The sequence below is a fragment of the Xanthomonas melonis genome, from assembly GCF_020783655.1.
In the GTDB taxonomy this organism is placed as follows: domain Bacteria; phylum Pseudomonadota; class Gammaproteobacteria; order Xanthomonadales; family Xanthomonadaceae; genus Xanthomonas; species Xanthomonas melonis.
Genome location: NZ_JAJGQH010000010.1, coordinates 1 through 115,343, shown reverse-complemented (window position 1 = coordinate 115,343; position 115,343 = coordinate 1). Strand labels below are relative to the sequence as shown.

Sequence of the window (115,343 nt, the reverse complement as noted above, 5' to 3'; positions counted from 1 at the left end):
TTGCGCAGCGGCTGGCAGAGACAACGCCGCCAGCAACGACACGGACAACAAGCTTGGCATTTTCATCGCAACTCCGCAGGTGACCTGGAACAGGCAAGCCCACGATGCTAAGCGCCAACCAGGCGTTACCCGTATGCCATTGGTCATGGCATGGACCGCTTGCCGGCAAAAAAAAGCCGCCAACGAGTGGCGGCTTGTTCGCTCGAACGCCAATGCCTGTCAATGCATCATGTTGACATTCATGTTGTGCAGCACCCACAGCGAGCCGACGATCACGATGCCAATGATCAGCAAGGAGAACAGCCCCACCTGCACATTGGAGCGCTGCTCCGGCGAACGGTCCATATGCAGGAAATACACCATGTGCACCAGCATCTGCACCCCGGCCATGACCGAGATCACAACAACGGTGACGCCCTTGGAGAATGCCCCGCTCATCACCATCGCAAACGGGATCACGGTGAGGATGACGGCCATGACGAAGCCGATCAGGTAAGACTTCAGGCCGCCGGCATGCGCATCGGCGACGTTTTCGGTGTGGTGGTGATTGGCCATTACAGCGCTCCCAACAGATAGACGACGGTGAACACACCGATCCAGATGATGTCCAGGAAGTGCCAGAACAGGCTCAGGCAGGCCAGGCGGGTGCTGTTGCGCGCGGTCAACCCATGCTTGGAGATCTGGATCACCAGCACCGCCATCCACAACAGGCCCGAGGCCACGTGCAGGCCGTGGGTACCCACCAGGGTGAAGAATGCCGACAGGAACGCGCTGCGCCCAGGACCTGCGCCTTCATGGATCAGGTGGTTGAACTCCCAGATTTCCATGCACAGAAAGCCGATGCCCAGCAGCGCGGTCACCGCCAGCCAACCGTACAGGCCACCCATCTTGCGCCTGTGCGCGGCGATCATCGCAAAGCCGAAGCTCAAGCTGCTGAACAGCAGCAAGAAGGTTTCCACCAGCACGAACTTCAGATCGAACAGTTCCTTGGCGGTCGGTCCGTCCACCGTGGCGCCGGACAGCACCGCATAGGTGGCGAACAGGCCGGCGAACAGCAGGCAGTCGCTCATCAGGTAGACCCAGAACCCGAAGACGGTGTTGCCACCGGCATCGTGATGTTCGTGGTCGTGATCGTGGCCGCCCGCGTGGGCGACGTGGTCAAGCGTGGTCGAGGAAGCCATGGTCATACCACCTTCGCGGCCTGCGCCGCCTGTTGCTGTTCGAGCAGGGCGAAGCGTGCGTTCTCGATGCGCTCCACTTCTTCGGCCGGCACCCAGTAATCGATATCGTTATCGAATGTCCGTGCGATGAAGCTGCCGATCATGCCCACCAGGCCGACGATGGCCAGCCACCAGATGTGCCAGGTCAGGCCGAAACCCAGCAGTACGCTGAAGGCCCCCATATACACGCCGGCGCCGGTGTTTCGCGGCATGTGGATCGGCTCGTACTTGGACGGACGCACCCAGCCCTTGCCGTTCTGCTTGTCGGCCCAGAACTGATCGCGGTCGTCGATGTGCGGCAGCACGGCGAAGTTGTAGAACGGCGGCGGCGAAGAAGTTGCCCATTCCAGCGTACGGCCGTCCCACGGATCGCCGGTATGGTCCATGTGTTCCTTACGCTTCCACACGCTGTAACCGATCTGCACCAGGTTCAGGAAGATGCCCAGGCCGATGATCGCCGCACCCACTGCGGCCACATACAGCCACGGCGCCCACTCGGGATGGTTGTAGGTGTTCATGCGGCGGGTCATGCCCATGAAGCCGAGCACGTACAGCGGCATGAAGGCGATGAAGAAGCCGATGATCCAGCACCAGAACGAGGCCTTGCCCAGCTTCTCGTTGAGCTTGAAACCGAACGCCTTCGGGAACCAGTAGGTCAGGCCTGCCAGGTAACCGAACACCACGCCGCCGATGATCACGTTATGGAAGTGGGCGATCAGGAACAGGCTGTTGTGCAGCACGAAGTCCACGGCCGGAATTGCCAGCATCACGCCGGTCATGCCACCGATGGTGAAGGTGATGATGAAGCCGATCGTCCACAGCACCGGCGAGGTCATGTGCACGCGACCGCGGAACATGGTGAACAGCCAGTTGAAGATTTTCACGCCGGTCGGGATCGAGATGATCATCGTCGTGATGCCGAAGAAGGCATTGACGTTGGCACCCGAGCCCATGGTGAAGAAGTGATGCAGCCACACCACGAACGACAGCACGCCGATGCACGAGGTGGCGTAGACCATCGAGGTGTAGCCGAACAGACGCTTGCGGCTGTAGGTGGCGATCAGCTCGGAGAAGATGCCGAACGCCGGCAGGATCAGGATGTAGACCTCCGGGTGACCCCAGATCCAGATCAGGTTGACGTACATCATGGCGTTGCCGCCACCGTCATTGGTGAAGAAGTGCGTGCCCAGGTAACGGTCGGCACCCAGCAGCGCCAGCGCCACGGTCAGGATCGGGAACGCGGCGATGATCAGGATGTTGGTGATCAGCGCCGTCCAGGTGAAGATCGGCATCCGCATCAGGGTCATGCCCGGCGCGCGCATCCGCATGATCGTCACGAAGAAGTTCACGCCGGTCAGCAATGTGCCCAGCCCGGAGATCTGCAACGCCCAGATGTAGTAATCCACACCGACGCCCGGACTGTATTCCAGCCCCGACAACGGCGGGTACGCCAGCCAACCGGTCTGCGCGAATTCGCCGACGCCCAGCGAGATGTTGATCAGCGCCGCGCCGGCCACGAACAGCCAGAAGCTCAGCGAGTTCAGGAACGGGAACGCCACGTCGCGTGCGCCGATCTGCAACGGCACGATCAGGTTCAACAGGCCGGTCATGAACGGCATGGCCATGAAGAAGATCATGATCACGCCGTGCGCGGTGAAGATCTGGTCGTAGTGATGTGGCGGCAGCACGCCTTCGCCACCGCCGCCGGCCAGCGCCTGCTGGGTGCGCATCATCGCTGCGTCGGCAAAGCCGCGCAGCAGCATCACCAGCGCCACGATGATGTACATCACGCCGATGCGCTTGTGATCCACCGAAGTGAACCACTCATTCCACAGGTAGCCCCACAGCTTGTACTTGGTGATGGCGCCCGCGATGAGCAGGCCGAGCAGGCCGGCACCACCCAGCGCGACCATGATGATCGGCTCGTGGTACGGAACCGCCTCGATCGTAAGTTTGCCTAGCATCACTTGTCTCCGGAAGTGCACATGGCGACCGGCTCTGCAGCCGATGCCTGATGGTCGCCGTGATGGCCTTTGCTATGGCCTGGACCATTCATGTATTTGTCGACCAGCGAGCGGAACATGCCTTCCTGCACCGACGAGTAGTAGGTGACCGGATACTGTTCCTTGTCGTTGCGATTGGCCGCCAGCACCTGATATTCGGCGGCATTGAGCGCGGTCGGCGAAGCCTTGACCTTGGCCACCCATGCATCGAAGCCAGCCTGGTCGAGCGCGTGCGCCTTGAAGCTCATCTTGGAGAAGCCGTGACCGCTGTAATTGGTGGACAGGCCGAAATACTCGCCAGGCTCATCGGCCACCAGGTGCAGCTTGGTTTCCATGCCCGCCATGGCGTAGATCATGGTGCCCAGGTGCGGAATGAAGAACGAATTCATCACCGTGTCGGAGGTGATCTTGAAGTTCAGCGGCGTGCGCACCGGGAACGCGATCTCGTTGACGGTGGCGATGTTCTGGTCCGGGTAGATGAACATCCACTTCCAGTCCAGCGACACCGCTTCGATGGTGATCGGCTTGACCTCCGAATCCAGTGGCCGGTACGGGTCCAGCGCATGCGACGAGCGCCAGGTCAGCACCGCCAGCACCAGAATGATCACGCACGGGATCGACCACACCACGACTTCGATGGCGGTGGAGTGCGACCAGTCCGGCTCGTAGCGCGCCTTGGTGTTGGATGCGCGATACTTCCACGCGAACGCAATCGTCATCACGATCACCGGGATGACCACGATCAGCATGAGCACCACCGAGGTGATCAGCAGTTGCTTCTCGTCGTGGCCGATCTGGCCTTTCGGATTGAGGATGGCCGAGTTGCAGCCTGCCAACAGCAGGAACGGCAACATCAGGCCTGGACGAAGTAAACGCCCGAGATGTTTCAGCGGAATCATCGGTCGATCCAAGTGCGAAGGAACGCCAGCCCCGTTCGTCGTATCTGCAGCGCAGATGTCCAACGGTGCCCATCGGTGTTGATGGCGGGCGCGCGCAGACCGAGGACCCGGGTTAGCGCGCCAATTTTAATCTTTGCTGCACCTGCACGAAAGCCGTTGGCAATGATCCGCCGCAATTAATCCGCGCAAAATTGTGCGACATGTTGTCGCAGCGCAGCGAAACGCCGCCACGCGTACTGGCGCCGGTTCGCAATGGCCGGAAGATGCGGCCGTGCGAATGCCTCCAGAAGGCAAGAACTGCATGGGCACGCCCAAACGCAGCTGGGCCGGCCAAAGGCCGACCCAGTGCAAGGTGATGGTGCCGGAAATAGGAATCGAACCTACGACCTACGCATTACGAATGCGCCGCTCTACCAACTGAGCTATTCCGGCGAGCCGCCAATTGTAGAAGTGTGCCGAGCCTGCGGTCAATCGCCCGGCCGCTAGCGACTGGCCGGTGGCCGCTGCCAGCGGCCTCAGCCCACCAGCCGCAACCGCAGTTCCTTGGGCAGCGCGAACACCATCGATTCCGGCTCGCCTTCCAGTTCGGAGACGCCAGCCGCACCCAGTTCGCGCAAGCGCGCCAGCACGCCATCGACCAGCACCTGCGGCGCAGAGGCGCCGGCGGTCAGGCCGATATGCTGCTTGCCAACGATCCAGGCCGGGTCGATCTCGCTGGCGTTGTCGATCAGGTAGGACTCCACCCCGTCGCGCCGGGCCAGTTCGCTCAGCCGGTTGGAATTGGAGCTGTTGGGCGAACCGACCACCAGCACCAGGTCGCACTGCCGCGCCAGATCGCGTACCGCGTCCTGGCGGTTCTGGGTGGCGTAGCAGATGTCGTCATGGCGCGGCCCCTGCATGGCCGGATACCGGGCCCGCAGGGCTTCGATGATGCCCATGGTGTCGTCCACCGACAGCGTGGTCTGGGTGGTATAGGCGAGATTGTCCGGCTGATCGATCTGCAGCGTGGCGACCTGCCCGATGTCTTCCACCAGGTAGATCTTGCCCGCGCCTCGCTCGCGACTCCATTGGCCCATGGTGCCTTCCACCTCCGGATGGCCGGCATGGCCGATCAGCACCACGTCGCGGCCGGCCCGGCAATGCCGTGCCACCTCGAAATGCACCTTGGTCACCAGCGGACAAGTAGCGTCGAACACCTTCAGCCCGCGACGCTCGGCTTCCTGGCGCACCGCCTGCGAGACGCCATGTGCGCTGAAGATGACGGTGGCGCCGTCGGGCACCTCGTCCAGCTCCTCGACGAAGATGGCGCCGCGCTCCTTGAGATCGTCCACCACGAAGCGGTTGTGCACGACTTCGTGCCGCACGTAGATCGGTGCGCCCAGCGTCTCGATCGCACGCTTGACGATCTCGATCGCGCGGTCGACACCGGCGCAGAAGCCGCGGGGGTTGGCGAGCAAAACATCCATGGCAGGCATTCTACGGCAATGGGAAGTGGGATCGGCGGGAATGACAGTCGCCGGCAAGCGGCTTCAGCCTCGATTCCCGATTCCCGATTCCCGATGTCCGTGTTTGTCGAACAGGCCGAACACTGCGATCCCGATGGCGCCTCCCACGATCGCCGAGTCGGCGATGTTGAAGGCCGGCCAGGTATGGCTGCCGATGTACCACTGGATGAAGTCGACCACATGGCCGTGCATCAAGCGGTCGATCACGTTGCCGATCGCCCCGCCGATCACCAGGGCATACGGCAGCGCGCTACGCCAGTGCCCGCGCGCGGTGCGCGACAGCCAGAACGCCAGCAAGCCGCTGATGCCCACCGCCAGCGCGATGAAGAACCACAGCTGCCAGCCGCCGGCATCACTCAGGAAACTGAAGGCCGCGCCGGTGTTGTAGGTGCGATACCAGTTCCAGAACCCGTCGATGACCGGCACGGGCGTGTATTCAGGCAGGCTGGACAGCACCCAGGCCTTGCTCCACTGATCGAGTCCGACCACTGCAACGGACAGCAGCAGCCAGATCAGGGCGGAGGGTTTGGGTCTTGCGGTCATGGAATCACCTTGGCTGTTGCGACTCCCGGGTTCGGAAGAAGCTGCCCAACGGGCAAATCGGCAGGCGGCGGTGGATGCGCCGGTATGGCCCTCATCCGGCGCTACGCGCCCCCTTCTCCCGCTTGCGGGAGAAGGGTATTGAAGCGCCCCCGCTTGCGGGAGAAGGGTATTGAAGCGCCCCCGCTTGCGGGAGAAGGATATTGAAGCGGACTCCCGCTTGCGGGAGAAGGAATTCAGACATCAGAACCAGCGACACTAGAACCAGCGACGCTGCTCGCCTGGGCCCTCGATATTGCTGACACAGCGACCGCACAGCTCCGGATGCCGCGGGTCGCTGCCCACGCTGGCCTGGTGGTGCCAGCAGCGTACGCACTTGGGCTTGGTGGTCGGCTGCGCGCTGACGAAGATGTCGTCGGTGCTGGCCGCGGTCACGGTGACGTCGCCGCTGATGAACAGGAAGCGTAGCTCCTGGCTCAACGGCTGCCAGCGCGCAGCGGTCTGCGCATCGGCCGCCACAGTGATTTCCGCTTCCAGGGCCGCACCGATGGCGCCATTGGCACGCATCGGTTCCAGCACCTTGGCCACCTGCTCGCGCAGCGTCAGCAGCTTGTCGACATCGGCACTGGTCAATGCGGCATCGGCCGGCAACGGCGCCAGGCCGTCGTACCAGGTGGCGAACAGGACGTTGCCGACATGCTCTCCCGGCAGATAGGTCCACAACTCGTCGGCGGTGAAGCTCAGCACCGGCGCGATCCAGCGTACGAACGCCTCGGCCACGTGGTACATCGCGCTCTGCGCCGAACGGCGGCCGCGCGAATCCTCGGCCATCGTGTACAGACGGTCCTTGGTGACGTCCAGGTACAACGAGCCCAGGTCCACGCTGCAGAAGTTCAGCAGCGCCTGCACGATTTCGGCGAAATCGTAGCGCGCATAGGCGGCCACGATCTTTTCCTGCAGCTCGTGCGCGCGATGCACAATCCAGCGATCTAGCAGCACCATCTCGTCCAGCGCCACCAGATGCTGCCGTGGATCGAAACCATGCAGGTTGCCGAGCAGGAAGCGCGCCGTGTTGCGCAGGCGGCGGTAGGCGTCGGCATTACGTTTGAGGATCTCCTGCGACAGCGACATCTCGTTGCTGTAGTCGGCCGAAGCGATCCACAGGCGCAGGATGTCCGCGCCCAGGGTCTTCATGATGTCCTGCGGCTCGATCCCGTTGCCCAGGGACTTGGACATCTTGCGACCGTGCTCGTCCACGGTGAACCCATGGGTGAGGCATTGCCTGTACGGCGCCGCCTTGTCCATCGCCACACCGGTCAACAGCGACGACTGGAACCAGCCGCGATGCTGATCCGAGCCTTCCAGGTACAGGTCGGCCGGCTTGGGCAGGCCGCGGTCCACCAGCACCGCTTCGTGCGTCACGCCCGAATCGAACCACACGTCCAGGATGTCGGTGATCTTGTCGTAGTCGGCGGCCTCGTCGCCGAGTAGCTCGGCCGCATCCAGCGTGTACCAGACATCGACGCCGCCCTGCTCCACGCGGTCGGCCACCTGGCGCAGCAACTCGGTACTGCGCGGATGCGGCTCGCCGGTTTCGCGGTGCACGAACAGCGCAATCGGCACACCCCAAGTGCGCTGACGCGAAATGGTCCAGTCCGGACGGCCCTCCACCATGCCGGCGATGCGCGCCTGGCCCCAGGACGGGTACCACGTCACGCCTTCGATGGCCTTGAGCGCATCGGCACGCAATCCGGCTTTTTCCATCGAGAAGAACCACTGCGGTGTGGCACGGAACGCGATCGGCGTCTTGTGCCGCCAGCAGTGCGGGTAGCTGTGCTCCATCTTGCTGGCCGCCAGCAGCACGCCGGTATCGCGCAGCGCCTCGATGATGATGTCGTTGGCCTTCCAGATATGCAGCCCGGCCAGCACGGTGTCGCCCAGCGGCGGCGTCGACGGCAGGTACACGCCGCGCCCGTCCACCGGGTTGATCTGCGCGGCGCCATAGCGCTCCAGCAGCCCGTAGTGCTTGGAGACCTGGTAGTCCTCCTGGCCATGGCCAGGGGCGGTGTGCACGGCGCCGGTACCGTCCTCGGCCGACACATGATCGCCCAGCAGCAGCGGGATCTCGCGCTCGGCATAGAACGGGTGCTCCAGCAGCATCTGCTCCAGCGCCGTACCCTTGGCATGGCCATGCACCACGACCTCGTCCACGCCGTAGCGGGCCAGCGCCTTGGCCGCCAGGGCCTCGGCCACCACCAGCCAGCGCGGCTGGCCGCGGTCGGCCGGGCCCTCGACCAGCACATAATCCAGGTCCGCGCCCAGGCTCACCGCCAGCGAGGCCGGCAGCGTCCATGGCGTGGTGGTCCAGATCGGCACCGCCACACCCACGCCCGCCGGCAGGCTCGCGCCGAATGCGGCAGCCACAGCCGCCGGGTCACGCACCGGATAGGCGATATCCACCGTCGGCGACACCTTGTCGGCGTATTCGATCTCGGCCTCGGCCAGCGCCGAACCGCAGTCGAAGCACCAGTGCACCGGCTTCACGCCACGGGTGAGGTGGCCGTTGTCGACGATCTTCGCCAGCGCGCGGATCTCGTTGGCTTCGAAGCGGAAATCCAGCGTCTTGTACGGGTTGTCCCAATCGCCGATCACGCCCAGCCGCTTGAAATCGCGCCGCTGCAGATCGATCTGCTCGGTCGCGTATTCGCGGCACTTCTGCCGAAATTCGGCCGCATCCAGCTTGACGCCGACCTTGCCGTACTTCTTCTCGATGGCGATCTCGATCGGCAGGCCATGGCAGTCCCAACCGGGGATATACGGCGCATCGAAGCCAGCCAGATACTTCGACTTGACGATGATGTCCTTGAGGATCTTGTTGACCGCATGGCCGAGATGGATCTGGCCATTGGCATACGGCGGGCCGTCGTGCAGCACGAACAGCGGGCGCCCTGCCGCATTGGCGCGCAGTTGCGCGTACAGCCCCTCGCGCTCCCAGCGCTCCAGCATCGCCGGCTCGCGCTTGGGCAGGTCGCCGCGCATCGGGAATTCCGTGGCAGGCAGATGAAGAGTGGCTTTGTAGTCTTGGGTCACAGGAATCTACCGTTGCGCTGGATTTCTTAAAAAGTCCGCACATGGATGTGCGGGCTCTTGCGAGGGACTCGCATGTCTATCGTCCGCACATGGACGTGCGGGCTCTTGCGAAGGACTCGCATCATAGGCCGGCTGTTGCGAAGGACTCGCCGTTGCTGCCAGCACCGCACGCGCCTGTTCGGCGTCGCGGTGCATCTGCACGGTCAGCGACTCCAGGCCATCGAACTTTTCCTCGTCGCGCAGCTTGGCGACGAATTCGACCTGCAGGTGCCGGCCATACAGATCGCCCTGGAAATCGAACAGGTGCGCCTCCAGCAGCGGCTCGACGCCGGCCACGGTCGGCCGCGTGCCGAAACTGGAGACCGATGGCCACGGCTGCGCGGCCACGCCATGCACCCAGGTCGCGTAGATGCCCGACAGCGCCGGGGTGCGCGAAAACCGCAGATTGGCGGTGGGATACCCCAGCGTGCGCCCCAGCTGCTTGCCGCGCACCACCCGCCCCCCGATGGCGTACGGGCGGCCGAGCAGGTCGGCGGCATGCGCAAACTCGCCCGCCACCAGCAATTGACGGATGCGCGTGGCGGAGATGCGCTCGCCGTGCAGATGCACCGACGCGATCTCGCCGGCCGCAAATCCATGCTGATCCCCCAGGGCGCGCAGCAAGGCGATGTCGCCACCACGGCGATGACCGAAGCGGAACTCCGGGCCGATCCACACCTCGCGGGCGCAGAGCCGGCGCACCAGCGCCAGGCGCACGAAGTCCTCGGCGCTCATCGCCGACAGGCGGCCGTCGAAGCGGATCAGGCCCACGCTGTCGGCACCGAAGCCGAGCAATCCTTCGATCTTGGCGCGCGCCAGGGTCAGCCGCGGCGGCGGTGCAGCCGGAGCGAAGAACTCGCGTGGCAACGGCTCGAAGCTCACCGCCACCGCAGGCACGCCGAGCGCGCGCGCGCGCGCAACCGCGTGCTGCACCAATGCCCGATGCCCCAGGTGCAGGCCATCGAAGGCGCCGATGCAGACCACGCTTCCGTGCGGGAACAGCGTCCCGCCCTCGACGTCTCTAAACAGCCTGCTCATTCCTCGATCCAAACAGATGCCGGCCTGCGGCCGGTCCTCGTTGATGCGTAACCCGTGAGTATAGCCGTGCCTGTCAACCCGCACGGCCCGCACCGATCACGCAAGCGCTCAGCGACACTACGCCTGCCGCCGGCGCGATGCGGCCCCCATCCGCGCTTCGGGCACCTTCCCCCGCACGCGGGGGAAGAGAGTCGACTCCAGGCTCAGCTCTCGCGCAAGTGGCGCGGCCGCAAGCCCAGCGCCAGCTGCGCTGCCAGGTAGGTCAGGCCGCCACTGCCGACCAGCACCGCCAGCCAGCCGATCCGTTGCCACTTGTCCATCGTGGTGAAGGACGGCAGCCACCACAGCAGACCCAACAGCACCGCCACCATCGCCGCACACGCCAGCAGCAGACGCGTCGCATAGCCCCCCCAACCCGGCCGGCGCTGATAGACGCCGGACCTGCCCAGCCAATACCACAGCAGCCCCAGGTTGAGATAACTCGACAGCGCACTGGCGATACCCAGCGCCAGATGCAGCCCCGGCTGCTTGCCCAGCGCCTGCATCACGCCCTGCGCCTTGAGCTCGGGCGGCACCATGAGCTGGTACAGCACTGCCAGGAAGGCGAAGTTGAACACCATATTGGCCACCAACGCGACCACACCGGCACGCACCGGGGTGCGGGTGTCCTGGCGCGCATAAAACGCCGGCAGCACCACCTTGAGCATGGCGTACGCCGGCAGGCCGAAGCTCAGCCCGTACACCGACAACGCCGTCATGCGGGTGTCGAAGGCGGTGAACTTGTGATACTGGAACAAGGTTGCCACCAGCGGCTCGGCCAGCAACAACAAACCCAGCATCGCCGGCACTGCAATCAGCAAGGTGGTCCGGAAGCCCCAGTCCAGCGCGCTGGAAAACGCGGCGCGGTCGGTCTTGACGTGATGGCGCGCCAGCGCCGGCAGGATCACCGTGCCCAGCGCCACGCCGAAGACGCCCAACGGCAATTCAAGGAATCGGTCGGCCAGCGACAACCACGACTGCGAGCCGTCGGTCAGCTTGGCGGCGATGACGGTGTCCAGCAGCAGGTTGATCTGCGCCACCGAGGAGCCGAACAGGGTCGGCACCATCAGGGTCAGCACCTTGCGCACCCCCGGATGTCGCCAGCCCCAGCGCGGCAGGGTCAACAGATCGATGCCTTTCAGCGAAGGCAGCTGGAACAGCAACTGCAGCATGCCCGCCGCCAGCACCGCCCAGCCCAGCGCGAGGATCTGCTTCTCCGGCGTACCACCCAGCCGCGGCGCCAGCCACACGGCCCCGGCGATCATGCACAGGTTGAGGATCACCGGAGTCAGCGCCGGCATGGCGAATTTCTGGAAACTGTTCAGCGCCCCGCCCGCCAACGCGGTCAGCGAAACGAACAGCAGGAATGGGAACGTCAGGCGAAACAGATCCACCAGCAGGCCATGCTTGGCCGGATCGGTATCCACTCCGCTGGAGAACAGCGTGGCCAGCTGCGGGGCGAAGATCAGCGCTAGCGCAGTGACCACCAGCAGCACGCCGCCGAGAGTGCCGGCCACGCGCGCCATCAGCTCGCGCAGCTCGGCATGCGGCCGGGTCTCCTTGACCTCGGTGAACACTGGCACGAAGGCGGTGGCAAAGGAGCCTTCGGCGAACAGCCGGCGCAGGAAATTGGGGACCCGGAAAGCCACCCAGAACGCATCGGTCACCGCATTGCTGCCGAAGGTGGTGGTCACCACCTGGTCGCGCACCAATCCCAACACCCGCGAGACCATGGTCATACTGCTGAACGAGAGCAGGCCCCTCAACATGCGGGGTGTGCTCATGGGCGATCCCTCTTGACAACTGACTTGACGTACATAATTGGGTCCATCATACTTTCGCGCTTGCTTTTTCCACCATACCGATTTTTCAGGAACCCACCACCGTGGCCAATATCAAGTCCGCCAAGAAGCGCGCCAAGCAGACCGTTGTGCGCAATGAGCGCAACACCGGCCAGCGCTCGATGCTGCGCACCGCCGTCAAGAAGGTGATCAAGGCCCTTGACGCCAACGATGCTGCAGGCGCCGAAGCCGCCTTTGCCGTCGCCCAGCCCATTCTCGACCGTTTCAGCGCCCGCGGCCTGATCCACAAGAACAAGGCTGCACGTCACAAGAGCCGCCTGACCGCACGCATCAAGGCCATCAAGGCCGCGTAAGCGATCAACCGCGTCAACGCCGGCAGCCTGGCTTCCGGCAATACAGAAAAACCCGGCCTTGGCCGGGTTTTTTGTGCGCCCGCTGCGGCACTCAGCCCGCATCGCGCGCTTCGAGCTCGTCCTCGCGCTGGCGGTCGAAGAACGCCATGACGTCCTTCATGATCGGGAAGGTGCCATCGCGACCCAGCGCCGAGACCAGATACCATGGCGCCGTCCAGCCCAGCTCGGCCACGATGGCCTCGGCAGCGGCACGCGCCTCGTCCTCGAACATCAGGTCGGCCTTGTTGAGCACCAGCCAGCGCGGCTTCTTCAGCAACTCCGGGTCGTGACGCTCCAGCTCGCGTTCGATCGTGCGCACCTGTTCGGCCGGCGATACACCCTCCACGCCACCATCCATCGGGGCCATGTCCACCAGGTGCAGCAGCAGGCGGGTGCGCTGCAGATGACGCAGGAACTGCGTGCCCAGGCCGGCACCGTCGGCCGCACCCTCGATCAGACCCGGCACGTCGGCAATGACGAAGCTGCGATGGGCCTCGACGCTGACCACGCCCAGATTCGGGTAGAGCGTGGTGAACGGATAGTCGGCCACTTTCGGTGTCGCCGCCGACACCGCGCGGATCAGCGTGCTCTTGCCGGCATTGGGAAAGCCGAGCAGGCCGACGTCGGCCAGCAGCTTGAGTTCGAGCTTGAGCAGCCGCTCCTCGCCCTCCTCGCCGGTGGTGGCCTGGCGTGGCGCACGGTTGACCGAGCTCTTGAAATGCATGTTGCCCAGACCGCCCTTGCCGCCCTTGGCCACCAGCAGGCGGTCGCCATGCTGGATCAGGTCGCCAATCACTTCATCGGTCTGCACATTGATCACCACAGTGCCGACCGGCACCACGATGATGCGGTCTTCGCCGCCCTTGCCATAGGCCTGGCGCCCCATGCCGTTCTCGCCGCGCTGCGCCTTGAAGGTGCGCTCATGACGGAAGTCGACCAGGGTATTGACGTTCTCGTCGGCCACGATCCAGACACTGCCGCCGGCCCCGCCATCGCCACCATCCGGCCCACCCAGCGGAATGAACTTCTCGCGGCGGAAGCCGACACAGCCATTGCCGCCATTACCGGCGGTGACCAGGATTTCTGCTTCGTCGACTAGCTTCATGGGATTCGGAATTCGTGATTTGGGATTGGTAACAGCACCGCAGGACGCCGCTTGGCGGTCGCGGAAACAGCAGGAAGCAACGGTATCGAGACTCTCGAAATCCGCCATTGCGAATCCCGAATCCCCACTCCCGGCCCTCAAACGAAAAACCCCGCAAAAGCGGGGCTTTCCGTCTGGCCCGCAAGGCGTTACCGCCTCGTGGACTGGCCTGCATGGAGCGGGCGATTACGCCTCGGCAACCACGCTGACGGTACGACGCTTCTTCGGGCCCTTGGTGGAGAACTCCACCTTGCCGTCGACCAGCGCGAACAGCGTGTGGTCACGACCCAGGCCGACGCCGGCGCCCGGATGGAACTGGGTACCGCGCTGACGCACGATGATGTTGCCAGCCTCGATGACCTGGCCGCCAAACATCTTCACGCCGAGGTACTTCGGGTTGGAATCGCGACCGTTGCGCGAGGAACCTACGCCCTTTTTATGTGCCATGACTGGTTCTCCTTACTTCTTGTCGCCACCGGCGATGCCGGTGATCTCGATTTCGGTGTAGTGCTGACGATGTCCCTGACGCTTCATGTGGTGCTTGCGGCGACGGAACTTGATGATGCGCACCTTGTCGGCGCGGCCGTGGGCCACGACCTTGGCGGTGACCGAGGCGCCCTTCAGCGCATCGCCCAGCTTGATGCCGTCGCTGTCGCCCAGCATCAGGATGGTGTCGAACTTGATCTCGTTGCCGGCTTCGACTTCGAGCTTTTCCACGCGGAGCGTTTCGCCCTGCGCGACGCGGTATTGCTTACCGCCGGTTACCAGAACTGCATACATGACCAGGTGTTCCTCTGTAGTTATTATGGTCGCCTGACTTGCCCTTGGGGCAGACAGGAGCGGAATTGTACTTGCCAGGCTGGTTTCGGGTCAAGTCGCAGGCAGATCGGCCACAACCACCCCCGCAATGGGCCGGTGGAACGCATCATCCGGCCGCCACAACGGCCCCGGCAGACTGGCATCTGGGGCAATTGCCCTCACCTAGGTCGGCGGGTAGGCTGATCGACTGCCACTCATTCCTGCTGAGCACGCTCGCACCACCGCCGGTTCGCCGGCCCGACATCGGATCCCCCATGGCGATGGATTTCATCCGCATCCGCGGCGCGCGGACGCACAACCTCAAGAACATCGACCTCGACCTGCCCCGCGACAAACTCATCGTGATCACCGGCCTGTCCGGATCGGGCAAGTCGTCGCTGGCGTTCGACACCATCTACGCAGAAGGCCAGCGCCGCTACGTCGAGTCGCTGTCGGCGTACGCGCGCCAGTTCCTGAGCGTGATGGAAAAGCCGGACCTGGACCACATCGAAGGCCTGTCCCCGGCCATCTCGATCGAACAGAAATCCACATCGCACAACCCGCGCTCCACTGTCGGCACGATCACCGAGATCTACGACTACCTGCGCCTGCTCTATGCACGCGTGGGCCAACCGCGCTGCCCGGACCATGGCTTCCCGCTGGAAGCGCAGACCGTCAGCCAGATGGTCGACCACATGCTGACCCAGGACCAGGAGCAGCGCTACATGCTGCTGGCGCCGGTGATCCGCGACCGCAAGGGCGAGCATGCGCAGGTGTTCGAACAACTGCGCGCGCAGGGTTTCGTGCGCGTGCGCGTGGACGGCGAACTGTACGAGATCGATGCGGTGCCGCCGCTGGCGCTGCGCCAGAAGCACACCATCGAAGCGGTGATCGACCGCTTCCGTCCGCGCGAGGACATCAAACAACGCCTGGCCGAAAGTTTCGAAACCGCACTCAAGCTGGGCGAAGGCATGGTGGCGGTGCAGTCGCTGGACGACCCGACCGCCGCGCCGCATCTGTTCTCGTCCAAGTACAGCTGCCCGGTGTGCGATTACTCGCTGCCGGAGCTGGAACCGCGGCTGTTCTCGTTCAACGCCCCGGTGGGCGCCTGCCCGAGCTGCGATGGCCTGGGCGTGGCCGAGTTCTTCGACCCCGATCGCGTGGTTGTGCATCCCGAATTGTCGCTGTCGGCCGGCGCGGTGCGCGGCTGGGACCGCCGCAACGCCTACTACTTCCAGCTGATCGCTTCGCTGGCCAAGCACTACAAGTTCGACGTGGACGCGGTCTGGAACACGCTGCCGGCCAAGGTGCGCCAGGCGGTGCTGTTCGGCAGTGGCGACGAGGTGATCAGCTTCACCTACTTCACCGATGCCGGCGGGCGCACTACGCGCAAGCATCGGTTCGAAGGCATCCTTCCGAACCTGGAACGCCGTTACCGCGAAACCGAATCGCCGGCGGTGCGCGAAGAGCTGACCAAGTACGTCAGCCAGCAGCCCTGCCCTGCCTGTAACGGCACGCGTCTGAATCGCGCCGCGCGCAATGTGTTCGTGGCCGATCGTCCGCTGCCCGAGCTGGTGGTGCTGCCGGTCAACGAGGCGTTGAGCTTTTTCCGTGGCCTGTCGTTGCCGGGCTGGCGCGGCGAGATCGCCGCCAAGATCGTCAAGGAGATCGCCGAGCGCCTGGGGTTCCTGGTCGATGTGGGCCTGGACTACCTCACGCTGGAACGCAAGGCCGACACCCTGTCCGGCGGCGAGGCGCAACGCATCCGCCTGGCCAGCCAGATCGGCGCAGGTCTGGTCGGGGTGATGTATGTGCTGGACGAGCCGTCGATCGGCCTGCACCAGCGCGACAACGAACGCCTGCTCGGCACGCTGACGCGGCTGCGCGATCTTGGCAACACCGTGATCGTGGTCGAACACGACGAAGACGCGATCCGCCTGGCCGACCACGTGCTGGACATCGGCCCTGGCGCGGGCGTGCATGGCGGCGAGATCTGCGCGCAAGGCACGCTGGACGACATTCTGGAATCGCCGCGCTCGTTGACCGGCCAATACCTGTCCGGCAAGCGCCGCATCGAGATTCCCAAACAACGCCACAAGCCCAATCCGAAGATGATGCTGCATCTGCGCGGGGCCACCGGCAACAATCTCAAGAATGTCGATCTGGACATTCCGGCCGGCCTGCTGACCTGCATCACCGGCGTGTCCGGGTCGGGCAAGTCCACGCTGATCAACGACACGCTGTTCTCGCTGGCGGCCAACGAGATCAACGGCGCCTCGCATCCGGTGGCGGCTTATCGGGAAATCGAGAACCTCGACCTGTTCGACAAGGTAGTGGATATCGACCAGTCCCCGATCGGTCGTACGCCGCGGTCCAACCCTGCCACCTACACCGGCCTGTTCACGCCATTGCGCGAGCTCTATGCGCAGGTACCGGAAGCGCGCGCGCGCGGTTACTCGCCCGGTCGCTTCAGCTTCAACGTGCGCGGCGGCCGCTGCGAAGCCTGCCAGGGCGATGGCCTGATCAAGGTGGAGATGCACTTCCTGCCGGACGTGTACGTGCCCTGCGATGTCTGCCACGGCAAGCGTTACAACCGCGAGACCCTGGAAATTCTGTACAAGGGCTACAACATCAACGACGTGTTGCAGATGACGGTGGAAGACGCGCTGCGCCTGTTCGAACCGGTGCCGGCGATCGCGCGCAAGCTGGAAACGCTGGTGGATGTGGGCCTGAGCTACATCAAGCTGGGGCAGAGCGCGACCACCTTGTCCGGCGGCGAGGCCCAGCGCGTCAAGTTGTCCAAGGAGCTGTCGCGGCGCGACACCGGCCGCACCCTGTACATCCTCGACGAGCCGACCACCGGCCTGCATTTCCATGATATCGAAGCCCTGCTCGGCGTGCTGCACAAGCTGCGCGACGAGGGCAACACGGTGGTGGTGATCGAACACAACCTCGACGTGATCAAGACCGCCGACTGGATCGTGGACCTGGGCCCGGAGGGCGGCCACCGTGGCGGCACCGTGCTGGTGTCCGGCACGCCGGAGGAAGTGGCTGCCGAACCGAGATCCTATACCGGGCAGTTCCTGGCCAAGATGCTGCCGTCGGTCAAGGCACGCGAGACGCGCCCTGCGGCGATGGCCAACAAGCCCGATGCGCGCCCGCCGCGCAAGGTCAAACCGGAGAAGGCGAGCAAAACCGCCGCCTCCGCCACCAAGAAGACTGCGAAGAAGAAGGCAAGCCGATGAGCGAACACAAGGTCCTGGCACGCATCCCGATCAGCGTGCGCTGGCGCGACATGGACAGCATGGGGCATGTCAACAATGCCAAGTACATCTCCTACCTGGAGGAAGCGCGCGTGCGCTGGATGCTCGGCGTGCAGGGCGTGGCGATGACCGATCGCATCGCGCCGGTGGTCGCCGCCACCAACGTCAACTACAAGCAGCCGTTGATCTGGCCCAACGACATCACCGTAGAGCTGTTCGTCGAACGCCTGGGCACCAGCAGCGTGACCATCGGCCACCGCATCTTCGACCAGAAGGACGACAGCAAGCTGTATTCGGACGGCAACGTGGTGGTGGTATGGATCGATACGCAGACCGGCAAGAGCGCCGCGCTTCCCGACGCCGTGCGGGCCGCCAGTAGCTGAGCGGCGAGCGGCGGCAGCGCGACGGACGCGACTGTTTCCCAGGACGGCGGCTCCCCCAGGAGCCGCCGTTTTTCATGCGACCGCAACGGTGCCGTGCCCGGGCACGCATCGGGGGCGACGCGTGCCGGCAAGCGGCTGCATGCAGCAACCGTTTGGCGGCAGTGCGACGGCACCTCTCGCAACCATCTGGGCGCGCCAGCGGCTCATGCGGGGCGCACGCCCCACCACCGCATTTCAGGACCCGGGTGCGCGCTTGCGTGCCTGAAGCGTCGCCTGGATCTGACGGCCATCCTGCAGGGTGAACGTCACCGGCACCTGCGCACCTTCCTGCAACGGCGCCCGCGCTTCCATCAGCATCAGATGCAGGCCGCCCGGCACCAGCGCGACCGTCCTGCCGGCCGGCAGCGTCAGCTCCGGCACTGCGCGCATGCGGCTGACGCCGTCGCTGTGCGTGGTTTCGTGCAAGGACACATCCGCGAACGTTCCGCTCTTCACCGCGGTGACCTTCAGCGCTTGCGGGCAGCCGTTGTGGAACTGTCCGAAGCCGGCCGCCATCCCCATGCCACCGGGTGGCGGGATGCGGATCCAGCCGGCCTTGAATTCCGGTACGCACTGCGCCGCAACGCCAGCACTGGCCGACATCGCAATTGCCGCTGCCATCGCACCGAGCAGCACACGTGCATGCCGGTGCCGCCTGCTTCGACTGCCGTCTATCATGTCCCGACCTCCAGGAGCCCCGAATGAGCATCCAGATCTTAGACCATGGCCGTGTTCGCGAAATCCGCCTGGCGCGCCCGCCGGTCAATGCGCTGGACAGCGCGCTATGCCAGGCACTGAGCGCAGCCGTGCAGCAGGCCGGCGACGAGGCCGACGGCATCGTGCTGTCGGGCGGCGAACGGATCTTTTCCGGCGGCATGGATGTGCCGCAGTTGCTGGCGCACGGCAGCGACCGCGCCGCGCTGCTGGCCAGCTGGACGGCGTTCTTCGAAGCGGCGCAGGCGCTGGCCAACAGCCGCATTCCGGTAGTGGCCGCGATCGGCGGGCATGCACCGGCCGGCGGCTGCGTGCTCGCGTTGTGCTGCGACTACCGGGTGATGGCACGCAGCGCCGACACCGCCAGGCCGTACGCGATCGGCTTGAACGAAGTGCAGGTGGGCCTGGCCGCCCCGGAAGGCATCCAGCGCCTGCTGCGCCGGGTGGTGGGTGCACACCGCGCCGAACGCCTGCTGATCTCCGGGCAGATGCTGCCGGCCGAACAGGCCGTGCAGATCGGCCTGGTGGACGAACTGGTCGATGGCGAGTTGGTCACCGCGCGTGCAGTGGCCTGGCTTCAGGAGCTGCGGCAGTTGCCGCGCCAACCGATGCTGGCCACGCGCGCGGTGGCGCGTGCGGATCTACGCGCCGCGCTGGCGCCGGAGCTGATCCAGCTGGAACGCTTCGTCGACGGCTGGTATGCGCCCGACGCCCAGGCCGCCCTGCATGGCCTGGTGGCACGTCTGCAGAAGGTCTGAGCGCGCCCGGCCGGCAGCGAGCGCCGGGCCGGCCGCTATAATCGCGGTCCGTCGCACGCCCAGGCCAGCCTCTTGTCCGCCACCGCCGAACCCGTGGTCTCCGAACTGATCAGCCTGCTGTCGCTGGAGCGCCTGGAAGACAATCTGTTTCGCGGCCAGAGCCGCGACATCGGCACCAAGTACGTGTTCGGCGGCCAGGTGCTGGGCCAGGCCTTGTCGGCGGCGCAGGCCACGGTGGACAACGGCCGCCAGGCGCATTCGCTGCACGCCTACTTCCTGCGGGCCGGCAATATCGATCACCCCATCGTCTACGACGTCGACCGCACCCGCGACGGCGGCAGTTTTTCGGTGCGACGGGTCACCGCGATCCAGCACGGCAAGGTGATCTTCTTCTGCGCGGCCTCGTTCCAGGAGCGCGAAGGCGGCGCCGAGCATCAGTCGGCGATGCCGGTGGTGCCGCCGCCGGAAGACATCGAGCCGGCAGCCCCGCTGGCACCGGAGGTGTTGGCCAAACTGCCGGCCAAGGTGCAGCGCTGGCTGTCGCGCGGCGGCCCGTTCGAGTTTCGCCACGTGTTCCCGCGCGACGAACTCAAGCCACCCAAACGCCCTCCGTTCCAGCAGATGTGGCTACGGCTGACCGACCCCATCGGCGACGATGTGGGTCTGCACCAGGCACTGCTGGCCTATGCCTCGGACTTCCAGCTACTGGGTACCTCCACGTTTCCGCATGGCATCAGTTACTACACGCCGAACGTGCAGATGGCCTCGCTCGATCATGCGCTATGGTTCCACCGCCCGTTCCGTACCGACGACTGGCTGCTGTACTCGCTGGACAGCCCTACCGCGCAAGGCGCACGCGGCCTGGCGCGCGGACAGTTCTTCACCCGCGACGGCGTGCTGGTGGCCAGCACCACGCAGGAAGGGCTGATTCGCGTGGTGCCCGACGGCAGCGCGAGTGCCGTGCCGGCCAAGGAGTAGGCAGTGCCACGCGCGCGGGGCCGGGGTCGATCCGCCCGGCGCATCCCGGCGCGACCGACTGCAGCACTGCCCACGCCGCGCGAACGGCCGCAGCACGAGCTGGCATGCTTGTCCGCGCGCGCGCCGCCTCCCCCACCCGCGCGCCCCGTCCCCAATGCTTCCTCTTGAACCGGCGCCGCAGCGGCGCCATCTGTTCCGGACCCAACGGTGTTTTCCACCATGCGCAAGATCTTCAGCAGTCAACGTATCGAAACCGCCGAAGGCGTGGCCAACCTATTGCGCGAGGCCGGCATCGAGATCCGCATCAGCAATGGCCGCTCCTACCAGAGCAAGCGCGGCGGCCAGTTCAGCTATCTGGAACAGGGCAATGCGCAGGCCCATCCCACCGTGTGGATCGTGCATGCCAACGACCAGCCACGTGCCCGCGATCTGCTGCGCGAGGCACGTCTGCTGGACACTACCCGCCGCGACCTGCCGAACGTGGAATACACCTTTCGCGAAGGCGAGAACGGCTCAAGCGCCAGCGCACGCAGCTGGGCCTGGCGCATCCGCCTGGTGCTGCTGCTGGTGATCGGCGCAGTGGCCACGGTGGTGGTGATGCGCCATCGCGCTGCACCAGCGCCGGCAGCGCCCGCTGCATCGCAGCCCGCGCCGACTGCAGCTCCGCCAACAGAAGACGATGAGGTGCGCGTACGGATCCAGCCGGCGCGCTGAACAAGCCAGGGGCGCGGACCCGCGGCCGTCGGGTGGCGGTTCCGTGCCCAGGATCGACGAACCGCAGACGCGCGGACCGAAAAGTGCCGCCCCTGCTCCCCCAGGAGCAGAGCTTCGTCACCGTTGTCGGCGTCCGCCTGGCGCGTGTAATGCCTGCGTCGCCGGCCCGATTCCAGCCCGGCACGGTGCGTCTGGCGCGGCACGCGTGAAGGCCGTCAGCGTCACACGCTGCCGGCGACGGCCTGACTGCCGGTTGCTCCCCATGGCAAGCGGCACCCGCCTGCGACGACCGCACTGGTCACATCCGTCGCGGCGATGCGTCCTGCTGGCAACAGGACATAGACTGCGCCGATGAACACCGACACGCTGGACCTGATGTTGCAACGCGAGCTTCCCCACGCTGCAGCCGGCTGCCAGCAGGCGTATGGCCGGATCGTGACGGCATGCCAGAACACGGTCACCGCCATTGCACTGGCGATCACCCGCGATATCGCCGCCAGTGAGGACATCGCCCAGGAAGCCTTCCTGCGTGCCTGGCAGCGCCTGGCGCAGTTGCATCAACCCGCCAGCTTCCTGCCGTGGCTGCGCCAGATCACCCGCAACCTGGCGCGTGATTGGCTGCGTGCCAATCGCCACCGCGCGCTCAGCGGCGAAGCGGCCGACCTGGCGATCGCGATGGCAGCCGATCCGGCACCCTCGCCCACCGATCGCTTGCTGCAGGTGGAAGAGGAGATCGCCGCGCTCGACATCATTTCCGCGCTACCGGAAGAAACCCGCGAAACGCTGCTGCTGTATTACCGCGAAGGCCAGAGTTCGCAGCAGGTCGCATCGCTGCTGGGCCTCAGCGACGCTGCGGTGCGCAAGCGGCTGTCGCGCGCGCGCGCCAGCGTGCGCAGCGATCTGATGCGTCGATTTGGCGATTTCGCACGTGGCAGCGCGCCCAGTGCGGCCTTCGCGACCACGATGGCCTCGGCAGTCATGCTGGCAGCACCGGGCACCGCAAGCGCGGCGATCGTGTTGGGCGGCGCGGGCAAGCTCGGTGCTGGCGGGTTGACCGGCTCGGCACTCAGCGGCGGTGGCGCTGCCGGCGCGTTGAGCGTCTGGTTCGGCGCGCCCGCATTGATTGCGGCAGGTAGCGTGGTGATCGCCGCGCTGGGAACCTATTGGTCGGGCTGGTATCTGCTGCGTTTTGCACGCACGCCGGCCGAAGTCGGGGCCATCAGCCGCTTCATCCGTACCAGCACGGTGACGGCCGCGCTGCTGTGTTGCGCGACGCTGGTGCTGCACCGCTTCAGCCACAGCGGATGGCCTGCGTTGCTGGTGCTGTGTGCGGGACTGGCGGTCGTCAATTACCAGACGATGGCCGTGCTGCCACGCCTCATGCGCCCCATGCTGGAGCGCGAGGCACGCAACCGCGGCACCACGCGAGCCCCCTGGCTCTATCGCTGCATGTTCAGCCCTGGCGCAATGCTCGTCAGTACCGCGGCGGTGCTGCTGCCGGTCCTGCGCCATTACCTCGTCCGGGGAATGCTGTAACGCGTCCGGGAGCCTGCTCCAGCACCGCAACGGCCGATGCCACAAGGAGTAACCGGATTCCGTACACCGACGCTCCGCAAGGCAGGGTGCCATCCGGGCGCGCCAGCAGAAGCCTTGGACACAGCGCTGGCCGTCACCCGGCAAGTGATCGCAGTCGTGCCCAGGGTGCAATCGCCACCTGTCCGACGGTATCGCTCGCATGGATTGCCCCGACATAGTGCAGGCGCACGCGGTGCATACGCCCCTGCCAGACGGCTCAGAGCGGGCAACGGTGGCCATGCGTCATTCCGCCCCATACAGGCGGCTGTGTCCATAAAACAACGGCCCCCTGCTTGCACAGGAGGCCGTCGGTCGATCGGCGCCTTGTTACGTATTGCTGATGCTCTACCGTCTACTGAGAACGCGGTATGCCGGCTGTGCCTGGACTGCCGGGATGCGATCGCACGCTGCCAGCATCAGCTGCTCGCCGCAGGCTTGACCGGCATCGCATGCTTGCCGTGGTCGCCGGGGCCGCGCGGTCCGTGCTCGCCGCGCAGCTTCGATGCGGCATCGAATTCGGCCTTGCTCAGTTTGCCGTCCTTGTCGGTATCGGCTTTGGCGAACCACGCGTCGCGATGCTGCTGCATCCGCAGCTCACGGTCGGCACGATCGATAAAGCCATCCTTGTTGAGGTCCATCTGGTCGAAGCGCGCGGCGAATTTCGGATCGGCCTTGGCCTCCTCGCGGCTGATGCGCCCATCCTTGTCGGTGTCGAACTTGGCTAGCCAAGCGCCACGCCCCTCAGGTCTGGGGCCATGATGGCGCGGACGTTCATCGCGCGACAGCTTGCCGTCCTTGTTGGTGTCCAGCGTGTCGAACTGCGCGGCCAGCTTCGGGTTGGCAGCCGCTTCGCTGCGGTCGATCACACCATCGCCATTGCTGTCGAGCTTGGCAGGACGCGGCGCATCGCCGGGTGCCGGCGGGGTGGCGGCGACAACTGCGCCGGTAGACAGCGCAGCCAGCATGGCCAGGGCAAGAACGGGTTTGCGGGACGTCATGAGAAACTCCTGATCTGTGGGAACCACACGCGGCACTTGCATGGGCCGCATCGCGTAGGTGGCGCACCCGGATCTGCCGTGCGCTGCCACCAACACCCACATCAACGAGTCACCGGCACAGGCGTTGACGCGCGCATCGGCCGCATTCATGGAGCGGACAGTCGCCGCTGTTGCGACGCGCAGGCGCTATCCTGAGCGCATGGCCATCCACGCCGACACCCACGAGGACCTGCGCCTGTTTCAGACCGGCGAGCATGCCTGTGGCTACTGGCCGGACCGTCAGGCACGCGATCTGGTACTGGATCCACACGATCCGCGCCTGGGGACGATCTACCCGCAAGCCCTGGCGTGGGGATTCCGGCGTTCCGGCGATCTGGTCTATCGCCCGCATTGCGAGCGCTGCCGCGCGTGCGTACCGGTGCGCATCGCGGTGGACGCCTTCCACCCGGATCGCAGCCAACGCCGCTGCCTGGCACGCAATCACGACCTGGTGGTACGCATCGTCGCCGCCGAACGCACCGACGAGCAGCTTGCGCTGTACCGGCGCTATCTCAAGCACCGGCATCCCGGCGGTGGCATGGACGGGCATGGCGCGAGCGAGTTCGACCAGTTCCTGATCGGCGGCTGGTCGCATGGGCGCTTCCTGGAAATCCGCCAGGCATCGGTCGCGCATGCGCCCGGGCAACTGCTCGCGGTGGCGGTCACCGATGTCACCGAGCATGCGTTGTCGGCGGTGTACACGTTCTACGCACCGGAGGCGGCCGCGCGCAGTCTTGGCACCTTCGCAATCCTGCAGCAGATCCAGTGGGCACAGCGCGAGCGACGCGCACATGTCTACCTGGGCTACTGGATCGACGGTCACGCCAAGATGAACTACAAGCGCCGCTTCACTGCGCTGGAGGCCTACGACGGCCGCCATTGGCGTGGACTGCCCGCCAGCGCGCCGGCGCCGTAGGCTGCCAAACGACGACATCGGCCTGCCGTATCGGCCATGCGAGAATGCCGCCATGATCAGACCTCTCCTGCTGCTGGCGCTGACCGCGCTGTGCACCGCCTGTACCCATCGCACGCCTTCCGCCACCACAGCGCCCGATCCCTCGCCCGAGCCGGCGACCGCGCCCTTGCGCATCGCCACGTACAACACCTCGTTGTATTCGGACCAGGCGGGCGGCCTGATCCGCGAACTGCAGGGCGACAGCGCGCATGCGCGCAAGATCGCTGCGGTACTGCAGCGTGTGCGCCCGGATCTGGTACTGCTCAACGAGTTCGACTTCGATCCGGACCACCGTGCCGCCGATCTGTTCCAGCAGCGCTATCTACAGGTGGCACAGCCGGGTGGCGGCGAGCCGCTGCGTTATCCGTATCGGTATCTGGCGCCGGTCAACACGGGCGTCCCGAGCGGGCTGGATCTGGACAACAGCGGCAGCGTCGGCGGCGATGGCCGCAACCGCGGCAACGACGCCTGGGGCTTTGGCCTGCATCCTGGTCAGTACGGCATGCTGGTGCTGTCGCGATATCCGATCGACACGCAGGCCGTGCGCAGTTTCCAGTTGCTGAAGTGGAGCACGTTGCCGGGCGCGCTGCGGCCGATCGACCCGGCCACGCGGACATCGTTCTACAGCGACGCGATCTGGGCGCAGCTGCGGCTGTCGTCCAAGTCGCATTGGGACGTGCCGGTACGCACGCCGCTGGGCGTGGTGCATGCGCTGGTGTCGCACCCCACTCCACCGGTGTTCGACGGCGCGGAAAAACGCAACGCCGCGCGCAACCACGACGAGCTCGCGCTATGGCGCGCCTACCTGGATGACACGGCCGACAGCAAGCGCTGGTTGTGCGACGACAAGGGAGGCTGCGGCGGCCTGGCGGCCGATGCACACTTTGTGATCCTTGGCGATCTGAACAACGACCCGATCGACGGCGCCGGCCGCCACGAAGCGATCCGGGCGCTGATCCAGCATCCGCGCGTGCTGCAGTACCCGGCCCCGCGCAGCGCCGGCGGCCCGGAAAAAACCGCCGACTACGCCGCGCAAGGCATCGCGCACATCGGCGACCCGCATCAGGTGACCGGCGACTTCGGCCCGCAGGCAGGCACCATGCGCCTGGACTATGTGCTGCCGTCGCGGCAGTTCACGCTGGTCGACAGCGGCATCTTCTGGCCGGCCAGCGCCAGCCCGGATGCAGCGATCGCCGATGGCAGCGACCATCATGCGGTGTGGGTGGATGTTGCTTGGTAGCCGGGATTGGTGATTAGGGATTGGGGATTCGGAAGGGCGAGTTGCTGGGCCGTCTGCGCTCTTCGCGCCTGTCTGGTAGGCCGACGCAGGTGCGTGCGGTTAATCGCGCTTAGACCCGCGGCGTTTGGCGCGTTGAAGAAGTGCAGCGGTGCGCTGCACTTCTCGGAATCTGCGGCGATCAGCCCTGCAACTGGATCGTCAGTGCCGCGGCGGCCGCGCGCGCCTTCTCGCGTGCGCCATCGATGCCATCGGCGCGCGCCAGGGTGACGCCAACGCGACGGTGGCCGTCCACACGTGGTTTGCCGAACAGGCGCAGCGCGGTCTCGGGATCGCGCAGCGCATCGGCCACGTTGTCGAACACCGGCACGCCATTGCCATGCGCCAGCAGCGCGCAGGATGCGGATGGGCCACTCTGACGGATGACGCCGCCGTCCTGCGCACCCACCGGCAGCCCGAGAATGGCGCGGGCGTGCAGCGCGAATTCGCTCAGGTCCTGCGACACCAGGGTGACCAGGCCGGTGTCGTGCGGGCGCGGCGAGACCTCGCTGAACCACACCTCATCGCCCTTCACGAACAATTCCACGCCGAACAGGCCCCAGCCCCCCAGGTCATCGGTGATGGCTTTGGCGATCTGCTGCGAGCGGTGCAGCGCGGCCGCCGACATCGGCTGCGGCTGCCAGCTTTCGCGGTAGTCGCCATCCTGCTGCCAATGCCCGATGGGATCGCAGTACGAGGTGCCGCCAGCATGCCGCACGGTGAGCAAGGTGATTTCGTAATCGAAATCGATGAAGCCTTCGACGATGCAGCGGCCAGCACCGGCGCGCCCACCGGTCTGCGCGTACTCCCACGCGGTATCGATATCGGCCTCGCTGCGCAGCGTGCTCTGCCCCTTGCCGGAGGAAGACATCACCGGCTTGACCACGCACGGCAGGCCAACGGCGGCGATCGCTTCGCGGTACTCGGCTGCGGTGTCGACGAAGCGGTACGGCGAGGTCGGCAGGCCCAGCGTTTCGGCAGCCAGCCGGCGGATGCCTTCGCGGTCCATGGTCAGGCGCGCGGCGCGCGCGGTCGGAATCACTTTCTGACCCTGCTCGCGCTCCAGCGCCACCAGGGTTTCGGTATGGATGGCCTCGATCTCCGGCACGATCAGGTGCGGCTGCTCGCTGGCGATCAGCGCGCGCAAGGCGGCGGGATCGAGCATGTCCAGCACGTGCGAACGGTGCGCCACCTGCATGGCCGGCGCGTCGGCATAGCGATCTGCAGCGATCACCTCCACCCCCAGGCGCTGCAGCTCGATCGCGACCTCCTTACCCAGTTCGCCCGAGCCCAACAACAGTACGCGGGTGGCTGAAGGCGACAGCGGGGTGCCAAGAGTGGTCATGCGCTCATCCAGTTCGAGGGGGCGGCCATTTTAACGGGCCGATGACATGACCGCTGGTCGGAAAGCCGTCAAAAATTGATATCAATTTGATATCTTAATCCAAACCACAAGGACGCCCCAGCCATGAAAGAGCAATCCCTCGGTTCTGCCCCCGGCATTCCGGTGATCGTTATCAGTGTCGTCGTCTTGCTGCTGTCCGCCACGACGCTGATCGCCGCGGGCATGGGCTATCTGCCGATCCTGGCCATGCCGCCAGCCATTCTGGTGGCCGCCTGCAATGTGTTCGTCCTGGTCGGCCTGTACACGCTGGAGCCGAATCAGGCGGCCGTCCTGAGCCTGTTCGGCAAGTACGTCGGTACGGTCAAGGACCAGGGAATGCGCTGGAACAGCCCCTTCTACGCCAAGCGCCGGGTCAGCCAGCGCGTGCGCAACTTCGAAAGCGGGCGGCTTAAGGTCAATGAACTGGATGGCAGCCCGATCGAGATCGCGGCGGTGATCGTGTGGCAGGTGCTGGATGCCTCCGAGGCCGTGTACAACGTGGACGACTACGAAAGCTTCGTGCATATCCAGTCCGAAGCCGCATTGCGCGCGATGGCCACCAGCTACCCCTACGATCAGCACGAAGAAGGCCAGATTTCGCTGCGCAGCCACCCGGCCGAAATCAGCGAACAGCTCAAGCGGCATCTGGACGAACGCCTTACCCAGGCCGGTGTGGACGTGATCGAAGCGCGCATCAGCCATCTGGCCTATGCACCGGAAATCGCCCAGGCGATGCTGCAGCGCCAGCAGGCCAACGCGGTGATTGCTGCACGCACCCGCATCGTGGCGGGCGCAGTGGGCATGGTCGAAATGGCGCTGGCCGAGCTGCAGAAGAACGGCGTGGTGCAACTGGACGAGGAGCGCAAGGCGCATATGGTCAGCAACCTGCTCACCGTGTTGTGTTCTGATCGCGGTACCCAACCGGTGGTCAATGCCGGCTCGCTGTATTGAGGTGATGCAATGAATGTGATGGTGCCGCTGGCGGTTGCGCTTTCCGGGTTGCCCGCGCTGGCGATCGCCGCCTCGATCGGAGCGAACGACGACGACCGCGCGCGCGGCCTGGGCTTGCGCTGGGCGCTGATCAGCCTGGTCATCCTGGTCGGGGCAGCCTGCCTGTATTGGGCAGGCGACAACCGCGTCGGCATCTACGCGGTGGCGATCGGCATGATCGTCGGCGTCAATGCGCTGATCGTATCGATGGTCATGCACCTGCGTCGCCACGGCAGCCGCAGGAATGGCGAATGAGCGAAAAGAAGGCCTACCCGCTGCGTATCAATGCCGAAGTGCTGGCCGCTGCGCAGCGCTGGGCCGATGACGAGCTGCGCAGCCTCAACGCGCAGATCGAATATGTACTGCGCGATGCGTTGCGCAAGGCCGGGCGATTATCCAAGCCGCGCGACGAGCCGGAAGCGGACGCTTAAGCGCTCACCGCTCCAGGGGCATGCGCATGCGGAAGCGGCCACCCTGCCCATCGCCTGGCGATCGGCGTGGCGCCTGCGCCTCGCCTGCGCCTCGGACAGGGGCGAGGGCGCCGGGCGTGGGACGTCTGGCCGCGCACGGCCGTTCGCCCTACCCTGTCGCGATGCGCCCGACCCTGACCCTGCTGCTCAACACCACCGCTATCGAGCTGTTGCCTGCCGCGCTCCTGCGCGCGCGCAGCAACGCCGACGCCCGCGTCCTGGCGCAGTCCGACTGGCTGCTGCGGCGCAAGTCCGATGGGCGTTACCTGGCCGCGCACCTGCCGCAGGGCCTCATGCCGTTGATTCCGCGCCTGTCGCGCGAGCCCGGTCTGGACGAAGCGCTGGACCGGCTGCAGGCCGCCACCTCGGGGCCCGTGCGATCCGGCGGCGCGGCGCTGGCGATCGATGGACTGCAACGACGCCTGACACGACTGGGGCTGGCCGCGGACGATTACATGCGACAGACCGGCCTATCCCTGATCGCCGAACCGGCGACGCTGCAGTTCGCCGGACGCGATCGTTTCGGGCGGCCGTTGTGGTTGAGCGATGGTGCCGCGCGCGCGTGGCATCGCCTGCGCGCCACTGCGCTGCGCGCAGGCGTCGTGCTCGATGCGATCTCCGGCTACCGCAGCCATGCCTATCAATTGGGCATCTTCGAGCGGAAATTCGCGCGCGGACTGTCGTTGCAGCAGATCCTGGCGGTCAACGCTGCGCCGGGGTTCAGCGAACACCACAGCGGCGATGCCCTGGATATCGGCACCCCGGGCGAGGCGCCCGCCGAGGAATCGTTCGAAGACACTCCCGCGTTCGGCTGGCTATGCGCCAATGCGCAGCAGTTCGGCTACCGCATGAGCTATCCGCGCGGCAATCCGCATGGCATCGTGTACGAGCCGTGGCACTGGCGCTGGCATGCGCAGGCTTCGACATGACACGCATTCCGACGCTGCGGGCGCCACGGCCGGTCAATGATCCGTGCAATGCCGTCGCCGCTTGCCGAGGCTCCAGCATACGGGCGCGGCTCTACTCCTGCGAGCGTGGTGTCGGCACCTTGGCGGCCACGCTGAAGTCGGCGATCTTCCACAGGTAGAACGCGGCATAGCTGCGGTAGGGCCCCCAGCGCTCGCCGCGCCCGGCCAGTGCCTTGGCGGCGGGCATCAGCGCTTGTTTGTCCACGACCTGGGCGCCCTTGCGCACGCCCAGGTCGTCGACGGGCAGCAGATCCGGCCGACCCAACCGGAACATCAGCATCATCTCCACCGTCCAGCGGCCGATGCCGCGTACCGGCACCAGGGCCTCGACGATCGCCTCGTCGGACATGAAGGCAAGCCGGCGCAAGGAGGGAATCTCCCCAGCGAGCTCGCGCTGCACCAGATCGCGCAGCGCCAGCGCCTTGTTGCCGGACACACCGCAGGCGCGCAGCGCGGCATCGTCCACGCGCGCAAGCGTGTCCGCATGCAGCCGGTCGGATCCGATCGCAACCTCCACCCGCGCCACGATGGTGGACGCGGCCTTGCCGCTGAGTTGCTGGAACAGGATGGCGCGCGCCAATGCATCCACGGGGTCGAACGGTTTGCACCACCCCGGCTGCGGCGCGATGGGACCGATGCGCCGCATCCACGCACCCAGCGCACGATCGCGCCGCGACAGGTACGCGAAGGCGGCCTCTACATCGAACCCGCGGGCATGGCGCGGCATCTCAGCGCCTCAACGCACCGAAGGCCAGTACCACCCAGCCCAGCATCAAGCCGACGCCGCCCACCGGCGCCAAGCTGGTCGGCCAGTGCAGCAAGGCACCGCCGACCAGGCTGCCGGCGAACAGCAAGGTGCCGAGCAACAGCAGGTACAAGCCCACTCGCCCGAGAACGCGCGTTTCGGTGGCGCCCAGCACCGTCAGCACCGCGCCATGGCCGAACGCATATAGCGACGCCAACTGCAGCCGCGACTGCACCAGCGCATCGGCCACGCCGTGCGAGGCATAGGCCGACAGACCGACCGCTATGGCGGCCAGCAGGCCGCCGCAGAACGCCAATAGCGAGGGATGCTTCTTACGACGATCGAGCAAGGACATGCAGGCAACTTCCATGGCAGCGCGGTGACGCAAAAAAAAACGCGCCGCAGGACTGCGGCGCGTTCTTGTTCTAGATCAGGTCATCGCGGTGAGACGATTACTTGATGGCCCAGTAGACATCGTAGGTACCATCCTGGGTGAACGACTTGTCCACGCCGCCCTTCCAGGCTTCGTACGGACGCTCGGTCACGTCCATGCCGCTGGTGGCAGCCCAGGCGCGCAAGGAGTTGCGCACCGCGTCCAGGCCGGCCATGTGGCCTGCGTAGGTCGCAAACACCGAGCGGTGCGCCGGGGTACGCTGATACTTCACCGGCGCTTCGGACGGGATGTTGACCTTGAGCTCTTCACCGGTGGCGGCGACCGGCGTCGCGTCGACCGGGGCAGCCGCAGCAGCGTCGTCCTTCTTGGCGTCGGTCTTGGCGGTATCGGTCTTGGCATCGGCCTTCGGCGCGCCACCGGCACGCTTGCGGACCGGCTGGGCGACGTCGAAGGCGTACTTGTCGGTCGCAAAGTCGGTGGTGACGATACGGACCGGACCTGCCGCTTCCAGACCGTTGGCGTCCATCACGCGCTTGATCCACTCCTGGTTGTCCTTGATCGACTTCTTGATCGTCTCGTTGTCGCGATCGATGTTGCCCGCGGTGACCACCAGCAGGTCTTCGGCCGGCACATCGACGACCTTCAGATCGCTCAACACCGGCTTGCCGTCCAGCTGCGCGCGGTAGTCGAAGTTCGGCACGGTCGCCAAGGCGGTCGCCAGGCGCGCCAGACCCAGCTTCAGATCGTCGCCGACGTGGCGGCTGACATACAGGCCGGCATAGCGGCCAAACAGGTTCCAGCCGTACTTGACGCTGTAGTCCTGCGTGATCTTGACGTTGCGGTTGTTCTTGCCGGTCGGTGCCAAGGTGAAGTTGGTGACCTTGTCGTAGCCCTTGGTGGGATCTTCGATCGCGATCTCGACACGCTCGTTCTTGACGGTATTGGTGATCTCCCAGCTGCCGTCGCCGATGTAGCCTTCGGTGGAGCTGTATTCGATGCGTGCGCCCTTGCCCTCTTCCGGGCCGGCCAGCTTCAGCTGGATCTTCGGGTCGCGCAGCACGAGCGGGTTCCAATCCTTGAACCGACGGAAGCTGTTCACGGTGTCGTAAACAATCGTCATTCGGCGGTTGGTCTCAACACTCTCGGACATCTGCCGCTCCGAGGGAAGCACCAAGCCCACCACGACAAACAAGCCAGCCACGATCCCCAAGGCGATCAGGAACTCGATAATACGGGTCATTCAGGAGGTCTCCGGGGCCGATCCCACGGCCGGGTTGAGTGAAGCGAAGCCACCATCCTAGCAGGCTTCGGCAAAGATGTTCAGTTGTGCGACGGGTAGCGCGGTCCTGCGGTGTCATTGCGCGCGCGCGATGGCGCGGCCGAACGCTGCAAGGCCAGCCCGCACAAGGGTTTGAGCCGGCGGCGCGCAGCCATCATGCACAGTGCGCGCCGGCTTCGCGTGATGCAGCCACCCCTGGCCGCCGCATCGGTCGACTGCCCCGCCCGGCGATCGGCACTACCTGCTGCGGCGGCGGCGCGGCAGCGGACGCGGCCATACCACGCGTCGCGCCGAACACGCCCTCCAAACAGCGAAGCCGCGCAGCGCGCCGGGCAGGACATCCTGCCGTCAGACCAGTTGCAGTTCGAAGGCCTTCAATACCGCCCGGGTGCGGTCGCGTACGCCGAGTTTCGACAGGGTGAGCCGGCGCTGTCTGCAAGCCGCAGGCTTGCGCGCAGGCGAACGCCCGGCGCGCTGCGCCGGGCGGGGCATCCTGCCGTCAGACCAGTTGCAGTTCGAAGGCCTTCAGTACCGCCCGGGTGCGGTCACGTACGCCGAGCTTGGACAGGATGTTGGACACGTGATTCTTGATGGTGCCTTCGGCCACGCCCAGCGAATTGGCGATCTCCTTGTTGGAGAAGCCGCTCGCCATCAGCCGAAGGATCTCGGTCTCACGGTCGGTGAGCGGATCGGGCCGGTCCAGGCTGACGAATTCGTTGCGCATATGCTCCAGGCCCGACAACAGCCGCTGGGTCACCGCCGGCTGCACCAGCGAACCGCCGTCGGCCACGGTGCGGATGGCGCCGACCAATTGCTCCAGCGACACGTCCTTGAGCAGGTAACCCTTGGCGCCGGCCTTGAGTCCGGCCAGGACCAGTTGGTCGTCGTCGAAGGTGGTCAGGATGATGGTCGGCGGCAAGGTGCCGTTGCGCGAGAGCATCTGCAGCGCCTCCAGCCCGGACATCACCGGCATACGCATGTCCATCAGCACCACATCGGGCCGGATCTGAGGGATCTGCTCGACCGCCTGCTTGCCATCCGACGCCTCGGCCACCACCTCGATGCCGTCGTCCAGCGCCAGCAGCGAGCGGATCCCCTGACGCACCAGGGTTTGGTCGTCGACCAGGCAGACACGGATCATCAGAACACTCCTTGAAGGACGGCCGCCGGCATCAGTGCCGGCGCGCCTGGAACGGAGATGCGCAGGCCGAAGCCGTCTCCCCGCCGGGTTTGGATCTCCACCTTGCCACCATACTGGCTGAGCCGCTCGCGCATGCCGCGCAAGCCGTTGCCGGGCGACACCGTCTCGGCGCCGCGACCGTCGTCGCGCGCGTCGATCAGCACGCAGTCGCCGTCGCGGCACACCTGGATCCACAGGTTGCGGGCGCCGGCATGGCGCACCGTATTGGTGATGATTTCCTGGGTACAACGCAGCAGCACGTGCGCACGCTCGGGATCGTCCAGGGTGAGCGGCTGGGAGATGTCCAGGTGGATATCCAGCGAGGGCACCTGGGTGACCAGTGGGCGCAGCGCCGCTTCCAGATCGATCGCGCCGCTGTCGCGCAGCTGGCTGACCGCCTCGCGCACGTCGGTCAACAGCAACCGGGCCAGGGTATGGGCCTGGCGGACATGCTCCTGGGCCTGGCCCTCGGTGATGTGGCCGGCCACTTCCAGGTTGAGGCTGAGCGCGGTCAGGTGGTGGCCGAGCAGGTCGTGCAGCTCGCGCGAGATGCGCGTGCGCTCGTTGATGCGGGCGCTCTCGGCCAGCAGCGCGCGGGTGGCGCGCAGTTCGGCATTGAGGCGGCGCTGTTCCTCGCGGGCCTCGGTCTGCTGGCGTGCGACCAGGCTGGTCACGAAGATGAACATCGAGAACCCGCCATACAGCAGGGACTGCATGACCGCGGCAAACAAGGTGAAGCCGGGCAGCAAGTAATAGACCGGCAGCACCGCCAGTTGGCTCAGCAGCAGCCACAGCACGCCCACGCGCAGCGGCAACAGCCACGGGATCACCCCGGCCGCCACCATCATCAGGATGCTGCCCAGCCCGGTCCCGGTCAGATAGCTCACCGCCAGCGCGCAGATGGTGAGCAACAGCAGGATCAGACGGTCGTACCAATGCGCGTGGCCACCGCTGTCCAGACCGCGGGTGAGCCAGAAGTAGCTGACGCCGAAGCCGATGAAGAAGGCCGACATCGCCAATGCTTCGCGCAGCACGCGGTAACCGCCATCCTCGGACGGAGCCCAGTAGGTGTACACCAGGGGCATGGCGATCATCGCCCAGGTGAACAGGCCGGCGAAGCGCAGGACGCGCGTATGGCTGAGGTATCCCAACATGCCGGCATCTTAGGGCCAAGCGGTGTGACCGCCCTGCTGCCGGAAGTCATGCCTGTGCCAGACGCCCCCGTGGAAGGTCCAGGGCGCAGCGCAGGTCGCCGCTTCAGGCCACGCATGTAATAATCCGACGCAGATCCGATTTCGGGTCGACGCGTTACCCCACGGAGACCTAATGTCGATCGTCATCCGCGACGTGCGCGAGCACGAGCTCGATTCCGTTCTGGCCCTGAACAACAATGCCGGACTGGCGATCCTGCCGCTGGATTCCACCAGGCTGCAACGTTTCTATGCGCAGGCCGAGTATTTCCGCGTTGCCGAACGCGATGGCAACCTGGCCGGGTTCCTGGTCGGCTTCGGCAGCGGCAGTGCCCATGACAGCAGCAACTTCGCCTGGTTCCGGGACCGCCATCCGGAGTTCTTCTATATCGACCGCATCGTGGTGGCCAGCCGCCGCCGCGGCGGCGGCGTCGGGCGCGCGTTCTACGCCGACGTGCAGAGCTACACCGAATTGCGCTATCCGCAGCTGGCCTGCGAGGTCTTCCTGGACCATGGCGCCGATGCGGCGCTGCTGTTCCATGGCAGCTTCGGTTTTCGCGAAGTGGGCCAGAACACCATGCCGGACGTGGAGGTGCGCGCCAGCATGCTGATGAAGGACATGTGCAGCTATCCGTGGGTCAAGGAAACCTATGGCGGCAACCTGCCCGAAGAGTTGCCGTGGGTCGGCCGGCCGCGTCTGGCCGCCGCCACCGCCAACCAATCGACGGGGACCTGAGCGTGGCGAGCGTGAACGTGGACTTCGAACAGGCCGGCGAACTCAAGATCGGCCAGGTCGGCATCGCCAACCTGCGCGTGCGCACCCTGGACGTGGCGCGACTGGTGCAGGAGATGCGCGAACGGGTGAGCCGCGCACCCAAGCTGTTCGGGCGCGCAGCGGTGATCCTGGATTTCGGCGGGCTGTCGCAGGTACCGGATCTCGCCACCGCCAAGGCGTTGCTGGACGGCCTGCGCGATGCCGGCGTACTGCCGGTGGCGCTGGCCTACGGCACCAGCGAGATCGACCTGCTGTCGCAACAGCTCGGCGTGCCGTTGCTGGCCAAGTTCCGTGCCCAGTACGAGCCGACTGCGGCCAGCCCGCCACCGCCGCCTCCGCCAGCGCGCGCCGAACCCCCAGCGCCCGCTGCGCGTCCGGCGCCCGGACGCATGCAGCGCACCGCCGTGCGTTCGGGTCAGCAGCTGTACGCGGAGAACTGCGACCTGACCGTGCTCAGTACGGTCGGCGCCGGGGCGGAGGTCATCGCCGACGGCAGCATCCATATCTACGGTACCCTGCGTGGCCGCGCCCTGGCCGGCGCGCAGGGCAACCCGGACGCGCGCATCTTCTGCCGCGATTTCCACGCCGAACTGGTCGCCATCGCTGGCCACTACAAGGTGCTGGACGATGTTCCCATGGACCTGCGTGGCAAGGCCGTCCAGGTCTGGCTGGAGCAGGATCAGATCAAGATCGCTGCGCTTGATTGACGCGGCCCAACCACAGAAACATTCGGAGAAATCCTTTGGCTGAAATCATCGTAGTCACCTCCGGCAAGGGCGGCGTCGGCAAGACCACCACCAGCGCGAGCCTGGCCTGCGGGCTGGCGCGGCGCGGCAAGAAGGTCGCGGTCATCGACTTCGACGTCGGCCTGCGCAACCTGGACCTGATCATGGGCTGCGAACGGCGCGTGGTGTACGACTTCGTCAACGTCGTGCACGGCGAAGCCACGCTCAAGCAGTCGCTGATCAAGGACAAGCGGTTCGAGAACCTGTACGTGCTGGCGGCCTCGCAGACCCGCGACAAGGACGCGCTGACCCAGGACGGCGTGGAGAAGGTGCTCAAGGACCTGGCCGCCGACGGCTTCGACTACATCGTCTGCGATTCGCCGGCAGGCATCGAGAAGGGCGCGTTCCTGGCGATGTACTTCGCCGACCGCGCGGTGGTGGTGGTCAATCCGGAAGTCTCCTCGGTCCGCGACTCCGATCGCATCATCGGCCTGCTCGATTCCAAGACCCGCAAGGCCGAGGAAGGCAAGCCGGTGCCGGCCTTCCTGCTGCTGACCCGTTACAGCCCGGGCCGTGTGGAAGGCGGCGAAATGCTCAGCATCACCGACGTGGAAGAAGTGCTGGGCCTGAAGGCGATCGGCGTGATCCCCGAGTCCGGCGATGTGCTCAATGCCTCCAACAAGGGCGAGCCGGTGATCCTGGACACCGAATCCCCGGCCGGCCAGGCCTACGAAGACGCGGTCGCCCGCATTCTGGGCGAGGAGCGCCCGATGCGATTCACATCCGTGGAGAAGAAAGGCTTCTTCAGCAAGCTGTTCGGAGGGTAAGCATGGGCCTGCTCGATTTTCTCAAGAGCAAGAAGAACACCGCCGAGACGGCCAAGAACCGCCTGCAGATCATCATCGCGCAGGAGCGCAATCACCGCGGCGGGCCGGATTACCTGCCGCTGATGCAGCGCGAACTGCTGGAAGTGATCAAGAAGTACGTCAACATCGATGCCGATGCGGTACGCGTGGATCTGGTCAAGGACGGCGAACACGACGTGCTGGACATCACCGTCGCCCTGCCGGAAGACGGCGACAAGTAAACCTGCCGCGGCGTGCCTGCAGCCTGCAACGGCGGCACACGCACCGGCACACGCACCGGCACGACGCGGCATGCAGCCCCGGCTGCATGCCATCCGGCTGCGGCGGGGTCACATCGCTGCGGCCAGATGGCGCGCTCCGGCGCCCCGCAACCCGCGCGCACGCCAGCGCGCGCAAGCGCCAATCCCTGCCGCGCGACGCGGCGCTGCCCCATCGCGAGATCGCGTGTGAATCCATTGCCCGCCCCCGACCCCGCTGCCGACACCGTGCTGTGCGTGGGCCGCATCGGTCTGGACGCAGCGGCCGCGCTGCTTGCCGGTTATGGCCTGCGGCTGCATCGGGTGGAAGCCGGCCAGCCCATTCCCGGCAGCTATTGGGGCGAGCCGGAGGCCGGCATCATCGGTTGCGACGTGTACGTGCGCGACGACACGCCGGTGCATTCGTTGCTGCACGAAGCCTGCCATCTGATCGTGCTGCCGGCAGACAGGCGAGCGCTGGTGCATACCGATGCCACCGATTCGGTGGATGAGGAAGACGCTACCTGCTATCTGCAGATCCTGCTGGCCGAGCACCTGCCCGGCGTGGGCAGCGCGCGACTGATGGCCGACATGGATGCCTGGGGATACACCTACCGGCTGGGCTCCACGCGCGCCTGGTTCGAACAGGACGCCGAGAACGCCCGCCTCTGGTTGAGCGAGCGTGATTTGCTGCCTGCCCGGCCGGCGCTTGCCGGCGTCTGACCAACCCGTCGCGCGTCCATCCGGGGCAGCCATGCGTCAGGCAGGCCTGACCGCTGCGCCGCCCCCCTGTCCCCCGCTCCCGGCGACAGTTCGGCCACTGACCATTGCACCGGCAGCGCTGCGGTCGGCGCGACCACAGCGCCTGCCGCAGACGACACGTGCCTAGGCCTGCGCGGATTCGGGCGTCTTGCCGCCGACCAGATCCAGCGTGGCCACGGTGCCATGCCCGGCGTCGGATTCCAGGCTCAGGCGCCACCCCAGATGGTCGCAGAGCCGCCCGATCAGCTCCAGTCCGATGCCATTGCCCTGGCGCGCAGTGCCGCGCGCCAGCCGGGTGTAGATCGCACTGATTTCTTCCGGGCTCATGCCGTGGCCGGGATCGATGATGCGGACCACGCCGCACGCCGTCAGCGAGACGCGGATGACGCCGCGGTCGCTGTTCTCGATCGCGTTGCGCAACAGGTTGCCGATGGCCGTCTGTACGATCGCCACCGGAGCGGTCAGGCTGCATGGCGGCAACGGATCGACCGCCACCTGCAGATCCTTGTCCGCGCACAAGTGGGCATGGTCGGCCACGATGTCCGGAAGCAACTGATCCAGACGCAGCGCGTCACTGCTGCGCACCAGCCGGCCAGGATCCTTGGCCAGTACCAGTAGCAAAGCAATCAGTTGTTCTACCGACGCGCTGGTCTGGGCGATCCGCTGCAACTGGTGGCGCACGGCCGGCGGGGTGTCGGGTTGTTCCAGTGCCAGCTCGACCGCATTGCCGATCACCGCGATCGGCGTACGCAACTCGTGGCTGGCGCTATCGATGAAGGCGCGTTCGCGCTCGACGAATTGACCGTTGCGCTCCAGGTAATCGTTGAGTGCATCGGCGATGACGTACAGCTCTGCGCTGCCCTGTGCGTCCACCGCGATCTTCTGCTCGCGCCGTTCCGGGCGCAGCGCGCCGATATCGCGCGCCAGTGCCACCAGCGGGCGCACCAACCGGGCCATCGCGTAGGCGCCCATCAACAAGGTGATGCCGATCAGCGCGATGCCGGCGGCCAGCATCCAGCGGATGAGGAAGTGTTCCAGCGCTTCGAAGTCGGTGATGTCCAGCACCAGCGCCAGGCGCCCGGCATGCGGCGTGTCACGCACCATGACCGCGCTCCGGCGCCCGACGACATCCAGATCGTCGTGCAGGCCGGGATGCAGCGTGCGCAGCGCCGGCGGCACGCCAGGCGATCCGTCGATGCGGTACAGCCGCAAGGTATCCGAGTCCTGCCAGTGGTAGTCCGGGCTGCGCGCGCTGCGATCCAGGATGCTGTCCAGCTCGGAATTCAGCAGCGAACGCCACACGCCATGCTCTGCGCGTTCGTGCAGGTACTGCGCAGTGCTGAACACTGCCAGGGTCATCAACAGGGTGTAGCCGCACAGCCAGGTCAGGACGCGGCGTCCCAATGGGCGCCGCCTAGCCATCGACACTGTCACCGGGTGCTGCCTCGCTGCCGCAGTCGCGCTCGGCCAGGCGATAACCGAGGCGTGGCAGGGTGTGGATCAGCTTCTGCGCGAACGGGCCGTCCACGCTGCGGCGCAATTCGTAGATATGCGAGCGCAGCATGTCGCCATCGGGCGGATCGTCGCCCCACAGCGCCTGTTCCAGACGCTGCCGCGTGACCGCAGCCGGGCTGGCCTGCATGAGCACTTCCAGCAACTTGCGGCAGGCCGGATACAGGTGCAGCGACTGCCCGGCGCGGGTCACCTCCAGCGTGGCCAGATCCAGACGCAGATCGGCCACCTGCAACAGCTTGCCGCGGCGGCGCCCATGTGCGCGCGCGAGCAACGCATCGATACGCACTTCCAGTTCGGGCAGCGCGAACGGCTTGGTCAGATAGTCGTCGGCGCCGGCGCGGAAGCCGGCGATCTTGTCGGGCAACTCGTCGCGCGCGGTCAACATGATCACCGGCAGTTCGCTGTGGTGTTGCTCGCGCAGGCGGCGCAGCACCTCCGGGCCGTCCATGCGCGGCATCATCCAGTCCAGCACCAGCACATCGTATTGCTGGGTGGTGGCCAGATGCAGGCCGGTGACGCCATCGGGCGCGGCGTCCAGGGTGTGCCCGCGCGCTTCGAAATAGTCGAACAGGTTGGCAACCATGTTGCGGTTGTCTTCGATGACCAGCAGCCGCATGCGCGCAGTTCCATAACAGCCCGACCGGGACGGTGCTGGCATCCTAACCGAGCCTGACCGCCCCCGGCCGCCCTGGCCCGCATGCGCTGCCATGACGCGCGGACCGAAGTTCCGACGGAATTCCGACCCTGCTGCCCGCTATCGTTTCGCCCCCTTTCCAACCGGGCGTGCGCGTGTCGCCTGCCATTTCCACCTCCGTGCGCCGCCGGCGCGCCCTGTTCGCCGCACTGGTCCTGATCGTGATGAGCCTGCTGGCCGGGCTCGGCATGCGCCAGCCCAATCCGCCGGACGAACCGCGCTTCGTGCTGGCTGCACGCACCATGGTCGAGACCGGCCAGTGGTTGCTGCCGCACCGTGGCAGCGAACTGTACGCGGAGAAGCCGCCAGTGTTCATGTGGATGCAGGCGGCGGTCTACCAGTTGCTGCCGCACTGGCCGATCGCGTTCCTGCTGCCCTCACTGCTGGCCGCACTGGCCACGCTGTGGCTGACCTGGGATCTGACGCGCCGGCTCTGGAATCGGCGCATTGCCGGCCATGCGGTGCTGGCCCTGTTCGCAGTACTGCAGTTCGGCCTGATGGCCAAGCGCGCGCAGATCGACATGGTGCTGGTGGCGCTCACCACGCTGTCGTTGTGGGGGCTGCTGCGGCATCTGTTGCGTGGTCCGGACTGGGGCGCGTGGCTGTTGGGGCTGTTCGCCGCCGGCGTCGGCACGGTCACCAAGGGCGTGGGTTTCCTGCCGCTGCTGCTGTTGTTGCCGTGGATGGCGCTGCCGCGCCGGCACTGGAGCGTGCTGCCGGCACGCGCCTGTGCCGGGCGCAGCTGGTTGCTGGTACTGCCGGCATTCGTGGCCGGCACGGCGGTGTGGCTGGCGCCATTGTGTCTCGCGTTGCTGCGCAGCGAAGACCCGCAACTGCACGCGTATGCGCACGAACTGCTGTTCAGGCAGACCGGCACCCGCTACGCGCATGCCTGGCATCACGTCAAACCGGCCTGGTACTACCTGCAGGTGATCGCCACGCTGTGGTTGCCGGGCTGCCTGTTGCTGCCCTGGCTGCTGCCGGCCTGGTGGCGCCGGCTGCGTCGCGGCGATCCGCGCTATGTGCTGCTGCTGGCGTGGAGCGTGCTGGTACTGCTGTTCTTCAGCGCCAGCCCGGGCAAGCGCGAGGTCTACATCTTTCCGATGCTGCCGGCGCTCTGCGTGGCGGCCGCGCCGTTGCTGGCCGGGCTGCTGCGCCGCCGCGGTGTGCGCGCCGTGCTGACCGGCTATGTGGTGCTGCTTGCGCTGGCCGCGCTGCTGCTGGGCGGCGGCATCGCACTGCATCTGCATTGGGCGGAACACACCGCCCTGAAACGCGGCATGGAGCTCGCGTCGCTGCAGTCGGTGGGGTTCTGGCTGCTTGGCCTGGGGGGGATCGGCGCAGGCCTGGTCGTGTGGTCGCGCGGCAGACGCGCCGGGACCGCGGTGATCGCGATGACCGCTGCGCTGTGGACGGTCCATGGCCTGGGGCTGATGCCGGCGCTGGATCCGTACAGTTCGTCCGCGGGCCTGATGCAGCGTGTCGGGCAGCGCATCGGGCCGGACGCCGAGCTCGGCATGCTGGCCTGGCGCGAGCAGAACCTGCTGCAGGCCGACCGGCCGGTGACCGATTTCGGCTTCAAGGCGAGCTGGCAGCAGCAGTGGGCGAAGGCCGGTCCATGGCTGGCGCAGGCGCCGGAAAAGCGCTGGTTGTTCGTCCTCAGCGAGGCGGTACCGGCGTGCATCGATCCGGCCCAGCGCATCGATATCGGCGAATCCAACCGCAATCGATGGCAATTGCTGCCGGGCACGGCGTGGCACGCCGGTTGCGTCGCTACTGCATCCGACACCGAACAAACCGGTAGCGACGGCGATGCAGACTGAACGCCCGGTGTCGGGTTAACGGCCGGGCAACTCCGGTCCGACCGCTCTCCGACATACGGGTTTCGAAGATGTCACACATTGACACAAGCCCACCTTTCGATGACCACGCTTTCCGCCTACTCGCCCATCCAGCGTCGCGCCACCGCGCTTGCGCCCACACGCTTTCTTGCCGTGCATCTGTGGCTGCCGCTGGCAGGCACGTTACTGGCCAGCGCCTTGCTGATGGGCGCCGGTGGCGACCAGTGGGTGGCGGATCTGCTGTACCGCCTGGAAGGCGGACACTGGTTGCTCAAGGAGCATTGGTTCACCAGCGGCGTGGTCCACCGTATCGGCAAATGGCTGAGCACGGCGGCTGGTGTGAGCGTAGTGATCCTGGCCGTGGCGGCATGGTGCCGGCCGCGCCTGCGCGTGCTGCGCTGGCCATTGACCTACCTGGCCGCGTCGGTCGCCGTATCGACGTCGCTGGTGTCGCTGCTGAAGGCATGGACGGCGATGGACTGCCCATGGGACCTCGCCCGCTACGGCGGCACGCGTGCCATGGTCGGCGTCTTCGAGTCGCGCCACGGCATCGCCGCCTCCGGATGCTTTCCTGCCGGACATGCCAGTGCCGGCTATGCCTGGGTCGCCCTGTATTTCTGTGCGCTGGCGCTGCGTCCTGCATGGCGGCTGCCGGGTTTGTCTGTGGGACTGGCGGCCGGTCTGATCTTCGGGATCTCGCAACAACTGCGCGGCGCGCATTTTCTGTCGCACGATCTCTGGTCGCTGGCGGTGTGCTGGCTGACCGCGCTGAGCCTGTACTGCGTGATGCTGGCCCGGCCGCCGCGCGCATTCGATGCGATGTTGCCAGCGGGTGATGCAGCATGAGCACCTGGCTGCCGGAACCACGCAAGCGCGCCCGCTCACGGGCGCTGACCTGGAGCGTTCGCCCGACCCTCTCGGCCGAAACCCTGATCCTGCTGACCAGCCTGTTCTTCGCGCTGGTCTGCAACCAGCTGTTCTGGCGCACGGCCATGGCCACACACCCGGGCAGTATCGGGTTTGCGATTTCGTTGATGGCGCTGCTGGTGGCCGTGCATGCACTGCTGCTGGGCCTGCTGGTGTGGCGCTGGAATGCCAGGCCGCTGCTGACCTTGCTGCTGTTCACCACCGCGCTGGCCGCGCATTACATGGACAGCTACAACGTCTATCTGGATGCGGACATGCTGCGCAACGTGTTGCATACCGATCACAAGGAATCGCGCGAGCTGCTCACCCCCGGGCTGATCCTGCCGCTGCTTTGCTACTTCCTGATTCCCACGGTGCTGCTGTGGCGCACGCGCCTGCGCGCGCGCAGTACTGGCAGGGCGCTGCTGGTTCGCGCCGGCTTCCTGCTGGCGGCCGCGCTGCTCGGCCTCGCCGGCGCCATGCTGTCGTTCCAGGATGTCTCGGCGTTGATGCGCAATCACCGCGAAGTGCGCTACCTGGCCACCCCGATCAACTACATCGTCGCGCTCCGGCAGAACCTCAAATCCAGCTCACCGATCCAGCACGCGCCCAAGCAGCCGGTGGAACACGATGCCACGGCCACGCCACGTGCACCTGGCAGCCGCCCGCGTCTATTGTTGATAGTGCTGGGCGAAACCGCACGCGCGCAGAACTGGGGCCTCAACGGCTATGCCCGCCAGACCACGCCCGAGTTGGCGCAGGCCGGTGTGATCAATTTCCCCGACATGCATTCCTGCGGCACCAGCACCGAGGTCTCGGTGCCCTGCATGTTTTCCCCGTTCGGTCGCCGCGACTACAACGAAGACCGAATCCGCAGCCATCAGTCGCTGTTGCACGTACTCGAACACGCGGGTATTTCCACGCTGTGGCGTGACAATCAATCAGGATGCAAGGGCGTGTGCGACGGCCTGGACATCCAGAAGCTCGACGATGCCACCACGCCGGGGCTATGCGCCGACGGCCGCTGCATGGACGAGATCCTGCTCGGCGATCTGGCCGCGCAGGTGCGGGCCAGACCCGGCGACCGGGTGGTGGTGCTGCATCAGCTGGGCAGCCACGGGCCAAGCTACTTCCAGCGCTATCCGGCCGCCTTCGAACGCTACAAACCGGTCTGCAAGACGGCCGACCTGGGCAGCTGCAGCCGCCAGGACATCGTCAATGCCTACGATAATTCGATCGGTTACACCGACCACTTCCTGGCACAGGCCATCCACACCCTGCGCGGGCTGCCCGACTACGACACGGCGATGATCTACCTGTCCGATCACGGCGAATCGCTGGGCGAGAAGGGCCTGTATCTGCACGGCGTGCCATACGCCATTGCGCCGAAGGAGCAGACCCACGTGCCGATGGTGATGTGGTTCTCGCCGGAGTTCGCCCGCAGCCGGGGCCTGGACGAGTCCTGCCTGCGCCACCGCGCCGGCCAGTACACCGACCAGGATGCACTGTTCCCGTCGGTGCTGGGCCTGATGCAGGTCAAGACCAGTGTGTATGCGCGCGAGCGCGATCTGTTCGCTCAGTGCACGGCCAAGCCAGGCTGATGCCCCTGCGCGAACCGATCACGATGCACTGGAAAGACGCGCAGATTCCCGGTCGCGCGGCCTGTCCGACGGCCACGCCGGGCCGCACCTCAGGCCTTTGCCCGACCCGCCACGGATCGCCGGCCTGACCGTCGACGTTCACGATACCGCTCCAGCGACCCGGCAACCGCTGGGCCTGCCGCGTTCCAGGCGCAGGCACAGGACCGCGTGCGCGCTGCCGATCGCCACGCTGCGAACCTGCCTGCACCGGCACCGCTTGCCCTGAAGCCTGGCGCGCTCTAGCCTTCGCCGGACTTCACCGCAAGGACCACCCGTGAATCCTCGTCTGCTGTTGCTGGCACTGGCTGTGGCTGCCGGCACCCTGTCGCTGTCGGCCTGCCGACGGGAGGCGACACCGCCAACCGCACCCACGACCGCCAAACCCGCGCCCGCCGAAAGCGCCGACGCCTTCGTTGCGCGCATCGGCGCCGAGTACAAGGCGGCCTATCCGGAGATCACCGCCGCGCAATGGCTGTCGTCGACCTATATCAACGGCGATTCGCAGCTGCTCGCGGCCAAGGCCAACGAGCGCTCGCTGGCGCAGCTGGATCGCTGGATCGAACAATCCAAGCAATACGCGGGCACGCCGATGTCTGCAGACAGCGCCCGTGCATTGCAATTGCTCAGGCTGATGAGCGCCCTGCCCGCTCCGCGCGACCCGGCCAAGCTGGCCGAATTGACCCGCATCGCTGCCAAGATGGAAGGCGACTACGGCGCCGCCAGCTATTGCACCGGCGAAGGCGAGCAACGCCGCTGCCGGCAGCTCGGCGAGCTGGAACAGGTACTGGCCAGCAGCCGCGACTACGACGAACAACGCGATGCCTGGCAGGGCTGGCACGCCACCGCGCAACCGCTGCGCAAGGACTACCAGCGCTTCGTCGCGCTGGCCAACGAGGGCGCGCGCGGCCTGGGCTTTGCCGATGTCGGGGCGATGTGGCGCAGCGGCTACGACATGCCGCCGGCGCAGCTGGCCAGCGAAACCGACCGGCTGTGGGAGCAGGTCAAACCGCTGTATGCGCAACTGCAGTGCTACGCGCGCGGCAAGCTGGACACGCAGTACGGCAAGGACAAGGGTGAGCTGCCTGGCGGGCTGCTGCCCGCGCACCTGATGGGCAACATGTGGCAGCAGGACTGGAGCAATCTGTGGGACCTGCTGCAGCCCTACCCGGGCGCCGGCGACCTGGACATCACCGCTGCCCTGGAAAAGCAGTACCAGGGCAATCTGAGCGCGGCGCTGGCGCGCGGTACCGGGAGCGAGGGCGGCGCTGCGGCACGCTTCAATGCCGAGCGCGAAGCGCAGCTGCGCACCGCCAGGCAGATGACCGAGCGCGCGCAGGACTTCTACACCTCGCTGGGCATGCCCAAGCTGCCGGAGACCTATTGGCAGCGTTCGCAGTTCATCAAACCGCTGGACCGCGATGTGGTCTGCCATGCCAGTGCCTGGGACATGAACATGGGTGGCGAGCCGGGCCAGGGCATCGGCGCGGATGTACGCACCAAGATGTGCATCAAGCCTACCGAAGAAGACTTCACCACCATCTATCACGAGCTCGGCCACATCTATTACGACCTGGCCTACAACCCGTTGCCACCGCTGTTCCAGAACGGCGCCAACGACGGCTTCCACGAGGCCATCGGCGACACCATCGTGCTGGCGATGACGCCGAAGTACCTGCAGTCGATCGGGCTGGTCGGCGAACAGCAGGGCGGCCGCGAAGCACTGATCAATTCGCAGATGCGCATGGCCTTGAGCAAGGTGGCATTCCTGCCGTTCGGCCTGATGATCGACCGCTGGCGTTGGGGCGTGTTCGACGGTTCGATCGCGCCGGAGCGTTACAACCAGGCATGGTGGGAACTGAAAGCCCGCTACCAGGGTGTGGCACCGGTCGGCACGCGGGGCGAAGAGTTCTTCGATGCCGGCGCCAAGTACCACGTGCCGGGCAATACGCCGTACACGCGCTACTTCCTGGCGCATATCCTGCAGTTCCAGTTCTACAAGGGCCTGTGCCAGGCCGCCGGCCATCAGGGCCCGCTGTACGACTGCAGCTTCTACGGCAACAAGGACGCCGGGCAGAAATTCTGGTCGATGCTGCAGCGCGGCTCCAGCCAACCGTGGCAGACCACGCTGAAGGAACTCACCGGCAGCGACACGCTCGATGCCGGGCCGATGCTGGAGTATTTCGCGCCCATGGACGAGTGGCTGAAGCAGCAGAACCAGGGCCGGATGTGCAGCTGGCAGGCGGAAGCGAACGTCGGCAGTGCGCCGATCGCTCCTGCGCCGAACCGCTGATTCGATTATCGCAATCCCAATCGCGCTGGCGCGCGATGCGGCTTCCCCTTGGGGCCTCATCGCGCGTACGGCAGGCGACGCCTGCCACTCAGTTGAGCTTGGTACCTGCCTGGAGCCGCTCGCTGAGCCGGGTCTTGAACTGTTCGAACTCCATGCCATCGGCCTGGGCTTCGGCATGCGCGGCAGCCTTCAACGCGTCCGAGTAGGTCAGCCGCACCGGCGTGCCCTGGCGTTCGTGCAGTTCGGCCGCGCGCATGATCAAGGCCAGCACCTGCGCGGCGCTGGTGCTTTCGCCGGCGATGCGGCCGTCCATGCCCAGCACCCACTCGCCGTCACGGCGGACGATACCGGCCAGTAGCGTGCGTTGCTGGTCGCGCAGTTCGGCATGCGGTTCGATCGGCGATTCGGCGGTGGCCTTGGCGGCGGCCTGGTTGCGCTGGCGCTCGGCGGCGCGCTTGCGGGCATCGCGGCGCAACTTGGAATCGGTGGACATGCAGGCTCCTGTCGGGTCAAAGGTGGTCGGCCGGTTCCAGAGGCACCGCCTCGGTGGCCTGGCGGTGACGCAGGCGGCGGCCACTGCGGCGCTCCCAGCGCCAGAATAGCCACCCCAGCAAGAAAAAGCCGGTCATGCCGATCGCCAGATGCCGCGGATGCGCGCTCAGCAGCGGCGACAGCACCCCCGCCACCACCGTATTGGTCATCAGCTGGGTGAAGGCCTGCAGCGAGGACGCCAGGCCGCGCTGGTGCGGGTACATGTCCAGCACCGCCAGCGCCAGGATCGGGAAGATCAACGCCATACCGACGCCGGCCAGGAAGATCGGCAACACGGCCCATGGCAAGGCGATCTGCGCCACCGCCAAGGTGTAGCCCAGGTTGACCAGCGCGGCCACGCCGCAGCAGATGAAGCCGATGCGGATCTGCCGCACCGGCTGCATGCGCCCGGCCATGCGCCCGGACAGGAACGAGCCCAGCGTCATGCCGCCGATGGTAGGAATGAACAGCCAGGCGAAATCGCCCTCGCCCAGATGCAGGTGCTGCATGATCAGCACCGGCGCCGAGGCGATGTACAGGAAGATGCCGGCGAAATTGAATGACCCGGCTGCGGCCAGCCGCTGGAAGCGCGGGTTGAAGCCGATCCGCACATAGTCCTGCAGCAGGCGCTTGAACTGCAGCGGCGTGCGCGCCTGGACCGGGTGGGTTTCCGGCAGCCAGACCAGGGTTGCCACCAGCAGCACCAGACCGAACACCACCAGGAACCAGAAGATCAGTGGCCAGCCGGCGCCGCTGAGCAGGATCCAGCCGCCGATGATCGGCGCGATGGCCGGCGCGATGCCGAAGATCATCGATACCTGGCTCATCAGCCGCTGCGCATCCGGGCCATGGAACAGGTCGCGGATGACCGCGCGGCCGACGATCATGCCCACGCCTGCCGACAAACCCTGCAATGCACGGAACGCCAGCAGCGTGGGCAGGTCCTGCGACAGCGCGCAGCCGATCGAGCCGGCGATGAACAGCACCAGCCCGCCCAGGATCACCAGCTTGCGGCCCCAGGCGTCGGACAGCGGCCCGTGCGCGATGCTCATCACCCCGTAGGCCAGCAGATAGACGCTGATGGTCTGCTGGATCGCCACCTCGTCCACGGCCAGGCTGCGGCTGAGCCGCGAGAACGCCGGGAAGATGGTGTCGATGGAAAACGGGCCGAACATCGCCAGCCCGGCCAGCAGCAGCGCCATGCGTCGGGTGGAGGGCGTGGTGGGGGTCATCCAGTGGTCCGGAACGTGGCGCATGGGGGATGCACTGCGGCGCCTGCCGGTCGCAGCGCCGTGTGCGCACAAGGACGCCGATCATAGGCGCTTGCGCAGGCAAGGTTAAGCAAACCCGAGCGTTGCCAATGCGGCACGCGCGGCGGCGCACCGCCACGCTATAATCGGCCGGCAACACGGTGGGAGAAGCGGCACTGCCGCTGCCGAAGGCGCAACAGCCCGTAATCGCTCAGGCCCGATACCATCTTCAACACAACTCTGGAGAGACCGGCCGATGCCGGCGCCGAAGGGGCACGGAACGCAGGCAGGCCCAGCGCCATGCCGCGTTCTTAAACTCTCAGGCAAAAGGACAGAGGGGCGCGAGGAAGACCGTCGCTACGGTGGGTGGTGGCGCGCGTATGCGCGTCATGCCGGTCGTGGTGCTTCCGACCTTTCGCATGCCCTCTGCCCCGGATGCCCGCCATGTCCCAGACCCCGTCTTCCCTGCGCGACCTCGAACACCACAGCGCGTTCGTCGAACGCCATATCGGCCCCAACGATGCGGAAATCGCCCAGATGCTGGACGTGGTCGGCCACGCTTCGCTGGATGCGATGACCGATGCCATCGTGCCGGGCAACATCAAGTCGCCGGCACCGCTCGCGCTGCCCGATGCGATCACCGAAGAAGAGGCGCTGGCCAAGATCCGCGCCATCGCCAGCAAGAATCAGGTCCGGCGCACCTTCATCGGCCAGGGCTATTACGGCACCCACACGCCGAAGGTGATCCTGCGCAACATCCTGGAGAACCCGGCCTGGTACACCGCCTATACGCCGTATCAGGCGGAGATCTCGCAAGGCCGCATGGAAGCGCTGATCAACTTCCAGACCCTGTGCGCGGACCTGACCGGCATGCAGATCGCCAACGCCTCGCTGCTGGACGAGGCCACCGCCGCTGCCGAAGCGATGACCCTGGCCAAGCGCTCGGCCAAGTCCAAATCCGATACCTTCTTCGTGCACGACGCCGTGCATCCGCAGACGCTGGAACTGCTGCGCACCCGCGCCGAGCCGCTGGGCATCGTGCTGCGCGTGGGCACGCCGGAAGAAGCCTTGCAGGCCGAGTGCTTCGGCGTGCTGCTGCAGTATCCGGACAGCTTCGGTCACATCGGCGATCACGCCGCATTGGCCGATGCCGTGCACGCGCAGGGCGGCCTGGTGGCGGTGGCCACCGACCTGCTGGCGCTGACCCTGATCGCCGCGCCGGGCGAATGGGGCGCGGACATCGTGGTCGGCAACTCGCAGCGCTTCGGCGTGCCGTTCGGCTTCGGTGGCCCACATGCCGCGTTCATGGCCTGCCGTGATGCCTACAAGCGCTCGATGCCTGGCCGTTTGATCGGCGTGTCGATCGATGCCGCCGGCAATCCGGCGTATCGCTTGACCCTGCAGACCCGCGAGCAACATATCCGCCGCGAGAAGGCCACCTCCAACATCTGCACCGCGCAGGTGCTGCTGGCAGTGATGGCCTCGATGTACGCGGTCTACCACGGCCCCGAGGGCCTGACCCGCATCGCACGACGCACCCATCGCCTGGCCGCGATCCTGGCCGCAGCCCTGCGCAGCGCCGGGATCAACGTGGGCGAGCACTTCTTCGACACGCTGCACATCAAGGCGATCGATGCCGATGCGATCCACGCCCGTGCGCGTGCGGCTGGCATCAATCTGCGTGCCATCGACAGCGAAGCGGTCGGCATCAGCCTGGATGAAACCAGCACGCGTGCCGATGTGGTTGCGCTGGCCGCTCTGTTCGGTGTGCAGGTGGACGATGCACAAGGATGTGCGAGTGTCGCGGAAGGCAGGATGCCGAAAGCGACCGTGGATGCACTCGATGCCGCCACCGCCGACGCATTGCCGCAAGGCCTGCTGCGCAGCACCCCGTTCCTGACCCACCCGGTGTTCAATACCCACCACAGCGAACACGAACTGCTGCGCTACATGCGTTCGCTGGCCGACAAGGACCTGGCGATGGATCGCACCATGATCCCGCTGGGCAGCTGCACTATGAAGCTCAACGCCACCGCCGAGATGATCCCGGTGACCTGGCCGGAGTTCGGCGCGATCCATCCGCTGGCCCCGGCCGAACAGTCGGCCGGCTACGCGCAGCTGATCGACGAACTGGAAGCGATGCTGGTCGAATGCACCGGCTACGACGCCGTGAGCCTGCAGCCCAACTCCGGTGCGCAGGGTGAGTACGCCGGCCTGCTGGCGATCCGCGCCTATCACCGCGCGCGCGGCGAGGCCCATCGCGACATCTGCCTGATTCCCGAATCCGCGCACGGCACCAACCCGGCCTCGGCGCAGATGTGCGGCATGACCGTGGTGGTCACCAAGTGCGATGCCAACGGCAATGTGGATGTGGACGACATCCGCGCCAAGGCGGAAAAGTATTCCGAGCGTCTGGCCGCGCTGATGATCACCTACCCGTCCACCCACGGCGTGTTCGAAGAGGACGTGGTGGCGATCTGCGAAGCGGTGCATGCGCATGGCGGCCAGGTGTACACCGACGGCGCCAACATGAACGCGCTGGTCGGCGTGGCCAAGCCTGGCAAGTGGGGCTCGGACGTGTCGCACCTCAACCTGCACAAGACCTTCTGCATTCCGCATGGCGGCGGCGGCCCGGGCGTGGGCCCGTGTGCGGTGAAGTCACACCTGGCGCCGTACCTACCTCGTGCCGGCATCCATGCCGGCGAAGGTCAAACTGCCGCCATCCATGGCGGCGGACTCCACTCCGAAAGCGGGAGTGGACACTCCTCGCGCATCGGCGGCATGGTGAGCGCGGCCAGCTATGGCTCTGCCTCGATCCTGCCGATCAGCTGGATGTACGTGACCATGATGGGCAGTGCCGGTCTGCGCAAGGCCACCCAGGTAGCATTGCTCAACGCGAACTACATCGCCAAGCGCCTGGCACCGCACTACAAGACGCTGTACACCGGCCGCAACGGCCTGGTCGCGCACGAGTGCATCCTGGACATCCGCCCGCTGGAAAAGACCAGCGGCATCGGTGCCGAAGACATCGCCAAGCGCCTGATCGACTTCGGCTTCCACGCGCCGACGCTGAGCTTCCCGGTCGCCGGCACCTTGATGGTGGAGCCCACCGAAAGCGAATCGCAGCATGAGCTGGACCGCTTCATCGACGCGATGATCCAGATCCGCGAAGAGATCCGCGCCATCGAAGACGGCCGCCTGGACCGCGAGGACAACCCGCTCAAGCACGCACCGCACACCGCCACGCAGGTGTCGGCCAGCGAGTGGACGCATGCCTACCCGCGCGAACTGGCCGCCTTCCCGCTGCCCAGCCTCAAGCAGCAGAAGTACTGGCCGCCGGTGGCGCGCGTGGACAACGTCTACGGCGACAAGAACGTGATTTGCGCCTGCATCCCGGTGGATGCATACAAGGAAGACGCCGAGGCGTAACTCCGCGCCACTTCATTCCCGTCGTCGAACCCGGCCGTGTCCTTTCCGGCCGGGTTCGACGGCGGGCATGGAAGCAATCTGAGTTGTCGGTAACCATGGTCATCGTCGGGCCGCACGCGGCAAGCACTAGCGACGTCCGCGCCTGCGTCGTACGACCCAGGCAAGCATCGCGGCGGCAGCGACCAGGACGATACTCAGGATAGGCCAGAGCACCAGCTCGGCCAGTAGTCCGCAACCGCCTTCGACACAGTCGAACTGGCCGCTCAAGGCCCACCAATAGGCGAGATTGAAAGCGCATAAGGCGCAGACCCCGCAGATTCCCGACCACACGAGGATTTGCTTCAATCGTGTCATGCCGACCGTCCCTGCACGCGCTGCCATCCGGGCCGGACATATAGCACATGTGCTTTCGCTATCCGCAACATCGCCAGCAGTGCATGCCCGCCTCCACCTGCACTCAAGCAGCCACTAGATCTGTTGCAGGCCATCGCCTGCGTCGCGTTGCTTCCTGCACAAGCGTCGTTAGCTGCGCCAACGACGCGGCACTTAGCAAGCAGCACACAGTTGCGCACGCTTCAGAGTGGGAAGCCGGTACGGATGTGAGCATTCGTTCGCACGCAGACACATCCGATTAACAGCCACGCTTCCAGGCTCAGGCGGATTAGCTCGCCTCTCAAGCCCGCCAACGTGGAGTCCCCATGGCCAAGTCCCCCAAATCCGCACAGCCACCCGCTGGTGGCAAGTCTGCAGACGCGCACGACGTGCGCGGCAGCGGCGATGAATTGCATCAGAAAGCCGGTGGCACGCATCCGCAGCTGACCACCAATCAGGGCATTCCGGTTGGCGACAACCAGAATTCGCTGCGCGCCACGCCGCGCGGGCCGACGTTGCTGGAAGACTTCATCCTGCGCGAGAAGATCACCCACTTCGATCACGAGCGCATTCCCGAGCGCATCGTGCACGCGCGCGGGAGCGCTGCGCATGGCTATTTCGAACTGACTGCCTCGTTGAGCGAGTACACCACGGCCAAGCTGTTGACCGAAGTGGGCGAAAAGACCCCGGTCTTCACCCGCTTCTCCACCGTGGCCGGCGGCGCCGGGTCGGTGGACACCCCACGCGACGTGCGCGGCTTCGCGGTGAAGTTCTACACCAAGGAGGGCAACTGGGATCTGGTCGGCAACAACATCCCGGTGTTCTTCATCCAGGACGCGATGAAGTTCCCCGATCTGATCCACGCGGTGAAGATGGAGCCGGATCGCGGCTTCCCACAGGCAGCCAGCGCCCATGACACCTTCTGGGATTTCGTCTCGCTGACACCCGAGTCGATGCACATGATCATGTGGGCGATGAGCGATCGCACCATCCCGCGTTCGTTACGCATGATCGAAGGCTTCGGCATCCACAGCTTCCGCCTGCTCAACGAACGCGGCGAAAGCACCTTCGTCAAATTTCATTGGCGGCCCAAGCTCGGATTGCAATCGACCATCTGGGACGAGGCGGTGAAGCTGGCCGGTGCGGATCCGGATTTCCAGCGCCGCGACCTGTTCGAAGCGATCCAGAACGGCGACTTCCCGGAATGGGAGCTGGGGGTGCAGCTGTTCACCGAGACAGAAGCCGAGGCGTTCCCGTTCGATCACCTGGATTCGACCAAGGTCATCCCGGAGGAATTGGTGCCGCTACGGATCGTCGGACGCATGGTGCTGGATCGCTGGCCGGATAATTTTTTCGCCGAAACCGAGCAGGTGGCGTACTGCCCGGCCAACATCGTGCCCGGTATCGACTTCAGCAACGATCCGCTGCTGCAAGGCCGGCTGTTCTCCTATCTGGACACGCAGCTCAGCCGCCTGGGCGGGCCGAACTTCCACCAGATCCCGATCAATGCGCCCAAGTGCCCCTTCGCCAACAACCAGCGCGATGGGCACATGCAGATGGGAGTTCCCAAGGGCCGCGTGGCCTACGAGCCGAGCTCACTGCAGGCCGATGCGCCGCGCGAGGCGCTGCGTGGATTCCCCAGCCATGCCACGCCGGCCGAGGATGGCGCGAAAGGCCGCGTGCGCGCGGAGAGCTTTGCCGACCATTACAGCCAGGCGCGGCTGTTCTTCCGCAGCCAGACCGCGCCGGAGCAGGCGCATCTGGCCTCGGCGCTGGTCTTCGAATTGTCCAAGGTGGAGACCGCGCATGTGCGCGAAGCCATCGTCGGCCACCTGCGGCATATCGATGAGAGCCTGGCCAAGCGCGTGGCCGACGGCATGGGCATGACCAGCCTGCCGACCGCACCGCCTGCCGCCGTCGCGCCCACGGATATGCCGTTGTCGCCGGCCTTGCAGCTGATCGGCAGGATGAAGGACACCTTGCAGGGCCGTACCGTCGGCATCCTGATCCACGACGGTTCCGATGCCGCAGCGATCAAAGCCGTGCGCAAGGCGGCCGAAGCCGCAGGTGCCACGGTCAAGATCGTCGCACCCAAGCTGGGCGGCGCCAAACTCAGCGATGGCGCGCAATTGGCCGCCGACGGCCAACTGGCCGGCACGCCTTCGATCGTGTTCGATGCAGTGGCGGTAGTGCTGTCGTCGGCAGCGGCAAAGCAACTGACCAACGAATCGGCGGCCCTGGACTTCGTCAGCAACGCCTGGGCCCATCTGAAGGCGATTGCCTACGACGAGGGCGCGCAGTTGCTGCTCAAGGCAGGCAACGTCGGCAAGGACACCGGCATCGTGCCGGTGGCCGACACCAAGGCCTTCATCGCCGCCGCCAAGACCCGGCAGTGGGCGCGCGAGCCAAAGGTGCGCATGCTGGCCTGAGTTCACCGCAAAACCGCCCACCGCAGTTCGGGCGTAACACGCTCTCCCCAGAGCGTTTTGCGCCCGGTTGTTTTCCAGCAGCCACCCTGCAACCACTGCTTGCCACCAAGCCACCTCCGACAGTTGCCTGGAGGTGCGCGGAGCCAGTCATTCAGTAGCGGGCACCGCGTGAAGCTGCGCATTCGCCAGCGCGCGATACTCGCGTGGCGTCATGCCCACCGCTTGCTTGAATTGCCGCGCGAACGCGCTCTGGTCGCTGAAGCCGCAGGCATGGCCGATCTCGGTCAGGCTCTTGTCTCCGTGCAGCAGATGCATCGCCATCTGCAAACGCAACTTGGCCAGCACCTGTTGCGGGGTGAGCTGGAACACCTTGCGAAACGAACGCTGCAGCTTGGACATCGAGAATCCGGTGATGTCCACCAGCGCCTGCATGCGGATGTTCTGCGCGTAATTGGCGTTGAGATAGGCCAGGGCGAGCCGCAGTTTCTCGTACTGCGATTCGTGCCCGTCCTGCGGGCCCAGGTCGCGCGAAATGCCGATGATGCCGTGCACCTTGCCGTCCACCAGCAGCGGACGCTTGCAGGTCAGGCACCAGCCCGGCTCACGGTTGGCGAACAGGTGCAGCTCCAGCAAGTTATCGATGACCTCTCCGGCCAGCACCTGCTCGTCCTGGTTGGCATAGTTGGCGCCAAGCCCGCTGGGATACACCTCGGCCACGCGCTTGCCGATCAACTCCTTGCGCGACTTCAGGCCCAATCGCCGCAGCATGGTCTGATTGACGTGGGTATAGCGGCCCTCGCGATCCTTGACGAAGAACAGCACGTCCGGCACGGCATCGAACAACGCTTCCAGATCGGCAGGATCGATGCTCTTCATGCAGGACGGGGGCTCGTGATCAGGAAAGGCGCGACTTCAGGACGGCGACGCCGCACTGGCTGCGACAACCGTCAACGCACTACCTCATGATACGCCGCGCAGGCTGCGCAGCCTGCAGGCGCTCAGCGTGGCTCTTCGGCCACGGTCGCCGTGGCTGCAGGGGGGCTGGCCTTGGCGTTGTCGAGAGAGGCACTGGTCGTGCCCAGGCGGTCGGCCGGCATGCGCCGTGCCGCCCAGCCCTGCACCACCGCCGCTCCGTCCTGCGAACCGACCTGCACGCGCAGGCGCGCGGCGGCAGCGGGCGAGACGAATTCGATCTGGCAATCGCCCACCGCCATGCAGCTGTCGGCAGCCAGCGGATCCACCGGCTGCCAGCCGCGCTCGGCGATCGCCTGCGAAAAGGCGCGGTAGCTCATGCCCGACTTGAGCGTGGCCGGCAGCGGCACCAGCAGCTCGCCGCCGCCGGTTTCGGCACTGCTGCCCGCCGCTGGGGCGGTAGCGGCCGTTGCGCGTACCGGCGCACTGGCCGCCTGCCGCGGAACGGCGCTCCAGGCAGGACTGACGATCAGGGCGAGCCCGAAAAGAGCGGGAGGAAAGAAGCTGCGCATGTGGGGAGTTCCTTGCGATCCCGGCAAGAACTGCAGAAGTTAAACAAACGCTATTTTGCCATGCCCGCATGTCGCTGGGGCAATGATATCCGTGCCCGATCAGCCGGCGTTGGCCTTGCCGCACGCCCGCTGGCTTCCGGCAAGCGCACTCATCCGGCGCTGTCGTGGCCACACATCGCGGTCTCGAGCGAGCGCTGCAGCAGGCGACGCCCCCACCTGCGCACGTCGTGCGATACGACCGCTGCTGCGGTTGATTGCGTTGTGCCCGGGCCCAGCCATCAAAACGCGTATCGTCCATGCGCATCCAGCGGCAGGACAGGAAGACCTGCAGGAATCCCGGCACGCCGCAACGAAGCGAAGTGCCGGGACCATTCTGGTCACTGACCGATATGCTGTTTCAACCAGCCATTGACGGTGTCGTGCCACAGGATGCTGTTGTCCGGTTTGAGCACCCAGTGATTCTCGTCCGGGAAGTACAGGAACTTCGATTCGATGCCCTTGCGCTGCAGCGCGGTGAACGCGGCCAGGCCCTGCTCGACCGGGATGCGGAAATCCTGTTGGCCGTGGATCACCAGCATCGGCACCTTCCACTTGTCCACGTGCAGCACCGGGTTGAACTTCTCGTAGCCAGCCGGGTTCTGCCACGGCGTGCCGCCGTTTTCCCACTCGCTGAACCACAACTCCTCGGTGGCATAGCCCATGGTGCGGTTGTCGAACACACCGTCATGGTCGACCAAGCACTTCCACGGTTGATTCCAGTTGCCTGCCATCCAATAGACCATGTAGCCGCCATAGCTGGCGCCCAGTGCGCAGGCCTTGTCGCCGTCGAGGAAGCCGTACTGCTTCTGCGCGGCCGCCCAGCCCTTCTGCAGGTCTTCCAGCGGGCGGTCGCCCCAGTGCTGGCTGATCGCATCGGTGAAGTCCTGGCCATAGCCGGTGGAGCCGTGGAAGTCGATCATCACCACCGCATAGCCCTGGCCGGCGTAGGTCTGCGGATTCCAGCGATTGCTCCAGCCATTGCCGAAGCTGCCCTGCGGGCCGCCGTGGATCAGGAACGCCACCGGATAGGTCTTGCCTTCCTGGAAGTTGTACGGCTTGACCACATAGCCATACACGGTGTCGTTGTTCCAGCCCTTGAACTTGAACTGTTCGTAGTCGCCGAACTGCACGTCGGGCAGCTGCTCGGCGGCGCTCTGGGTGATGGCACGCAGCCCCTGGCCTTGCGCATCGCTGACGAAGATCTGGTCGCCACTCTTGAGCGAGCTGCGGGTAAACGCCAGCGTGCCGCCGGCCAGCGTGGGCGCATGCACGCTGCCCTCGCCCACCAGCCTGGTCGCCTCGCCGCTGGCGATATCGATCTTGAACAGCGGATGCTCGCCGAGTTCGTCGGCACTGGTGTAGAGGCTGGCGCCGTCTTCGCTCAGCACGATCTCGCCCGCCGAGCGATCCCACTTCGGCGCAATCTCGCGGGTCTTGCCGCTGGCCAGGTCCATCGCCATCAGGCCGAAGCGATCGGCCTCGAAGCCGGGCCGCTGCATGGCACGGTAGTACAGCGTCCTGCCGTCGGTGCTGAACACCGGGCCGGCATCCCAGGCCGGGTTGTCCGCGGTCAGGTTGACCGGCGCGGCCTTGCCGGTGGCATCCAGGCGGTACAGGTCGAAGTTGGTCTGCCAGGATTCATCGTTGCCGGTGGGCTTGGCACCGGCCCTGGCGTTCCTGCCCGCCTCGGGGCCATGCGGCTGCGGAATGCGCACGCTGGCCACCACGCTGGCGCCATCGGGCGACCAGGCGTAATCGTCGTTGCCCCCGAACGGCTTGGACGGCGCATCACCGGCCAGCGTGGCACTGATGGCAGAGGCGCCGACCACGGCCTTGCCACCGGCCGCCGGCAACTCGGCCACGAACAAGGTGTTGCGACGGCCGTCGTTCCAGGTGTCCCAGTGACGCACGAACAACTGGTCGTACACCACGCCGCTGGCCTTGCTGTTCTTGCGCTCGCCCAGCTTCTTCTTGGTGCAGCCCAGGTCCGAGCCGCAGTCCTGGAACACGCCGGCACTGAAGGCAATGCGCTTGCCGTCCGGCGAGAGCTTGTAGCTGTCCACGTCCACCGCGAAGGCGGTGAGCTGCTGCGGGGTACCGCCGGCCAGAGGCTGCGCGTACAGCTGCTGGCTGCCGGACTTGCTGCTGAGGAAGTACACCGTCTTGCCATCCGGCGACAGCGCCGGGCTGTTGACGTTCCAGCCCTCGGGGGTGAGCCGCTTGGGCGGCGCCGCATCGCGGGTGCGCAGGTTGCGCACCCACAGGCTGGTGGCCGGTTTGCCGTTGGCGGTCTTGGCCTGGCGCTTGGCGAACAGCACCACGCTGCCATCCGGGCTCAGCGTAGGCGCAGACACTCTGTCCAGCGCCACCATGTCGCGCACATCGAAACCGCGCGCGGCGGACAGCGTTGGCAAGGCGCTCAACAGACACAGGGGCAGCAAGGCGTAACGAAGCTTCATCGAGATTCCCGCAACGGCAAAACGTCGATGGTAGGCGTTGCTGCGGCGCACGCGCAAAGGCAGGAGGTCATGCATCGCCGCCCCGTCCCCACACCTGCCCCACGCCTGCGGCAGGTGTGAGCCATGGCTCAGAAGCGGTGGGACAGCCCCATGTACAGCTGCGCGTCCGGGGTACGCTCGTTGAGGCCGAAATTGGCGCCCACATCCAGCTGCAGCAGCGGATTGAGCAGATAGGTGGCGGCGATGTCGGCCGAGGCCTGTTCGATGGTCTGCGCGGGATCGCGATTGATCGAGGACCACAGCTCCACCGCCATCGACAATCTGGGCGTCAACGGCCGCGCCAGGTTGATCAGGTTGACGATGGCCACGTGCTTGCCGCTGCCGTCGCTGTCGGCCAGCCAATCCAGCTCCGGACCGAAGGTCAGCGAGAAGCTGCGCGGCAGTACGAAGCTGATCGGCACCGCGAGCCCGCCTTCCCAGCTGTCGTTGCCCAGGCCGGTGCGCGCAGTGGGCGCCTTGACGAACGGCAACAGCGCCACGCTGGCGGTATCGCTCTGGTAGACGCGCGCTTTCATGCGCAGGTAGAGATCGCCACCGCCACTGAGGCTGCTGCGCTCGCCGGTTGCACGATCGGTGCTCCTGACCTGCAGCTGCGGGGCCCAGTTGAGCTGCAGATCGATGCGGTCACTGACGCCGTACTTGAGCGTGGGATTGGTGAAGTAGGACGTTTCGGTACGCGTGCCGGGCTGGGTGTCGCGAGCGTAGTTACCGATATCGGTTTCCAGCTGCCAGGCGCCGGCCGGCACGGTGCAGGTGGCATTGGCCTTGGTCGGACGGTCGGTGCACAGCGGCGCCTCGCTGGCGTCCTGTGCGTGCACCTGCCATGAGGCAGCGCATAGCAGTACGGTCGATGCGAGGGTGAGCAGCGGCACGCGCTGGCGCGCGGGAGAATGGGGAACGGCAAACGGCATTGGATGGATTCCATGGCGAAGCGGCGCCATACCGGAAGGCAGGCGCGCGATAACTCAGGGTGGGATGCGGCAGGCCGCGGGCGCCGAGACCTCTCCGGGAGGCATCGATGCCGGCGCACGCTGACCACGAAGGCAAGTGCGGGTGGTTCGAGCTGTCGCGTGCGCGCAGCGGTGGCTGGGAGGACAGGTCGGGGATGATGCGGTCTGCGAATCTCGTGGCGCACCGCGGTGCGGGAGACGCCACGATAGGTAACGGCGGCATAAAGGCGCTATGCCGGCGCCCGGCGTGAAGCGTAAATCCCGCGCAAAGTGGCGTGACCGGTGGTGCTCCGGTGTGCGTGCATGATGCAGCGCCGGCTGGACAACAGTGCCTGGCCTGCAGATCCACATTCGCCACAGAGACCGCAGGCGTGCCCCGGGCAGCGCTGCGCACTGCAGGTGGTACACGCGCGTGCACCACCTGCAGCGCCGGCATCAGGCAGCGCGTTCGCCGCGCTTGCCGACGCGATAGAGCAGCCAGCCGACCAACGCCAGAATGGCCAGGCCGAACCATTGATTGAGCTGATAACCTCCAGGCAACGCCAACACATCCTTGTTATTGGTAATCACGATTGGCAGTGCAATGCCGATACCCATCAAGGCCTCACCCGTGATCAGGCCTGCGGCAAACAACACGCCCGGACGGTGCACGCGATCACGGCCTTCGTCGTCGTCAGCACGAATCTTGTGATAGCGCTCCACCAGATGAGCAATCAGACCACCCAAGAAGATCGGAACCATCAATTCTAGTGGCAGGTAGATACCGATCGCAGCAGCAAGCACTGGCACACGAAAGCGCTTCCCCGTCTTCTTCAGGTACTCGTCTACCGCGATAATGACTGCACCAACGCCAGCGCCAATGGCGATGACTGCCCATGGCAGCTGCCCCCCAAAGAGCCCCTTCGCCACCGATGCCATCAGCATCGCCTGCGGCGCGGGAAGCGTCTTGGATCCAATCCCATAGGCTTGGGCAAGCAAATTCAGCACAGGCGCCATGATCAGCGCGCAAGAAAATGCGCCGATTGCCAGCATCAACTGCTGCTTCCAAGGCGTGGCACCAACTAAATAACCGGTTTTGAGATCCTGCAGGTTGTCGCCGCCCACCGCCGCCGCGCAGCACACCACTGCGCCGATCATGATCGCGGCCACCGCGCCCAGCGGCGCCGCACCGATACCCACCGGCACCAGCCCGCTCTTGCCCAGCAGCAGCACCAGCACCGCCGAAGCGAACAGGATGGTGGAGATGGTGATACCGGAGACCGGGTTGTTGGACGAGCCGATCAAGCCGGCCAGATAGCCGGACACCGATACGAACAGGAAGCCGGCCACGATCATGATGATGGTCATCGGGATCGAGACGTGCCACTGCTGCACGATGGCCTGGTACAGGCCCAGCAGCGGCAGCGTGCACAGCACCAGCGCCACCAGCATCCACTTCATCGGCAGGTCGCGCTCGGTGTGCGCCACCACCCCGCCGCTGCCCTTGCGTGCGGCGGCAAAGCCGCTCTTGACGCCGGACAGCAGTGACTTGCGCAGCGAGAACAGCGTCCACACGCCACCGATCAACATCGCGCCGACACCGAGATAGCGGATCTTCGCGCCCCAGATGCCGAACGCCGCATCGGCCGCCGGCACACCGGCCAGGCTCTGCGCCAGGGCCGGGTCCGAGCCCATGAAGAACTGCTGGTACAGCGGGATGGCGATGTGCCAGGACAGGATGGAGCCGGACAGCACCACGATGCCCACGTTCAGGCCGACGATGTAGCCCACGCCCAGCAATGCCGGCGACAGATTGGTGCCGATATAGCCCACCAGGCGGCTGCCGCCCAGGTAGGTGGCCTGCGCCCAGGTGTCCGGAATCACCCGCAGCCCGCTGGCCGCGCCCAGCTTGACCAGCGCACCGATGGCGCCGGAGGCGGCCAGGATCTTCAGGCCCGGGCCGGGATTTTCGCCAGCCTTGAGCACTTCGGCGGCGGCCTTGCCTTCGGGGAACGGCAGCGGGTCTTCGACGATCATCGAACGCCGCAGCGGCACCGAGAACAGCACACCCAGCAGGCCGCCCATGCCGGCGATGCCCAGTACCCACCAGTATTTGAAGTCCGGCCAGTAGCCCATGATCACCAGCGCCGGAATGGTGAAGATCACCCCGGCGGCGATCGACGAACCGGCCGAGGCGCCGGTCTGGACGATGTTGTTCTCCAGGATGGTGCCGCCGCCGAGCAGGCGCAGCACGCCCATCGACACCACGGCCGCCGGAATCGCGGTGGCGATGGTCAGGCCCGCGAACAGGCCGAGATAGGCGTTGGCGGCCGACAGCACCACCGCCAGCACGATGGCCAGTACGACAGCGCGAAAGGTGAGCTGGCGCGGCTGCGCGTCATGGCTCATTGGGCACTCCCCTGTGGGCAAAAAATCCGTGCCACGCTAGCGTGTGCGCCCGATCGAGTCCAGCTGCGGCGCGGCGTGACAGCGTGCAGGGTCTGGCGTGTGACGCACATGACAAGGCGGCCGCTCCGCGGCATCTGTCGTCGCCACGGTGCAGGGCGCCCTCGCCGAGACAGCGCAGGTGCCGGCAGACGGCAGCGGCAGCTTGCGCAGCCATAGGAAAGTAACGCCGGCCTTGCGGTATCAAACGCCCTGCATGCTGATCGCCACCCTGCAGTCACCATCCCGCTGGCAGCCCGCTCCTGCCGCGGGCCCGGGCAGGAGCGGTTCCCTGTCTGCCATCGCAAGCGTCACCAACCCAAGCGCGCAGGACCGCACGTTGGATCCGCTGCGTCTGCAGCGACGCAGCCGCAGACGGCTCAATGCAGCAATTCGGCGAACGCGCGATCGGCTTCGATGACATCCGGCAGCGCCGTGAACAGGGCGTCCAGATCCACGCCATCCATCAACGGCCCATGCACCGCCTCCAGTGCCGCCGCGGTGGCGCCGCCATGGGCATGCAATGCGTCGGAGACCTGTACCGCCTGGGCGACCAGCAACGGCATGCGCTCGCCCTCGGGCGCGGCCGCAGGGCGCACCTGGTAGGCGATGGCGTTCTGGATCACCGTCGGCAGCTGCCAGCGGCGTGCCAGCTCGGCGCCGACCTCCGGGTAGCCGAAGCCCAGCTGCAGGGTTTCTTCGGCGGCATGCCCGGCCGATGAGGTCTCGTGATTGATGCGGCTGGCGTAGTCCGGTGCGCCGGACTGGATCAGCAGTTCGCCGATGTTGTGCATCATGCCGCAGGTGAAGGCGGTCTCCGGATCGAGCCCATGCTGGCGCGCCAGCAGGCGGCAGATGCCGGCCACTTCGAAACTGTGCCGCCAGAACGCCTTGAGGTCGAAGCCCGGGCCGGCACGGAAGGCGCCGGTCATCGCCGAGGCCAGCACCAGCGTGCGCAGCGTGTTGAAACCCAGCCGCATGGCGGCGTCTTCCACACTGGTGGAATCGCGCAGACCATGGAAGCGCGCCGAATTGGCCAACCGCAGCACCTTGGCGGCGATCACCGGATCGCGCTCGATGGTGTGCGCCAGCGTATCGATATTGGTGTCCGGATCGTCGAACTGACGGATCAGGTCCTGCGCCACCTTGGGCACGGTGGGCAAGGTATGCAACTGCTCGAACAACGCCTCCAACTTCATGATCGCCTCGTGGGTGAAGGAACAGCTCGCGCGGAGCGCGCGGGAGTGCATGGTGTAGCACAGACCGGTTGGTTCCCGGTGACCCGGGCATGGAACAGACCGGTTGGTTGGCGTGAGCCGACGAGCGGCCCCGTTGGCGTGGCCGCAGTGGCGGCGGGCGCATCGGGATCACGGCCGCTGGCGGGCTGGGCCGTGCACGAGAAACACGATCCATCGCCGCCAGCGGCGCGCCCGACGATCTGCGGCAATGCCATAGCGACCGCACGGTACGCATCGCTCGCGAGGGCCCGCGCACAGCTGCGCATGATCACCGCTGACGCCAACGCCGGTCGGGATGGCGCATTGCACCCCTGACTGGTCGACGGTGACGCGTGGATCGCTGCTAGTGGAAATCGCGCGAAGGCAGCTGCATCTGGCCGAGCAGGTCGCTGAGGTCGTGCAGGTCGCCGGCGATCAGGTGCTCCACGCCATCCACGCGTTCCCAGCGCCCGCGCACCGCGAGCAGGCGCGATTCCAGCAGCGCGCGGCGGCGCCGCAGCGCCAGGTGCGCCCAGACGATCACGTTGATCATGCCGTGCTCGTCTTCCAGGGTGACGAAGATGGTGCCCTTGGCGGTAGCCGGGCGCTGGCGCTGGGTCACCAGCCCGGCCACGTGCACGCCGCTGCCGTGGCGGCGGCCCTGCAAGTCGCGCAGGCCCAGGATGCGCCGCTGCACCATCTGCGGGCGCAGCAGCGCCATCGGGTGCTGCCGCAGGCTCAAGCCCACCGCGCGGTAATCGGCCAGGATCTCCTCGCCCGCGCGCGGCGCCTCGAACTGCACCAGGCGCTCTTTCGGGCTGCCCGGCAGCAACGGGCGACGCGCCTCCACCCCGGCCATGGCCCAGCGCGCGGCATTGCGGTTGCCCACCATCGACTGCAGCGCCCCGGCCTCGGCCAGTGCCAGGCGGGCCTTTTCGTCCAGCGCCGCACGCAGGCACAGGTCGCCGATATCGGCGAAGGCGCGCTGCGCACGCGCGGCGACCAGGCGCAGGGCCGCCTGCTTCGACAAGCCGCTGATCTGTCGCATGCCCAGCCGGATCGCCGGTTGTTCGCCAGGGTCCTCGTCGCTGCGCCACGGCCTGCCGCCGACCAGGGTGTTGTCCCAGTCGCTGTGCAGCACGTCCACCGGCAGCACCTGCACCGCCGCGCGCTCGGGGCTGCCGCGGCGCGCGTCCTGCACGATCTGGCTGGCCGAATAGAAGCCCATCGGCTGCGCATTGAGCAGGCCGCAGGCGAAGGCCGCCGGTTCGTGGCGCTTGAGCCAGCAACTGGCATAGACCAGCTTGGCGAACGAGGCGGCATGGCTTTGCGGAAACCCGTAGGAGCCGAAGCCCTTGATCTGCTCGAAGATCTGGTCGATGAAGGTGGAGGCGTAGCCTTTGCCTTCCATCAATGCGCGAATGTGCACGCGATGCGATTCCATATCGCCACCGCGGCGCCAGGCCGCCATCGAACGGCGCAGCTTGTCGGCTTCGTCAGGGTCGTAGCCGGCGTGGATCACCAACTCCATCACCTGCTCCTGGAACAGCGGAATTCCCAATGTTGGCCCGAGAATCTTTTCTACGCCTTCGGAGGGATAGTTGATCAGGCTCTTGTCTTTGCGGCGTTGCAGGTACGGGTGCACCATATCGCCCTGGATCGGGCCAGGCCGCACGATCGCCACTTCGATCACCAGGTCGTAGAACTCTGCCGGTTTGAGCCTTGGCAGCATCGCCATCTGTGCACGCGACTCGATCTGGAACACGCCGACGGTGTCGGCACGCTGGATCATCCTGTAGGTCGGCGTATCGTCGTTCGGAAGCGTGGCAATGGTGAACGTGCGATCACGATGACCACGCACCAGTTCCAGCGTTTTGCGGATGCAGGTCAGCATGCCCAGGGCCAGGCAATCGACCTTGAGCAGCTTCATGGTTTCCAGATCGTCCTTGTCCCACTGGATGATGGTGCGGTCGGCCATGGCGGCGTTCTCCACCGGCACCAGCAGCGACAGCGGTTCATCGGAGATCACGAATCCGCCCACGTGCTGCGACAGGTGCCGCGGGTGATCGCGCAACTGCTCGGTCACGTTGAGGATCTTGTCGATCAACGGATTGGCCAGATCGAAGCCGGCTTCCTCGATGCGCTGCTCCATCGGCGTATCGCCATTGCCCCAGCCATAGCAATTGGCCAGCAGCGCGATCTGGTCGGGCGGCAGCCCGAACGCCTTGGCCACATCGCGCACCGCGCTCTTGCCGCGGTAGCAGATCACCGTGGCGGCAAGGGCGGCGCGTTCGCGGCCGTATTTCTCGTAAACGTATTGCAGCACTTCCTCGCGGCGTTCGTGCTCGAAATCCACGTCGATATCCGGCGGCTCGTCGCGTTGTTCGGACAGGAAGCGCGCCATCAACAGACGTGTTTCGTCCGGGTTGACCGCCGTGATGCCCAATGCATAACACACCGCCGAGTTGGCTGATGAGCCGCGGCCCTGGCAGAGAATTTTCCTGGACCGCGCGAAGCGCACCACGTCGTGCACAGTGAGGAAGAATGCCTCGTAGTTCTTGAACGCGATCAAGGCCAACTCTTTTTCGATGTCCTCGCGCACCTTGGCCGAGATACCGCCGGGCCAGCGCTCGCGGATACCGGCTTCGGTGAGCTGACGCAGATAACTCGCAGGCGTATGCCCTTCGGGCACCAACTCTTTGGGATAGTTGTATTCGAGTCTGGAGATGTCGAAGGTGCAGCGCTGCGCCAATGCCAGCGTGGCCTGCAGCAAGGCCGGTGGATAGATGTTGCCCAGCGCGCGCCGGGTACGCAGATGCCGCTCGCCATTGCGAAACAGGTGCGCGCCGCATTCGGCCAGCGGCAGGCCGTGACGGATGGCGGTCAAGGTGTCCTGCACGATGCGCTCGCGGCGCTGCGCCATATGCACATCGCCACTGGCCAGGGCGGTCATGCCCAGCTGCTGCGCCAGCAGTTGCAGCGCCTGCAGGCGCGCGGCATCGTCCTGTTCGCGGTGCAGCTCTACCGCCACGAATGCGCGCTCGCCGAACACCTGCTGCAACCAGGCGCCCTGCTCGGCCTGCGGCTGCATGCCGGGCAGCCACAACGCGAACACGCCGGGCACCGCGTCGCGGAACTGCGCTTCCACCTCGGCACGCCCCAGCCGATAGGCGCCCTTGCCTGCCGCGCGCCGTGCGGTGGTGATCAGCGCGCACAGCTGCGGATAGCCTTGCGCATGCTCCACCAGCAGCACGAAGCGGGTGCCATCGACCAGGGTAAATTCGCTGCCGACGATCAGCCGCACCCCGGTGGCGCGCGAGGCCTCCAGGCCGCGCACGATGCCGGCCAGCGAGCATTCGTCGGTGATCGCCAGCGCGCTGTAGCCGCAGTGCTGCGCACGCGAGAACAGCTGCTCGGCACTGGACGCGCCACGCAGGAACGAGAAATCCGACAGGCAATGCAGCTCGGCATAGGCGGGCAACCCATCGGCAGCGTCTGCATGGGTGACATCGTCATTGGCCGCGCGCAGGCGTGCGGCCACATTCCAGCCACGCGGCATGCGCCCGCCGGGGGTATCGCGGTCCACGCCATCGACGGCGTCGTCCCAGCTCATGGACGCGGCTCGTGCGCAGTGCGCAGCGCCGCACACAAATTGCGGTGCGCAGCAGACCGTGCGCTTGCAGATCCTGTGGCCGATTGCGCGCAACGCGTGCCACGTGCGCCGCCAGCGCAGCGATGCACCGGCCAGGACATGCTGCAATCCCTCGCGGACATGGATCCGGTCACGCAAACCATCCATGCAGCATCCAGCCATCCACACGGCCCGGCGCGGCGAACACCCAGGCGCGGCGGCCGCGCGCGGTTTCCACCACGTAGTAGTCGCGTCGGGCTTCGGCGTCGTCCCACCAGCCGCTTTCCAGCCGCTCCGGGCCGGACACGATGCGCAGCTGGGTCTCGTGCAGCGGTACCGGTTGCGGCAGCAGCCAGGTGGGCCGCGGCGGGCGTGGCGGCGCAGCGGCCTCGCGCACCGCATCGCCGATGGCGCGCCGCCAGGCCCGCTCCGGGCGTGGATCGTCGGCCGGCATCACCCGATACACCGCCTCATCGCCCAACCGCGCACGCAGGCGCTCGCGCAGTTGCGGCCAGTCCACCGATTGCTGCGCGCGCTGATCGAACAGGTCGCGCATGGCCGGCACGAACGGGGGCAACTGGCGCGCCAGCAGGCGCATCGCCACCACCGGGCGCGGAATCTCCACCCGCTCCAGCCGGTTGCGGGCCAGCTCGAACAGCAGCGTGGGCGCACGCTCGGGCGTGAGCAGGCCGATCTCCACATCGGTGGCGCCCTCTTCGTGCTCCAGCCGCAGCAGGAAACGCTGCACGCCGCCGTCGCGGATGGACAGGTAGGTGCACAGGTCGCCGATCAACCGCCGCAGCGGGAACAGCAGCGCCGGATGCGTTTCCACCTCGTAGCCCAGCTCCACGCGCTGATCGAAATGGTCCGGCGGCGCATAGCAGTCCAATGGATCATCGGCGTCGCCATAGAGGCGATCCAGGTGCTCCAGCAGGTCTGCACCGAAGCGGCGGCGCAGCCCGTCCCGCGGCAGCGCACGCACTGCGGCGAGCGTGCGGATGCCCATGTGCTGCAGGCGCTCGCCGGCATCGCCCGGCAACGCGGCACGACGCACCGGCACGCTGTCCAGCGTTCGGTGCAGGGCCTGCAATTCTGTCACCGCCATACCATCGCGCAGGCCGGCCAGTACGCGTGCGGCACGCGGCGTGGGCGCCAGCGCAAGCCGGTGCTGGAAGCCCAGCGCCTGCAGCTCATCGCGCAGGCGGCGCTCGAAACGTGGCCAGGGGCCGAACAGGCGAAAGCTGGCTGCGGCTTCCAGCACGATGGCGCGCGACCATTGCTGGCTCACCAACGAACTATGCCGGTATGCCCAGGCCGCAAGAAACCGCTGCATCCGCGCTTCGTCCTGCGCGTCGTAATCGATGGTACGTACCTGCGTCATCAGCGCATGCGCCGCCGACAACCGGATGCCGGCCTTCAAGCCCGCCGCCGCGGCTGCGGCATTGACCGAATGCAGGCTGCGCAGCTGCGCCGGGCCTTCCACCAGCGCCAGCGGCACCTGCGGTTCTTCCAGACGCCGAAGGACAGCGTCCAGCGCCAGCTGCGGCAGCAATAGGCAGGCCCACAACATGCGCGCGCCTCAATGCGCCAGCCGCAGCGGCTGCGACGGCACCTGCCCGCCGCGGCACTTGCGTACCTGCCAGGCCTCGCGCTCGGGCAGGAATTCCAGCCGCAGCGCCGCCGGCGAGGCATTGACCGCATGGCGCCGGTCGCGCAGCGCGAATGCGCAGCAATTGCCGCTGTCGGCCGCCACCTGCAGGCGCCGCAGCGCGCGTGCATCGCCAGTCTGCGGCCAGCCCAGCACCGCCGCACAGGCGCCGCTGCGCAGGCATTGTTCGAAGGCCCACAGCGCTTGCCGCGGCTCGGCCTGCACCACCTCCAGCTGTTCCAGCACCACCCCGCCCGCCTGCCAGGCCGGCGCATACGGAATGAACGGCGGCGCCACCAGCACCACCCGGCTGCCGGCGCCGGTCATGCGTGCCAGCGTGGGCAGCAGCAAGCCGATCTCGCCCACGCCATGGGCCGGCAACAACAGCTCGGTGAGCGCACGCCGCGGCCAGCCGCCATCGGGCAGCACCGCATCCAGCGCGGCGTGCCCGGTGGTTTCACCGCCGCTGACGGTGGCCGTGCCGTGGCCGGCCCGCCACACCGTGCGCGCGGCCAGCAATGCGTCCAGCGGCATGGCCACTGCTGCATTGCCGTGCTGTCGCAATTGCACCGGCTCGCTCATCTCAGCCCTGCCGGATCAGGCCGCAGTACAGCCCTTCGATCGCGAAGTCGGCATCGGCGGCCACCACGATCGGCGCATGCGCGCGGTTGCGCGGCAGCAGGCGAATGGAGTCGGCACCGCGCTCCAGCCGCTTGATGGTGATTTCGCCATCCACCCGCGCCACCACGATCTGGCCATCACGCGCCTCGTTGCTGCGATGCACGCCGACCAGATCGCCATCCAGGATGCCGTCGTCGATCATCGAGTCGCCCTGCACCTTGAGCAGGTAATCCGGGCGCAGCGAAAACAGCGCGCGGTCCAGCCACAGTTGCCGGTCCAGGCCGATATCCGCCCCGATCGGCACGCCGGCCGCCACCCGCCCCAGCACCGGCAACGCCAGCAAGGCATCGCGGTGACGACCGCCCGGCATGCGGATGCCGCGCTTCTGATTGGGCAGCAGCTCGATCAAGCCGGCCTCGGCCAGCGCCTGCACATGCTTTTGCGCCGCAGTGCGCGAGGCAAACCCGAAGGCCTGCGCGATTTCGGCCAGGCTGGGAAAGACCCCTGCCATGGCCTGCTCCTGCAGGAAGGCCAGCACGGCGGCACGTTGGGGGGGAAGCGATGGCATCGGAGGTTCGGCAGCTGGACGGGACAAGGTGTACATTTGTACACCCATCGATCGCAGCAGGCGAGACCGGCTTGCTGAGCCGCTTCAGTACGCCACTTGCGACTGGCCGAGGCACAAGTTATAACTCAAGTACTAACGCGAGATGCCGCCATGAAACTCAAGATCACCGCCATCGGCAATTCCTCGGGGGTCATCCTGCCCAAGGAACTGCTTGCCCGCCTGCGACTCGGCAAGGGCGATGAACTCTATGCACTGGAGACGCCAGACGGCATCAAGCTGACTGCCTTCGACCCGACGCTGGCGGCACAGATGGATGTGGCCGAGCAAGTGATGCGCGAGGACCGCCAAGTGCTGAACAAGCTGGCCAAGTGAACACGCGCATGTTGGTGTGGATCACGCGCGCGCTGGCATCGGCGATTCACGAACGTCAATTGAGCGAGCACGGCGGCGCAAGCGGGATACGTGACGAGGCGCTATTGGACTCGGCACTCGCACGCCCGCAACAGCTGTTTTCCTACGGCAATCCTCCGCCCGACCTAGTGGAACTGGCGGCCAGCCTGGCCTACGGACTCGCGCGCAACCACCCGTTTGTGGATGGCAACAAACGGACTGCACATGTGTGCTACCGGGTTTTTCTGCTGCTCAACGGTGCCGAGCTCATCGCTTCGCAGGAAGAGAAGTACGTTGCCATGATGGGCCTGGCCGATGGCGCGTGGACCGAAGCAACATTTGTGCAGTGGCTGCGGCCGCGCGTGCGCTTGCGCGCGGACGCGCATGTCCACGAGCCGCGAGACCCTTACGGCTGACAGCATGCTTGTAGCAGCGACACGCCTGTGCCAGGGCATGCAATGCGCAAGTATTGGATCCACGCAGCCGTAGCCGTAGCCGTAGCCGGTTATGTTGCGGTTGCCGCATGACCTGGCGCTCTTACTGGGCACGCTTGCGCGTCGCAGCCGCCTTCTTCGCGGCCGCCTTGCGCACGGCCGGGCCCTTGGTCTTCGCTGCCTTCTTCGCTGCTGTCGAGCGATCACTGGCCGTGCGCTTTTTTGCGGCACGCGCAGTCTGGGTGGACAACGCCTTTTTACCCACCGTCTTCTTGGCGGTGGTGTGCTTGCTGGCGGTCTTCAAAGCCTTCTTTGCGCCGGCCGAGCGTGTGCGCGACACCGGTTTTTTGGAGGTCGCAGCGGCCTTGTCCTGCGCAGCTTTTTCCCTGGTGGCCTTGGATGCAGAACGGGATGGCGCAACATCCACGCCGTCGCGGCGCGCCTTGGACAAGCCGATCGCGATGGCCTGCTTGGTGTTTTTCACTCCGTGCGCACCCTTGCGCACCTGGTCGATCTCTTCTTTCACATATTCGCCGGCCTGGGTACTGGCCGACTTTCCTTCGCGCTTGTCCTTGGCGGCAGCGCGGCGTGTCTTGGTCTGAGGCATGACACTATCCCAGGCGATGGATGGCAACTCGGTGTATCAAACGCTGCGTCAATACACAGTCGGCGCGATGCTTACTTTGCGTTGAAGCATGCCTGGCGTCTTCACCTGCGCTTGCGCTTGCGCAGCCATCGATCGCATTGGCGTATTCGGCAGATACATACGTAATGGCACCACGATCACACTAGCCCTCCCCGGCCGGCAACGGCTCGCCTTGCGCATCGTAGGCCGGTGGGTGATAGAAGTTGACGGTCTTCAGAGGCCGCGTTCCGGTGTTGCGGATTTCATGCGCCTGGCCGCGTTCGATGGCGAGCAGGCTTCCACCCTGCAACGGGTGCGATTGCCCATCGACGATGGCCGTGCCGTCGCCATCGACGACGTACAACCACTGGTCGGCACCGCGATGGCGATTGTCGGGCCCGCCTTCGCCCTCGCCCGGTGCGATCACCATCTCGGCGGCCTGCACCTGATGCAGCGAGAACAACACCTTGAAGGCCTCGGTCAATGTCAGTTGTGCGGTCTGCATGGGGCACCTCCTCGGGAACTGCCGCGATGCTGTGCCGGCTGGCGTCAAGGCACTGGCAATGCGCTCACCGGTTGCCGCAATACCAGACCCAGATCCGCTCGGGCAGATGCGCCTGCAGCGGCAGATCCACGGCGCGGTAGCCATCGAGCACGTCGCGCAACGCGCGTTGGGCCGGGGTTGGCCCGATCAGGCCCTCCAGCTCGTCCGGACTCAGCTGCGCGGCGGACCAGTCGTACAACCAGTCGATGCGTTGCGCCATTGCCGCGTGCAACCAGTCGCGCAACACGAAGACGCGATAGCCGTGGATGCGCAGATCGGCTACCGCCAGTTCCAGCGCCTCGCTCACGCCACGGAACCACTCGGTCTGCCCACCGGCTGCGACCCGGATCGTCATCGGGGCAGGTGCATTGTGCGCACGCAAGGGCCGACGTAGCTGCAGCTCCAGATCGCGCGCATCGCGCTCGCGCTCGGCTTCCACCAGCAGACCGCGTTGGAGATCGAAGAAATCGAACCAGCGAGGATGCAGGCTGCCGATGCGTGCCAATGGATCGCGCGAAAAGCCGATCTTGCAATGGTCTTCCCATCGGCACGGGAACACGTAGGTGAAACAACGCCCATCGGTCGCCACTCTCGTGCCTTCCCACTCGCGCGCGCTCATCGCCAATCTGCGCGTACGCGCACTGGCGGCGCAGCTGCGGATATGGCCGACGCCGGTTTCCGGCCGGACACGTTGCGCCCACCACAACGCGACGCATCGCGCCGTTGCGGCGCGATGCAATCCTGCACCGAAGGGCTGTGAGCGGTGGCTTCGAGCCGGCGCACTTGCGCATCCGGCCACGCAATCGCCTGCAGGCGCTCTGCATTGCCCAGCCGGGCACGCCGCATTGCTTGCTCGAGCACGCCTGTGGTGTGGTCGAGCACGCGTGCGAGCATCGGACACTGCAGCACGTGTCCACCATGCAACGGAAGATCGATGTTGACGCCGGGTCGGCTCATGGCGGCCATCGTGTTCTGATGGCGCAAGAATAGCGGCCGCGTGTCGCAACAGACGGGACGCAGGCAGCTGAAGCGCCCGTGTCGCTGACGAATTCAGCTGACGCGTGGCCACCTGTTACGCAATCGCGCAATACCTACCTGCACACCCGTGCCACCGCCACGACGCAGCACGATGTCCGTCTCAGCGCGCCGCAGGCGCCGTTCGATGGCTGCGTGGTCACCCTGCGTTGACCGCGGCGCGTTCAAGGTGGTGGCCCTCCTCAGCCATCGCCACGGGGTTCGCATGAATGCCACGCCCGCCACCGCCCACGACACGGCGCAGGCAACTGCCACGTCCGCACCGACCTATCCGGTCAAGCTGCGCATCAATGGCCAGTCCTACCAATTGCAGCTCGAAGCCTGGGTGAGCCTGCTCGATCTGTTGCGCGATCGGCTGGATCTCACCGGCAGCAAGAAAGGCTGTGACCACGGCCAGTGCGGCGCCTGCACGGTGCTGGTGAATGGGCGCCGCATTAATAGCTGCCTGACCCTGGCCGTCATGCAGGACGGCGCCGACATCACCACCGTTGAAGGCCTTGCCGATGGCGAGCAGCTGCATCCCTTGCAGCGTGCCTTCATCGAACGCGATGCCTTCCAATGCGGCTACTGCACGCCGGGCCAGCTGTGCTCGGCAGCAGGCCTCATCAACGAAGGTAAAGCGCGCGATCGCGATCAGGTCCGCGAGCTGATGAGCGGCAACCTGTGCCGCTGCGGCGCGTATCCGCAGATCACCGACGCAGTGATGGACGTGCTCGACGCATCCGCCGAAGCGAAAAGCGGCGCAACCAGGACCTGGGAACCCGGGACGGTGCCGGCATGATTCCGCTCAGCTATGTGCGCGCCGACAGCATCGACGCGGCGCTCGCCGCCATCGCCCCGCGCGGCGAAGACCCGCATCCTGTGCCCTCGGAAGCGCCGGTTCGCCTGATCGCCGGTGGCACCAATCTCACCGACCTGATGAAGCTGCAGCTGATGCGGCCCAGCCGCCTGGTGGACATCAATCACCTGCCGCTGGACAGCATCAGCGTCCAGCCCGATGGAGGCATGCGGCTGGGCGCGTTGGCGCGCAATGCCGACACTGCGTACCACCCAGACGTGCAGGCGCGCTATCCATTACTGAGCGCAGCCATCCTGGCGGGTGCCTCGCCGCAGATCCGCAACATGGCCAGCAATGGCGGCAACCTGCTGCAACGCACGCGCTGCATGTATTTCTACGACAGCGCCACCGCGTGCAACAAGCACACGCCGGGCAGCGGCTGCTCGGCCATCGGCGGCCTGACCAAGTACAACGCCATTCTCGGTGCCAGCGCACAGTGCATCGCGACGCACCCCTCGGACATGTGCGTGGCTTTGGCGGCATTGGACGCGGTCGTACACGTGCAGGGCCCTCGCGGCGAACGCGATATCGCATTCGCCGATTTCCATCGCCTGCCGGGCGAGCATCCCGAACTGGACAGCACGCTGGAACCGGACGAGCTGATCGTGCATATCGATTTACCCGATGCACAGCGCTTCGTCGCGCATAGCGCCTACCTCAAGATCCGTGAGCGCCTGTCGTACGCATTCGCACTGGTGTCGGTGGCCGCTGCGCTGGACCTGGCCGAGGACGGCAGCATCCGTGCGGTGCGCGTGGCCCTGGGCGGGGTGGCGCACAAGCCCTGGCGTCAGCCGGAGGCCGAGAAGCAGGTGATCGGACGACCCGCCGATGCCGACAGTTTCGGACGATTGGCCGATGCGCTGCTGCAAGGCGCGCAGCCACAAGGCGAGAATGCGTTCAAGGTGCGCCTGGCGCACCGGACCATCGTGCGCGCGCTGGAAGTGGCGCGCGAAGGCACCGTCGACAACCGCGGACGCACCAGCGCGTTGGAGGAATCGCCATGAATGCACGCAGCAACGCGCTGCCCGGCAGCGAACTGACGCCACCGGTGGCCGAGCCCGGCACCGGTTTTCGCCCCACCGGCACCGGCGTCGCCCGCATCGACGGGCGCGCCAAGGTCACCGGCCAGGCACGCTACGCCGCCGAATGGCCGGTGCCGGACCTGGCCTATGGCGTGGTGGTCAGCAGCAGCATTGCCAAAGGCCACATTGTCGCTTTCGACCTGGCTGCGGCACGCGCCGTGCCGGGTGTGCTGGAGATCGTCACCCACGAAAACCGCCCGCGGATGCGCGGCATGGACCTGTTCTACAAGGACATGACCGCGCCGCCCGGCTCGCCGTTCCGCCCGCTCTACGACAACACCATTCTCTACAGCGGCCAGCCCATCGCACTGGTGGTGGCCGAGACATTCGAGGCGGCGCGGCATGCCGCGCATCTGGTGGAGGTGGAATACGCCCAGCAACCGCACCACACCAACCTGATGACCCATCTGGACCGTGCGCACAAACCCAAAGGCATGCGGGCCGGGTTCACGCCGCCGCCCAAGGACAAGGGCACGCCGGACACCGCCTTCGCCGATGCCGCCTGCCAGGTGCAGGCGGACTACTACAGCGGCGTCGAGCACCACAATCCGATGGAACTGTTCGCCTCCACCGTGATCCGCGAGGCCGATGGCCATTTCACCATCTACGACAAGACCCAGGGCTCGCAGAACAGTCGCTGGTATGTCTCGCACGTGTTCGGCCTGAGCAAGCGCAAGGTGACCGTGCGCAACCCGTACGTGGGTGGCGCCTTCGGCTCCGGGCTGCGCCCGCAATACCAGTTGCCGCTGGCGGTGATGGCCTCCATCCTGCTGGACCGCTCGGTGCGGGTGGTGCTCACGCGCCAGCAGATGTTCACCTTCGGTCATCGCCCGGAGACCGTGCAGCGGCTCAAGCTCGGTGCCGACCGCGATGGCACGCTGCGTGCGATCTGGCATGAGGCCATCGCCGAAACTTCGCGCATCGAAGACTACGTGGAAGTGGTGGTCAACTGGAGCGGGCAGCTCTACGCCTGCGACAACGTGCACCTGGGCTACAACCTGGTCAGCCTGGACCAGTACAGCCCGATGGACATGCGCGCGCCCGGCGCTACCCACGGCATGCATGCGCTGGAAGTGGCCATGGACGAACTGTCCTACGAAGTCGGCATCGATCCGCTGGCGCTGCGACTGAAGAACTACGCCGAGGTCAATCCTGCCGATGGCAAACCGTTCTCCAGCAAGGCATTGCGCGAATGCTATCGCCAAGGCGCCGAACGCTTCGGCTGGTCGCAACGTCCCCTGCAGCCGCGTGCGCGCAAGGAAGGGCGCGAATGGGTGGGTTGGGGCATGGCCACCGGGCAGTGGGATGCGATGCAGATGTTCGCGCGCGCGCATGCCGTGCTGCATGCCGATGGGCGCCTGGTGGTGAGCAGCGCAGCCAGCGATATCGGCACCGGCACGTATACGGTGATGACGATGATCGCTGCCGAGGCGCTGGGCCTGCCGCTGGAACAGGTCAGCTTCCAGCTCGGCGATTCAACTCTGCCGGTGGCTCCTATCGAAGGCGGCTCCTCGCACGTGAGTACCATAGGGTCTGCCGTGGATGGCGTCTGTGGCAAGTTGCGTACGCGGCTGCTGCGGCTGGCCCAGAACCTGCCCGATTCGCGCTTCGCGCGGACCAGGCTGGACGATGTGGTGTTCGCCAACGGTGCGATCGCCCTGCGGGCCGATGCCAGCAGCGCAATTGCGTTGCCACAGCTGCTGCAGGCCGCCGGCCTGGCGCAGATCGAAGACAAGTTCCTGCTGCTGCCCAACGTACTCAAGCAACGCAAGTACACCCGCGCCACGCACGCGGCCGTGTTCGTCGAAGTGCGCGTGGACGAAGACCTGGGCACCGTGCGGGTCACCCGCGTGGTCAGCGCCATCGCTGCCGGACGCATCCTCAACCCCACCACCGCGCGCAGCCAGATCATCGGCGGCGTGGTGTGGGGCATCGGCCAGGCGCTGCACGAACATACCCAATCGGACCATCGTTTCGGCCGCTTCATGAATCACGATCTGGCGCAGTATCACGTCAGCGCCAATGCCGATATTCATGACATCGAGGTGATCTTCGCCGACGAAGACGATCGCGTGGTCAGCAGCCTGGGCGCGAAGGGCGTGGGCGAAATCGGGCAGGTCGGCGTGTCGGCGGCGATCTGCAACGCCATCTTCCACGCTACCGGCAAGCGCATCCGCAGCACGCCGATGACACCGGACAAGGTGATGGCCGACTGATCGGCCAGCAGTCGACGAGTGCCTGTGACCAGGCCCCGGCGGCACCAGCGCCGGGGCCTGCAGATGGCAAGCCTGATCGGCGCCGCAATCGGTGCGAGTGCCTCGAAGTCAAGATTGGTAACGACAGCCGCTGCGCTGCATGCCAGGCGCGTGCGGCAACGCATCGCGCCATCTGCTCGACGCAGCGGCCTCGTACACCGGACAGCTGCCGCCATTACCGGCGGCGCACTCTCAGCGCGGCATTCCCTCGCGCATCGCTTGCGCCAGAAACGGTGCCGTGCGGCTGCCACGGTGGCGCGCTACGCGCTCCGGCGCTCCGGCCACCACGACTTCGCCGCCTGCATCGCCCGCGCCCGGGCCCATGTCCAGCACCCAGTCGCTGCTGGCGGCAACGCGCATATCGTGTTCGACCACGATCACCGTATTGCCTGCGTCCACCAGCCCCTGCAGCTGCGCCATCAAGGTATCCACGTCGGCCGGGTGCAGGCCGGTGGTGGGTTCGTCGAGCACGTAGACGGTGTCGCGCCGCTGGGCGCGTTGCAGTTCGGTGGCCAGCTTGATGCGCTGCGCTTCGCCACCGGACAGTTCGGTGGCCGGCTGACCAAGACGCAGATAGCCCAGGCCCACCTTACGCAATACCTGCAGCGGACGCAGCACGCTGGCGTCGTCGGCGAAGAAGCTGGCCGCCTGCTCCACCGTCATCTCCAACACCTGCGCGATCGAATGCCCGCGCAATTCGATCTCCAGGGTCTTGGCGTTATAGCGCGCGCCATGGCATGTGGGGCACGGTGCATACACGCTGGGCATGAACAGCAGTTCCACCGATACCGAGCCTTCACCCTCGCAGGTGGCGCAGCGGCCCTTGGCCACATTGAAGGAAAACTGCCCCGGGTCGTAGCGGCGGCGGCGCGCGGCCGGCGTGGCGGCAAACAACTTGCGAACCGGATCGAACAGGCCCGTGTAGGTGGCCAGATTCGAGCGCGGTGTCCGCCCGATCGGCTTCTGGTCCACGCGCACCAGCCGGCGCACCTGCTCCAGCCCAGCGACGATCGCGCCGCCCACCGGCACCTCGGTGCCCCGCTCGAGCGGATCGAGCGTCTCGTCGTCTTCTGCCTGGGCCTGTCCCAGATGCGCCGCCAGCAGCTCCACCAGTGCCTGGCTGATCAACGACGACTTGCCCGAGCCGGATACCCCGGTGACCGTGGTGAACACACCCAGCGGCAGATCCACATCCAGCCCACGCACGTTGTTGCGGGTGATGCCGCGCAACTGCAGCCAGCCGCTCGCCTGGCGCGCGCGGCTGCGCACCTGCGGCGGTGCGCCGAACAGGTAGCGCCGCGTGGACGAGGTTTCCACTGCCTCCAGTCCCGCCGGCGGGCCGCTGTACAGCACCTGCCCGCCATGCGCACCGGCGGCCGGGCCCACATCCACGATCCAGTCGGCGTGACGGATCACATCCACTTCGTGCTCCACCACGAAGACCGAATTGCCTGCGGCCTTGAGTTGATCCAATGCGCCCAGCAGCGCCTGCGCATCGGCCGGATGCAGGCCGGCCGATGGTTCGTCCATCACGTACACCACGCCGAACAACTGCGAGCGGATCTGCGTGGCCAGCCGCAAGCGCTGCAGCTCGCCCGGCGACAAGGTGGGCGTGCTGCGCTCCAGGCTGAGATATCCCAACCCCAGCGCCTGCACCACCTGGATACGCGCACGCAGGTCGGCGGCGATGCGTTGCGCGGCGATACGCTGCTCCGGATGCTCGGCCGCATTGTTCTTTTTCCCGTGCGTACGCAGGTCGGCATCCGCTGCCGGGCGCAGCAACTCGGCCACCTCGTCCAGCGGGCGCCGCGACAGCTCACCGATATCCAGCCCGGCAAAGGTCACCGACAGCGCTTCGCGTCGCAGCCGCTTGCCCCCACAATGCGGGCATTGCGTGCTGACCAGATACTGCGCCACGCGCTTTTTCATCTGCGCGCTCTGCGTGGTGGCGAAGGTGTGCAGCACATAGCGCCGCGCGCTGGTGAAGGTACCCATGTAGCTGGGCTCTTCCTTGCGCTTGAGCGCGCGCTTGACCTCGTCCAGGCTGTAGCCGGCATACACCGGCACCACCGGTTGCTCGTCGGTGAACAGAATCCAGTCGCGGGTTTTCTTGGGAAATTTGTGCCACGGCAGATCCACGTCGATGCCCAGCGTGGTGAGGATGTCGCGCTGGTTCTGGCCATGCCAGGCGCCGGGCCAGGCCGCCACCGCGCGCTCGCGGATGCTCAGGCCGCGATCCAGCACCATGGTCGCCTCGGTCGCGTCGTAGATGCGCCCCAACCCGTGACAGGTGGGGCAGGCGCCGGCTGGCGTGTTCGGCGAGAATCCATCGGCATAGATGATCTCCTGCCCCGGCGGGTACGTCCCCGCCCGCGAATACAGCATGCGCAAGGAATTGGAGATGGTGGTGACGCTGCCCACCGACGAACGCGCGCTTGGCGCACCGCGCGCCTGCTGCAAGGCCACCGCCGGCGGCAGGCCGTCGATGGCATCCACTTCCGGTACGCCCACCTGGTCGATCAGGCGCCGCGCATAGGGCGAGATCGAATCCAGATAACGCCGCTGCGCTTCCGCAAAGATGGTACCGAACGCCAGCGACGATTTGCCCGAGCCGGACACCCCGGTGAACACCACCAGCGCATCGCGCGGAATATCCACGTCCACATTCTTGAGGTTGTGCTCGCGCGCACCGCGCAGGTGCACCTGGCCGGAGGGAGCGGACGTTGCGTTGGACATGAACATGGAACCGGAATCGACAAGGCCCCAGCCTAGCGCGCCCGGCATGCAGCCAGCGTCAGCGCTTGCGGTCGGTCAACGCCTGCGCACGCGGACTCAGGCCGGGGCGTGCGTCGGTACAGGCCGTTGCCCGGCTTCGGCCAATGCCTGCATCCGTGCCACCACCGCGCTGAACAAGCGCGCAGTGGCGGCATTGCGGGTGCGAAAGATCTCTTCCAGTGCGGCGTAGTACCACAGCGTGCCATCGCGACCGGCCGTGAAGACAGCGAAGATGTCCTGGCCCACCGCGGGGTTTTCCAGATCCTGCACGATGGTGCGTGCGTTATAGAGCTTGTCGCAGCCAGACACCAGCAAGGCGCGCTCCGGCGTTCTGCGCAGGTGCTCCAGGTATGCCAGCTTGCGCTCGCGCCAGTCGCGCTCGCGTGCACGCTCGCTGTCGTCCACCTCGGCCTTGTCCTCGGCGGTGGCATCGGTGCAGGCCATCACGATGTCGGCCACGCTGTCACCGAACTGCGCGCGGATCGACGCCTCATGCCCGCCGCCGCAATCCTCCACCACATCGTGCAGCAGCCCCGCGATGGCCTGCTCCTCGTCACCACCACATTCCAGCACCAGGGTGGACACACCCAGCAGATGGCTCAGATAAGGGATCTGCGTGCCCTTGCGCAGCTGCCCGGCATGGGCGATGCGGGCGTAGTCCACGGCCTGGGCGTAGCGTTCGGTGAGAGCGGTCATGGGGCATCCGATGCGGGCGATGCTCCCAGTATCGTCGAGCCCGACCATAGGCGGGGTGAGGACGGTGCGATGGGCAAGGCGAGCTGGGCAGCACGGCAGGCTCCTCGCCGCACGCCGGAAGACCGTTGCAGCGGGCGCAGCCATCCGCCATGTCGGCGCAACACCACACGCATTCGCCGTGTATCGGCCGGCCAGATAACCCGGATCACTGTGCCACTTGAGGGCATTGGCCTTGCAAAACCCGTCGGCAACGCCGCAATCGGGCCGGCCATCTCAATGACACGCCATTGCAGCCGATAGGACTAGGCTCGATCCACGCCGCACGGTGACCCACGCCATGACCCAGATTCCTGTTTGCAACGCCTGCCGCGATGGCCAGGAATTCCCGACTGCCATCACCATGGCGTTCCAGCCCATCGTCGATGTCGCCGCGCGCAGCATCTACGCCGGCGAAGCGCTGGTGCGCGGCGTCAATGGCGAGTCTGCCGGCAGCATCCTGGCGGCGGTGGACGCACGCAACCGCTATGCCTTCGACCAGGCCTGCCGCATCAAGGCCATCGAATGCGCCGCGCAGATCGCCCTGCCCGCGCTGCTGTCGATCAACTTCATGCCCAATGCGGTCTACAACCCCGAGCACTGCCTGCGCGCCACGCTGTCTGCCACCGCGCAATACGGCTGGCCGCTGGCGGGCATCATCTTCGAGGTCAGCGAACAGGAATATCTGGCCGACCCCGCACACCTGCTCGACATCCTGCGCACCTATCGCGCCCGCGGCATGAAGACCGCCATCGACGATTTCGGCGCCGGCTACGCCGGCCTCGGCCTGCTGGCCGAATTCCAGCCCGACCTGCTCAAGCTGGACATCGCGCTGGTGCGCGGCATCGACACCGACCGCAGCCGCCAGGCCATCGTGCGCCACGTCACCCGCATGTGCGAGGAACTGCACATCGCCGTCATCGCCGAAGGCATCGAACGCCCCGGCGAATACCGCGCACTGCGCGACCTGGGCATCCAGCTGCAGCAAGGCTATCTGTTCGCCCGCCCGCAGATCGGCGCACTGCCGCAGGTGCATTGGCCGGAGTGAGCGCGCGAGCGGCTTTCCCTATTCCCTATTCCCCAGCACTGGCAAGCTCGGACACCGGCACCGGATTGGCCTGGTGCGCAAGATACTGATGAATCTGCGCGACCACCGCCGCACCCTCGCCCACCGCAGCGGCCACGCGCTTGACCGAACCGGCGCGCACATCGCCGATGGCGAACACGCCGGGGCGATTGGTTTCCAGCGGCAGGCAGGCCGGCACGCCATCGCCGCGCGCGGCGCCGGTGACGACGAAACCGCGTTGGTCGGTCTCCACGCAGTCCTGCAGCCAGCCGGTATTGGGGTCGGCACCGACGAACAGGAACAGGTGCCGTAGCTCCACGCGCGTGGTCGCGCCATCGCCGCGCGTGCGCAACACCGCCGCCTGCAGGCCGCGTTCGGCATCGCCTTCCAGTGCGGACACGTCGGTACCGGTATGCAGCTGCACGTTCGGCAGCGCAGCGATGCGCTCGATCAGGTATTGCGACATCGATGCTTCCAACCCATTGCCGCGAATGATCAGATGCAGTTGCGCGACCCGCGGCGCCAGGAAGGCCACCGCCTGGCCGGCAGAATTGCCGCCACCCACCAGCGCCACCACGCCGCCCTCGCATAGCCGCGCTTCCACCGGCGATGCCCAATACGAAACGCCATGGCCTTCGAAGCGGTCCAGCCCGTCGATCTCCGGGCGACGGTAGCGTGCGCCCGAAGCGATCACCACGGTGCTGGCCAGCACCTGCTTGCCATCGGCCAGATCCAGGTGCAGGGCACCGTCGTCGCGCCCGCATTCCAGGGTGGCCGCCTCGATCGGGATCGCCAGTTCCGCACCGAACTTCAGCGCCTGGTTGTAGGCACGACCGGCCAGCGCCTGGCCGGAAATGCCGGTAGGAAAGCCCAGATAGTTTTCGATGCGCGCCGAGGCGCCCGCCTGCCCGCCGATGGCGCGCTGGTCCATCACCAGGACCGACAGGCCTTCGGAAGCGGCGTACACCGCGGTGGCCAGGCCTGCGGGGCCGGCACCGACGATCGCCACGTCGTAGCGCCGGTCCGGATCGATCTCCGGCGTCATGCCCAGGCAATGCGCGGCTTCGGCATCGCTGGGCTGGCGCAGCACGCGGCCGCTGGGGCAGACCATCACCGGCAGATCGTGCGCCTGGATACCCAGGCGCTCGACCAGTGCGCGGCCATCGTCGTTGGAGATGTCCACCACCGTGTTCGGATAACCGTTGCGGGTGAGAAAGCCCTGCAGCCGCGTCAGATGCCGGTCGCCCGGCGCACCGATCAACACCGAGCCGGAGGCATCGCCCTCGATCAGGCCCACCCGGCGCAGGATCAGCGCACGCATCACCACCTCGCCGACTTCGGCGGAGCTGATCATCAGCGCACGCACATGTGCGGTATCGAACGGCAGCGCCAGGCAACCATCCGGCCCGGCGCGCCCGGCGGCCAGCGACGCGCGCCCGGCCAGCTGGCTCACCTCGCCGGTGAACTGGCCGGGCGTGTGCCGGGTGATCGGCTTTTCGTTGCCCAGGCCGTCGCGGCGTACCACCTCGATATCGCCTTCCAGCACCACCCAGACCGGCGCCTGCGCATCGCCGACCTCGAACACGGTATCGCCTGGCGCGAACCGCTGCGCCGGGCCGCTGGCGAAGCGCCGCGCAAGTGCCAGCTGGCCCGCATCGAGCTCGGGAAACATCTGATGGTGGCGGGTATCGTCCAGGGGCATGGATCGGCAACGCAGGTGGGGGACTGCATGCAAGCATGGACAGGGGTGATGGCGATGGCAATCACCCGAACGGGCAATGCCGACGGTGGTGTGAGCACCATGTCTTACAAGCGCACGCAACCGAACTGTGCTCCAGGCGAGCTGTTGCAGTAGCGTTGGCTGCATCGGAACGGGCGATTGATCGATGACGTCGGCAGACAACGACTCGGCAAGGCCCAACTGCGCCCGGTGCGTGGCTGCATGGCTGCGCGTTGGGATTTCAGCAGCCTGCCGAAACTGCGGTCGCCGGACATCGATCGACGTCTCCACATTGCAGCAGTGCAAACCCACGCTTGTACCGGCCGCGGATGACGGACGAGTTCGTCGCTGCCGCAATGCTTTGCAACGCGCAGCCAGCCACACCCACCCAATACAGCGGTTCGCCGTGGGGCCCGTCAGCCTGGCGACCCCGACCACAGCCAGCACGCGATGCGCAGGCGCACGCATGGTCCGCTGTCGCCGCTGTGCTACGGTCCGGCGCTGCATCCGCCCGGAGCCGCTTCGCATGCCGCATCGATCGATCGTTTCCCGCCTGCGCTGGCTGGCCATGTTTGCCGCCGTCGCGTCCTTCGCGTGTCCCGCCGCCCCGCGCGCGGCCGCGTCCGCCTTCGACGCAGTGGACCCGTTCATCGGCACAGGTGGCGAAGGCCATACCTACCCCGGCGCCACGGTGCCGTTCGGCATGGTGCAGTTGAGTCCGGACACGCAGATCAAGCCGCGCAAGGAGGCCTACGGCTGGGCGGCAGGATACCGACACAGCGACACCACCATCGTGGGCTTTTCGCATACGCATTTTTCCGGCTCCGGACACTCGGATCTGGGCGACATCCTGCTGATGCCGCAAACCGGGCAGGTCAAGCTGGAACGCGGCGATGCCAGCAAGCCCGGCAGCGGCTACACCGCGCAGTTCGACCACGCCAGCGAACAGGCGCAGCCCGGCTATTACGCGGTGACCTTGAAAGACCGCGCTATCCGCGCCGAACTCACTGCCAGCGCGCGCGTGGGCGTGCATCGCTACCGCTTTCCCAAGGGCGTGCCGGCGCATGTACTGGTGGACCTGCGCACCAGCCTGTACGACTACCCCGGCAAGGTGCAGTGGTCGCGGCTGCGCGTGCGCGCCGATGGCACCGTGACCGGCTTTCGTGAAACGCGCGGGTGGGCACCGGGCCGGCAGCTGTACTTCGCGATGCGCTTCTCGCGCCCGCTCACCGCCACGCAACTGCACGACACCGAACAGGACATCCCGTACAAGGGCTTCCCGCCGCCGGGTGACAAGAACCCCGCGCAGCGCGCGCAGATCGAAGGCAGGCAACTGGTCGGTGTGTTCGATGTCGCCAACGACGGCACGCCACTGGTGGTCACCGTGGCGCTGTCGCCGGTCAGTGAAGCGGCCGCCATCGCCAACCTGCAGGCCGAAGTGCCCGGCTTCGACTTCGACCGCGTGCGCGCCGATGCGCGTACGCAATGGACGAAGGCACTGTCGGCGATCGACGCGCAAGGCACGCCACGGCAACGTACCCAGCTCTACACCGCGCTGTATCACAGCCTGCTCGGCCCTACGCTGTTCATGGACAGTGATGGCGGCTACCGCGGCCCGGACAATGCTGTGCATCGTGCCGATGGCTGGACCAACTATTCCACCTTCTCGCTCTGGGACACCTACCGCGCCCTGCACCCGTTGCTCACGCTGGTACAGCCACCGCAACGCAGCAGCGACATGGTCAATTCGCTGCTGGCCGCACGCCGCGACAGCGCCTACGGCATCCTGCCGGTGTGGGCATTCCATGGCCTGGAAACCTGGTGCATGATCGGCTACCACGCGGTGCCGGTGATCGCCGATGCCTACATGAAGGGCATCGGCGGTTTCGACGCCGACGAGGCCTTGCAGGCGATGGTGGCCAGCGCCAACTACGGCCCCTATGACGGCATCGCGCAATACCGCGAGCTGGGCTATGTGCCGATCGACGAAGAAGGCGAAGCCGCCTCGAAGACGCTGGAATATGCGTTCGACGACTGGACCATCGCGCGCATGGCCGACAAGCTCGGCAAGCACCAGATCGCCGCCGACTTCAGCAAGCGCGCCGGCAACTGGAAGCACGCCTTCGACCCGGCCACTGGCTACATGCGCGCACGCACCCGCGCCGGCGACTTCCGCGAGCCGTTCGATCCCTCCGCCAGCGGCTACGGCAGCGACTACACCGAAGGCAATGCGTGGCAGTACTCATGGTACGTGCCGCAGGACGTGGCCGGCCTGGCGGCCGCGCATGGCGGCGAAGACAGGCTGCTTGCCCGCCTGGACGCCGTATTCGATGCCAAGGTCGACCCAAAGGTGTTCGAACACATGGAAGACATCACCGGCCTGATCGGCTGGTACGCGCATGGCAACGAGCCCAGCCATCACGTGGCCTATCTCTACGCGTATGCCGGCCAACCGTGGCGCACGCAGGCCCGCCTGAAGCAGATCATGGACACGCAATATCACGCTGGCCCGGAAGGGCTGGCCGGCAACGACGATCTGGGCCAGATGTCGGCCTGGCACGTGTTCACCACGCTGGGCTTCTACCCGGTGGCGCCGGGCAGCAACCAATACATCATCGGCCGCCCGTTCCTGCCGCGCACCACGCTCAACCTGCCCAATGGCAAGCGCTTTGCGGTGATAGCCGATGGCTTGAGCGATGCACGCAGCTATATCGGCAGCGCCACGCTCAATGGCAAACCATTGACCCGCGCCTACCTCACGCACGAAGAGATCCAGGCCGGCGGCGAACTGCGCTTCCGCATGCAGGCCACACCGAACCGGCAGTGGGCCACCGATCCGGCGCAGCGGCCGTATTCGATGTCGGTGCAGTAAGGCTGCACCGTCAGTAATGGATGCCCATGCGCAACCCGCAGGCATATGGCCCCACCACTGGAGGCAAGCTGCAGGGGGTGCCTGCGGCGACGCGTTGCGCGCTCCAGATTCCTTCTCCCATCGGGAGAAGGTGGCGCGCAGCGCCGGATGAGGGTACGGGCGTACGCAGAGCATGCGTCGCCAGCGATGCGAGTAAGCGCATCGACCGTTTGTAAAACGGTTAAGCAATCGTCCCTTCCCCCCTGTCCCGATGAGAGAGGAGCTATCTATCCGTTGCCGACCCGCGCGATAACCGATCCACGATCCCCGGAACTTCCGGCAGGATCTCCCGTGCCAGAAAACCCACGGTGCCGATCCGCGCGGCCAGCCGCTTGCCGGCTGCCGCATGCACGAACACGCCCCACAACGCTGCGGTCAATGCATCGCTTCCGCGTGCGGCAAACCCCGCAATCACGCCTGCCAGGGTATCGCCCGACCCGGAGGTCCCCAACCCCGGCACGCCGCCGCGATGCACCCACAGCGCGCCGTCCGGCCCGGCGATGAAACTGTCCGCGCCCTTGACGATCACCACGCTGCGCATCTTCCTGGCAAAGGCCAGCGCGTACTCGGCAGGTGCCGCTTCCACCGCCGCCTTGTCGTCATCGGCGAGCGCAGCCATCTCTCCCGCGTGCGGCGTCAGCACGAACGGCCGCCCGGCCGGTGCACGCAAGCGCCTGGACAATGCACCCGCATCGAGCACCAGCGTGCATACCGCCTGCGCAATCGCGCGCTGGACCAGAGCCGCCGTGGTGGCGGTGGATGTCATGCCCGGGCCGATCACCGCCGCATCGCATGCGGCCATGGCCGCATCCAGTGCGCGGTGCCCGCGCACGATCTCGCCCTGCGCGTTCTGCCCCAACCCCAACACCATCGCTTCCGGCACTGCCAACGCCATCCCTGGCGCCACGCCTGCCGCGGTAGCGATCTGCAGCTTGCCGGCACCCGCACGCAAGGCCGCCTCGCCCGCCAACAGCGCAGCGCCGGGGATACGCGTGGAGCCCCCCACGATCAGCACCCGCCCACGCTGCTCCTTGTCGCCACCCGGCGATGGCAACGGCATCGTGCGCAACGCCGCGGCCGTCAAGGTGCGCATCCGCGTGGCACGCATTCAGCGTGCCCCGGCCGGGCGATCGGATTCGGTGGTCACCGGCTCGTCGGCCAGTTCCGGCGGCACGAACTTGGTACGCAGCAACTCCAGCGATTGCCCGTCGGCCGCAGCCGCGTATTCGGTGACGCCGCAATTGGGCACATCGCCTTCGCGGTCGATGCCCAGGATGGTGGCTTCGTCCATCCGCTCGATCAGATAGCGGAAGCAGTTGACGATCACCTGATGCCCCACCACCAACACGCGTGCGCCCACATGATTGCGCTGCAGGTCGCCCACGATGCTGCGCAGGCGGAAGATCACATCGCACCAGCTCTCACCACCGGGCGGACGAAAATAGAACTTGCCCACCAGCTTGCGCTGCTCGGCCAGTTCCGGAAAGGTCGCCAGGATGCCGGCGGTGGTGTAACGGTCGAGCACGCCGAACTCCTTCTCGCGCAGCCGCTCGTCCACGCTGACCGTGTCGACCGGCTGCCCCAGCGCATGCGCCACCGCAGCGGCCGTCTGCCGCGCACGCACATAGGGGGAACTCAGGATCAAGGTCGGCCGCTCCGACTCGGGCAAACCGGCCATCCATGCACCCAGCGCCTCGGCCTGGCGCTCGCCCAGCGCCGACAACGGCACATCCGCATCGCGGTGTTCCAGGTCGATCAGCGACGCGCCGTTTGACTCGGCCGCATCGCGCGCCACATTGCCCGAACTCTGCCCGTGCCGCACCACCCATAACCGCGCCGGCCACTGTGCCGACACACCGGCTACCGCACTGTTCTCACTCACACCCATCTCCTGCATGACGTCGGCACCACGTGTCGCACAGCCCCCGTGAACAGCTGGTCGACTACGCCTGCGGTAGCGCCACCGGTGTCATGCATGAGTCCACACATAACCGTGCAGCAACGGACATGACACGCCGCACAGACCAGCGCAGATCCAACCGACGCATCACCCCGGCTCGGTATACTGAAAGCCCCCTCCAGACCGCTCGCTCATGTCCAACGTCCTTCAGCTGCGCACCGCAAAACAGCGCGAAGAACTCCTGGTAGACGACATACTGGACGCCGCTGAACGCTGCATCGACGAGATCGGCCTCTCGGCCACCAGCTTCGAACTGATCGCCGAACGCACCCGCCTCTCCTGCGGCAGCCTGCTGCAGCGTTTCGAAGATAAAGACGCGCTGGTGCGCGCCTTGCTGGAACGCAACTACATGCGCGCCATCCGCCAGATGTGGCTGGTGCAACGCCCGGCCGACGTGCACGTGGTGGACTTCATCGCCGGACTGCTCGAAGACTGGCTGCTGCAGGAAATCAACATCAAGCGCACCCGCATCGACCTGGAACTGCACCTGGCCACCCTGCGCGACCCGGTGCTGGCCGCCTTCATGCGCCGGCAGAGCGCATCGCTGATCGAACACCTCAGCGCTCTGCTAAAGCGGCTACTGCGCGGCCATGCCGACCCCGCCAGCAGCGAACACGAATTCCAGGCCCGCGTCTTCGCCGTCGCCGCCATGTGCGGCGGCCTGCACAGCGTGATGACCAGCGGCATGGAACTCAACCGCATGCATCTGCAGTTGATCCTGCGCGAGAGTTTGTCGGGGATTTTGAAGTCTGCGCCGGTGTGACCGGCGGCCTGATGTCACCCTGTTGAGGGACGACATCTGCGCGTGGCGAAATTCCTGCGCCAGTGCTGGCAGCCTCTCTTGGCATGCCGAGGACCACTGCATCCAACACGCCTCGGGTCATCGCGTCGGCGCTGCCGTGGCGGCGACCTTCCTGGACTTACCCACCCTGCTCCAGCTCAGGATCTGGCTTGCTGGGATCAGCAGGCGAGGCTTACTTTCGTCGGCAAGTCCGCCCGGCTGCGTCACATAGAAATCCGATCCTAGGCGGGTGACGATATCCACCGCCGGCAGCACGAAGACAGGCGATGACGGCTGCGCTCGCCGGCAAGCTGCCTCCGGCCAACTCGCCTTGACGATCTGGCAACCCTGTTCGGTCAACTGCAACTGCACGCCATCCAGCATACCGATGCCCAGCTTGCGAACGCTGACATCGACCATGCCCAACAGTCCGCCGCTGTAGAGCAATGCGACTAGCATGGCAGGCCCCACGACTCGAAGCCGCTGGGAAAAGCCAGCCCGATGTGTGGCATAGATTGCCCAATGCATCATGATCACCATGACGGCGGAAAGGATCAGATACATCCAGTCCGCTCCTGCAGTTGGCGGAGCCAAATAGCCCACAGCGAATCCTGCCAATGGCCAGAACGCCAGATATAGCAGCAACATCAATGCCAGCGTACCGCGGCGTTTGCGCAACAGCGGCCACAAGCGGCGCACTCTGTCTAAATCCCAGGCTACCGCGAGGATCGTCAGACCGGATGCACCTATACAGAAACCGGCGACGATGCCGTAAGTCGCCACGCGTCCATGTCCGCCATGTGCGCACAGCAGCATGACAGCGTAGTAACACGCGGCCAGCACCGCTGCGCAGGCAAAGACGGGGAGTCTGTCCAAAACCCGTTTCCGTCGCTTCCCTGGCTTCAGCTGCGCGTGCCGATAATACGACCGCAGTGCACTTCTGGGTGTAACGTTCTGCTTGGCACGCAGCGGTACCGGAAGCAGATGCTGATCCACCATCAACCCAATCATCCAGGCGGGTACCACCAGCAGGGCCAGGAAGCCCAGCAGGGCCAACCCTCCGAATAACGCGACCGCACTCAGCACCACACCCAGATCGCCAAGCGACAGCGAAGGCACATACCCGATACGCAAGAAGTGCGTCAACACCATGCCACCGCCCCAGCAAGGCACCCACCACTTCAGATCGACCCCAAAGGTCTGCCGCAGCATACGCCACAGCGGCGCAGCTTGCGGCGCGTCGGTGTCCCGTGCCGTAGCCAACGGGTAGAGTGGGTCTATTGCGCGTTCAGCTCGTTGCATTAGCGTGTCTCGCTATTACTCCCTGCGTCGCAGGCAAGCGCACCATCACCACCTCACCGCGCATCACCGCGCTTCCTCGCAGGCACGCCGCAGGCGCGGATCGCCGGTTCCCGCACAGCGCGCCAGGGCGAGCTTTGCAAGGTCGTCCTTGCCCATGCGCCGTTGGAAGCGGATGTCGTAGGGCAGCAGTTCCGGCGGGTCGCCCAGGCTTTTGCGGCTGATCGCGAGCAGCTCGAGCGCTTGCTCGCGCTGGTTGTAGCGGTCCATGGCTTCCAGCGCGAACTGGTGGGAAATGAACAGCGAATCGTCGCGCGCCAGCTCGCGCTGCCGTTCCAGCAATGCCCCACCCTCGTCAGTTGAATGTTCCTTCAGCCGCAGCTGCAGATAGCGGCCCAGAGGCGTCTGCCCCGCAGGCCGTGCGAGCAGCGACGCCAGTGCAGTGGGTTCAGCATGGCGACGCCGCGGCTGCCTGCCCGCATCGTCTTCCAACAGTGCCTGGATCTGCTCCAGATCGGCAAACAGGCCGGCGACATGCGGCTGCTGGTGCCAGGGCAGAGCACGCATGTCCGGGCGCTCGGCATCGCCATAGCGCGCTTCGATATGTCCGCGCGCTTGCTCGGCCCGCTGCTCCGCCGCGCGGTGACCACGGCTAGCCTGGTCCACGGAACGGTTCACGCTCTGCACGACAGTCGTGATCAGGCCATCGATCAGGTTGCGGTCGCCCACCTTGCGTGCGGCCGAGTGCGCCTGATCGCTCGCCTTGAGATACCGCTCCACCGTGCCAGACAGTCCTGCCTTCGCAATCGCCTCCGCGTTGACGCGCTTGTTCTGTTGTTCCCACAGCTCCATCAGCGTCAACAATTCCATCATTCCCAGCGGGTTGTAGCCGGCAGCGATCATCAGGTCGATACCCTTGCGGTCGGCCTCCTCTTCCTGCAGGCGCATCCGCCGCGGCACGATTCCCGCCTGCACCGATTTCAACAACGCCTCGCGCATCACGGCTTCGCGCACATAGCCGGTCTCCGCATTGCCCCGGCGCTGCGCGTCCACATAGGCCTGATCCAGGTAGAGCGAGGTCAGCCCACCGCCCACATTGCTCAGCCGCTCGAGCAGACTGGCCCCGGCATGGCGCATCATCACATGCGCGTATTCGTGCGCAATCAGGGCCGCCAACGCATCACGGCTGGGCAGGTTGGACAGCATGCCGGCCGCGATGAAGATGGAGCCATCCTTGTTTGCATAGGCCTCCAGCAGTGGCGCCGGTGTGACATGGATCCTGGCCGCCGGCGCCGAGGCCCCGGCCACGGTGCGAATCTCCTGCAATACCTGATCCAGGTCGGCATCGAGCTGGGCGTGCTGCACGGTGCCATAGGTCCACCGCTGCCGTTGCAGCGCCGTCATGACCTGTCCCTGCCGCAGCGATTGGTTGGCCCCGGTGAAGATCTGCAGACCGCGGCCGATCGCGTCGATGTGTTTCTGTTTGATCAGCGTGTCGCCAGCACTGGCATGCCCGGCGACCAGCAGCGCCAGCGCCATGGCGATCAGACGGCGCACCGAAGTCACCGACATCCCTCGCCGACGCCGCGCACACCGGCAGTGACCGCGTCGCTGGCCTCGCTGACCGTGCTGGTGCAACGCACATTATCGGAAAGCGTGAGGTCGCCAGCGACCTTCACCTTCAACTTGTCCAGCCAGACCGGCCCAGCCGCGGTTTCGACCAGCACATAGCCCTTGGGAGACACGCGGCTGACCCGGGCCTGGCGCAGCTCGATGCCTGCCGGCAGCGGCCCTACGCGGCGGAATCTGCCATCGACTTCCTGATAGGTCATCACTTGCCCATACACCTCGGCCACATACGCCTGCTGCTGTCCCTGCGCCAGGGCTGGCTGCACCTGCAGCGCCGCCAGCAGCAGCATCGACCAGAATCGCTTCATCGCATTACCCATGTGTGTTCTCCGGCGCCTCGGCAGGCTGGGCCAAGGTTTGTTCGCGAACATCCCGCCACCCCACTGCCCTGATCGCGACAAAGGCAAGCACCAGCGTAGAAATCCAGTGGCCTGGCGGCTGCCGCAGATAGAGCTGGGACACCAGAACGATCAACAGACTGCTACCGAGGCAGGCCACCACCACGGTAATGGCGCGCAGTCTGCGCAGCGGCACGCGTCTGGTCAGCAGCAAGGCCGCACCCGCAGCGAAGCAGAGCAGCAAGATGCCGAGCAGCTCCGCCACGCGGTCGCGCCAGCTGTCGGTCGACATGCGCTGGCTGCCCCAGCTCATCAAATTGTCCAGCGCCATGGCATGCAGGTAGACGCCTGGCAGTTGCTGGTGCACGGGCGACAGCACCTGGTCGCCAAGACCGCTCAGGCGCGTGCCGATCAGCACCACACGGTCCTTCAACACGGCAGCCACCGCCGGGTCATCCAGTTGTTCCTCGAACACGGTCAGCGTGTATGCGCAGCGCTCGCGCCGTCGGTTTTCCGCCTGCGCATCGACACCGCTGGCAAGGCCATCGCGTGTCAGCCCCAGCGCGCTGCGCAGGCGGCTCCACCATCCTGCCGGCGCGGTGCGCACACACCCCAGCCCACGCGGCCGCGCCTGCACGCGCGGCAACGTCGAGCCCCACTGCACCGCCATGGGCGTGCCCAGCACTTCTGAACTCAGTGCCTGCGCACGCTCGCGGCAGCCCGCGCTCGAGCGTGTCCGGCAGGCCCGCTGATACAACGCCAGGGCCACCGAACGATAATCCGCCCCGAATCCCGGCCCGGTGGACAGCGGAGGTATCCAGCCTTCGTCGCGCACGTTCTCGGCTGCGAGCAACAGCGGATAGTCGCTGCCCACGCCCCTCCAGCTGGTCACCACGTCCTGGGCAACAGGTGTAACGCCGCTCCCGGTCGCAACCGGGCCCGTGCTGCAGCCGGATGCGGCAGAGCCCACCCCGGAGAAGATGGAACGCCGCCCCGGCGCCGATACCCCGAACAACACCGGCACCTTCGCGCAGCCGATCTCGGCCGCGATGCCGTCGCGCGCGTCCGCATAGCTATCGTCGTAGTCGCGCCGCCGCTCCATCAGGATGTCGACATAGACCGCCCGCGGCCGCTGCGCCAACACCCGCCGCAGCACCTCGTCGTAATAGTTGTAGCGCGGCGGCCACGCCAACTCGCGCGCCCGCAGAGTGTGGTCGTCGATCAACACCACCGCGATATGGTCCTGCGCAATCGTCGGCGGCGAACCGTCGGATGTCGGCGGCATCCCGTAGAACGGTGCGAACATCCGTCCCGCGATCCGTTGCGACTGCACTTCACTGGCACGCTTCAATCCAAACGGATCGAGCACGCCGACGACCACCGTCAACAGGAACACCACCACGAAGATGCGCAGGCTCACATCCACCCAGCGCAACGCCCACGCAGCAGGTCGCCGCAGCCAGGCACGGCGCCCGATCATGTCACTGAGACCGACCAATCCATCGCCCTGCTGTTGCAGGCTGACCGGCGCCCCCGCGCCCGGCTGGTCCGTCGAATTGTCCTGTGCGCCCAAACCTGGCTCCTGCCACAAGGCCGGCGCAACAGGCGGCCGGCTCATGGGTCGCTAACGGCAGCGCTGCGGCTGGCTTGAGCGTCTGATGTGCAGAGTGTGATGTGCTTGGCAGCGAGGTCTTCGTAGTGGCGGAGCTGCCAAGCCAGATGGGTGACAGCGGCCGCCGAATATCGCTTCATCGGCAATGGCATGCCGCCCCCTTCCACTTGCACGATGGCAGCGTTGGATGCAGAGGCATCACGCGTGACACGCCCAGTTCCACGCTGGATAAAGAACAACGAACACCTCGCAATCCCGTGATGCGCGTGCTCTCCAGCTCCCGACTCATGCAGTCACCGGCCGCCGCATCGTGGCCCCTCAGCGCCAGCACACTCCTCTGCGCGCAGGTCTTGCTGCAGATGGGCGGGCCACTGCAACTGCGCAAGCAGTGCGGTCAATTGTTCCGACAACAGTTCAAGGCAGAACGCCAACTCGTCCATGCAGATGGCCGGCTGCCGCGCCTGCTCTTCGGTCTGCGTGCGCGGCTGCGCCAAACGCGCCAGAAAGCGCATATGGTCGCGAAGCTGCTGCAAACGGTATTGCGCGCCTTCTGGCAGGTAGTAACCCGGATGTGACTGCACATCGCGTACAACGTCCGACATGGCCTGCTCCTCATTCCATGGAATCGCCCCCGCCCGCCGCAAGGCGACGGACGGGAAGTCGGGAGGCTCGAAACCGCAGACAGCCGGCGGGCGTATTCCCCTTGCGGGTGTTGTATTAGCCGCCCTCCCGACGCAGGCATCACGTCGGTTGCGCCTGCAAAACATCAGGCACAAAAAACCCACCGGTTTGTCGGAGGTGGGTACCGCTGTCTGCGGAGTTTCGAGGCTCCGTGCAGCAAGACTGCTACCGAAAAATTTCTACGTCAAGCATGGATAACGAACGCCGCTGTGAGCTGGAAAACGCATCATTGGCCAGCGGCAACGAGGTTCCCCCGTCGGAGCTCAACCGACTCGTTGCGATCAGCCCGTACCCCGCACACTGCAGATTCAATTGAACAAGAAAGCTGCCTGTGACTTCGTCACTGCACTGTTACCCGTCGGGACAAGTCCCTTGTCGCGCATCCAACCAAGCCACTTACCTAAGATGTCCGGCGTGAAGCGCTCCTTCGCCTCATGCCAGTTGCCGCGAAACTCGCTGATCAACCACTCGTCATTGGGATGAAGCCCCCCGGCAAGCGCGTCGTTCCAGACCGCGTATAGCGTTGCGACAGCCTCCAAATCGTCCGTCTTACGCCCCTCAAATAGTGCGATAAGACGATTCAACTCCTTCTGAGCAGAACCGAGTGCGGAAGCCGCTGTTTCGACAGAGTGACTGATGTTCGCCCCGATGTGATAGGAGACCTTTTCCTGCCCCGATTTGAGCACCTCAATCGAGGTCGAATACAGCCCTTCTTGAGCGGCACGCTGCTCCACTCGGTAAATCGTCGTATCGAGCGGACCCGCAGCGTGACGGCGATATCCATCCATCAGGCCCAAGCCCAGATGGGAATCTGCCAAGAACAGCAACTTCATATGCGCAACACGCCCGAAGGTGCGTCGTGACGCGAGCTTTGAAATCAGGTAAGCACTGAAATCAACAAGCTCAGCCCTCGACTGTTTCTCACCACTCAAAGCCTGGCCAATCAATGCATTAGCTAGGTTCCCATGCACTTGGCAGGCTTCACCGAGACGGGCTTTGAGTTGGTCGCAGAGCGCCATCAGTTGATCGACCCTGGCGACGATACGATGTTGTTCGGCGAGAGGCGGTAGGGAAACTGCATGAGTCCACAGCTTTTCCGACATCAGTTTACAAGTGCCGTGACTTGATCTATCGACAAGTCCAACCATTACCGATTTCACTGCTTGCAAGTACATCAGCAAGTAGGTGCAGATCTCTTTTGGTGGCACCAGGGCCTTCATATCTTGGTTGATAGTTACATCCCGAGCCGTAATTGCGACTGGGAAGGAATGCGCCAAAATCATGCCTCGCACGACCATAAGCAGACTGTTTTGAGGAACGGTTTTTAATGAGGTCTCCTCCAAAGCCTTTGCCGATACGTGGTCTTCGGAATCATGAATAACGGGGCGCTTCATATCTTTAGGCGAGACCCAAGGAATATTCCCACCCCAAAATTTGCCGTTCGCTTTATTAGGTGTTGACCCCCCGTAAATATTGCCTAGCTGTCCTAGTTGAGTCTTAGCCCATCCATGCAGCTCATGAGGTTCGCTTTCGATACCGTTCCGCCCCAGCAACTCGATGGCTGGCTCATCATCAGGATCTTGCGGCACCAATTTGCCCATCACCGCCAGTTGCAGCAGGGTTTGCTTGAGGGCGTCGATGCTGGATTCGGTGTTGAACAGGGTGTGGAAGTGTTCGGCCAGGCGCTGCCAGCTTTGCGCAAAGTCTTCGGCGTCGCGGGCCTGGGTCAGGCTGTCTAGCAGCGCCTGCACCAGTTGGGCGTGGGCGCTGTCGGCATCGGCCTGCCGGGCGTCCAGCCGATCGCACAGGGCCATCAGCTCATCGACTTTGGCGACGATGCGGTGTTGTTCGGGAAGAGGAGGGAACCCAAAGAGCCGAGAAAAAAGTCTGTCATAGACAATGCTCTGAACCGTTGTGCCCTGTTTCACATCCTCAACCAGAATCAGTCGCTCAGTGCCCATCAGCATCAATTGGACATACCTAGGCAGTAAAGGTTGGTAAGGCGATATAGCCTTAAGATCCTGATTGATCGTGCAAGGTACGGTTGTCAACTGGACTGGGAGTTTACGCTTCAAGATTCCACTTCGACCAACCAGCAGTATTGAGCCAACAGGCACCAGCTCCAAGCCACTGCTCACAAGTGCCAACTGAGTAACCTTCAACTCACTATCTGCCACATCACCTGTGTGCATATCCTTTGGTGAAACCCAAGGAATTCCCCCATCCCAGAACTCTGACTTTGACATCGAAGGGGTACATCCTCCGCGAATGACAGCAAGCTCGCTCAATCGACACCACACCCACCCCACCGGCAGCTCAAACGGCGTCTTCTCCTCGCCAATTTCAGCCAGGACTTTCTGCTTTTTGACCTTCCCTTCCGCCACTAACCGCGCCTTTTCCTCAGCAATCCGCTTGAGCAACTCACTGGCCGGCTCATCATTTGGATCTTGCGGCACCAGCTTGCCGCGCACCGCCAGTTCCAGAATCAGCTCGCGCAGTTTCTTGATGCCATTGGGCGCGCCCGCAAGCAGCGGCAGATTTCCGGTAAGCAGCGCCGTCATACCCGGCGCTCCAGCGCTTCGGCCAGCACCGCCTTGAGCTGGTCACGCAGCCCGTCAATCTCGCCTTGCAGGGAGGCGTAGTTGCGCAGCAACTCGTCCGGGTCGTGGCTGATCTGCTCGCCCACATGCGGGTTCTTGCTGTCGAGGTTCCAGTTGCGGCTTTGCAGCTCGTCGAAGCTGACCTTCCAGGCGAATTTGTTTTCCTGCCGTGCGGCAAAGCCAGTGGCCTCGCTGCCCCACCAGGCTTCCTCGACGGCGAACTCCTCGACGCGCATGGGCTTGGTCTTGGAGTAGCTCTTGTAACCAGCCGGGTACTGGTGCTCGTAGAACCACACGTCCTTGGTGCGCGTGCCCTTGGTGAAGAACAGCAGGTTGGTCTTGATGCCGGTGTAGGGGTTGAACACGCCGTTGGGCAGGCGAACGACGGTGTGCAGGTTGCATTCGGTGAGCAGCTTTTCCTTGATGCGGCTCTTGATGCCTTCACCGAAGAGGAAGCCATCGGGCAGCACCACCGCAGCGCGACCACCGTCCTTGAGCAGGTGCATGATCAGCACCAGGAACAGGTCGGCGGTTTCGCGGGTGCGGAAGGCGGCGGGGAAGTTGCTTTCGATGCCGTCTTCTTCCATGCCACCAAACGGTGGATTGGCGACGATGCACTCGACCCGCTCGCCCGGCCCCCAGCTGATCAAGGGGCGCGCCAGGGTGTTGTCATGCTTGATCTGGCTGGGCACTTCGATGCCGTGCAATACCATGTTGGTGGTGGCCAGCAGGTGCGGCAGCGGCTTCTTCTCCACGCCGAAGATGCTGTTCTGCAGAATGGCCTCGTCCTCTGCTGTTTGCACATAGCGCTGGCGCTTGTGCTCGATGGCGCAGGTGAGAAAGCCGCCGGTGCCACAGGCAGGGTCCATGAGCTTTTCATGCAGCTTGGGGTCGACCATGCGTACCATGAACTCGGTCACCGGGCGCGGCGTGTAGAACTCGCCTGCGTTGCCGGCGCTCTGCAGGTCGCGCAGCAGCTGCTCGTACATGTCGCCGAAGGCATGGCGCTCCTGCGCCTTGTTGAAGTCCACACCGCTCTGGATCTTGTTGAGCACCTGGCGGATCAGCTGCCCGGACTTCATGTAGTTGTAGGCGTCCTGGAACACATCGCGCACGACAAAGCCCAGCGGCTTGCTGTGGCGTGGTGTCAGGTCGCGTAGATTAGGAAACAGCTCAAGGTCGATGAAGTCTTTGAGATCCCCGCCGGTCATGCCTTCCGGATTAGCCGCCCAGTTGCGCCAACGCAGCCGCTGCGGCAATGGCGAGCGGTAGTCCTCGTGGATGAGCTCCCATTCCTGCTCACGGTCATCGAGGATCTTGAGGAACAACATCCACACCAGCTGGCCGATGCGCTGGGCGTCTCCGTCGACGCCGGAGTCCTTGCGCATGATGTCCTGGATGGATTTGATGGTACTGCTGATCGACATCGTGTTACCTGTTGAAGGATGCAAGTGCGTCCAGCCGCGTGAAGATCAACTCCTCGCGCTGGCGGTTGTTGTTGGAAGTGGCCTGAACGGCATAGTTGAAGTCGCGGTGGCGCAGGAGTTCGGCGATCCCCTGTGCGATATCCAACTGCAATGCCGTTGACGCCTGCGCGACCTCATCGCACAGGCTGGCGCGGCCATCCACGACATTGAGGATGTCCTCGACATCCCGGCTGGCCAATGGATCACGGTTGCCGCGCCCCCGGTAGGCCTCCAGCTTGGTGCCCAGAAAGTAGGCTGGAGCGACCACGCGGATCTTCACACCGGTCGGCAGTGCGTGATCGTACGCCTCACGCAGCGCATCGGCATACCAGCGATTGCTGAATCCGAGGACGGCAGCGTCATCAGGCATGAAATCGACGATCAGCTCGCTGGCATGTTGATCGCGCAAGCGGGTACGGCAGACGACGTCGTCGTTGGGCGAGGTGCGAAAGCCCTTATCGGCCAGCACCTGCTGCAGACGGTACCAACTGCCCAAGCCCATGACGTGCACGATCAGGTCGACGTCTTCGGTAAAGCGAACAGCTTCCCGGCTGACCGCGTCTGTCATCAGCAGACCGGTGGTGCAGCCGCCGACGAAGGCGACTTCCGGCAGCAGATCCGGCCCAAGCGCTTCGGCCACGCGCGCCAGCATGTGCTGTTGGATATCCCAGTTTCCAGGCGTGCCCATCACGGCACCTCCCGCAGGTATTGGGTCAGCACACTGCCGGCAAGCGCCGACTCACGCTCACGCCCCAGCCGGATCGCGTCCACCAGCGCCAGCATGGCGTACAGCTCCGCATCGCGACGTACGGCACGCGGCACGCTCTTGTAGAGCGGCTCCACACGCTGGCCCTGCTCGCTGCCGTAGCCGTCCTCCCAGACGTAGATGTGTTCGCCTGCGGACAACAGGCGATCGACCAGCACCGGCGCGGCGTGTGCCGTGGGAATGCCGCGGGCGATCGGGCCCGGGCGCGCCGGGAACACATACTTCAGCCCATTCATCACAAAGCCCAGCAGCGCGCGCGTGTTGGCGCGCGGGATGCCACTGCCGCGCTCGGCCACGACCAATCCCACGTCCGCGCAACGCCGGAGCGCCTGGCTGACTTCCGATTTGCTGATGCCGGTGGACTCCTCAAGGCCGCGCACGGAGAACGCATCTTCGGCCAAGCCGCTCGCCCCCCCATCCTCCTGAGCCGCCGACATGGCCCAGCCGCGCCAGTCATCGGGAATGCCGAGCGCTGCTTTCTCGCCGCCTACAGGGACCGATTGCTGGCGCTCAAGGCTGACCAGCTTCAGCAAGAGCAGGATGTCTTGACTTTTCATGAGTAACGGAAAGGCCCCGTCCCCCGTCCTGAAACAGAGGACAAGAATACTATGGAAAACAGGTCAGGCAACGTCCGCACTGCTGTATAGCTGGCTTTCCAGGTCCAGGATGGCCCGCTGGTAATTCGTCTTGCCGCCAAAGGCCGCCACAAGTTCGACCGGTGCTCCAAGGGTACGAAACGGGTCAAGCTGCAGGATCCTGATGTCCTCGATGTGCTCCACCCCGGTGTCGGCGTACTTGTCCAACAAGCCTTCGAGTACCTGCCGCGCCTTGCCCTGATACCTGGCGAAGTAATTACGCTTGCGCACACCCTCCGCCCGCTCCCTGCGCGACAGCGGCGGTTGATCAAAGGCCACGTGACAGATTAGGTCGAACGGATCGAGCGACTGGCCGAGTTTCTTCTCGACCTCGCCGGCCAGCTCTTCCCATAACACGCCCTGCGTGGCCAGCTCATCGATGATGGCCTTCTTCTGCTGCGCATCGCTCCAGCGCCGCAGGAAGTCATCGAGCGACGCGAACTGGCGCAGGACGCGTTCGCGGGTGTAGTCGCGCAGCGACTCGGTGATGAGTTTGCCATCGGATCCGTAATACAGGACGCGCTCGGCCACGACCGATACCGGCAGTTTGTCGATGACGTATTTGATGCGCTTCGGCCCATCCTCACCTCCGGTGGTGACGTCATCACCGCCATCTGGAGGATCGCCGACCACACCGCCGTCGCCACCCTCGCCGCCCCCGAGCTCAGGCGGTACCGGACTGTCATTGGGCGAGGGGTTGTAGATCACCTCCGGGTCTCCATCGAATGATGGATCAGCGAACAGTTCGGTTGCCTTCTTGAAATCCATGATGGTGAACCAGTACTTGCCGTAGTCCTCATTGATACGCGTCCCGCGACCGATGATCTGCTTGAACTCGGTCATCGACCTGATGTGCTGGTCCAGCACGATGAGCTTGCAGGTTTGCGCGTCAACGCCGGTCGTCATCAGCTTGCTGGTGGTCGCGATGACGGGGTAGCGCATTTCCGGATTGATGAAATTGTCGAGTTCGGCTTTTCCCTCGTTGTCATCGCCGGTGATGCGCATGACGTACTTGCGATTTTCCGCAACACGCTGCGGATTGAGATTCACCAAGGCCTGGCGCATACGCTCGGCATGATCGATGTCGTCACAGAAAACAATGGTCTTCTGGAATGGACCGGTGGCAGTGAGGAATTCGGTGACTTTCTGCGCGACCAGATACGTCCGCGCTTCGACGACAAGCTGGCGATCCATATCCCGCAGGTTGTAGATACGATCTTCGATCAACTCGCCGTTCTTGTCGCGCATCCCTTTAGGTGGCCGCCAGCCCTGCAGATCGACATCGAAGTCGATGCGCACCACTTTGTACGGTGCCAGAAAGCCGTCATCGATGCCCTGCTTCAGCGTGTAGCTGTAGACGGGCTCTCCAAAGTATGTGCTGCTGGAGACTTCCTTGGTCTCCTTTGGCGTTGCGGTCAGGCCGATATGCGTGGCACCAGAGAAATACTCCAGGATCTCCCGCCACGCAGAATCCTCAGCCGCGCTGCCACGATGGCATTCATCGATGACGACAAGGTCAAAGAATTCTCGAGAGAACTGCTTGTAGATGTTCTTGACGTCCTCTACGCCGGTCACCGCCTGGTACAGGGACAGGTAGATTTCGTAAGACGTATCGATCTGGCGCTTGGTGATCTTGGTCATCGCCGTGCCGAACGGCTTGAAATCGTTGTTTTTTGTCTGATCGACCAAGATGTTGCGATCAGCCAGGAACAGGATGCGCTTCTTCTGGCGCGACTTCCAAAGCCGCCAGATGATCTGGAATGCGGTATAGGTTTTGCCGGTTCCGGTGGCCATCACCAGCAGGATGCGGTTTCGACCATTGGCCACAGCTTCGATCGTTCGATTGATCGCATTGATCTGGTAGTAGCGCGGCGAGCGAGTGCTGCCATCATCGTAGTACGGGGACTCGACTACCTGTCGCGCGTCCTCACCAAGCCCCTTCCAGAGGCAGTAGCGACGCCACAATTCCTCTGGCGAGGGAAACTGATCCAACGTCAGTTCGGATTCGACCTTGTCGCCGGTTGCGGTTCTATCGTGGAAAAGAAATCCGTCGCCGTTGCTTGAGAACACAAACGGAACATCCAGCGCATCTGCATATCCCAGCGCCTGTTGCATGCCGGAACCAACGGTATGTTTGTTGTCCTTTGCCTCGATCACGGCCAAAGGAAGATTGGCGCGGTAGTACAGCACGAAGTCGGCACGACGCGCCAACCCTCTGCTGTGCAGCTTGCCGCGAACGACGACACGCCCCTTGGTAAAAGCGACCTCTTCGCGCACCTGGAGATCCAGATCCCAGCCCGCAGCGACGATCGACGGAATGATGAACTTCGTGCAGATATCGCGCTCGGTTAACGACGACTTGTCCATTCAATCCCCTGTGTCTCCACCTTCCCGTCATTGGCGACGCGCCCCAGGCACAGACGCCACTTATCGATTGACTCGCCGCCTAATGATAGTCGTCTTCACGCCAATGCCTGATCGCCAGCGGTGACGACCTGATCGCTTGCAACCTCAAACAGCAGCACGTAGCCACTGCCACTGAAACCAATCATCAACTCGCACAAGAACGGGATCTGCCAGCCCCGCTTGCGGTAGCTCATACCATCGAAAGCCCTCTGCCCGCTCGCACTCTTCCTATCCGCGCAGCGCCACCCGAAGCGCCTCCCCCGCCAACCGCGCACTCGCCAGCAGGCGCTCCAGGCTCTGCCCATGCCGGGCGCTGGCGGACAGGCCGGCCATGGTGGTGCTGACGAAATCCGCCAGCCGGTCTGCGTCGTGCGGGCACTGCTTGGCGATGTGCGAGCGGATCAACTCCTGGGCGGCGACATGAAAGCCGCAGGCGGCCTCGCGCGCCTGCGCGTCGTTGCTGCGCGTGCCTTCCAGCACCAGGCAGCCGCTGGCAGCGGGGTCTGCGGCGTAGCAGCGGGCTGCCTGCTCCAGTACGTCGACCAGCGCGTCGGCCAGCGGGCGGGCGGTGTCCAGGAGTTGCGGCAACGGGATGGCCCCGGTCTGCGCGTAGCGGTCGAGGATGCGCGCATACAGGCCGGCCTTGCTGCCGAAGGCGGCGTAGAAACTGGGCGGGTTGATGCCCAGCGCCTGGGTGAGGTCGGCCACGCTCAGTGCGTCGTAGCCACGCGCATGAAATAGCTGCTGCGCAGTGGCGACCGCTTGGTCCGGGTCGAACGCCCGTGGCCGGCCACGGGCCCGGGAGATTTCTGTAGTCATAGTTACAAAACTCTTGACGGCAGGCGAAATCTATTATGTATTGCACGCTACATTAATTGCGAGGTGGTGCATGTCAGCGTTCAAAGACAAGTCGGTATTGGTGCTCGGTGGCAGCCGGGGGATTGGGGCCGCCATCGTGCGGCGCTTCGTGGCCGAGGGCGCGCGGGTGACGTTTACCTATGCCGGCTCTGCCGAGGCGGCGCATCGCCTGGCCGGTGACACCGGCAGCACCGCGGTGCTGGCCGACAGCGCCGACCGCGATGCGGTCATCGACACGGTGCGCCGCAGCGGGCCGCTGGATGTGCTGGTGGTCAACTCCGGCATCGCCTTGTTCGGCGATGCGCTGGACCAGGATCCGGACGCGGTAGACCGGCTGTTCCGCATCAACGTGCACGCGCCCTACCACGCCTCCGTGGAGGCCGCTCGGCAGATGCCGCCCGGCGGGCGCATCATCGTGATCGGCTCGGTCAACGGCGACCGCATGCCGCTGCCCGGCATGGCGTCCTACGCGCTGAGCAAATCCGCGCTGCAAGGGCTGGCGCGCGGGCTGGCGCGCGACTTCGGGCCGCGTGGCATCACCATCAACGTGGTGCAACCGGGCCCGATCGATACCGACGCCAACCCGGAAAACGGGCCGATGAAAGACCTGATGCACAGCTTCATGGCGATCAAACGCCACGGCCGCGCCGACGAAGTGGCCGGCATGGTGGCCTGGCTGGCGGGCCCGGAAGCGAGCTTTGTCACCGGGGCGATGCATACGATCGATGGTGCGTTTGGGGCATGACGCGGCGACGTCTGCATTGAGGGCACTGCGGCTCGACATGTAGCGCGACGAATCGCGGTAAAGGCCTTCCGTCAACATACATGGCGAGCTGCTGTTGCAAGGCCAGCCTTCTGGTCCGCCCGCATCTCCTGCTGTCAACGCGTGGTCGCATTTTCCATGGCATGCGGCGCATGGCAAAGGCAATCGCTGGCCGGGCCCTTGCTGTCGCGTTGATCCTGAGTTGCCTATAGTTGCCGACGAACCCTGCAATGGATTGACCAATGCACTTGATGTCATCCGGCCGGTGCCTGGCCCTTGCACTCGCGGTGGCTGTCACCGGCAGCGCGTGTGCACGGACGCCACAACCCGAACAAAAAAGGACTTCTCCCATGTCAGGCACCGTCACCACCGGCCGCACCATCAACGGGCACACCTATTCGGACGCTCCGGTCGATGTAAAGCTGGGGCCGAACACCTTCCGCATCCCCGCCAACTATCTGGACAGCCAGATCGCACCGTGGCCGGGCGAAGGCGTGACGCTGGTCATCGAATGGCCGGACATGACCCCCACCCCGCCCGGGGCACGGGCCAACCCGCGTACGAATGATTTCAGGAAGGAGATCCATGCAGCGATCGACTACGTTGACCGGGTCCCGATTGAGGCATTGCTTGGACGCTATTCGTCGAACGAAGCACTCACCAAGGCTGATTGGGTCGAACGAGGTAATCCTGCGGAGAGGCTCGATCTCCGGATTGCACAGCCTGAAACGCTCGGATTGATTCCCTATGCCATCGATGAGGAGAAAATGGCCACGTACGTCAAAGCGTACGAAGCCCGCTACGGCGAGCCTCCCGCGCGCAACCCTGCGCTTGAATATGACTGGTATGTCGCGCGCGATGCTGGCGGCAATCTAACGACGTTTATCAAATGCGACAGCGCCAAGTTTCGCACTGATGGCATACGGCTTGAGGGCGACCAGGTAGTTGACGAGGAAGGCTCGGTTGTTGCCGATTGCACTCACTACCTTGTCGATGTCGAGAACAAGCTATCCATCACGCTTCACTACTACCGGGCCTTTCTGAAGGACTGGAAGCGCATGGAGTACGCGGTAAAGGACGTACTTACCCGAACCAAGGTCAGGTGACCGGACCATTGACAAGGAGTGAAAAATGAGTGGAATGACCGAGAACGATCTTAGAATCCTTTCCAACTACGCGGACAGAGGCAACCGCGAGCTGTATTGGAACTACCTGTCGCAACTAAATGGTGCAGACGGATACGGAACGCTGGCGCTGGGCGTAGTGCGGAATGACAGCTTGCCCGGCCAGGTGGCCAACAGTTATGCGCAGGACTACGCCAGGTCGCAACGCGATAATGGCTCGCGTTTTCCCAATGCTCACCTGACCGAGCGGCAGTGGGAAGATTTCGGACAGACACTACTCATAAAGGATCTTGAGCTTAGGCAAAGCTGGTTCCGTAAAGATCGCCCAGATCTGGCACTGAACCTGCCGGGCGCCTCCGTCATGCTCGCGCACGACCGCGCATTCGAGCAGCACCAGCTCGACCCCAACTGCTGGACACCCCGCGTACTTCTGCAAGCGGCCCTGGAAAAAAGCGGCCCCCAGAAGCTGGAACAGATCTGGACCAACATGCTCGACAACGGGTACGCCGGCGCCACCCGCATCGGCAACACGGGCTACGAGACCTTTGCGCAGATGGGCATGGCAGCCGGCAGCCAGTACCTGGCCAAGCTGGGCACCACCGAGGCGATCCAGATGTTGGAAGGCCGCTCCGCCGTCGATCCCAATGTCATCGGCAGCAACAGCTTCTACGCGATGTACTTCGAACAGGAACGCAAGTGGGTGAACGTCAGCGCAGGCGGCGGGCATCTTTCCATGCGCGAAGAAACCAGGCCTGCCCGCATCGCCGAACTCGACGATGCCCGCGCCGTCCGCCTGGAGCGGCAGCAGAAAGCGACGCAGTTCCATGAAGACGATCCGTACCGCACGATTACGCGCAGCCCGTTCACGGCATCGGTCGATGGCCTTCCCGATCGGACGCAGGCGCCTACCAAGCTCGCCGATATTGGCCCTGATCACCGCGACTACGCACTGCTGCAGCAGGTGCGCGCGGGTGTGAGCGCCATCAATGCACAGGCCGGGCTCACACCGGGCGAGAACAGCGAGCGTCTCATCGCCAGCGTGATGACCCTGGCCCGTCAGAACAATCTGGACCGGGCCGACCACGTGGTGTTGAGCAAGCAAACTGCCGACAGCCCGGCCGGCCGCACCGTGTTTGTGGTGCAGGGCGAGTTGAACGACCCGGCGCACCTGCGCGCCCACATGCCGACCGACGTGGCCGTACAAACGCCGGTGGAAAAGTCGCTGCAACAGCTGGAAGTCGCCACGGCCGATCGCCAGCAGGCGTTGGCGCAGAGCCAGCAGCAGGAAATGGACACCCGGCAGCGTGAGAGTGCCGCACTACGCATGGGATAAGCGGGACGCCAGGCGTTGACGACACAGTAACGGAAACGCGGCCGTATGCCTCCGGGGTTGCCCCCTTGGGAGAGTCGCAAGGTCGCTATCCTTTCTGAAGGATCGCGATGCGCGCCACTGATCGACGCGCAGCAACCACGCCTGGCGTGCAACCAAACGCCTAGCCGTTACGCTCCCGCAACCATGCCTTGATCTGCGGCACACGCTGGTCACGCAGCCGGACCCGCGTCTGGATGCTGCCGATCGCGGTTTCCGCCTCGCGGCGCGAGGTGGGAGCGATGTACTTGTCCGCAAACGCCTTGATCTTGTCGACGGTCTTGAGGTCGAACGAGCCATCCGCCAGGCCGGGGTAGTAACGCGCACGCGAGGTGGTATCGACCAGCGTGTCGACCTGGCTGCGATGGGCGACGGCGAAATCGAACGCCAGCTCCGGGTGTTCCCCGGCCACCGCACGAATCATGCTGGCGGCATTGGTCGCTCCCGGCTCGCTGGTGAGGGCCAGCGCCAGGGCGCGTTGCGCCAGCGCCGGGTCCTTTGCATGTGCCAGATAGAGGTAGTACTCATCGCGCACCATCGCGGAGGTTTCCTTTCGCGCCATTGCCTGCAGCGTCTGCCAGGTAGCGGCGTCGGCATGTTGGGCGACGATGCCGAGCACGGTGCTGCGCAGCTCCGGCGACAACGCGGCGGGCTTGGCCTGGAAGACTGCGAAGCGGCGCTGCGCTTCGGCAATCACCGCCGGGTCGTCCAGTTCACTCAGGTCGGTGATCAGTTGCGCGCGCAGTTGCTTGACCTGGGCCGAGTCGCCATCGCGATCGTCCCAGCCATAGCGGGCGAACACCGGCGCCAGCCGCGCCACCGCGTAGCTGCGCCAGGCGGTGCGGTCGGCTGGACTGTTCTCGAACAGAGCGTCCAGACCCACGAACGTGCCGGAGACGATCTGCCACAGGTCCGGCGCGGCATCCGCCGGCAGGTTGGCCGTGAGGTCGAGCAGATCCGCATCCGGCTGCAGCCCGACCTTAGCCAGCGCACTGGTGTCCAGCAGGATGCCCAGTTGGTCCACCACCGGCAGCTTCGACAAACCGGCACTCAGTGCCTTGAACTGCGCGGGCGCATACAGCGTGCGGTAGTAGCCTTTCTGGCCCGCATTGACCAGCACCGGCCCATCGCAGCCTGGCAGTGAGAGCTGCGCGCTGTGGTCCACCAGCACGCGTTGCGTCTTGCCGGCGCCATCGCGCACGGTGACCGGCACGCGCCACGCCAGCGGTTGTTTGTTCGGCCGATCGAGCGTGTACTCGCCCTGCTCCAGCGTCAGCGTAGTGGTGCCGGCATCGCAGCGGGTGCTGGCCTTGATCAGCGGCACGCCCGGTTGCCGGGTGAAGTCGTGGGCGATGTCGAGGAAACGCTTGCCGGGTGCGACCTTGTCGATCTGCTGCCACAACTGGCCTGTGACCGCATTGCCGTATTGATGCTGCCGCAGGTACTGGCGCACGCCGGTGCGCCAATTGTCCGAGCCGACATAGTCCTCCAGCATGCTGATCACCGCCTCGCCCTTGTCGTAGGTGATGGTGTCGAACGCCTGGCTGGCCTGCTCCACGGTGGCCACGTGCTGCACTACCGGGTGGGTGGTGGCATAGGCATCGAGTGCCATCGCGCCGCGGCTCTTGTAGGCCGGGCCGGTCTTGTCGATGTCCCACTCCGGATGCAGCTTGGCGGTGGTGCGCGCCTCCATCCAGTTGGCGAAACCTTCGTTGAGCCACAGGTCGTCCCACCACGCCATGGTCACCAGATTGCCGAACCACTGATGGGCGATTTCGTGCGCGGCGATGGTGAACACCTCCTGCTTGTCGCTGACGGTGGACACTGCCGGGTCCAGCAGCAGGAAGCGCTCGAAGGTGAAGATCGCGCCCCAGTTTTCCATCGCACCGAAGAACTGGCTGCGCCCCGGTGCGGCGACGTTGTCCAGCTTGGGCAAGGGATAGGGAATGCCGAAGTAGGCGTTGTATTCGTGCAGGACATCGCGGCCGGACTGCAACGCGAACTGCGCCTGATCCACCTTGCCCTTCTGTGCGATCACGCCGATCTCGGTGCCGTTGTCGGCAGTGACGGTGGCGCGCTCGAACTCGCCCATGCTGACGAACAGCAGATAGGTGGACATCTTCGGCGAGGTCTGGAACACGATCCGGGTACGGCCGTCGGCGGCCGGCGTGGACGAGGCGACCGGCATATTGCTCACCGCCATCTGCCCGGCCGGTGCGTTGACGACCAGATCGAAGGTGGCCTTGAAGTTGGGTTCGTCCCATGCCGGCACGAAACGGCGCGCGTCGGAGTTTTCGAACTGGGTGAACAGCGCGCGGCGAGTGCCCTGCGCGGTGGGGTAGTCAAGCGCGAACAGGCCGTTGGCCTGGGTACCGATCGTGCCGCTGTAGTCCATGGTCAGCACGTACTTGCCAGGTGCCAGCGCTGCGCCGGTGCTGATGCGGGCAGTTTGCGTATCGGCATCGGTGGTGACCTTGGCCGCCACCGGTGCGCGGCCTGCCGCGGCCAGCGTGACCTTGCCGAAGCGCAGGTCTGCGGCCTGCAGCACGATGGCATCGGTGGGCACCAGCACGTCCACATCGATGCTGACCTTGCCGTCGAAGCGCAGCGCCTCGGCGTGCGGAGTGATCTCGATGGCGTAGTGGCTGGGCCTGGCGGTGCGCGGCAGCTGGGTGGTGATGGCCGCAGCGGCCGGTGCCGCCGCCGTGGCAGGCGCAGGCTCGGCGGCGTTGACGGAGCCGGTCAGTGCAGGACTTGCCAGCGCCAACGCGATGGCGGTCACCAGGGGAAGACGCATTGGTCATTCTCGATAGGAGGGCGCAGGCACCCGACCTGCCCATGATCCACTGCAGACTCATCCGCATGCACCGCCGAAAGTCATGCCAAGGCTCAGCAATGCTCAAACGCCAACGGCCCGGACATGCCGGGCCGTTGGATCGTGCTCTCCCGCGTCAGCCGATCAGGCGAACGGATCCTGCAGCACCATGGTGTGGTCGCGATCCGGGCCGGTGGAGACGATGCTGATCGGGCAGCCGGCCAGTTCCTCCAGCGCACGCAGGTAGGCGCGGGCGGCGGGCGGCAGCTCTTCCCACACGGTGATGCCGTGGGTGTTCTCGCTCCAGCCGGGGAATTCCAGGTACACCGGGGTGCACTCTTCCCAGCCCTGCGCGTCCAGCGGGGCGTATTCGGTGCGCTTGCCGCGGTATTCGTAGGCGATGCAGACCTTGAGCTTTTCCATGCCGTCGAGCACGTCGAGCTTGGTGATGCACAGGCCGGAGATGCCGTTGATGGCGACCGCACGCTTGAGTGCGACGATGTCCATCCAGCCGCAGCGGCGCGGGCGGCCGGTGGACGCGCCGTACTCGGCACCGCGGTCGCGGATACCCTGGCCGATCTCGTCGTCCAGCTCGGTCGGGAACGGGCCGCCGCCGACGCGGGTGGCATAGGCCTTGGCGATGCCCAGCACGTAGTCGATGTCCTGCGCGCCCACGCCGGTGCCGGCCAGTGCGCCGCCCACGGTGGTGTTGGAGCTGGTGACGTACGGATAGGTGCCGTGGTCGATATCCAGCAGCGCACCCTGCGCGCCTTCGAACAGCACGCGCTTGCCCTGCTTGCGCAGGTCGTGAAGGATGCCGGCCACGTCGGACTTCATCGGCTGCACGTACTCGCCGAAGGCCAGCGCTTCGTCGTAAGTCTTCTGGAAGTCCACCGCGTCCACGCCCAGGTACTTGGTCAGCACGAAGTTGTGGTAGTCCAGCGCGGTGCGCAGCAGGTCTTCCAGCTGCGGCGGGTAATGCAGGTCGGCGATGCGGATACCGCGACGCGCGACCTTGTCTTCGTAGGCCGGGCCGATACCGCGGCCGGTGGTGCCGATGGCCTTGCCACCGGCGGCCTTCTCGCGCGCCTGATCCAGGGCGATGTGGTAGGGCATGATCAGCGGCGCGGCCGGGCTGATCTTCAGGCGCGAGCGCACTTCCACGCCGGCACCTTCCAGCTCGCTGATCTCCTTGATCAGCGCGGCCGGGGAAATCACCACGCCATTGCCGATCAGGCACAGCGCGTCTTCGCGCAGGATGCCGGAGGGAATCAGGTGCAGGACGGTCTTCTTACCATTGATGACCAGGGTATGGCCGGCGTTGTGGCCGCCCTGGAAACGGACGACGGCACCGATCTCTTCGGTGAGCAGATCGACGATCTTGCCTTTGCCTTCATCGCCCCACTGGGCACCGAGCACGACAACTGACTGACCCATGACGGGTGGACTCCTGAGTTTTGCTGCGGCCATCGGGGCCGCGGGATGGGACCGGTTCGGGGCCGACGGCGCCACCGTGCGCGCGGCTCCATCGGGGAGCGTTGCAGCGACGACCAGCCCTGACACGGAAAAAGCCGGACGGGGTGCTCTGGAGGAGCGTGCCCGGCCGGCTTTTGTGCATTATCCGGGTTTCCGGTGGCCTGCACTACCCCCTGGCAGGTGGTCCAGCTGAGGTCGACGGGGTGACTGGGCGGTTTGTGAGGCTGAGTGGCTGGTCAGGCTGGACGGCAAGCCGGCTGGTCGGGCCGGTCGGCGGCCTGCATGGTCCGAACCCTGACCCGCAACGCCTGGGCGCCAACGAGTCCGGTTCCGATACGACGCCACATACGGCTCAGTGGCGCACGATCCACAGCGCAGTAGCGGCCAGCAGCAGCGTCACTGCGCCAATGGCGCGTACCTGCGAGATCGGCAGGCTGAACAGTTGGTCGATCATGCGTTTCCAGGCGATCGGCATGGTGAACAGCAGCAGTCCTTCGATGACGAAGATCAGGCACAGGGCGGTCAGGAGATCATGCATGGGCAATGCGACATGGGGACGGAGCTGTAGTGTGCCCTGATCCGTCTCCCGACACGCTCCCCGCGTAGGACACGGGGGAGATCGCGACGCGCAGGCCGCATGCGTGTTCGACCGCGCTCGCACATGAAAAACGCCCGCATTGCGCGGGCGCTCTTTCCCTTCAAGCAGCGCGCGTCAGCGATCGCTCTTGAGGTATTGCAGGAACGGGTCGTTCTTGTCGAGCACCACCACGCCATTGCCGTCGGCCATCGACTCGCGATATGCCTCCAGGCTGCGGTAGAACGCATAGAACGCTGGGTCCCTGGAACCGGCCTGGCCATAGATGCGTGCCGCCTGGGCATCGCCTTCGCCACGCAGCTTCTGCGCATCGCGCTCGGCGTCGGCCCTGATCACCGTGCTCTCGCGGTCGGCCTGCGCACGGATGGTCAGCGCCTGCTCTTCGCCTTCGGCGCGCAGCTTGCTGGCCTCCTGCTTGCGCTGGGCGCGCATGCGCTCGTAGACGTCGGTGATCACCTGGCTGTCGGTGGGCAGGTCGATCTGCTTGATGCGCAGGTCGGTGATCTGCATGCCCAAGCCCTTGATGGCGCCGTTGATGCCCTTGAGCTGGTTGGCGATCAGTTCGCTGCGGTCGCCGGAGACCAGTTGCTGCAAGGTGCGCGAATTGATCTGGTTGCGCAGCGAGTCGGTGATGATCGGGGCCAGCCGTGAATTGGCCACCGACTCCTCACCACCAGTGGCACGGTAGAACGCCCGCACATCGGAGATGTAGCCGATGGCGAAGAAGTCCACGCTCACGTCTTTCTGTTCGGCGGTGAAGTAGCGCGCCGGGGCGGTGTCCAGCACCTGGAAGCGGCGATCGAACACGCGCACCGATTCCACCATCGGAATCTTGAAGTGCAGGCCGGGCTTGAGGTCGGCACGCACCACGCGGCCCAGGTTGAGCACCATGGCGGTCTGGTCTTCGCGCACCACGAATACCGAGCCCATCAGGGTCAGCAGCACGGCGATGATCAGGCCGATGACTAGCGAATTCTTCATTACTCGGTTCCCTCACGGCCGGTCGGGCGCGGGCCGCGTTCCGGATTGCGGATGGCTTCGCCGTTGTTGCCTTGCGGCGGATTGAGCAGCACGTCCTGCGGCACCATCGACGGCATCCCACCGCTGTTGCCGCCACTGGTGGATGGCTTGCCGGCATCGGCCGGCATCGGCACGTAGATGACCTGGCGACCATCGCTGCCGATCACCTTGCGGTTCTCCGCCAGCACCTTCTGCACGGTTTCCAGCCACAACCGCTTGCGGGTGACCTCCGGGGCGCCAGCGTACTGCTCCTGCAATAGGGTAAAGCGGTCGGCATCGCCCTCGGCCCTGGAGATCACCGCCTGCTTGTAGCCTTCGGCGCCGGTGCGGGTGCGTGCACCCTGGCCGCGCGCTTCGGGCACCACCTTGGCCGCATAGGCCTGGGCTTCGTTGATCAGGCGCTCGCGCACCTGCTGGGCACCGTTGACCTCGTCGAAGGCCGGCTTCACTTCTTCCGGCGGACGGGCGTCCGGCAGGGTCACGCCGGTCACCGACAGGCCGGTGTTGTAGGCATCCAGCGCCGCCTGCAGCCGGTCCTTGGAGGCAATGGCCAGCGGGCCGCGATTGTTGAGCACGGTATTGAGATCGGACCGGCCCACCTGCTCGCGCACTGCGCTCTGTGCGGCCTGCTCCAGCACCAGCTCGGCATTGCGCGAGCCGAACAGATACTTGCGCGGGTCGTTGATCTGGTACTGCACGTTGAGCGAGACGTTGACGATGTTCTCGTCGCGCGTCAGCACCGGCACCTGGTTACTGAAGGTCTTGATCTCGGTGGCATTGACCTTGCGCACCGACTCGATCGGCCAGGGCAGCTTGAAGTTCGGGCCGGGCTGCAGGATGCGCGAGAACTGGCCGAAGCGCAGCACCACACCACGCTGCTGCTCGCCGATGAGCTGGAAGCTGGAGAACAGCACCATCAGCGCCACCGCGACCAGGATCCAGCGGCCCACGCCGCCATCGAACAGCTCCTTCAGCGGCGCGGGCAGATTGCCCCAGCCACCGCCATTGCCGCCTCCGCGCGGCCCCCAGGACCTGCGACGGTTGGGGTCCGGGCCATCTCCGCCCTTGTTGCCGGGTGTGTTCCAGGCCATGCACGCTCCGTGATCGAGGGGCTGTGCGGGCCAGTCCCGCAGTGCCGCCGTGTTGTGTGATTCGTCGATTCTACTAGATGGGGCGGACCGGCCGTTTTGAAAGGCCCGGATCGGTGCATTGGCGGTTTAGCCGGCGGAGGATCGGTTCGCCAGAGCTGGCCGGGGCGAAAGCAGCCGCGGTGCAGCAGCAAGTGCGTCGATCGGATGGCGACCTGCCTGGCTGCATTCGGTCAGGCGCTCCAGGCCAGGGGCGCGGATGCAGCCGAGTCGCGCGATAACCGGAGGACGTTACGCAGGCTCTCAGTGCCAGTGCGAGACCCGCCTGACCAATGTCAGCGTGAGAACGACGGTAACGAGGTGGCGATCGCCTACCCGCATCCCGGCCTTCTCCGGCAGGGCTGGGCGCCGCTTGCTTCCGATCCATGCCGCGCGCCGCTGCCATGGCTGCCTGGGCCTCCGGGCCGGTTCCAGTCGCCGCCGGCCGCTGACGCGTCGCGCCTGCTGTCGAAGATCCTTTCTTGTCCTGCTTCGGTGTGGCCGCGTAGATCAGGCCGCAGGCGGCTCGTCCTTCTGGTTGAAGACCCGCTCCATCACTTCCAGCAACTCGTCTTCGGAGAACGGCTTGGTGATGTAGGCACGCGCGCCCTGTCGCATGCCCCACATGCGGTCGGTGTCCTGGTCCTTGGTGGTGACCAGGATCACCGGAATGTGCTGGGTGGAGGGCTCGCGCTTGAGCGTGCGCGTAGCCTGGAAGCCGTTGAGATTGGGCATGACCACGTCCATCAGCACCAGATCCGGCAGCGACGCCTTGGCCGCTTCCACGCCAGCGGCGCCGTCGGTGGCGGTGATGGTCTCGTGTCCCAGCTTCTCGACGATGCGCTGAATTCCCAGCAGCTGCGACGGCGAGTCGTCGACGATCAGAATGCGTGCCATGTGTTTCCCCTAGTGTGCGGCGAGTGTAGTGCGCCGGCTGCGCTTTCGGTAGGTGGGCAGGGCCAACTGCCTGGCACGTCGTGCGACATGCAATGGACTGACGCGCCCCCTTCGCCTTGCACAGGACTGCAGGAGTTAAGACATCGGATAGGACCAGGCTGGATTCAACGCAGCCATCGACGGACCGCGGCGTCGATAGCTTCTCTCAGCGGGACAAGGTGGCGTGCAGCGCCGGATGAGGGTGTAGTTGGTGCCGTACCAGTCACATTTGCGGGAACATCAAGCGACTGCTGCCCCCATCCGCCCTCCGGGCACCTTCCCTCGCAGGCGGGGGAAGGATGGCGTTGGCTGGGGCGATGCTGCGGCGCTGGCAACCTATCGTCTTCTTCCGCGCGCACTGAAAACCGATCACCGTCTCCGGCGTGCAGGGGAACACTGACAACCGATCATCTTCTCCAGTGCGCGCGAACACTGACGACCGATCATCTTCTCCCGCGTGCGGGAGAAGGTGGCGCGCAGCGCCGGATGAGGGTGCTGTTGGTGTTTGCGGGAACAT

The 115,343-nt window shown here is 65.6% G+C and carries 96 protein-coding genes, 1 tRNA gene, 1 pseudogene and 1 riboswitch (1 of these 99 running past the window's edge); of the genes and pseudogenes, 36 read left to right on the top strand and 62 right to left on the bottom strand.

Going from position 1 to position 115,343, the window contains the following annotated elements; all coding sequences use genetic code 11:
• From LL964_RS11720 to murJ, 11 genes are all read right to left on the bottom strand, one after another.
• Nucleotides 1-66 carry the beginning of a M61 family metallopeptidase gene (locus tag LL964_RS11720; RefSeq protein WP_167395161.1) on the bottom strand. The gene continues 1,815 nt to the left of window position 1, outside the view, so the window shows 66 of its 1,881 coding nt (coding positions 1-66); the start codon lies at nucleotides 64-66; its stop codon lies beyond the left edge, outside the window.
• Between the two features lie 153 nt (nucleotides 67-219).
• Complete coding sequence (cyoD, locus tag LL964_RS11715) at nucleotides 220-555, bottom strand: cytochrome o ubiquinol oxidase subunit IV (protein WP_104584293.1); 336 nt, start codon at nucleotides 553-555, stop codon at nucleotides 220-222.
• Nucleotides 555-1,187 (bottom strand): cytochrome o ubiquinol oxidase subunit III, encoded by a 633-nt coding sequence (gene cyoC / locus LL964_RS11710; protein WP_208621373.1) that lies wholly within the window; start codon nucleotides 1,185-1,187, stop codon nucleotides 555-557. Before cyoC ends, cyoD begins: the two co-directional genes overlap by 1 nt.
• Complete coding sequence (cyoB, locus tag LL964_RS11705) at nucleotides 1,184-3,184, bottom strand: cytochrome o ubiquinol oxidase subunit I (RefSeq protein ID WP_104584295.1); 2,001 nt, start codon at nucleotides 3,182-3,184, stop codon at nucleotides 1,184-1,186. Before cyoB ends, cyoC begins: the two co-directional genes overlap by 4 nt.
• Nucleotides 3,184-4,122 (bottom strand): ubiquinol oxidase subunit II, encoded by a 939-nt coding sequence (cyoA, locus tag LL964_RS11700; RefSeq protein WP_104584296.1) that lies wholly within the window; start codon nucleotides 4,120-4,122, stop codon nucleotides 3,184-3,186. The genes cyoB and cyoA overlap by 1 nt, the downstream gene beginning before the upstream one ends.
• Before the next feature lie 356 nt (nucleotides 4,123-4,478).
• Nucleotides 4,479-4,554: transfer RNA gene (locus LL964_RS11695), tRNA-Thr, on the bottom strand.
• An 83-nt stretch (nucleotides 4,555-4,637) separates the two neighbouring features.
• On the bottom strand, nucleotides 4,638-5,588 hold the full coding sequence (gene ispH / locus LL964_RS11690) for a 4-hydroxy-3-methylbut-2-enyl diphosphate reductase (RefSeq protein ID WP_104585513.1): 951 nt from the start codon (nucleotides 5,586-5,588) through the stop codon (nucleotides 4,638-4,640).
• Nucleotides 5,589-5,651: 63 nt separating this feature from the next.
• Nucleotides 5,652-6,170 (bottom strand): signal peptidase II, encoded by a 519-nt coding sequence (gene lspA, locus LL964_RS11685; protein ID WP_104584298.1) that lies wholly within the window; start codon nucleotides 6,168-6,170, stop codon nucleotides 5,652-5,654.
• Between the two features lie 255 nt (nucleotides 6,171-6,425).
• Nucleotides 6,426-9,257 carry an isoleucine--tRNA ligase gene (gene ileS / locus LL964_RS11680; RefSeq protein ID WP_104584299.1) on the bottom strand — a complete coding sequence of 944 codons (2,832 nt, stop codon included), beginning with the start codon at nucleotides 9,255-9,257 and terminating at the stop codon, nucleotides 6,426-6,428.
• A gap of 6 nt (nucleotides 9,258-9,263) precedes the next feature.
• A complete protein-coding gene (locus tag LL964_RS11675) occupies nucleotides 9,264-10,334 on the bottom strand; it encodes a bifunctional riboflavin kinase/FAD synthetase (protein ID WP_104584301.1) in 1,071 nt (356 codons plus the stop codon).
• A 203-nt stretch (nucleotides 10,335-10,537) separates the two neighbouring features.
• Entirely contained in the window at nucleotides 10,538-12,142 is a 1,605-nt protein-coding gene (gene murJ / locus LL964_RS11670; protein ID WP_104584303.1) for a murein biosynthesis integral membrane protein MurJ, read from the bottom strand.
• A 116-nt stretch (nucleotides 12,143-12,258) separates the two neighbouring features.
• Between murJ and rpsT the strand changes: the two genes are divergently transcribed.
• Nucleotides 12,259-12,528 (top strand): 30S ribosomal protein S20, encoded by a 270-nt coding sequence (gene rpsT, locus LL964_RS11665; RefSeq protein ID WP_002807888.1) that lies wholly within the window; start codon nucleotides 12,259-12,261, stop codon nucleotides 12,526-12,528.
• 91 nt (nucleotides 12,529-12,619) lie between these two features.
• Here rpsT and obgE read toward each other — a convergent pair whose 3' ends face one another.
• The 3 genes from obgE to rplU form a co-directional block, all read right to left on the bottom strand.
• On the bottom strand, nucleotides 12,620-13,672 hold the full coding sequence (gene obgE, locus LL964_RS11660; protein WP_104584304.1) for a GTPase ObgE: 1,053 nt from the start codon (nucleotides 13,670-13,672) through the stop codon (nucleotides 12,620-12,622).
• Nucleotides 13,673-13,897: 225 nt separating this feature from the next.
• The gene (gene rpmA, locus LL964_RS11655; protein ID WP_104584306.1) at nucleotides 13,898-14,158 is read right to left on the bottom strand and encodes a 50S ribosomal protein L27; all 261 of its coding nucleotides are present in this window, start codon (nucleotides 14,156-14,158) and stop codon (nucleotides 13,898-13,900) included.
• Nucleotides 14,159-14,170: 12 nt separating this feature from the next.
• A complete protein-coding gene (gene rplU / locus LL964_RS11650) occupies nucleotides 14,171-14,491 on the bottom strand; it encodes a 50S ribosomal protein L21 (RefSeq protein ID WP_003484328.1) in 321 nt (106 codons plus the stop codon).
• 293 nt (nucleotides 14,492-14,784) lie between these two features.
• On the opposite strand from rplU, the gene uvrA reads away from it, so the two are divergent.
• Both uvrA and LL964_RS11640 read left to right on the top strand, forming a co-directional pair.
• The gene (gene uvrA, locus LL964_RS11645) at nucleotides 14,785-17,754 is read left to right on the top strand and encodes an excinuclease ABC subunit UvrA (protein WP_104584308.1); all 2,970 of its coding nucleotides are present in this window, start codon (nucleotides 14,785-14,787) and stop codon (nucleotides 17,752-17,754) included.
• Nucleotides 17,751-18,155 carry an acyl-CoA thioesterase gene (locus tag LL964_RS11640; protein ID WP_007967522.1) on the top strand — a complete coding sequence of 135 codons (405 nt, stop codon included), beginning with the start codon at nucleotides 17,751-17,753 and terminating at the stop codon, nucleotides 18,153-18,155. The genes uvrA and LL964_RS11640 overlap by 4 nt, the downstream gene beginning before the upstream one ends.
• Nucleotides 18,156-18,389: 234 nt before the next feature.
• Here the strand turns inward: LL964_RS11640 and LL964_RS11635 are convergent, their stop codons facing one another.
• On the bottom strand, nucleotides 18,390-18,815 hold the full coding sequence (locus tag LL964_RS11635; protein WP_104585514.1) for a copper chaperone PCu(A)C: 426 nt from the start codon (nucleotides 18,813-18,815) through the stop codon (nucleotides 18,390-18,392).
• Between the two features lie 80 nt (nucleotides 18,816-18,895).
• Here LL964_RS11635 and LL964_RS11630 point away from each other — a divergent pair, with 80 nt between their 5' ends.
• The 4 genes from LL964_RS11630 (at nucleotide 18,896) to LL964_RS11615 (ending at nucleotide 22,894) form a co-directional block, all read left to right on the top strand.
• Nucleotides 18,896-19,666: an enoyl-CoA hydratase/isomerase family protein gene (locus LL964_RS11630; protein WP_104584310.1), complete on the top strand. Its 771-nt coding sequence runs from the start codon at nucleotides 18,896-18,898 to the stop codon at nucleotides 19,664-19,666.
• 72 nt (nucleotides 19,667-19,738) lie between these two features.
• Nucleotides 19,739-20,644, top strand: coding sequence for an acyl-CoA thioesterase II (gene tesB / locus LL964_RS11625; RefSeq protein ID WP_104584312.1), 906 nt, complete (start codon nucleotides 19,739-19,741; stop codon nucleotides 20,642-20,644).
• A gap of 219 nt (nucleotides 20,645-20,863) precedes the next feature.
• Nucleotides 20,864-21,358: a putative signal transducing protein gene (locus LL964_RS11620; protein ID WP_104584314.1), complete on the top strand. Its 495-nt coding sequence runs from the start codon at nucleotides 20,864-20,866 to the stop codon at nucleotides 21,356-21,358.
• Between the two features lie 351 nt (nucleotides 21,359-21,709).
• On the top strand, nucleotides 21,710-22,894 hold the full coding sequence (locus LL964_RS11615; RefSeq protein ID WP_104584316.1) for an RNA polymerase sigma factor: 1,185 nt from the start codon (nucleotides 21,710-21,712) through the stop codon (nucleotides 22,892-22,894).
• Nucleotides 22,895-23,349: 455 nt separating this feature from the next.
• Here LL964_RS11615 and LL964_RS11610 read toward each other — a convergent pair whose 3' ends face one another.
• The gene (locus LL964_RS11610; protein WP_104585516.1) at nucleotides 23,350-23,931 is read right to left on the bottom strand and encodes an EF-hand domain-containing protein; all 582 of its coding nucleotides are present in this window, start codon (nucleotides 23,929-23,931) and stop codon (nucleotides 23,350-23,352) included.
• 199 nt (nucleotides 23,932-24,130) lie between these two features.
• Between LL964_RS11610 and LL964_RS11605 the strand changes: the two genes are divergently transcribed.
• Both LL964_RS11605 and LL964_RS11600 read left to right on the top strand, forming a co-directional pair.
• Complete coding sequence (locus LL964_RS11605) at nucleotides 24,131-24,886, top strand: arginyltransferase (protein ID WP_104584318.1); 756 nt, start codon at nucleotides 24,131-24,133, stop codon at nucleotides 24,884-24,886.
• Between the two features lie 52 nt (nucleotides 24,887-24,938).
• The gene (locus tag LL964_RS11600; protein WP_104585517.1) at nucleotides 24,939-26,165 is read left to right on the top strand and encodes an endonuclease/exonuclease/phosphatase family protein; all 1,227 of its coding nucleotides are present in this window, start codon (nucleotides 24,939-24,941) and stop codon (nucleotides 26,163-26,165) included.
• Nucleotides 26,166-26,343: 178 nt separating this feature from the next.
• On the opposite strand, the gene purT is transcribed toward LL964_RS11600, so the two are convergent.
• Nucleotides 26,344-27,546: a formate-dependent phosphoribosylglycinamide formyltransferase gene (purT, locus tag LL964_RS11595; protein WP_104584320.1), complete on the bottom strand. Its 1,203-nt coding sequence runs from the start codon at nucleotides 27,544-27,546 to the stop codon at nucleotides 26,344-26,346.
• 222 nt (nucleotides 27,547-27,768) lie between these two features.
• On the opposite strand from purT, the gene LL964_RS11590 reads away from it, so the two are divergent.
• From LL964_RS11590 to LL964_RS11575, 4 genes are all read left to right on the top strand, one after another.
• Complete coding sequence (locus tag LL964_RS11590) at nucleotides 27,769-28,536, top strand: SPFH domain-containing protein (protein ID WP_425478132.1); 768 nt, start codon at nucleotides 27,769-27,771, stop codon at nucleotides 28,534-28,536.
• Nucleotides 28,537-28,545: 9 nt separating this feature from the next.
• Nucleotides 28,546-28,830, top strand: coding sequence for a hypothetical protein (locus LL964_RS11585; RefSeq protein ID WP_104584324.1), 285 nt, complete (start codon nucleotides 28,546-28,548; stop codon nucleotides 28,828-28,830).
• Nucleotides 28,827-29,006, top strand: coding sequence for a type II toxin-antitoxin system antitoxin (locus tag LL964_RS11580; protein WP_104584326.1), 180 nt, complete (start codon nucleotides 28,827-28,829; stop codon nucleotides 29,004-29,006). The genes LL964_RS11585 and LL964_RS11580 overlap by 4 nt, the downstream gene beginning before the upstream one ends.
• A 161-nt stretch (nucleotides 29,007-29,167) precedes the next feature.
• Nucleotides 29,168-29,974 carry a M15 family metallopeptidase gene (locus tag LL964_RS11575; protein WP_104584328.1) on the top strand — a complete coding sequence of 269 codons (807 nt, stop codon included), beginning with the start codon at nucleotides 29,168-29,170 and terminating at the stop codon, nucleotides 29,972-29,974.
• A gap of 91 nt (nucleotides 29,975-30,065) precedes the next feature.
• Here LL964_RS11575 and LL964_RS11570 read toward each other — a convergent pair whose 3' ends face one another.
• The 5 genes from LL964_RS11570 to LL964_RS11545 form a co-directional block, all read right to left on the bottom strand.
• Entirely contained in the window at nucleotides 30,066-30,740 is a 675-nt protein-coding gene (locus tag LL964_RS11570) for a DNA-3-methyladenine glycosylase family protein (protein ID WP_104584330.1), read from the bottom strand.
• 1 nt (nucleotide 30,741) lies between these two features.
• Nucleotides 30,742-31,128: a DUF423 domain-containing protein gene (locus LL964_RS11565; protein ID WP_104584332.1), complete on the bottom strand. Its 387-nt coding sequence runs from the start codon at nucleotides 31,126-31,128 to the stop codon at nucleotides 30,742-30,744.
• A gap of 82 nt (nucleotides 31,129-31,210) precedes the next feature.
• Nucleotides 31,211-32,392, bottom strand: coding sequence for a polyketide cyclase (locus tag LL964_RS11560; protein ID WP_104584334.1), 1,182 nt, complete (start codon nucleotides 32,390-32,392; stop codon nucleotides 31,211-31,213).
• Between the two features lie 538 nt (nucleotides 32,393-32,930).
• Nucleotides 32,931-33,572, bottom strand: a complete 642-nt coding sequence (locus tag LL964_RS11550) for a response regulator (protein WP_104584337.1) — start codon at nucleotides 33,570-33,572, stop codon at nucleotides 32,931-32,933.
• A complete protein-coding gene (locus tag LL964_RS11545; protein ID WP_104584339.1) occupies nucleotides 33,572-34,765 on the bottom strand; it encodes a sensor histidine kinase in 1,194 nt (397 codons plus the stop codon). The genes LL964_RS11550 and LL964_RS11545 overlap by 1 nt, the downstream gene beginning before the upstream one ends.
• Nucleotides 34,766-34,937: 172 nt before the next feature.
• Between LL964_RS11545 and LL964_RS11540 the strand changes: the two genes are divergently transcribed.
• From LL964_RS11540 to LL964_RS11520, 5 genes are all read left to right on the top strand, one after another.
• Nucleotides 34,938-35,537 carry a GNAT family N-acetyltransferase gene (locus LL964_RS11540; protein WP_104584341.1) on the top strand — a complete coding sequence of 200 codons (600 nt, stop codon included), beginning with the start codon at nucleotides 34,938-34,940 and terminating at the stop codon, nucleotides 35,535-35,537.
• 2 nt (nucleotides 35,538-35,539) lie between these two features.
• Nucleotides 35,540-36,283 carry a septum site-determining protein MinC gene (gene minC, locus LL964_RS11535; protein ID WP_104584343.1) on the top strand — a complete coding sequence of 248 codons (744 nt, stop codon included), beginning with the start codon at nucleotides 35,540-35,542 and terminating at the stop codon, nucleotides 36,281-36,283.
• Nucleotides 36,284-36,318: 35 nt separating this feature from the next.
• The gene (gene minD, locus LL964_RS11530) at nucleotides 36,319-37,128 is read left to right on the top strand and encodes a septum site-determining protein MinD (protein ID WP_104584345.1); all 810 of its coding nucleotides are present in this window, start codon (nucleotides 36,319-36,321) and stop codon (nucleotides 37,126-37,128) included.
• A gap of 2 nt (nucleotides 37,129-37,130) precedes the next feature.
• Nucleotides 37,131-37,388, top strand: coding sequence for a cell division topological specificity factor MinE (minE, locus tag LL964_RS11525; protein ID WP_011036323.1), 258 nt, complete (start codon nucleotides 37,131-37,133; stop codon nucleotides 37,386-37,388).
• Between the two features lie 225 nt (nucleotides 37,389-37,613).
• A complete protein-coding gene (locus LL964_RS11520; RefSeq protein ID WP_104584347.1) occupies nucleotides 37,614-38,126 on the top strand; it encodes a hypothetical protein in 513 nt (170 codons plus the stop codon).
• 162 nt (nucleotides 38,127-38,288) lie between these two features.
• On the opposite strand, the gene LL964_RS11515 is transcribed toward LL964_RS11520, so the two are convergent.
• Nucleotides 38,289-39,587, bottom strand: a complete 1,299-nt coding sequence (locus tag LL964_RS11515; RefSeq protein ID WP_104584349.1) for a sensor histidine kinase — start codon at nucleotides 39,585-39,587, stop codon at nucleotides 38,289-38,291.
• Nucleotides 39,580-40,296 (bottom strand): response regulator transcription factor, encoded by a 717-nt coding sequence (locus tag LL964_RS11510; protein WP_104584351.1) that lies wholly within the window; start codon nucleotides 40,294-40,296, stop codon nucleotides 39,580-39,582. Before LL964_RS11510 ends, LL964_RS11515 begins: the two co-directional genes overlap by 8 nt.
• Before the next feature lie 167 nt (nucleotides 40,297-40,463).
• On the opposite strand from LL964_RS11510, the gene LL964_RS11505 reads away from it, so the two are divergent.
• The 4 genes from LL964_RS11505 (at nucleotide 40,464) to LL964_RS11490 (ending at nucleotide 47,051) form a co-directional block, all read left to right on the top strand.
• A complete protein-coding gene (locus tag LL964_RS11505) occupies nucleotides 40,464-42,197 on the top strand; it encodes an ArnT family glycosyltransferase (RefSeq protein WP_146092288.1) in 1,734 nt (577 codons plus the stop codon).
• A gap of 99 nt (nucleotides 42,198-42,296) precedes the next feature.
• Nucleotides 42,297-43,061, top strand: a complete 765-nt coding sequence (locus LL964_RS11500; RefSeq protein WP_104584353.1) for a phosphatase PAP2 family protein — start codon at nucleotides 42,297-42,299, stop codon at nucleotides 43,059-43,061.
• A complete protein-coding gene (locus LL964_RS11495; protein WP_104584355.1) occupies nucleotides 43,058-44,722 on the top strand; it encodes a phosphoethanolamine transferase in 1,665 nt (554 codons plus the stop codon). Before LL964_RS11500 ends, LL964_RS11495 begins: the two co-directional genes overlap by 4 nt.
• A gap of 313 nt (nucleotides 44,723-45,035) precedes the next feature.
• On the top strand, nucleotides 45,036-47,051 hold the full coding sequence (locus LL964_RS11490) for a M2 family metallopeptidase (RefSeq protein WP_104584357.1): 2,016 nt from the start codon (nucleotides 45,036-45,038) through the stop codon (nucleotides 47,049-47,051).
• An 88-nt stretch (nucleotides 47,052-47,139) separates the two neighbouring features.
• On the opposite strand, the gene LL964_RS11485 is transcribed toward LL964_RS11490, so the two are convergent.
• Together LL964_RS11485 and LL964_RS11480 are read right to left on the bottom strand one after the other, a co-directional pair.
• Nucleotides 47,140-47,544: a hypothetical protein gene (locus LL964_RS11485; protein ID WP_104584359.1), complete on the bottom strand. Its 405-nt coding sequence runs from the start codon at nucleotides 47,542-47,544 to the stop codon at nucleotides 47,140-47,142.
• Between the two features lie 16 nt (nucleotides 47,545-47,560).
• Complete coding sequence (locus LL964_RS11480) at nucleotides 47,561-48,814, bottom strand: multidrug effflux MFS transporter (protein WP_104584361.1); 1,254 nt, start codon at nucleotides 48,812-48,814, stop codon at nucleotides 47,561-47,563.
• Nucleotides 48,815-49,062: 248 nt separating this feature from the next.
• Nucleotides 49,063-49,177: riboswitch (glycine riboswitch) on the top strand.
• A 99-nt stretch (nucleotides 49,178-49,276) separates the two neighbouring features.
• On the opposite strand from LL964_RS11480, the gene gcvP reads away from it, so the two are divergent.
• Nucleotides 49,277-52,261 (top strand): aminomethyl-transferring glycine dehydrogenase, encoded by a 2,985-nt coding sequence (gene gcvP / locus LL964_RS11475; protein ID WP_104585521.1) that lies wholly within the window; start codon nucleotides 49,277-49,279, stop codon nucleotides 52,259-52,261.
• A gap of 698 nt (nucleotides 52,262-52,959) precedes the next feature.
• Complete coding sequence (locus tag LL964_RS11470; RefSeq protein ID WP_104584365.1) at nucleotides 52,960-55,062, top strand: catalase; 2,103 nt, start codon at nucleotides 52,960-52,962, stop codon at nucleotides 55,060-55,062.
• Between the two features lie 147 nt (nucleotides 55,063-55,209).
• Here the strand turns inward: LL964_RS11470 and LL964_RS11465 are convergent, their stop codons facing one another.
• The 10 genes from LL964_RS11465 to lexA all read right to left on the bottom strand — a co-directional run bounded on the left by LL964_RS11465 (nucleotide 55,210) and on the right by lexA (nucleotide 70,163).
• Nucleotides 55,210-55,938, bottom strand: a complete 729-nt coding sequence (locus LL964_RS11465) for an AraC family transcriptional regulator (protein WP_104584367.1) — start codon at nucleotides 55,936-55,938, stop codon at nucleotides 55,210-55,212.
• Nucleotides 55,939-56,060: 122 nt separating this feature from the next.
• Nucleotides 56,061-56,546, bottom strand: coding sequence for a hypothetical protein (locus LL964_RS11460; protein ID WP_104584369.1), 486 nt, complete (start codon nucleotides 56,544-56,546; stop codon nucleotides 56,061-56,063).
• Between the two features lie 377 nt (nucleotides 56,547-56,923).
• Nucleotides 56,924-59,044: an alpha/beta hydrolase family protein gene (locus tag LL964_RS11455; RefSeq protein WP_104584371.1), complete on the bottom strand. Its 2,121-nt coding sequence runs from the start codon at nucleotides 59,042-59,044 to the stop codon at nucleotides 56,924-56,926.
• 128 nt (nucleotides 59,045-59,172) lie between these two features.
• The gene (locus LL964_RS11450; RefSeq protein WP_104584373.1) at nucleotides 59,173-60,015 is read right to left on the bottom strand and encodes a transporter; all 843 of its coding nucleotides are present in this window, start codon (nucleotides 60,013-60,015) and stop codon (nucleotides 59,173-59,175) included.
• A 474-nt stretch (nucleotides 60,016-60,489) separates the two neighbouring features.
• Nucleotides 60,490-62,442 (bottom strand): OPT family oligopeptide transporter, encoded by a 1,953-nt coding sequence (locus LL964_RS11445; RefSeq protein WP_104584375.1) that lies wholly within the window; start codon nucleotides 62,440-62,442, stop codon nucleotides 60,490-60,492.
• 416 nt (nucleotides 62,443-62,858) lie between these two features.
• Nucleotides 62,859-63,677 carry an HDOD domain-containing protein gene (locus tag LL964_RS11440; protein WP_104584384.1) on the bottom strand — a complete coding sequence of 273 codons (819 nt, stop codon included), beginning with the start codon at nucleotides 63,675-63,677 and terminating at the stop codon, nucleotides 62,859-62,861.
• Nucleotides 63,678-64,059: 382 nt separating this feature from the next.
• Nucleotides 64,060-67,308, bottom strand: coding sequence for an error-prone DNA polymerase (locus tag LL964_RS11435; RefSeq protein ID WP_167395163.1), 3,249 nt, complete (start codon nucleotides 67,306-67,308; stop codon nucleotides 64,060-64,062).
• 169 nt (nucleotides 67,309-67,477) lie between these two features.
• The gene (locus LL964_RS11430) at nucleotides 67,478-68,896 is read right to left on the bottom strand and encodes a Y-family DNA polymerase (protein ID WP_104584386.1); all 1,419 of its coding nucleotides are present in this window, start codon (nucleotides 68,894-68,896) and stop codon (nucleotides 67,478-67,480) included.
• A 9-nt stretch (nucleotides 68,897-68,905) separates the two neighbouring features.
• Nucleotides 68,906-69,556, bottom strand: coding sequence for a translesion DNA synthesis-associated protein ImuA (imuA, locus tag LL964_RS11425; protein ID WP_167395164.1), 651 nt, complete (start codon nucleotides 69,554-69,556; stop codon nucleotides 68,906-68,908).
• 1 nt (nucleotide 69,557) lies between these two features.
• On the bottom strand, nucleotides 69,558-70,163 hold the full coding sequence (gene lexA, locus LL964_RS11420) for a transcriptional repressor LexA (protein WP_104584388.1): 606 nt from the start codon (nucleotides 70,161-70,163) through the stop codon (nucleotides 69,558-69,560).
• A gap of 150 nt (nucleotides 70,164-70,313) precedes the next feature.
• On the opposite strand from lexA, the gene LL964_RS11415 reads away from it, so the two are divergent.
• Together LL964_RS11415 and LL964_RS11410 are read left to right on the top strand one after the other, a co-directional pair.
• Complete coding sequence (locus tag LL964_RS11415) at nucleotides 70,314-70,535, top strand: AbrB/MazE/SpoVT family DNA-binding domain-containing protein (protein WP_104584390.1); 222 nt, start codon at nucleotides 70,314-70,316, stop codon at nucleotides 70,533-70,535.
• An 8-nt stretch (nucleotides 70,536-70,543) separates the two neighbouring features.
• On the top strand, nucleotides 70,544-70,969 hold the full coding sequence (locus tag LL964_RS11410) for a type II toxin-antitoxin system death-on-curing family toxin (RefSeq protein ID WP_104585527.1): 426 nt from the start codon (nucleotides 70,544-70,546) through the stop codon (nucleotides 70,967-70,969).
• A gap of 121 nt (nucleotides 70,970-71,090) precedes the next feature.
• Here LL964_RS11410 and LL964_RS11405 read toward each other — a convergent pair whose 3' ends face one another.
• The 3 genes from LL964_RS11405 to LL964_RS11395 all read right to left on the bottom strand — a co-directional run bounded on the left by LL964_RS11405 (nucleotide 71,091) and on the right by LL964_RS11395 (nucleotide 72,775).
• Entirely contained in the window at nucleotides 71,091-71,594 is a 504-nt protein-coding gene (locus LL964_RS11405) for a DUF6496 domain-containing protein (protein ID WP_104584392.1), read from the bottom strand.
• A 181-nt stretch (nucleotides 71,595-71,775) separates the two neighbouring features.
• Entirely contained in the window at nucleotides 71,776-72,117 is a 342-nt protein-coding gene (locus LL964_RS11400; protein ID WP_104584394.1) for a cupin domain-containing protein, read from the bottom strand.
• A 64-nt stretch (nucleotides 72,118-72,181) separates the two neighbouring features.
• A complete protein-coding gene (locus LL964_RS11395; protein ID WP_104584396.1) occupies nucleotides 72,182-72,775 on the bottom strand; it encodes a GIY-YIG nuclease family protein in 594 nt (197 codons plus the stop codon).
• Nucleotides 72,776-73,191: 416 nt separating this feature from the next.
• Between LL964_RS11395 and LL964_RS11385 the strand changes: the two genes are divergently transcribed.
• The 4 genes from LL964_RS11385 to LL964_RS11370 are packed head-to-tail and all read left to right on the top strand — an operon-like array spanning nucleotide 73,192 to nucleotide 77,327.
• Nucleotides 73,192-73,344 (top strand): hypothetical protein, encoded by a 153-nt coding sequence (locus tag LL964_RS11385; RefSeq protein ID WP_167395165.1) that lies wholly within the window; start codon nucleotides 73,192-73,194, stop codon nucleotides 73,342-73,344.
• Nucleotides 73,345-73,396: 52 nt separating this feature from the next.
• Nucleotides 73,397-73,972, top strand: a complete 576-nt coding sequence (locus LL964_RS11380; protein WP_104584399.1) for a (2Fe-2S)-binding protein — start codon at nucleotides 73,397-73,399, stop codon at nucleotides 73,970-73,972.
• Nucleotides 73,945-75,033: an FAD binding domain-containing protein gene (locus tag LL964_RS11375; protein ID WP_167395192.1), complete on the top strand. Its 1,089-nt coding sequence runs from the start codon at nucleotides 73,945-73,947 to the stop codon at nucleotides 75,031-75,033. The genes LL964_RS11380 and LL964_RS11375 overlap by 28 nt, the downstream gene beginning before the upstream one ends.
• Nucleotides 75,030-77,327 (top strand): xanthine dehydrogenase family protein molybdopterin-binding subunit, encoded by a 2,298-nt coding sequence (locus LL964_RS11370; protein WP_104584402.1) that lies wholly within the window; start codon nucleotides 75,030-75,032, stop codon nucleotides 77,325-77,327. The genes LL964_RS11375 and LL964_RS11370 overlap by 4 nt, the downstream gene beginning before the upstream one ends.
• A gap of 231 nt (nucleotides 77,328-77,558) precedes the next feature.
• On the opposite strand, the gene LL964_RS11365 is transcribed toward LL964_RS11370, so the two are convergent.
• Nucleotides 77,559-80,102 carry an excinuclease ABC subunit UvrA gene (locus tag LL964_RS11365; protein WP_104585529.1) on the bottom strand — a complete coding sequence of 848 codons (2,544 nt, stop codon included), beginning with the start codon at nucleotides 80,100-80,102 and terminating at the stop codon, nucleotides 77,559-77,561.
• 96 nt (nucleotides 80,103-80,198) lie between these two features.
• Nucleotides 80,199-80,837: an HD domain-containing protein gene (locus LL964_RS11360; protein ID WP_104584403.1), complete on the bottom strand. Its 639-nt coding sequence runs from the start codon at nucleotides 80,835-80,837 to the stop codon at nucleotides 80,199-80,201.
• A gap of 337 nt (nucleotides 80,838-81,174) precedes the next feature.
• Here LL964_RS11360 and LL964_RS11355 point away from each other — a divergent pair, with 337 nt between their 5' ends.
• Nucleotides 81,175-81,921 (top strand): EAL domain-containing protein, encoded by a 747-nt coding sequence (locus LL964_RS11355; RefSeq protein WP_104584405.1) that lies wholly within the window; start codon nucleotides 81,175-81,177, stop codon nucleotides 81,919-81,921.
• 25 nt (nucleotides 81,922-81,946) lie between these two features.
• Here the strand turns inward: LL964_RS11355 and LL964_RS11350 are convergent, their stop codons facing one another.
• Entirely contained in the window at nucleotides 81,947-83,641 is a 1,695-nt protein-coding gene (locus tag LL964_RS11350) for an FAD-dependent oxidoreductase (protein WP_104584407.1), read from the bottom strand.
• 544 nt (nucleotides 83,642-84,185) lie between these two features.
• Here LL964_RS11350 and LL964_RS11345 point away from each other — a divergent pair.
• Nucleotides 84,186-86,531: a GH92 family glycosyl hydrolase gene (locus LL964_RS11345; RefSeq protein WP_104584408.1), complete on the top strand. Its 2,346-nt coding sequence runs from the start codon at nucleotides 84,186-84,188 to the stop codon at nucleotides 86,529-86,531.
• Nucleotides 86,532-86,793: 262 nt separating this feature from the next.
• On the opposite strand, the gene LL964_RS11340 is transcribed toward LL964_RS11345, so the two are convergent.
• Together LL964_RS11340 and LL964_RS11335 are read right to left on the bottom strand one after the other, a co-directional pair.
• The gene (locus LL964_RS11340) at nucleotides 86,794-87,678 is read right to left on the bottom strand and encodes an NAD(P)H-hydrate dehydratase (protein ID WP_104584409.1); all 885 of its coding nucleotides are present in this window, start codon (nucleotides 87,676-87,678) and stop codon (nucleotides 86,794-86,796) included.
• Nucleotides 87,679-88,458 carry a histidine phosphatase family protein gene (locus LL964_RS11335; RefSeq protein ID WP_104584411.1) on the bottom strand — a complete coding sequence of 260 codons (780 nt, stop codon included), beginning with the start codon at nucleotides 88,456-88,458 and terminating at the stop codon, nucleotides 87,679-87,681.
• Nucleotides 88,459-88,663: 205 nt separating this feature from the next.
• On the opposite strand from LL964_RS11335, the gene LL964_RS11330 reads away from it, so the two are divergent.
• Nucleotides 88,664-89,293, top strand: a complete 630-nt coding sequence (locus tag LL964_RS11330) for a TetR/AcrR family transcriptional regulator (RefSeq protein WP_104584412.1) — start codon at nucleotides 88,664-88,666, stop codon at nucleotides 89,291-89,293.
• A gap of 117 nt (nucleotides 89,294-89,410) precedes the next feature.
• On the opposite strand, the gene LL964_RS11325 is transcribed toward LL964_RS11330, so the two are convergent.
• The 12 genes and pseudogenes from LL964_RS11325 to LL964_RS11270 form a co-directional block, all read right to left on the bottom strand.
• Entirely contained in the window at nucleotides 89,411-90,613 is a 1,203-nt protein-coding gene (locus LL964_RS11325) for a hypothetical protein (protein ID WP_146092289.1), read from the bottom strand.
• 63 nt (nucleotides 90,614-90,676) lie between these two features.
• A complete protein-coding gene (locus LL964_RS11320) occupies nucleotides 90,677-92,182 on the bottom strand; it encodes a M48 family metalloprotease (protein WP_104584415.1) in 1,506 nt (501 codons plus the stop codon).
• Nucleotides 92,173-92,547, bottom strand: a complete 375-nt coding sequence (locus LL964_RS11315; RefSeq protein WP_104584417.1) for a hypothetical protein — start codon at nucleotides 92,545-92,547, stop codon at nucleotides 92,173-92,175. Before LL964_RS11315 ends, LL964_RS11320 begins: the two co-directional genes overlap by 10 nt.
• A 4-nt stretch (nucleotides 92,548-92,551) precedes the next feature.
• On the bottom strand, nucleotides 92,552-94,195 hold the full coding sequence (locus LL964_RS11310) for a CHASE2 domain-containing protein (protein WP_104584419.1): 1,644 nt from the start codon (nucleotides 94,193-94,195) through the stop codon (nucleotides 92,552-92,554).
• A 287-nt stretch (nucleotides 94,196-94,482) separates the two neighbouring features.
• Entirely contained in the window at nucleotides 94,483-94,791 is a 309-nt protein-coding gene (locus LL964_RS11305; protein ID WP_104584420.1) for an XAC0095 family protein, read from the bottom strand.
• Nucleotides 94,792-95,178: 387 nt separating this feature from the next.
• Nucleotides 95,179-97,431, bottom strand: coding sequence for a restriction endonuclease subunit S (locus LL964_RS11300; protein ID WP_104584422.1), 2,253 nt, complete (start codon nucleotides 97,429-97,431; stop codon nucleotides 95,179-95,181).
• Complete coding sequence (locus LL964_RS11295; protein WP_104584424.1) at nucleotides 97,428-98,897, bottom strand: type I restriction-modification system subunit M; 1,470 nt, start codon at nucleotides 98,895-98,897, stop codon at nucleotides 97,428-97,430. The genes LL964_RS11300 and LL964_RS11295 overlap by 4 nt, the downstream gene beginning before the upstream one ends.
• Before the next feature lie 4 nt (nucleotides 98,898-98,901).
• Nucleotides 98,902-99,588, bottom strand: a complete 687-nt coding sequence (locus tag LL964_RS11290) for a nucleotidyl transferase AbiEii/AbiGii toxin family protein (protein ID WP_228329439.1) — start codon at nucleotides 99,586-99,588, stop codon at nucleotides 98,902-98,904.
• Nucleotides 99,589-99,623: 35 nt separating this feature from the next.
• Nucleotides 99,624-100,235: a helix-turn-helix domain-containing protein gene (locus tag LL964_RS11285; protein ID WP_228329438.1), complete on the bottom strand. Its 612-nt coding sequence runs from the start codon at nucleotides 100,233-100,235 to the stop codon at nucleotides 99,624-99,626.
• An 87-nt stretch (nucleotides 100,236-100,322) separates the two neighbouring features.
• Nucleotides 100,323-102,704, bottom strand: a complete 2,382-nt coding sequence (gene hsdR, locus LL964_RS11280; RefSeq protein WP_104584429.1) for an EcoAI/FtnUII family type I restriction enzme subunit R — start codon at nucleotides 102,702-102,704, stop codon at nucleotides 100,323-100,325.
• A gap of 79 nt (nucleotides 102,705-102,783) precedes the next feature.
• Nucleotides 102,784-102,937 (bottom strand): annotated as a pseudogene (locus tag LL964_RS11275) (type II toxin-antitoxin system RelE/ParE family toxin); the annotation flags it as partial.
• 34 nt (nucleotides 102,938-102,971) lie between these two features.
• The gene (locus tag LL964_RS11270; RefSeq protein ID WP_104584430.1) at nucleotides 102,972-103,562 is read right to left on the bottom strand and encodes a TetR/AcrR family transcriptional regulator; all 591 of its coding nucleotides are present in this window, start codon (nucleotides 103,560-103,562) and stop codon (nucleotides 102,972-102,974) included.
• 70 nt (nucleotides 103,563-103,632) lie between these two features.
• Between LL964_RS11270 and bdcA the strand changes: the two genes are divergently transcribed.
• The 3 genes from bdcA (at nucleotide 103,633) to LL964_RS11255 (ending at nucleotide 106,821) form a co-directional block, all read left to right on the top strand.
• Complete coding sequence (gene bdcA, locus LL964_RS11265) at nucleotides 103,633-104,346, top strand: SDR family oxidoreductase (RefSeq protein ID WP_104584432.1); 714 nt, start codon at nucleotides 103,633-103,635, stop codon at nucleotides 104,344-104,346.
• 260 nt (nucleotides 104,347-104,606) lie between these two features.
• Complete coding sequence (locus LL964_RS11260; protein WP_104584434.1) at nucleotides 104,607-105,470, top strand: Smlt3025 familytype IV secretion system inhibitor; 864 nt, start codon at nucleotides 104,607-104,609, stop codon at nucleotides 105,468-105,470.
• Nucleotides 105,471-105,495: 25 nt separating this feature from the next.
• Nucleotides 105,496-106,821 carry a Smlt3024 family type IV secretion system effector gene (locus LL964_RS11255; protein WP_167395167.1) on the top strand — a complete coding sequence of 442 codons (1,326 nt, stop codon included), beginning with the start codon at nucleotides 105,496-105,498 and terminating at the stop codon, nucleotides 106,819-106,821.
• 160 nt (nucleotides 106,822-106,981) lie between these two features.
• Here the strand turns inward: LL964_RS11255 and LL964_RS11250 are convergent, their stop codons facing one another.
• The 6 genes from LL964_RS11250 to pilH form a co-directional block, all read right to left on the bottom strand.
• Nucleotides 106,982-109,654, bottom strand: a complete 2,673-nt coding sequence (locus LL964_RS11250; protein WP_104584436.1) for a M1 family metallopeptidase — start codon at nucleotides 109,652-109,654, stop codon at nucleotides 106,982-106,984.
• A gap of 162 nt (nucleotides 109,655-109,816) precedes the next feature.
• On the bottom strand, nucleotides 109,817-111,109 hold the full coding sequence (locus LL964_RS11245; RefSeq protein ID WP_104584438.1) for an adenylosuccinate synthase: 1,293 nt from the start codon (nucleotides 111,107-111,109) through the stop codon (nucleotides 109,817-109,819).
• Between the two features lie 391 nt (nucleotides 111,110-111,500).
• A complete protein-coding gene (locus tag LL964_RS11240) occupies nucleotides 111,501-111,686 on the bottom strand; it encodes a DUF2065 domain-containing protein (RefSeq protein ID WP_104584440.1) in 186 nt (61 codons plus the stop codon).
• Between the two features lie 174 nt (nucleotides 111,687-111,860).
• On the bottom strand, nucleotides 111,861-112,724 hold the full coding sequence (gene hflC / locus LL964_RS11235) for a protease modulator HflC (protein WP_104584442.1): 864 nt from the start codon (nucleotides 112,722-112,724) through the stop codon (nucleotides 111,861-111,863).
• Nucleotides 112,724-113,854: an FtsH protease activity modulator HflK gene (hflK, locus tag LL964_RS11230; protein WP_104584444.1), complete on the bottom strand. Its 1,131-nt coding sequence runs from the start codon at nucleotides 113,852-113,854 to the stop codon at nucleotides 112,724-112,726. Before hflK ends, hflC begins: the two co-directional genes overlap by 1 nt.
• Nucleotides 113,855-114,400: 546 nt before the next feature.
• The gene (gene pilH / locus LL964_RS11225) at nucleotides 114,401-114,787 is read right to left on the bottom strand and encodes a twitching motility response regulator PilH (protein WP_104584446.1); all 387 of its coding nucleotides are present in this window, start codon (nucleotides 114,785-114,787) and stop codon (nucleotides 114,401-114,403) included.
• Nucleotides 114,788-115,343: the final 556 nt, after the last annotated feature.

Excerpts from the sequence above, each read along its gene's own strand:
- LL964_RS11245 (WP_104584438.1), bottom strand. The coding sequence starts at position 111,109 with ATGGGTCAGTCAGTTGTCGTGCTCGGTGCCCAGTGGGGCGATGAAGGC.
- LL964_RS11465 (WP_104584367.1), bottom strand. The coding sequence starts at position 55,938 with ATGAAGAGCATCGATCCTGCCGATCTGGAAGCGTTGTTCGATGCCGTG.
- LL964_RS11560 (WP_104584334.1), bottom strand. The coding sequence starts at position 32,392 with ATGACCCGTATTATCGAGTTCCTGATCGCCTTGGGGATCGTGGCTGGC.
- LL964_RS11340 (WP_104584409.1), bottom strand. The coding sequence starts at position 87,678 with ATGCGTGCCACGCGGATGCGCACCTTGACGGCCGCGGCGTTGCGCACG.
- murJ (WP_104584303.1), bottom strand. The coding sequence starts at position 12,142 with ATGTTGAGGGGCCTGCTCTCGTTCAGCAGTATGACCATGGTCTCGCGG.
- bdcA (WP_104584432.1), top strand. The coding sequence starts at position 103,633 with ATGTCAGCGTTCAAAGACAAGTCGGTATTGGTGCTCGGTGGCAGCCGG.
- LL964_RS11495 (WP_104584355.1), top strand. The coding sequence starts at position 43,058 with ATGAGCACCTGGCTGCCGGAACCACGCAAGCGCGCCCGCTCACGGGCG.
- LL964_RS11295 (WP_104584424.1), bottom strand. The coding sequence starts at position 98,897 with ATGTCGATCAGCAGTACCATCAAATCCATCCAGGACATCATGCGCAAG.
- LL964_RS11500 (WP_104584353.1), top strand. The coding sequence starts at position 42,297 with ATGACCACGCTTTCCGCCTACTCGCCCATCCAGCGTCGCGCCACCGCG.
- hflC (WP_104584442.1), bottom strand. The coding sequence starts at position 112,724 with ATGAAGAATTCGCTAGTCATCGGCCTGATCATCGCCGTGCTGCTGACC.
- minE (WP_011036323.1), top strand. The coding sequence starts at position 37,131 with ATGGGCCTGCTCGATTTTCTCAAGAGCAAGAAGAACACCGCCGAGACG.
- LL964_RS11260 (WP_104584434.1), top strand. The coding sequence starts at position 104,607 with ATGCACTTGATGTCATCCGGCCGGTGCCTGGCCCTTGCACTCGCGGTG.
- LL964_RS11380 (WP_104584399.1), top strand. The coding sequence starts at position 73,397 with ATGAATGCCACGCCCGCCACCGCCCACGACACGGCGCAGGCAACTGCC.
- LL964_RS11270 (WP_104584430.1), bottom strand. The coding sequence starts at position 103,562 with ATGACTACAGAAATCTCCCGGGCCCGTGGCCGGCCACGGGCGTTCGAC.
- LL964_RS11610 (WP_104585516.1), bottom strand. The coding sequence starts at position 23,931 with ATGACGTCCCGCAAACCCGTTCTTGCCCTGGCCATGCTGGCTGCGCTG.
- rpmA (WP_104584306.1), bottom strand. The coding sequence starts at position 14,158 with ATGGCACATAAAAAGGGCGTAGGTTCCTCGCGCAACGGTCGCGATTCC.
- uvrA (WP_104584308.1), top strand. The coding sequence starts at position 14,785 with ATGGCGATGGATTTCATCCGCATCCGCGGCGCGCGGACGCACAACCTC.
- hsdR (WP_104584429.1), bottom strand. The coding sequence starts at position 102,704 with ATGGACAAGTCGTCGTTAACCGAGCGCGATATCTGCACGAAGTTCATC.
- obgE (WP_104584304.1), bottom strand. The coding sequence starts at position 13,672 with ATGAAGCTAGTCGACGAAGCAGAAATCCTGGTCACCGCCGGTAATGGC.
- LL964_RS11565 (WP_104584332.1), bottom strand. The coding sequence starts at position 31,128 with ATGGAAGTTGCCTGCATGTCCTTGCTCGATCGTCGTAAGAAGCATCCC.
- LL964_RS11485 (WP_104584359.1), bottom strand. The coding sequence starts at position 47,544 with ATGTCCACCGATTCCAAGTTGCGCCGCGATGCCCGCAAGCGCGCCGCC.
- LL964_RS11305 (WP_104584420.1), bottom strand. The coding sequence starts at position 94,791 with ATGTCGGACGTTGTACGCGATGTGCAGTCACATCCGGGTTACTACCTG.
- LL964_RS11430 (WP_104584386.1), bottom strand. The coding sequence starts at position 68,896 with ATGTTGTGGGCCTGCCTATTGCTGCCGCAGCTGGCGCTGGACGCTGTC.
- LL964_RS11455 (WP_104584371.1), bottom strand. The coding sequence starts at position 59,044 with ATGAAGCTTCGTTACGCCTTGCTGCCCCTGTGTCTGTTGAGCGCCTTG.
- LL964_RS11335 (WP_104584411.1), bottom strand. The coding sequence starts at position 88,458 with ATGGGTGTGAGTGAGAACAGTGCGGTAGCCGGTGTGTCGGCACAGTGG.
- LL964_RS11470 (WP_104584365.1), top strand. The coding sequence starts at position 52,960 with ATGGCCAAGTCCCCCAAATCCGCACAGCCACCCGCTGGTGGCAAGTCT.
- cyoA (WP_104584296.1), bottom strand. The coding sequence starts at position 4,122 with ATGATTCCGCTGAAACATCTCGGGCGTTTACTTCGTCCAGGCCTGATG.
- LL964_RS11405 (WP_104584392.1), bottom strand. The coding sequence starts at position 71,594 with ATGCCTCAGACCAAGACACGCCGCGCTGCCGCCAAGGACAAGCGCGAA.
- LL964_RS11345 (WP_104584408.1), top strand. The coding sequence starts at position 84,186 with ATGCCGCATCGATCGATCGTTTCCCGCCTGCGCTGGCTGGCCATGTTT.
- LL964_RS11515 (WP_104584349.1), bottom strand. The coding sequence starts at position 39,587 with ATGGCTAGGCGGCGCCCATTGGGACGCCGCGTCCTGACCTGGCTGTGC.
- LL964_RS11300 (WP_104584422.1), bottom strand. The coding sequence starts at position 97,431 with ATGACGGCGCTGCTTACCGGAAATCTGCCGCTGCTTGCGGGCGCGCCC.
- LL964_RS11585 (WP_104584324.1), top strand. The coding sequence starts at position 28,546 with ATGAATGTGATGGTGCCGCTGGCGGTTGCGCTTTCCGGGTTGCCCGCG.
- LL964_RS11620 (WP_104584314.1), top strand. The coding sequence starts at position 20,864 with ATGCGCAAGATCTTCAGCAGTCAACGTATCGAAACCGCCGAAGGCGTG.
- cyoC (WP_208621373.1), bottom strand. The coding sequence starts at position 1,187 with ATGACCATGGCTTCCTCGACCACGCTTGACCACGTCGCCCACGCGGGC.
- LL964_RS11640 (WP_007967522.1), top strand. The coding sequence starts at position 17,751 with ATGAGCGAACACAAGGTCCTGGCACGCATCCCGATCAGCGTGCGCTGG.
- pilH (WP_104584446.1), bottom strand. The coding sequence starts at position 114,787 with ATGGCACGCATTCTGATCGTCGACGACTCGCCGTCGCAGCTGCTGGGA.
- lexA (WP_104584388.1), bottom strand. The coding sequence starts at position 70,163 with ATGCCATCGCTTCCCCCCCAACGTGCCGCCGTGCTGGCCTTCCTGCAG.
- LL964_RS11365 (WP_104585529.1), bottom strand. The coding sequence starts at position 80,102 with ATGTCCAACGCAACGTCCGCTCCCTCCGGCCAGGTGCACCTGCGCGGT.
- LL964_RS11580 (WP_104584326.1), top strand. The coding sequence starts at position 28,827 with ATGAGCGAAAAGAAGGCCTACCCGCTGCGTATCAATGCCGAAGTGCTG.
- LL964_RS11675 (WP_104584301.1), bottom strand. The coding sequence starts at position 10,334 with ATGAGCAGGCTGTTTAGAGACGTCGAGGGCGGGACGCTGTTCCCGCAC.
- LL964_RS11395 (WP_104584396.1), bottom strand. The coding sequence starts at position 72,775 with ATGAGCGCGCGCGAGTGGGAAGGCACGAGAGTGGCGACCGATGGGCGT.
- LL964_RS11570 (WP_104584330.1), bottom strand. The coding sequence starts at position 30,740 with ATGCCGCGCCATGCCCGCGGGTTCGATGTAGAGGCCGCCTTCGCGTAC.
- LL964_RS11480 (WP_104584361.1), bottom strand. The coding sequence starts at position 48,814 with ATGACCCCCACCACGCCCTCCACCCGACGCATGGCGCTGCTGCTGGCC.
- cyoD (WP_104584293.1), bottom strand. The coding sequence starts at position 555 with ATGGCCAATCACCACCACACCGAAAACGTCGCCGATGCGCATGCCGGC.
- hflK (WP_104584444.1), bottom strand. The coding sequence starts at position 113,854 with ATGGCCTGGAACACACCCGGCAACAAGGGCGGAGATGGCCCGGACCCC.
- LL964_RS11250 (WP_104584436.1), bottom strand. The coding sequence starts at position 109,654 with ATGCGTCTTCCCCTGGTGACCGCCATCGCGTTGGCGCTGGCAAGTCCT.
- LL964_RS11320 (WP_104584415.1), bottom strand. The coding sequence starts at position 92,182 with ATGTCGGTGACTTCGGTGCGCCGTCTGATCGCCATGGCGCTGGCGCTG.
- LL964_RS11550 (WP_104584337.1), bottom strand. The coding sequence starts at position 33,572 with ATGATCCGTGTCTGCCTGGTCGACGACCAAACCCTGGTGCGTCAGGGG.
- LL964_RS11450 (WP_104584373.1), bottom strand. The coding sequence starts at position 60,015 with ATGCCGTTTGCCGTTCCCCATTCTCCCGCGCGCCAGCGCGTGCCGCTG.
- LL964_RS11325 (WP_146092289.1), bottom strand. The coding sequence starts at position 90,613 with ATGCAACGAGCTGAACGCGCAATAGACCCACTCTACCCGTTGGCTACG.
- LL964_RS11545 (WP_104584339.1), bottom strand. The coding sequence starts at position 34,765 with ATGTTGGGATACCTCAGCCATACGCGCGTCCTGCGCTTCGCCGGCCTG.
- LL964_RS11310 (WP_104584419.1), bottom strand. The coding sequence starts at position 94,195 with ATGAGCCGGCCGCCTGTTGCGCCGGCCTTGTGGCAGGAGCCAGGTTTG.
- lspA (WP_104584298.1), bottom strand. The coding sequence starts at position 6,170 with ATGACCGCAAGACCCAAACCCTCCGCCCTGATCTGGCTGCTGCTGTCC.
- LL964_RS11255 (WP_167395167.1), top strand. The coding sequence starts at position 105,496 with ATGAGTGGAATGACCGAGAACGATCTTAGAATCCTTTCCAACTACGCG.
- LL964_RS11540 (WP_104584341.1), top strand. The coding sequence starts at position 34,938 with ATGTCGATCGTCATCCGCGACGTGCGCGAGCACGAGCTCGATTCCGTT.
- LL964_RS11445 (WP_104584375.1), bottom strand. The coding sequence starts at position 62,442 with ATGAGCCATGACGCGCAGCCGCGCCAGCTCACCTTTCGCGCTGTCGTA.
- cyoB (WP_104584295.1), bottom strand. The coding sequence starts at position 3,184 with ATGCTAGGCAAACTTACGATCGAGGCGGTTCCGTACCACGAGCCGATC.
- LL964_RS11370 (WP_104584402.1), top strand. The coding sequence starts at position 75,030 with ATGAATGCACGCAGCAACGCGCTGCCCGGCAGCGAACTGACGCCACCG.
- ispH (WP_104585513.1), bottom strand. The coding sequence starts at position 5,588 with ATGGATGTTTTGCTCGCCAACCCCCGCGGCTTCTGCGCCGGTGTCGAC.
- LL964_RS11290 (WP_228329439.1), bottom strand. The coding sequence starts at position 99,588 with ATGCTGGCGCGCGTGGCCGAAGCGCTTGGGCCGGATCTGCTGCCGGAA.
- purT (WP_104584320.1), bottom strand. The coding sequence starts at position 27,546 with ATGACCACTCTTGGCACCCCGCTGTCGCCTTCAGCCACCCGCGTACTG.
- rplU (WP_003484328.1), bottom strand. The coding sequence starts at position 14,491 with ATGTATGCAGTTCTGGTAACCGGCGGTAAGCAATACCGCGTCGCGCAG.
- LL964_RS11510 (WP_104584351.1), bottom strand. The coding sequence starts at position 40,296 with ATGCGGCTGCTGGTCATCGAAGACAACCGCAACATGGTTGCCAACCTG.
- LL964_RS11435 (WP_167395163.1), bottom strand. The coding sequence starts at position 67,308 with ATGAGCTGGGACGACGCCGTCGATGGCGTGGACCGCGATACCCCCGGC.
- LL964_RS11410 (WP_104585527.1), top strand. The coding sequence starts at position 70,544 with ATGTTGGTGTGGATCACGCGCGCGCTGGCATCGGCGATTCACGAACGT.
- imuA (WP_167395164.1), bottom strand. The coding sequence starts at position 69,556 with ATGAGCGAGCCGGTGCAATTGCGACAGCACGGCAATGCAGCAGTGGCC.
- LL964_RS11240 (WP_104584440.1), bottom strand. The coding sequence starts at position 111,686 with ATGCATGATCTCCTGACCGCCCTGTGCCTGATCTTCGTCATCGAAGGA.
- LL964_RS11605 (WP_104584318.1), top strand. The coding sequence starts at position 24,131 with ATGGCCATCCACGCCGACACCCACGAGGACCTGCGCCTGTTTCAGACC.
- LL964_RS11400 (WP_104584394.1), bottom strand. The coding sequence starts at position 72,117 with ATGCAGACCGCACAACTGACATTGACCGAGGCCTTCAAGGTGTTGTTC.
- LL964_RS11415 (WP_104584390.1), top strand. The coding sequence starts at position 70,314 with ATGAAACTCAAGATCACCGCCATCGGCAATTCCTCGGGGGTCATCCTG.
- LL964_RS11615 (WP_104584316.1), top strand. The coding sequence starts at position 21,710 with ATGAACACCGACACGCTGGACCTGATGTTGCAACGCGAGCTTCCCCAC.
- LL964_RS11635 (WP_104585514.1), bottom strand. The coding sequence starts at position 18,815 with ATGGCAGCGGCAATTGCGATGTCGGCCAGTGCTGGCGTTGCGGCGCAG.
- LL964_RS11460 (WP_104584369.1), bottom strand. The coding sequence starts at position 56,546 with ATGCGCAGCTTCTTTCCTCCCGCTCTTTTCGGGCTCGCCCTGATCGTC.
- gcvP (WP_104585521.1), top strand. The coding sequence starts at position 49,277 with ATGTCCCAGACCCCGTCTTCCCTGCGCGACCTCGAACACCACAGCGCG.
- LL964_RS11350 (WP_104584407.1), bottom strand. The coding sequence starts at position 83,641 with ATGCCCCTGGACGATACCCGCCACCATCAGATGTTTCCCGAGCTCGAT.
- LL964_RS11630 (WP_104584310.1), top strand. The coding sequence starts at position 18,896 with ATGAGCATCCAGATCTTAGACCATGGCCGTGTTCGCGAAATCCGCCTG.
- LL964_RS11575 (WP_104584328.1), top strand. The coding sequence starts at position 29,168 with ATGCGCCCGACCCTGACCCTGCTGCTCAACACCACCGCTATCGAGCTG.
- LL964_RS11360 (WP_104584403.1), bottom strand. The coding sequence starts at position 80,837 with ATGACCGCTCTCACCGAACGCTACGCCCAGGCCGTGGACTACGCCCGC.
- LL964_RS11330 (WP_104584412.1), top strand. The coding sequence starts at position 88,664 with ATGTCCAACGTCCTTCAGCTGCGCACCGCAAAACAGCGCGAAGAACTC.
- LL964_RS11590 (WP_425478132.1), top strand. The coding sequence starts at position 27,769 with ATGGGCTATCTGCCGATCCTGGCCATGCCGCCAGCCATTCTGGTGGCC.
- LL964_RS11315 (WP_104584417.1), bottom strand. The coding sequence starts at position 92,547 with ATGAAGCGATTCTGGTCGATGCTGCTGCTGGCGGCGCTGCAGGTGCAG.
- LL964_RS11355 (WP_104584405.1), top strand. The coding sequence starts at position 81,175 with ATGACCCAGATTCCTGTTTGCAACGCCTGCCGCGATGGCCAGGAATTC.
- LL964_RS11600 (WP_104585517.1), top strand. The coding sequence starts at position 24,939 with ATGATCAGACCTCTCCTGCTGCTGGCGCTGACCGCGCTGTGCACCGCC.
- LL964_RS11440 (WP_104584384.1), bottom strand. The coding sequence starts at position 63,677 with ATGAAGTTGGAGGCGTTGTTCGAGCAGTTGCATACCTTGCCCACCGTG.